The 115,343-nt window shown below is 52.4% G+C and carries 83 protein-coding genes, 1 tRNA gene and 1 pseudogene (1 of these 85 only partly in view); 47 read left to right on the plus strand and 38 right to left on the minus strand.

The window, feature by feature from the left end:
* The 6 genes and pseudogenes from KOR42_RS27335 to KOR42_RS06815 all read left to right on the plus strand — a co-directional run.
* A pseudogene (locus tag KOR42_RS27335) lies at positions 1-250 on the plus strand (hypothetical protein); the annotation flags it as partial.
* 111 nt (positions 251-361) lie between these two features.
* Complete coding sequence (locus tag KOR42_RS06795; protein WP_146508200.1) at positions 362-1,258, plus strand: SDR family oxidoreductase; 897 nt, start codon at positions 362-364, stop codon at positions 1,256-1,258.
* 670 nt (positions 1,259-1,928) lie between these two features.
* Complete coding sequence (locus tag KOR42_RS06800) at positions 1,929-2,861, plus strand: DUF1559 domain-containing protein (protein ID WP_231740725.1); 933 nt, start codon at positions 1,929-1,931, stop codon at positions 2,859-2,861.
* Entirely contained in the window at positions 2,851-3,318 is a 468-nt protein-coding gene (locus tag KOR42_RS06805; RefSeq protein WP_231740728.1) for a hypothetical protein, read from the plus strand. The genes KOR42_RS06800 and KOR42_RS06805 overlap by 11 nt, the downstream gene beginning before the upstream one ends.
* Positions 3,319-3,407: 89 nt before the next feature.
* On the plus strand, positions 3,408-5,039 hold the full coding sequence (locus KOR42_RS06810) for a Kelch repeat-containing protein (RefSeq protein ID WP_197440930.1): 1,632 nt from the start codon (positions 3,408-3,410) through the stop codon (positions 5,037-5,039).
* Between the two features lie 99 nt (positions 5,040-5,138).
* On the plus strand, positions 5,139-5,876 hold the full coding sequence (locus KOR42_RS06815; protein WP_197440931.1) for a tetratricopeptide repeat protein: 738 nt from the start codon (positions 5,139-5,141) through the stop codon (positions 5,874-5,876).
* 63 nt (positions 5,877-5,939) lie between these two features.
* On the opposite strand, the gene KOR42_RS06820 is transcribed toward KOR42_RS06815, so the two are convergent.
* The 14 genes from KOR42_RS06820 to KOR42_RS06885 all read right to left on the minus strand — a co-directional run bounded on the left by KOR42_RS06820 (position 5,940) and on the right by KOR42_RS06885 (position 30,777).
* A complete protein-coding gene (locus KOR42_RS06820) occupies positions 5,940-7,100 on the minus strand; it encodes a hypothetical protein (RefSeq protein WP_146508208.1) in 1,161 nt (386 codons plus the stop codon).
* Positions 7,090-7,614 (minus strand): RNA polymerase sigma factor, encoded by a 525-nt coding sequence (locus KOR42_RS06825; protein ID WP_146508210.1) that lies wholly within the window; start codon positions 7,612-7,614, stop codon positions 7,090-7,092. Before KOR42_RS06825 ends, KOR42_RS06820 begins: the two co-directional genes overlap by 11 nt.
* A 365-nt stretch (positions 7,615-7,979) precedes the next feature.
* Positions 7,980-8,771: a 3-keto-disaccharide hydrolase gene (locus tag KOR42_RS06830; protein ID WP_197440932.1), complete on the minus strand. Its 792-nt coding sequence runs from the start codon at positions 8,769-8,771 to the stop codon at positions 7,980-7,982.
* A 127-nt stretch (positions 8,772-8,898) separates the two neighbouring features.
* Positions 8,899-10,059 (minus strand): alpha/beta hydrolase, encoded by a 1,161-nt coding sequence (locus KOR42_RS06835; protein ID WP_146508212.1) that lies wholly within the window; start codon positions 10,057-10,059, stop codon positions 8,899-8,901.
* Positions 10,056-11,297 (minus strand): putative glycoside hydrolase, encoded by a 1,242-nt coding sequence (locus KOR42_RS06840; RefSeq protein ID WP_197440933.1) that lies wholly within the window; start codon positions 11,295-11,297, stop codon positions 10,056-10,058. The genes KOR42_RS06835 and KOR42_RS06840 overlap by 4 nt, the downstream gene beginning before the upstream one ends.
* Positions 11,298-11,430: 133 nt before the next feature.
* On the minus strand, positions 11,431-13,680 hold the full coding sequence (locus tag KOR42_RS06845) for a right-handed parallel beta-helix repeat-containing protein (protein WP_146508216.1): 2,250 nt from the start codon (positions 13,678-13,680) through the stop codon (positions 11,431-11,433).
* 379 nt (positions 13,681-14,059) lie between these two features.
* Positions 14,060-17,506: a PVC-type heme-binding CxxCH protein gene (locus KOR42_RS06850; RefSeq protein WP_390620867.1), complete on the minus strand. Its 3,447-nt coding sequence runs from the start codon at positions 17,504-17,506 to the stop codon at positions 14,060-14,062.
* Positions 17,507-17,910: 404 nt separating this feature from the next.
* Positions 17,911-19,644, minus strand: coding sequence for a LamG-like jellyroll fold domain-containing protein (locus KOR42_RS06855; RefSeq protein ID WP_197440934.1), 1,734 nt, complete (start codon positions 19,642-19,644; stop codon positions 17,911-17,913).
* Between the two features lie 2 nt (positions 19,645-19,646).
* A complete protein-coding gene (locus KOR42_RS06860; RefSeq protein WP_146508218.1) occupies positions 19,647-20,180 on the minus strand; it encodes a sigma-70 family RNA polymerase sigma factor in 534 nt (177 codons plus the stop codon).
* A 578-nt stretch (positions 20,181-20,758) separates the two neighbouring features.
* Positions 20,759-20,832, minus strand: a tRNA-Arg gene (locus KOR42_RS06865).
* 247 nt (positions 20,833-21,079) lie between these two features.
* Positions 21,080-24,775, minus strand: a complete 3,696-nt coding sequence (locus KOR42_RS06870) for a bifunctional serine/threonine-protein kinase/formylglycine-generating enzyme family protein (RefSeq protein ID WP_146508221.1) — start codon at positions 24,773-24,775, stop codon at positions 21,080-21,082.
* A gap of 358 nt (positions 24,776-25,133) precedes the next feature.
* Positions 25,134-26,759 (minus strand): arylsulfatase, encoded by a 1,626-nt coding sequence (locus KOR42_RS06875; RefSeq protein WP_197440935.1) that lies wholly within the window; start codon positions 26,757-26,759, stop codon positions 25,134-25,136.
* A 129-nt stretch (positions 26,760-26,888) separates the two neighbouring features.
* Positions 26,889-29,147 carry a family 43 glycosylhydrolase gene (locus tag KOR42_RS26480; RefSeq protein ID WP_197440936.1) on the minus strand — a complete coding sequence of 753 codons (2,259 nt, stop codon included), beginning with the start codon at positions 29,145-29,147 and terminating at the stop codon, positions 26,889-26,891.
* Positions 29,148-29,625: 478 nt separating this feature from the next.
* The gene (locus KOR42_RS06885) at positions 29,626-30,777 is read right to left on the minus strand and encodes an LptF/LptG family permease (RefSeq protein ID WP_146508226.1); all 1,152 of its coding nucleotides are present in this window, start codon (positions 30,775-30,777) and stop codon (positions 29,626-29,628) included.
* Between the two features lie 218 nt (positions 30,778-30,995).
* Here KOR42_RS06885 and KOR42_RS06890 point away from each other — a divergent pair, with 218 nt between their 5' ends.
* From KOR42_RS06890 to KOR42_RS06935, 10 genes are all read left to right on the plus strand, one after another.
* Positions 30,996-32,045, plus strand: a complete 1,050-nt coding sequence (locus KOR42_RS06890) for a vWA domain-containing protein (protein ID WP_197440937.1) — start codon at positions 30,996-30,998, stop codon at positions 32,043-32,045.
* A 118-nt stretch (positions 32,046-32,163) separates the two neighbouring features.
* The gene (lspA, locus tag KOR42_RS06895; RefSeq protein ID WP_231740730.1) at positions 32,164-32,712 is read left to right on the plus strand and encodes a signal peptidase II; all 549 of its coding nucleotides are present in this window, start codon (positions 32,164-32,166) and stop codon (positions 32,710-32,712) included.
* Between the two features lie 23 nt (positions 32,713-32,735).
* Complete coding sequence (locus KOR42_RS06900; protein WP_146508233.1) at positions 32,736-33,746, plus strand: tetratricopeptide repeat protein; 1,011 nt, start codon at positions 32,736-32,738, stop codon at positions 33,744-33,746.
* 38 nt (positions 33,747-33,784) lie between these two features.
* Positions 33,785-34,561, plus strand: a complete 777-nt coding sequence (locus tag KOR42_RS06905) for a MotA/TolQ/ExbB proton channel family protein (protein ID WP_146508235.1) — start codon at positions 33,785-33,787, stop codon at positions 34,559-34,561.
* 2 nt (positions 34,562-34,563) lie between these two features.
* Complete coding sequence (locus tag KOR42_RS06910; protein ID WP_146508237.1) at positions 34,564-34,974, plus strand: ExbD/TolR family protein; 411 nt, start codon at positions 34,564-34,566, stop codon at positions 34,972-34,974.
* 97 nt (positions 34,975-35,071) lie between these two features.
* The gene (locus tag KOR42_RS06915) at positions 35,072-35,527 is read left to right on the plus strand and encodes an ExbD/TolR family protein (protein WP_146508239.1); all 456 of its coding nucleotides are present in this window, start codon (positions 35,072-35,074) and stop codon (positions 35,525-35,527) included.
* Between the two features lie 143 nt (positions 35,528-35,670).
* Positions 35,671-36,153 carry a hypothetical protein gene (locus KOR42_RS06920; RefSeq protein WP_146508241.1) on the plus strand — a complete coding sequence of 161 codons (483 nt, stop codon included), beginning with the start codon at positions 35,671-35,673 and terminating at the stop codon, positions 36,151-36,153.
* A gap of 120 nt (positions 36,154-36,273) precedes the next feature.
* Positions 36,274-38,445: a peptidoglycan D,D-transpeptidase FtsI family protein gene (locus KOR42_RS06925; protein ID WP_146508242.1), complete on the plus strand. Its 2,172-nt coding sequence runs from the start codon at positions 36,274-36,276 to the stop codon at positions 38,443-38,445.
* 164 nt (positions 38,446-38,609) lie between these two features.
* Positions 38,610-39,029 (plus strand): ExbD/TolR family protein, encoded by a 420-nt coding sequence (locus KOR42_RS06930; RefSeq protein WP_146508244.1) that lies wholly within the window; start codon positions 38,610-38,612, stop codon positions 39,027-39,029.
* A complete protein-coding gene (locus KOR42_RS06935; protein WP_146508247.1) occupies positions 39,026-41,278 on the plus strand; it encodes a prenyltransferase/squalene oxidase repeat-containing protein in 2,253 nt (750 codons plus the stop codon). The genes KOR42_RS06930 and KOR42_RS06935 overlap by 4 nt, the downstream gene beginning before the upstream one ends.
* Positions 41,279-41,322: 44 nt before the next feature.
* Here KOR42_RS06935 and nirD read toward each other — a convergent pair whose 3' ends face one another.
* A complete protein-coding gene (gene nirD, locus KOR42_RS27340; protein WP_231740732.1) occupies positions 41,323-42,540 on the minus strand; it encodes a nitrite reductase small subunit NirD in 1,218 nt (405 codons plus the stop codon).
* Positions 42,492-44,345, minus strand: coding sequence for a nitrite reductase large subunit NirB (nirB, locus tag KOR42_RS27345; RefSeq protein WP_231740734.1), 1,854 nt, complete (start codon positions 44,343-44,345; stop codon positions 42,492-42,494). The genes nirD and nirB overlap by 49 nt, the downstream gene beginning before the upstream one ends.
* A gap of 513 nt (positions 44,346-44,858) precedes the next feature.
* Here nirB and KOR42_RS06950 point away from each other — a divergent pair.
* Positions 44,859-45,386 (plus strand): hypothetical protein, encoded by a 528-nt coding sequence (locus KOR42_RS06950; protein WP_231740735.1) that lies wholly within the window; start codon positions 44,859-44,861, stop codon positions 45,384-45,386.
* 891 nt (positions 45,387-46,277) lie between these two features.
* Here KOR42_RS06950 and KOR42_RS26485 read toward each other — a convergent pair.
* Entirely contained in the window at positions 46,278-46,433 is a 156-nt protein-coding gene (locus tag KOR42_RS26485; protein ID WP_197440938.1) for a hypothetical protein, read from the minus strand.
* A 138-nt stretch (positions 46,434-46,571) separates the two neighbouring features.
* On the opposite strand from KOR42_RS26485, the gene KOR42_RS06955 reads away from it, so the two are divergent.
* Positions 46,572-47,624 carry a hypothetical protein gene (locus tag KOR42_RS06955; RefSeq protein WP_146508251.1) on the plus strand — a complete coding sequence of 351 codons (1,053 nt, stop codon included), beginning with the start codon at positions 46,572-46,574 and terminating at the stop codon, positions 47,622-47,624.
* A 109-nt stretch (positions 47,625-47,733) separates the two neighbouring features.
* Here KOR42_RS06955 and KOR42_RS06960 read toward each other — a convergent pair whose 3' ends face one another.
* From KOR42_RS06960 to KOR42_RS06980, 5 genes are all read right to left on the minus strand, one after another.
* Positions 47,734-48,327 carry a hypothetical protein gene (locus KOR42_RS06960; RefSeq protein ID WP_146508253.1) on the minus strand — a complete coding sequence of 198 codons (594 nt, stop codon included), beginning with the start codon at positions 48,325-48,327 and terminating at the stop codon, positions 47,734-47,736.
* Positions 48,328-48,530: 203 nt separating this feature from the next.
* Complete coding sequence (locus KOR42_RS06965) at positions 48,531-49,541, minus strand: hypothetical protein (protein WP_146508255.1); 1,011 nt, start codon at positions 49,539-49,541, stop codon at positions 48,531-48,533.
* 315 nt (positions 49,542-49,856) lie between these two features.
* Complete coding sequence (locus tag KOR42_RS06970) at positions 49,857-51,026, minus strand: hypothetical protein (RefSeq protein ID WP_146508257.1); 1,170 nt, start codon at positions 51,024-51,026, stop codon at positions 49,857-49,859.
* Between the two features lie 369 nt (positions 51,027-51,395).
* The gene (gene mog / locus KOR42_RS06975; protein WP_146508259.1) at positions 51,396-51,932 is read right to left on the minus strand and encodes a molybdopterin adenylyltransferase; all 537 of its coding nucleotides are present in this window, start codon (positions 51,930-51,932) and stop codon (positions 51,396-51,398) included.
* Positions 51,933-52,067: 135 nt separating this feature from the next.
* Entirely contained in the window at positions 52,068-52,916 is an 849-nt protein-coding gene (locus tag KOR42_RS06980; protein ID WP_146508261.1) for a tetratricopeptide repeat protein, read from the minus strand.
* A gap of 312 nt (positions 52,917-53,228) precedes the next feature.
* Here KOR42_RS06980 and KOR42_RS06985 point away from each other — a divergent pair, with 312 nt between their 5' ends.
* From KOR42_RS06985 to KOR42_RS07005, 5 genes are all read left to right on the plus strand, one after another.
* Positions 53,229-54,458, plus strand: a complete 1,230-nt coding sequence (locus KOR42_RS06985) for a Glu/Leu/Phe/Val family dehydrogenase (protein WP_146508263.1) — start codon at positions 53,229-53,231, stop codon at positions 54,456-54,458.
* Between the two features lie 50 nt (positions 54,459-54,508).
* The gene (locus KOR42_RS06990; protein WP_146508264.1) at positions 54,509-55,045 is read left to right on the plus strand and encodes a Crp/Fnr family transcriptional regulator; all 537 of its coding nucleotides are present in this window, start codon (positions 54,509-54,511) and stop codon (positions 55,043-55,045) included.
* Between the two features lie 311 nt (positions 55,046-55,356).
* Positions 55,357-56,028, plus strand: coding sequence for a hypothetical protein (locus tag KOR42_RS06995; protein ID WP_146508266.1), 672 nt, complete (start codon positions 55,357-55,359; stop codon positions 56,026-56,028).
* Positions 56,025-56,753 (plus strand): ABC transporter substrate-binding protein, encoded by a 729-nt coding sequence (locus KOR42_RS07000; RefSeq protein ID WP_146508268.1) that lies wholly within the window; start codon positions 56,025-56,027, stop codon positions 56,751-56,753. Before KOR42_RS06995 ends, KOR42_RS07000 begins: the two co-directional genes overlap by 4 nt.
* Before the next feature lie 111 nt (positions 56,754-56,864).
* A complete protein-coding gene (locus KOR42_RS07005) occupies positions 56,865-57,815 on the plus strand; it encodes a DUF1559 domain-containing protein (RefSeq protein ID WP_197440939.1) in 951 nt (316 codons plus the stop codon).
* 140 nt (positions 57,816-57,955) lie between these two features.
* Here KOR42_RS07005 and KOR42_RS07010 read toward each other — a convergent pair whose 3' ends face one another.
* The gene (locus KOR42_RS07010) at positions 57,956-58,237 is read right to left on the minus strand and encodes a hypothetical protein (protein WP_146508272.1); all 282 of its coding nucleotides are present in this window, start codon (positions 58,235-58,237) and stop codon (positions 57,956-57,958) included.
* Between the two features lie 35 nt (positions 58,238-58,272).
* Between KOR42_RS07010 and KOR42_RS07015 the strand changes: the two genes are divergently transcribed.
* Positions 58,273-58,998: an RraA family protein gene (locus KOR42_RS07015; RefSeq protein WP_146508273.1), complete on the plus strand. Its 726-nt coding sequence runs from the start codon at positions 58,273-58,275 to the stop codon at positions 58,996-58,998.
* 378 nt (positions 58,999-59,376) lie between these two features.
* On the plus strand, positions 59,377-60,486 hold the full coding sequence (gene ald, locus KOR42_RS07020) for an alanine dehydrogenase (protein WP_146508275.1): 1,110 nt from the start codon (positions 59,377-59,379) through the stop codon (positions 60,484-60,486).
* 109 nt (positions 60,487-60,595) lie between these two features.
* On the opposite strand, the gene KOR42_RS07025 is transcribed toward ald, so the two are convergent.
* The gene (locus KOR42_RS07025; protein WP_231740738.1) at positions 60,596-61,813 is read right to left on the minus strand and encodes a protein phosphatase 2C domain-containing protein; all 1,218 of its coding nucleotides are present in this window, start codon (positions 61,811-61,813) and stop codon (positions 60,596-60,598) included.
* A 371-nt stretch (positions 61,814-62,184) separates the two neighbouring features.
* On the opposite strand from KOR42_RS07025, the gene KOR42_RS07030 reads away from it, so the two are divergent.
* The gene (locus KOR42_RS07030) at positions 62,185-63,138 is read left to right on the plus strand and encodes a hypothetical protein (RefSeq protein ID WP_146508280.1); all 954 of its coding nucleotides are present in this window, start codon (positions 62,185-62,187) and stop codon (positions 63,136-63,138) included.
* 126 nt (positions 63,139-63,264) lie between these two features.
* Positions 63,265-64,956 carry a GntP family permease gene (locus tag KOR42_RS07035; RefSeq protein WP_146508282.1) on the plus strand — a complete coding sequence of 564 codons (1,692 nt, stop codon included), beginning with the start codon at positions 63,265-63,267 and terminating at the stop codon, positions 64,954-64,956.
* Between the two features lie 97 nt (positions 64,957-65,053).
* Here KOR42_RS07035 and KOR42_RS07040 read toward each other — a convergent pair whose 3' ends face one another.
* Positions 65,054-67,075, minus strand: a complete 2,022-nt coding sequence (locus KOR42_RS07040) for an ABC transporter ATP-binding protein (RefSeq protein ID WP_231740739.1) — start codon at positions 67,073-67,075, stop codon at positions 65,054-65,056.
* A gap of 165 nt (positions 67,076-67,240) precedes the next feature.
* Here KOR42_RS07040 and KOR42_RS07045 point away from each other — a divergent pair, with 165 nt between their 5' ends.
* The 9 genes from KOR42_RS07045 (at position 67,241) to KOR42_RS07085 (ending at position 80,556) form a co-directional block, all read left to right on the plus strand.
* The gene (locus KOR42_RS07045; RefSeq protein ID WP_146508284.1) at positions 67,241-69,928 is read left to right on the plus strand and encodes a DUF255 domain-containing protein; all 2,688 of its coding nucleotides are present in this window, start codon (positions 67,241-67,243) and stop codon (positions 69,926-69,928) included.
* A gap of 621 nt (positions 69,929-70,549) precedes the next feature.
* Positions 70,550-70,900 carry a hypothetical protein gene (locus KOR42_RS07050; protein ID WP_146508285.1) on the plus strand — a complete coding sequence of 117 codons (351 nt, stop codon included), beginning with the start codon at positions 70,550-70,552 and terminating at the stop codon, positions 70,898-70,900.
* 60 nt (positions 70,901-70,960) lie between these two features.
* Positions 70,961-71,359 (plus strand): hypothetical protein, encoded by a 399-nt coding sequence (locus tag KOR42_RS07055; RefSeq protein WP_146508287.1) that lies wholly within the window; start codon positions 70,961-70,963, stop codon positions 71,357-71,359.
* Positions 71,360-71,459: 100 nt separating this feature from the next.
* On the plus strand, positions 71,460-72,008 hold the full coding sequence (locus KOR42_RS07060; RefSeq protein WP_146508289.1) for a chemotaxis protein CheW: 549 nt from the start codon (positions 71,460-71,462) through the stop codon (positions 72,006-72,008).
* 199 nt (positions 72,009-72,207) lie between these two features.
* On the plus strand, positions 72,208-73,605 hold the full coding sequence (locus KOR42_RS07065) for a methyl-accepting chemotaxis protein (RefSeq protein ID WP_146508291.1): 1,398 nt from the start codon (positions 72,208-72,210) through the stop codon (positions 73,603-73,605).
* Entirely contained in the window at positions 73,602-76,457 is a 2,856-nt protein-coding gene (locus tag KOR42_RS07070) for a hybrid sensor histidine kinase/response regulator (protein ID WP_146508294.1), read from the plus strand. Before KOR42_RS07065 ends, KOR42_RS07070 begins: the two co-directional genes overlap by 4 nt.
* 105 nt (positions 76,458-76,562) lie before the next feature.
* Entirely contained in the window at positions 76,563-78,155 is a 1,593-nt protein-coding gene (locus tag KOR42_RS07075; RefSeq protein ID WP_146508295.1) for a response regulator, read from the plus strand.
* 9 nt (positions 78,156-78,164) lie between these two features.
* Complete coding sequence (locus KOR42_RS07080; protein WP_146508297.1) at positions 78,165-79,604, plus strand: FHA domain-containing protein; 1,440 nt, start codon at positions 78,165-78,167, stop codon at positions 79,602-79,604.
* Positions 79,605-79,620: 16 nt separating this feature from the next.
* Complete coding sequence (locus tag KOR42_RS07085; RefSeq protein ID WP_146508299.1) at positions 79,621-80,556, plus strand: hypothetical protein; 936 nt, start codon at positions 79,621-79,623, stop codon at positions 80,554-80,556.
* Positions 80,557-80,598: 42 nt separating this feature from the next.
* On the opposite strand, the gene KOR42_RS07090 is transcribed toward KOR42_RS07085, so the two are convergent.
* Complete coding sequence (locus KOR42_RS07090; RefSeq protein WP_231740740.1) at positions 80,599-81,735, minus strand: S9 family peptidase; 1,137 nt, start codon at positions 81,733-81,735, stop codon at positions 80,599-80,601.
* A 346-nt stretch (positions 81,736-82,081) separates the two neighbouring features.
* On the opposite strand from KOR42_RS07090, the gene KOR42_RS07095 reads away from it, so the two are divergent.
* From KOR42_RS07095 to KOR42_RS07105, 3 genes are all read left to right on the plus strand, one after another.
* Positions 82,082-83,752, plus strand: coding sequence for an L-lactate permease (locus KOR42_RS07095; protein WP_146508303.1), 1,671 nt, complete (start codon positions 82,082-82,084; stop codon positions 83,750-83,752).
* 130 nt (positions 83,753-83,882) lie between these two features.
* Positions 83,883-85,079, plus strand: coding sequence for a hypothetical protein (locus tag KOR42_RS07100; RefSeq protein ID WP_146508305.1), 1,197 nt, complete (start codon positions 83,883-83,885; stop codon positions 85,077-85,079).
* A gap of 208 nt (positions 85,080-85,287) precedes the next feature.
* Complete coding sequence (locus tag KOR42_RS07105) at positions 85,288-86,724, plus strand: sulfatase (RefSeq protein WP_146508306.1); 1,437 nt, start codon at positions 85,288-85,290, stop codon at positions 86,722-86,724.
* A 123-nt stretch (positions 86,725-86,847) separates the two neighbouring features.
* Here the strand turns inward: KOR42_RS07105 and KOR42_RS07110 are convergent, their stop codons facing one another.
* From KOR42_RS07110 to KOR42_RS07120, 3 genes are all read right to left on the minus strand, one after another.
* The gene (locus tag KOR42_RS07110) at positions 86,848-87,858 is read right to left on the minus strand and encodes a threonine ammonia-lyase (RefSeq protein WP_146508308.1); all 1,011 of its coding nucleotides are present in this window, start codon (positions 87,856-87,858) and stop codon (positions 86,848-86,850) included.
* Positions 87,859-87,938: 80 nt separating this feature from the next.
* Positions 87,939-88,787 carry a hypothetical protein gene (locus KOR42_RS07115; protein ID WP_146508310.1) on the minus strand — a complete coding sequence of 283 codons (849 nt, stop codon included), beginning with the start codon at positions 88,785-88,787 and terminating at the stop codon, positions 87,939-87,941.
* 206 nt (positions 88,788-88,993) lie between these two features.
* Entirely contained in the window at positions 88,994-89,692 is a 699-nt protein-coding gene (locus KOR42_RS07120; RefSeq protein ID WP_146508312.1) for a YceI family protein, read from the minus strand.
* A gap of 272 nt (positions 89,693-89,964) precedes the next feature.
* Here KOR42_RS07120 and KOR42_RS07125 point away from each other — a divergent pair, with 272 nt between their 5' ends.
* The 4 genes from KOR42_RS07125 (at position 89,965) to KOR42_RS07140 (ending at position 97,744) form a co-directional block, all read left to right on the plus strand.
* Entirely contained in the window at positions 89,965-91,893 is a 1,929-nt protein-coding gene (locus KOR42_RS07125; RefSeq protein ID WP_146508314.1) for a DUF1592 domain-containing protein, read from the plus strand.
* Positions 91,894-91,898: 5 nt separating this feature from the next.
* Complete coding sequence (locus KOR42_RS07130; protein ID WP_146508316.1) at positions 91,899-93,254, plus strand: DUF1552 domain-containing protein; 1,356 nt, start codon at positions 91,899-91,901, stop codon at positions 93,252-93,254.
* 224 nt (positions 93,255-93,478) lie between these two features.
* Positions 93,479-95,839, plus strand: a complete 2,361-nt coding sequence (locus tag KOR42_RS07135) for a HEAT repeat domain-containing protein (RefSeq protein ID WP_146508318.1) — start codon at positions 93,479-93,481, stop codon at positions 95,837-95,839.
* Between the two features lie 108 nt (positions 95,840-95,947).
* Positions 95,948-97,744 carry an FG-GAP repeat domain-containing protein gene (locus KOR42_RS07140; RefSeq protein ID WP_197440942.1) on the plus strand — a complete coding sequence of 599 codons (1,797 nt, stop codon included), beginning with the start codon at positions 95,948-95,950 and terminating at the stop codon, positions 97,742-97,744.
* Positions 97,745-97,862: 118 nt separating this feature from the next.
* On the opposite strand, the gene KOR42_RS07145 is transcribed toward KOR42_RS07140, so the two are convergent.
* The gene (locus tag KOR42_RS07145) at positions 97,863-100,916 is read right to left on the minus strand and encodes a PVC-type heme-binding CxxCH protein (RefSeq protein ID WP_146508320.1); all 3,054 of its coding nucleotides are present in this window, start codon (positions 100,914-100,916) and stop codon (positions 97,863-97,865) included.
* Between the two features lie 193 nt (positions 100,917-101,109).
* Here KOR42_RS07145 and KOR42_RS07150 point away from each other — a divergent pair, with 193 nt between their 5' ends.
* Positions 101,110-101,658, plus strand: coding sequence for a thioredoxin family protein (locus tag KOR42_RS07150; RefSeq protein WP_197440943.1), 549 nt, complete (start codon positions 101,110-101,112; stop codon positions 101,656-101,658).
* An 87-nt stretch (positions 101,659-101,745) separates the two neighbouring features.
* Here KOR42_RS07150 and KOR42_RS07155 read toward each other — a convergent pair whose 3' ends face one another.
* From KOR42_RS07155 to KOR42_RS07185, 7 genes are all read right to left on the minus strand, one after another.
* Positions 101,746-103,434: a hypothetical protein gene (locus KOR42_RS07155; protein WP_146508322.1), complete on the minus strand. Its 1,689-nt coding sequence runs from the start codon at positions 103,432-103,434 to the stop codon at positions 101,746-101,748.
* A 14-nt stretch (positions 103,435-103,448) separates the two neighbouring features.
* Positions 103,449-104,204: an ABC transporter ATP-binding protein gene (locus tag KOR42_RS07160; protein ID WP_146508324.1), complete on the minus strand. Its 756-nt coding sequence runs from the start codon at positions 104,202-104,204 to the stop codon at positions 103,449-103,451.
* Between the two features lie 307 nt (positions 104,205-104,511).
* A complete protein-coding gene (locus KOR42_RS07165; RefSeq protein ID WP_231740744.1) occupies positions 104,512-105,849 on the minus strand; it encodes an ABC transporter permease in 1,338 nt (445 codons plus the stop codon).
* 95 nt (positions 105,850-105,944) lie between these two features.
* Positions 105,945-106,643: an ABC transporter ATP-binding protein gene (locus tag KOR42_RS07170; RefSeq protein ID WP_146508329.1), complete on the minus strand. Its 699-nt coding sequence runs from the start codon at positions 106,641-106,643 to the stop codon at positions 105,945-105,947.
* Positions 106,644-106,811: 168 nt separating this feature from the next.
* On the minus strand, positions 106,812-108,590 hold the full coding sequence (locus KOR42_RS07175) for an EF-hand domain-containing protein (protein WP_197440944.1): 1,779 nt from the start codon (positions 108,588-108,590) through the stop codon (positions 106,812-106,814).
* Positions 108,523-111,219, minus strand: a complete 2,697-nt coding sequence (locus KOR42_RS07180) for a TolC family protein (protein WP_146508330.1) — start codon at positions 111,217-111,219, stop codon at positions 108,523-108,525. Before KOR42_RS07180 ends, KOR42_RS07175 begins: the two co-directional genes overlap by 68 nt.
* 3 nt (positions 111,220-111,222) lie before the next feature.
* Positions 111,223-111,951 (minus strand): MarR family winged helix-turn-helix transcriptional regulator, encoded by a 729-nt coding sequence (locus tag KOR42_RS07185; RefSeq protein ID WP_146508332.1) that lies wholly within the window; start codon positions 111,949-111,951, stop codon positions 111,223-111,225.
* A gap of 158 nt (positions 111,952-112,109) precedes the next feature.
* Here KOR42_RS07185 and KOR42_RS07190 point away from each other — a divergent pair, with 158 nt between their 5' ends.
* The 3 genes from KOR42_RS07190 (at position 112,110) to KOR42_RS07200 (ending at position 114,966) form a co-directional block, all read left to right on the plus strand.
* Complete coding sequence (locus KOR42_RS07190; protein WP_146508334.1) at positions 112,110-112,439, plus strand: hypothetical protein; 330 nt, start codon at positions 112,110-112,112, stop codon at positions 112,437-112,439.
* 284 nt (positions 112,440-112,723) lie between these two features.
* Positions 112,724-114,166 carry a hydroxysqualene dehydroxylase HpnE gene (gene hpnE, locus KOR42_RS07195; RefSeq protein ID WP_146508336.1) on the plus strand — a complete coding sequence of 481 codons (1,443 nt, stop codon included), beginning with the start codon at positions 112,724-112,726 and terminating at the stop codon, positions 114,164-114,166.
* Positions 114,163-114,966 (plus strand): class I SAM-dependent methyltransferase, encoded by an 804-nt coding sequence (locus tag KOR42_RS07200; protein WP_146508337.1) that lies wholly within the window; start codon positions 114,163-114,165, stop codon positions 114,964-114,966. Before hpnE ends, KOR42_RS07200 begins: the two co-directional genes overlap by 4 nt.
* A gap of 103 nt (positions 114,967-115,069) precedes the next feature.
* Here the strand turns inward: KOR42_RS07200 and KOR42_RS07205 are convergent, their stop codons facing one another.
* Positions 115,070-115,343, minus strand: partial view of a response regulator transcription factor gene (locus KOR42_RS07205; protein WP_146508340.1) — the end only. 404 nt of this gene lie beyond the right edge of the window; 274 of the gene's 678 nt are visible here — the last part of the coding sequence; its start codon lies beyond the right edge, outside the window; the stop codon is at positions 115,070-115,072.

Raw genomic sequence — 115,343 nt, forward strand, 5'->3', positions numbered from 1 at the left:
GAATCATTTCGATCATCTCCCACTGAAGGTCAGTCAGGTCACTTGGGTACGCTTTTCGAATCGCCTCGGACACCGTGCACTCCTTTGCGTTGATGAACCGCAAAGTGTGAACAAAACCAGACTTTCACAAAACCTCAGTTTCCGGATAGCCTCTGAGCTCGATTCCAAGCTGAAAGAGCAGTACGCCGGGGACTACGATCGGGATCGCCCATTCATCCGCCATGCGTATGGATATAAATATCCAGTTTGATCGAGGCAACGATTTTGAATGAACGATCTTTAAACGGATGCAGCGAATTTTAGTCATCGAATTAAGAGTCCATTACATCCGGATTTCGCTTTATTGAAAGGACCGTATCCAATGGCGAATAAGTCGAAAAATAGAGGGACTGCCCAAGAGCAGTTGGCGCGTCCAGAGCAGGCTCAAGATCACCAGCCTGGCCGAGAATTTCAAATGACTCCTCATCCGGAATGGGATGTCCCGGAACAATCAAAAGGAGCTCGACGCCTTGAGGGGAAGGTTGCTCTCATTTCCGGAGGCGATAGCGGGATCGGTCGAGCTGTCTCCGTTGCCTTCGCGCGAGAAGGGGCAAGTGTCGCTATTGTCTATCTGGAAGAGGATCAGGATGCGAAAGCAACTCGCGAGCTAATAGCGAAAGAAGGGGGCGAGTGCCAACTTTTCGCAGGCAACGTGGGTGAAGCTTCTTTCTGTGATCGCGTTGTCGAGGAGACAATCGAAAAGTATGGGCAGCTCGATGTCTTGATGAACAACGCTGCCGAACAGCATCCCAAGGATTCGATTGAAGACATTTCTCCCGAACAGCTTGAGAAAACGTTCGCGACCAATGTCTTTAGTATGTTTTATCTAACTAAAGCTGCGATTCCGCATCTGAGGAAGCAAGAGAACGCTTCAATTGTTAATACAACCTCAGTGACTGCTTATCGGGGAAGCCCCGGGCTACTCGATTATTCTGCGAGCAAAGGGGCGATTGTCAGTTTCACTCGTTCGTTGTCGCAATCGATTGTGTCTGAGGGAATTCGAGTCAATGCGGTCGCACCGGGGCCGATTTGGACACCGCTCATCCCCGCTACCTACCCCGCCGAGAAAGTTGGAACGTTCGGAACGGATACTCCAATGGGGCGGGCAGGGCAGCCGTGGGAGTGTGCGACGGCGTTTGTATTCCTGGCATCGCAAGACAGTTCCTATATGACGGGACAAGTTATTCACGTAAATGGCGGCGAGATCATCAACGGGTGACTTCGCCGATTGTTTAAGGTGCCTGTACCGTACAAGGTGCTCCCTTTGATCACCGTCTGTGATTCTCTTTCAAGTCTCGGTTTCTGTGTCAGGGTGATGTTATGTCGGACAATTCCTATTGGTTTCCAACCGAAGCTCAACGACGACGTTTTCCGAAGTTGAATCAGGTGCACAGTACGGAAGTTCTGGTCATCGGGGATTCTAATTCTGCTTCTTTGGGACAAAGTTGGTCGGCTTCACAGAGAAAAGATCGAGCGAATCAATCCGCTCGGTGCGTGTTCTTTTTGTTGACGAGCAAGAGGGAAACTGTTGTCCAATCGCGGATACATTTCGTGATTGCTGACCTTCGCTGTTGCGTCTTTTCTCTGGTTGACGCGCCTGCTGGCTGAGTGCAAATGGGGCACGTTGTGCAAATTGCAGGTGGTGGATTGCTGGATTTCTGAAAACTGACCCCATTTTTGGTTGACACGGCGCAGTTGCTGGCTGAGAATGAGTCTCAGTATCAGTTGGTCGTCGGTGTGCTTGTCGGTAACAGCTGATATTGATTTTGCTTCCGAGGTTTAGCCAGCCACCCAGCGTCGCAAGGCAGCCAGCCATGCTCGGAAATCGAAGGCACTCCTGAGTGGGGTGTCCGTTTTCCACAGACGGTCCGAGTTTTGGAGGTTCTGGTATGCATCGCCAAGTCAAGCTGATGCGCTCTCGCGGATTCACGTTGATCGAGTTGCTCGTGGTCATTGCCATCATTGCAATTCTTATCGCTTTGCTTCTCCCGGCAGTCCAACAAGCGCGCGAAGCGGCGCGGAGAACTCAGTGTAAAAACAATATGAAGCAAATCGGGCTCGCGATTCACAACTATCACGACGTGTACCTGCAGTTTCCGAATGCGAATTCAGGCGGCCTCAGTTACTCAAGCCTGAGTGGCTCAAGTCTGTTTGCCAGCATTTTGCCGATGATCGAGCAGGCGTCTGCTTACAATCTCTACGATTTCAACAAGGGGAACGCGGATCCCGAGAATCAAGAGGTTGTCGGGCAAGTTCTGCCATTTTATCTCTGCCCATCTTCGCCACTACGTCGACAGGTTCCAAGCTGTGATACAGATAGCGGAAGAGCCCCCGGGAATTATGCTGCCTGCATCGGATCGAAAGACTTTAACCAGTACTGGTCGTTTTATCGTCTTCCAAGACCAGAATTAGATGGAGCGATCGTCTACACCGACAGCACGCCGGGCAAAACCAAGTTTCGCGACTTTCGGGATGGAACCAGCAATACGATGATGATTGGTGAGACCGCCTACAATCTTCCCGATTACAAATTTAGTTCCGGAGACTGTGCGGGGCAATCACGGTACTCATTCACTTATTGGGCCAGCCCATACCCCGGATCAACAACTGCCACGACTGAATACGATTTCAATCCTCGTGATATCGCGGAAGACGGCATCTTCGATACCAATTGGCCGCGCTCTTTCCGAAGCGATCACGTTGGGGGAGTTCAGTTCACGTTTTCTGATGGCTCTGTGCACTTCATTTCTGAGAACATCGATGCCGAACTCCTGGACGGGCTCGCGACACGATCAGGAGGGGAGATTGTCGGTGAATTCTAGGAGTTGCTATTTGCAGAGTTTCGTGTGCTGCGGCCTGCTAGCGACGTTGATGTTCTCAAGTGGATGCACTTCAAGACGCGAAGGTCCTTCACGAGTTGCTGTCGAAGGCACTGTCACGTTGGATAATGTTCCGCTGAAGCAAGGTGTCGTGCGATTTATCGCAACAGGAGAAACGGAAGGCCCCAAGACAAGTGTTCCGGTCAACGATGGGCAATTCAAGATCAACAGCGAATCCGGTCCAGTCGTTGGGGAACATCGCATCGAGATCGTGTCAACCGACGATGGCGGGTACGCGATGGATGATGAGCAAGCGATCAAACAGCTCAGAGAACAGGGAATCCGAAAGATCGAAGTCGTCCGTGTTCCATTAAAATACAACAAACGAAGTCAACTTGTCGAACATGTTGCTGCTGAAGGTCCGAATACCTATAGCTTTGAACTTTCCAGTCAGAAATAGTTCCTCTCCTTTTTAGGACATATATGATGAAAAAGAGTTTTGTACTGAGGTCGGCTTTGTGTCTAATAGCATGTGGTGTCACGGTTAGTGTGGCGCAACGTGCCGATGCCCATTTCATCTTTCTCGCTCCGCAAGCAACTAAGGGAGAGACGACACGCATCGAAGTCTATTTCGGCGAAGATGCCTCAGCGGATGACCCCGCATTTTTGAAGTACACGGAGGGGATGAATGCGTGGGCTGTTCAGCAAGGAAAAGAGATGGAGGTCCTTGAGATCGATCGCAAAGACGACTCCGTGTCAACGACAATTCCAGCTGACGAGACAGACAAGACGATTATCGTTGCGACACATGATCTCGGTGTGATGGATCGCGGTGATACCGTCTTTCGTCTCAAGTATTATGCGAAAACTGGACCGTCAGTGAATTCCAGCGCCTGGACCTCTGTCGACACTTCGAAAGCGTTGAAGCTTGACGTCATCCCGGAAGAGACCACTGACGGTGTCAATCTGCAAGTGCTCTTCAACGGCGAAGCAGTCGAAGGCAGTGAAGTTGTGGCCAGCGGTCCGGAGTTGTTCGAGTTCGAAGGCACAACCGGGGAGTCCGGAACGATCGTTCTTCCAATTGATCAGCCCGGTCTCTATTCGATCCGAGCCAAGCACGTCGAACCGGAAGCAGGCGAGTTTGACGGCAAGGAATACCCGGAAACACGACACTACACCACCTTGACATTAAGAGTGCAGTCCGACCTGTCACAGGCTGCGAGACGAGACCTCCAACCGCTTGAGCAGCCTGTGACAAGTTTCGGAGGTGCAATCCTCGGTGACAAAGTCTACATCTACGGTGGTCATTCCGGCTCAGCACACTCTTATTCCAATGAAGAGCAGGGGCACACTCTCCTTCAATTAAACCTTGGAACTGGTCAATGGAATGAACTGGTTGACGGACCACCGCTGCAGGGACTGGCGATGGTCGCTCATGGCGACCGCCTCTATCGAATTGGCGGATTTACTGCGAAGAACAGTGAAGGAGAAGAGCATGACTTGTGGTCGCGAGACACTGTCGAAGCTTATGACCTGACAAAAAACAAATGGGGCAAGATGCCTTCGCTGCCTGAACCTCGATCATCTTTCGACGCAGCAGTTCTCAACGATACGATCTACGTCATTGGTGGTTGGCAACTTCAGGGCGAGAGCGACGAAGTTTGGCACCAGACGGCATGGTCGATGGACTTGAATGCAGAAGATCCCCAGTGGACAGCACTTCCAGAACCACCGTTTCAGCGACGGGCATTGGCAGTGGCAGCCTTCAACGACAAGCTCTACGTCATTGGTGGAATGCAATCGGAAGGGGGACCAACGACCGCGATGAACATTTACGATCCGCAAACTGAAACCTGGTCAGAAGGACCAGAACTGGTCGTGGAAGCTTCTAAAGAATCTGACGATGACAGTTCCGGAAGTCGATTCTCGGCCGGGATGACAGGATTCGGAGCATCAGCATTTGCGGCAGGCGGACATCTCTACGCCAGCACTTTCAAAGGCAACCTGCAGCGTCTGTCAGACGATGGTTCTCAGTGGGAGATTGTCGCCAAAACTCCGACCGCTCGATTCTTTCATCGCATGCTGCCAGTCAGCGACCACGAACTCCTTGTTGTGGGTGGAGCGAGCATGGCTGTCGGAAAGTTTGAAGAAGTCGAGATTCTCGACGTGAGCAAAGAGTAAGTTGGACGCAATGCGTCTTTTGTGGTTGCGGGAAACTCCCGCAACCACTTTTTTTTCGCTTTGATTTAATGATTGATTGAGAAGATGGAGGGGACGTTCGTGATTCTTGAACAAGCGGTGATCAAGTACGAAGCGGGCGATTTGGATTCTGCATTAAATCTGACGAAACAATTCCTGGACCAAAATGAACATGATGGTCGTGGTTGGGAATTGTTGGGCTTGATTCAGTTTCGCAGCCACGAGTTTTCCCGTTCCGTGTCGGCACTGGAACAGGCGAGTCTTTATATTCCTCTACGGATTAAGAGCCGCGCTTACCTTGCATTGGGCTATGGGGAAATCGGCAAGCGCGAACTCTCAAGAGATCTGTTGGTCGATATCATCAATGATCCTGCGATATCAGTTGCTCTCTTGATTGAAATCGCCGCTGGCCTCGATTCGATCGGACGACCGGATCTTTCAGTTGATGCTTGTCGAAAAGCGACTGAGCGAGATCCCGACAACGCACAAGCTTACTACTCGCTGAGCTACTATGTCGCACGTGCTGGATTGACCACAGCGATTACGGAATCGCTGGCACGCCGCGCGATCTCTCTCGATCCGTTGAACGCCCGCTATCGAGTTGGTCTGGCTGGATTGTTAATGAGCCAGAATCGACACCAGGAAGCTTACGAATTGGTCAAGGGGCTCGAAGATGATCAACTCTCTGAGATTCATTGCAAGCAGTGCCTCGGCCGAATCCGTGACCTCTATCAACAAGCGGGCGACTATGATCGGATGATTTTCTGTCGAGAAAAGATCCTCGAGCTTGAAACGCATGAGATGCGCGGCGGCTGCTGACCGTCGACAGCTTTTCGATGCTGCTGTTCAAAACGCGACCTTCATCACAGAGAGAGCTCGTTTTCAGACGCGGTTTGTGCAATGAAAAGAACGTTTAATCACCTGGGCATTGTGCGCGTTGAGATCTTCTTTCATATGAAGAAAAAACGCCCCAATCGCAACGAATGCCATGACTCCAAGGAAGATCACGAGGACTAGAATCACCAGAGCTGGAGCCTTCGGCAAGCGGATTCCGTTATCAGATGAAGTGGTCTTAATTCTATCTTCCGGCTTCGATGCCGCTTCTTCGTCACGGGCAACCTGAATCTTCTTCTGCTTCTTCGATGAACTCCAGCAGATCGAGAAGAAGACGATTTCAAACGGGATCACTGCACCAACTATGACTTGAAACAGCGTTGGTCCCATTTCAGGAATCTGAAGCTGTGTACCGGAGTACCACCCGCACAACGCTCCCGCAAGAGTAGGCAGAATGATTGCTGTCGCTGTCTGCCAGGACGGGACGAGCCGATTCCAGTTCTCTGCCCAGTTCAGCCAGCCGGAACACGCCCCACAACCACTCTCAGATTCGGAAATCGCAGCCACGAGTTCCATGATGTCTCCCGCGTTTTCGTCATCGGTTTCTCTTTCGAGGCTGTCGATCAGCCTTTGAAGATCATCGCGGCGCGGTTCAAGTTGCTCAGTCACGGCGGTCTGATTGAGTCGATAAACTGCCGAATAAATCACGTAAAGGAAAATTGCTCCGATCCCGGAAAGCAGAGAAAAACCCAAGAGGCCATCTGAGCTGTTCCAGGCAACATTTACAAAGAATGCCATAATTGAGATACAAAAAGGGAGTAGATACCACCAGAAGATATTCCGCAGGAGCCAGATTTGATGTTCCGTCTGTTCGAGCGACTCCTTCGCGTAGAAGAGAAGTGGTTCTCCCGGGTGGCTCGGCCGCTGCGGATGACGCGAACGGTCAACGAAGATGAAGGCGGCGATCCAGATCAAAGCGGGAATGGTCAAGTACCAGGTCCACGGTAGGGACATCATGCTGCCCAACAGTAACCACAAGGGAATCATGACCAGCGAGACTCCAACTTCGCGGAAGTCACGCCAATAGATCATTGATTGAAAGCTCTGGTGAGAACGAAGGACTTCTTTCGACAGAAGGTCGGAGTCAAAGGTAATATTCATTTGTGCCTCATCTTCTTTCCACGCTTGTCGGTATTCGTCAAGATTCATCGCAACCTCCGTTTAAGATTGTCGCGAGTTTCTTTTTAGCGCGATTTAACTTCACGCCGATACTATTTTCTGTAACTCCAAGCACTTCGGCCATTTCTTGATAGCTCAGTTCGTCGAGATACAAGAGTACGAGTGCCGCATCGGTCTTCGGGAGTTGATGAATCGCTTGATAGAGGTTCTCGATCATCTCTTGATGTAGCAGCCTCTCTGAACTGTCGGGGCCGTGTGGTTCCGGAACGTTGATGTCAATCAGAGGCTGTTGAGATTCGCGTCGAGGTTTGTCTTTACGCTTCCAGTTCATGGCCGTGTTCAAAGCGACCCGATAGAACCAGGTTGCCGCAGTTGACTTGCCAGAAAACTTTGGGACGGACCGCCATGCCTGCAGCAGAATCTCTTGTGCGAGATCTTGACAGTCCTCGCTGTTGAGTGTGTAAGCGCGGGCGACCTTCATGACCGAGGCACTGTGATCCTCGAGCCAGTTGATAAACACCAACTGTTGGTCTTGATCGTCCACGAATGACCTTTGTTCAGCGCGACATGCTCTCTTTCAAGAGTGAATCTTCACCCTGTCGCTCGATCGACGAACTTCATGGACACATGGGGCAATTCACAGGGTTTCAGATCACTTCTGAAGGTATTGGTCACCCGGGATTGAGAGTCCTTACAGCCAAATCTCGATTTCGACCGAAAATTGCAAAGAACACGATGCGTTCATTGATTCCGGACTTCAACGGCACCGGGAAATCGAGAGTCGCAACGCGAATCCGACAGAAGAAGGCAATATTCAGGACGCACTGAATCGCCGATCGCCGACGCGTCTCGACTTGTCAGACCTTCGGAAGCGGTGCTTCGTAGAAAGTCCGGTGCGTCAATTCCCAGCTAGTCATTGTTCTCAACGAGCCAGATGTTTCGGAATTTGACCGGAGAGCCATGTTCCTGAAGAACGATCGGTGAGGTGGGCTCTTCTGGAAAGGCAGCGTACTTATTTCTACGAAGCGAAAGCTTGACGTCATCGTGGATAAGCTTGCCGTTGAGACGGATGGAAACACGGGCGGCGTCGCGTTCGATTCGATGACCGGCCTTGTCAAATCGTGCGGATTGATAATCCAGATCGACGGTTTGCCACTCCCCGAGCGGAAGTGCAGCGTTCACGGTCGGCGGAGCGATTTGATAGATCGCTCCGCAGTCTGACAGTCCAGCGACTCTCTTTGCGGCACTGTCCAGGATCTGTAGTTCGTAAAGCGGTCCAAAGAAAACGCCGCTATTCCCTTGCCCGCCATCTTTTGGCAGCTGAAACTCCAGGTGCAACGAGTAATCACGGAATTTCTCTTTCGTACATAGAAACTGCTTGCGACGCTTCCCGTTATGATCGAGTGCGATCTGAAGCGACTGACCGTCGACAATTTTCCATTGGATCTCCTTTTGATCCTGCTTTGGATTAATCTTTAGGAAAGAGAACGGCTCCCAGGCATCGAGATTGGAGCCGTCGAACAGCACAATCGCCCCCTCAGGCGGAGCGAGTCCAAGCGTTGAAGCTGGTGAGTCCATAGATGTCTGCGCGTCCCCGCTGTCTGTGGTGTCAATCTCGTCAGCCATGAGGATCTTGGCTTCCGAGAGGAAAGTGATCGTCACGAGACTCATTAGAAGCACAAGATGATGATGGACTCTCATTGCTGAATTGCTCCGATTGAATTTAATCGCGCGGACACATCGATCAACTTCTCGTTTGCGGTGAGAGAATTAATCTACTCGACGTGTGGCGCGATGATGTGAGATGTTGACGCTACAATTTGTAAGGTTACTTGTTCTCTTCTTTCATGCGATGGTCGACAAAGAACTGCACTGTTCGATCGATGATTTCCTCTCGTGTCGGAGAGATTTCTGCGTCGACTTTTCTCCAGTTGTGCCCAGAGTTCTGGATGATCATGATCTCGACGGGTGCGTCTAGCTCATCGGCCTTTTTCTTCATGTGGTAGGCATGTTTGACTGGAATGGTTGTGTCCTTGTCGCCCTGGATCATCAGTAGCGGCGGACTCACTGGCTTCAGGTAAGCGACGGGACTCATCTCTCGATAGAGTCGATTTTTGTCCGACGGATCGGAGTTGTTTCCGAGAATACGAGCACCAAATCGATCGTGGAAGTCAGGTCGATCGTCATGGTTAAACAGATCGATTCGTTCGAAGTCAGATGGTCCATACCAGGAGACTCCGGCGACCATTCTGTAAGAAGTCTCCTTCAAGTCCGGGCTTCCGGGTAAAGATTCGGGAGATGAGAGAAGGAGCAACTGAGCAATTTGCCCACCGGCAGAATCACCCATGACAAAAACGTTAGAAGGATCAAGTTGGAGGGCGGCACTGTTCTTCGCCAGGTAGCGGACAGCATCTTTGGAATCGATGATGCAATCTCGCATGGTGACTCCACTATTGGCTCGACAGAGTCGGTAGCCGACGGAAGCAACTGCAAATCCATGATCGAGCAGTCTTTCAAAAACAACCCGAAACGAACCGTTTGCAATTCCTTCCTTGCTCCCCGCAGCCCATCCTCCACCATGTGTGTAAACTATTAAAGGAAAGACATTCTCTTCCTTGTTGTTATGGGTTTCAGGATAATAAAGGTCCAGTAATAGTTTGCGATTCCCGATCGTCTTGTAGACGACGTTCAGTTTCTTTTCACCTTTCGTGTCGAGTGACCGGACTGGCGCAGCTGCCAGTTCTTCAACGGAGAGGACTTCGTCGCGATTGACGTCCAGTTTTGCGTAGCGTCTCCAGGTTCGTTCGTTTTCCGACTTTTCAAATGTTCCGTTCCCGTCGCTGTCGATCCTCTCCATCAATCGGTTGGCTCGATCAAGCGATTCGGCGCTAATGTTGCTCATTGACGCCACTTCATTTTGTGCAAACGCGAGCGCACCGCTGAGATGGATGACGATGGCGATTGTGTAGAAGGATAAAGTTCGGGTCATTTGTCGCCTCGATTCTTGTGCCATTGAATTTCTGCGTTTCGATTCTCAAGATCGACCGAAACCGTTGCATGTTGAAAAGACCGTGAGTATCGAAACCCGTCTCTCTGTGCCGGACCTTTCGGAGGGCCAAGCGGTCGATCGTACTCTGGAAACCATCTCATCCATCTGGTGTTTTCGTCGGCGGAATATCCTTCGTGGATGCGAAAATAGCTATGCTTCTCGGCGCAGATCAGAAAGATGGCCAGTGGGTAGACGAGGCTCGATTTTGTTTGATCATCGGAGCCTGCAATTCTGTGAGGCTCATCAATCCCGAGAACGCTGGTATTTCGCGTCTCCGCTCCGGGAGGGATCATCCCGGATGTAAAAGCGATGATTTTCCCCTGACGAGCGGCCTGCTGCATCGCATCAATTCCTTTCGCTACGTACTCTTCGTAGCTGACTCCTTCTACATTGTGAAAGAAGCCCTCGAGATAAGACCCGTCGAAGGTGTCGAGGTATTCCAACCCAGCATTGTCAAAGCGAGCACGGAGGATGTTGGCGACCATCAGTTTGTCGGGACCGATCGCTTCTCGTGTTTGTTTAGTTAACGAGTGATAACCATCGATTGTCTCGTCTTTTCTGGAAGCACCGATCTGATTGCGAAGAAAGTTCGGTTCAAGTGCCTTCACGTTTCCGTCGAGGAAAACACCGTCGATATGTGGGGAAGATGTCACATCCTGGCATGCACGTACCCACCATCGACGCACACTTTCGTTGGACAGGTCGTAGGCCTCGAGTCGATTCCGAATCAGGTTCGTTCGTCCGTTTGAATCGTGTAAAAAGGCATCGGGAATCTGTTCAAGCTCTTTGTCGGCTTCATAACCTTGATAATGAACGATGACATTTCGGTAGTAGAGAATCGTGGTATCCGGATTGATTGCTTTCACGGCTCGGGCGGCGGCGAGCGTTCCTGCTTCAATCGATCCATAGTCGCGATGGCCATTGGCCTTTTCGAAAGTGATCAGCGGGAACTTTGCCAGAAAGTTTAGTTCTTCATCGGAGTATGCAGTCGCCTTGCGAATATGCATGTACAGGGGAATCGTGTCCCAGGAAAACTTAGGATGGTTTGGCTTCTGATCCTCGCAATTGTTGGGCGAGGAGGGTTTAGCCGCTTCATTTGCGAATGCTTTTGATGGGCATGTAAACTGGAAGCCAATGATGAAGGTGAAGAGGTAGGTGAAGAGATGGGTTCGTTTCATAATGGCTGCCGGATGATGTTGTACGAACTCTTGCGGAATCGGTCTTCTGACGGGAGGAGAAATTGAGTGTGCTTGAGCAAAATCGCCGAGTGGTCGCGAGTGTGATTCTGACTCACTTCTGACGTGTCGCGGGTTATTGGTTTGCATACTGGTGAGAAGTTTTCTCCAACCCCACCTTCGACCAGTCGGTCTGTTCGAAACCGAGACGGAGCGCTGGCGAATCAGGAGCTAATCGAAAGTCTCCGTTCTCGGGATCAACGAAGAGCGGATCTTCGGCGAGGCTGTGGATATCGACGCCGTCGCGTTTCTGATTGGCAAGCATGGCTGTGCCAAGTTCGTTGTTTTCAACGCAGTAATAAATGTTAAAGTCGGTCGCAGCCTGATGTGATTTAGCCAGAAGACGGCCGCGACGATCTTCCGTATTGTTTCTGCGCCCAGGCGGCAATTCATCGATGAATGTGCAGGGCTCGGATTTCGAATAGAAGATGTTTCGTTGGATTGTCGCTCCCGTCATCGGCCCCTCGCGGAGAGAAAGGTAATAACCTCGAGGAGGGGCAAGGATCTCTGCGACAATATTGTTTTCGCACTTATTATTCAGCTTGAGAATGATCCCTTGCGTAGCGCATCGATAGATGAGATTGCCGAAGATATGCGTGTCTGTCTGTCCCCCGTCTGTTCGAATCGCAGCCTGCATCTGCATTGGTGCAACAAGGTGATGAATATAATTGTGGCGAATGATATTTCCCGAGCCAGCGCCTCTTATGTAGATTCCATTTCCATCACCGAGCAACTCCATTGCGTGATGGATTTCGTTGTACTCGATGACGTTGTCATTCGTGTGGAGGTATCCGAGTACGTCGTTTCGCGTTGGGTTTCTTGGCAACAGATCAAGTTCGTTGTGACGGATCGTCCTGCTGAGTTCGCGTCCATTTCGACGAAAGAAATCAGCCATGCATCCGGAGATAATGATTCCCGTGTACGGAGTGTGATGAATGAGGTTGTTCGCAACGCGATTGCTTCCACTTTGCCAGACCATGATGCCGGGGGAGTGGGAATAGATGCGGCCGCAATGGTGGATGTGATTGTTCTGGATGAGATTGTTTCGGTTGACATCCTTTTTCCCCGGTCCATAACCGCAGAGGAGAACTCCGGTTCCTCCCATGTTCTCGATTAGATTGTCGGACACCGTGTTGTTTTGACCATGAAGGTCTATCCGAATTGCGCCGCTTCCACTGTGAGCGAATCGGCACTGCTCAACCCGACAATTCTCTGTCCCCCGCAGCCGAATCAGAGCGTTGTCTTTGTCATGAAGCTCCCAATCGTGTTGCAGGCCAGCATCTGCGTTGGATAACTGATAGCGGTCCCCATGTATGAATGTAAGACCTTTAAAGCATAAGTTTTGAACAGGGATGTCCTGGGGGGCAGCAACATCAATCTCGCCTTCGATTCGGATTAATTCCGTCAACTGAGGAGCGAAGACTGCTGACGTGTTCCGGGGCCAGAGGTAGAGCTTGCCTTCCGCTTTGTTCAAAACCCATTCCCCGGGAGAATCGAGTTCGAACAGTGTGTTCTCAATCCAGCATGACTCAGTATCTTTGAGAAAATGGAGGCGGTTCATTGCGTAGGTCGCGCTGACAGATGTGCGGCCAACCCGTCGCTGTTCATCAATCGACTCAAGCGGAAGGATGTTCACGATCCAAGCGTGATGGGGACGAACGACAACTTCGATGTCCTCGACATTCGGCCAAGGATGAAATTGCTCGGGAGGGAAGTGAATCTCGTTGCGCGTTCCGCCACTGAGAGGAATAAATCTTTCTGAACGGGCGCGGGGAAGTAGTCCGTCCGAATCGAAGAGGGCGCAGAAAGAGTCGTCGACATCCGCGACGAGAACATGTTCAGGAGCCTCGTTTGTGAGCCCCGGAGGCGGGGACGTCGGCTTCCTCCAGCCGGTGATTTTCTTTCCAGAACTGAAAATCGGAGTTTCACCTGGATAGGCAGCATAAGTGACGGTCGAGCCCGCGGTCCCGGAGTCTTCGAGGCTGAAGACGACCGTTTGATTCAACTGGTACCTTCCGTCTCGAATGAGAACAAGGACGTCTTTCTCGCGATTCTTTCGCGACTCTCGGACGGCATCGCGAGCACGTGCAAGCGACGCAAACGGACCATCGGTCAGGTTCGAATTGGGGGCAGGAAGGCTCCCCGACCATGTATCGGAACCTTGTGGCGAGACATAGAAGTCTGCTTCAAGAGCGGCACATTCGCTCGAGCAACACGCAGCAGCGAATGCCAGTGCGAGAAAGACGACGTTGCCAAATTTGGGCGCCAGAGAAATCGAAATCGGACAGAAAGTCGCACTCGGATCGCGTCCGCTCTTCCGTCTCATTGAAGACACCCCCATATCACCACTTCTTTCCAGCGAAAGTCGCTTCTTCAGTGCACTTCCTGTTGGAGTAGCACTGCTTGATGGAGTGGGTGCCGCGCCCGCTATCCATGGTTGAGCGAGCACGTGCTCACCAAATATTGACTTCGAACTGACGAATTCTCAGCAACGATCGATTCGCTACCGCTATCGTCGATCTGAATCAGGTCACGACAGCGGTAGCAGATCGGTTGAGATGTTTGATCACGTTGGTCGTCACGAATCGCGACAAACCACGGATGGCAATGCTCTCGGATCGGTTCCAAAACTGCGATTCGAGTGGTTCTTTGGAAAGCCCACTGCTTTGAACACAGTTCGGAACCGAGTCCTGAAGTGACGTCCGCTACTTTTTCAGGCTGATCAGGTACTTCAACAAGTCGTTGAATTCCTGACGGTTCTTCAGTGAGCGAACCAATCCTGCGGGCATCATCGAAACCTTTGATTCGATTAATTCGTCGACGGATTGACGAGGAATCGTAATTGGCTTTGGAGCAGCCAGGTTTCTCAAGATGATTTCGTTGTCGTCTTCGGAAATTCGAATTCCGGTGACGACTTTCCCTTCGACAGTCATGACATTGATTTGTGCAAACTCCTTGTCAATTTTCTGTGACGGATGCAGAACTGAGTTGACCCAGTCGACAGGCTTCATCTCCTTCTTAAGTTGAGTCAGGTCCGGACCCATGCGCGGTGCGTTTCCGGGAGGATCATGACATGCGAAACATGAGGCTGCCGACGTATAGAACAATCGCTTCCCGCGTCTCTCGTTTCCTTCTTCCCAAGCGATTTGCGCCAGTTCGTCGGGAGATTGATTGAGCAGTTCCTTTTCCAGTGCCAAGTTGTTGATCTCTTCCGGCTGCTTCAGGTCTTCATCGGACATCAGTTCCTTCTCAAGCGGATGAAGCTTGGCGAGATCTTCCGGTTTCCAGAATGTCGTTCGATCCGACGACTCTGTGCGGACTCGCGCGACGGTCTCTGAATCGATTGGAGAAGCTTTGTTGCCCCACGTGTTGCGGACGAATGTTAATACGTCTGCCATTTCATCATCGTTTAATAAATCGCGAAAGGCAGTCATGGGAGGGACACCCCGGGAAGGGTCATAAATTTTTCCTCGAACCTGCATTTTTCCCCACATTCCATGGAGTGCAAGTTTAATTAAACGCTCCTCGCTTCCGGTGACCCAAGGGCTTCCGACCAATGGGGGATAGACAACTCCGTTGCCTTCGCCACTTGTTTGGTGGCAAGTCGCACAATGCGATTCACGCTGGAAGATCTCGCTGCCGCGCCGATACGAGCCGTGATACTTTCGGTCGAGATGGCGTGGTGGACGATAGGTGACCACGTGAAGTTCCGGCGGTGCAGCAAAATCGGAGGCGAGTTTCGTGTCGAACTTCGTCCAGAAATGTTGAACCGTTTTGGCTGCGACAGCTGCATGTGGAACATCGGAGTTGAGCAGTTTATTGAGCAACTCTTCGTTGGTGACATTGTGTTGCTGGTGAAGCCACAATGCTTCTAACAGATGGTGAGCTTCCTCTTCGTCATTCGGATCAAAGTCTTCGGCCCATGCTTGAGCGGCGTTAATCACAGCTTCGGAATTACGGCCACTTAATTCGATTCGGGTGCGATGGCGAACCCCGTCGACCGGATGCTTGAGGTTTTCAAGAAGCTTCTCAATCGGTTGGTCGGCGATGGCGACCGGTTCCTGCAGTGGCCGATCTTTGACTGTCAATCGCAAGATTCGGCCGTGTTTGTGATCGCGACTCGGATCACGAATGTTGTGTTGCATATGGCCGATGATCATGTTGTGCCAGTCGGCAACATAAAGTGCACCGTCTTCACCAATGATTGCATCACTCGGGCGGAAATTGCGGTCTTCGCCATTCAATAAATCCTGAACCGGAGTCCCCCACACATTTCCGTACTCGCGTCGACCGCCGTCTCCTCTGTCGAGGTCATACTGTCTCACTCCCAGAAATCCGATCACGTTGAGGACCAGAAAGTCTTGTTGCATATCTTGAGGGAAGTGAGCCGACGAGAGGATTTCGTTTGCCGGCACCGGACGGAATTCTTTCTCCAACAGGGAGTGCATTTGGAAGCCGTTCCCTTTACGCCGAACCTGGTACGACTTTCCTCCCGTTCCGTCGTTGGCATACAAGTAACCCCAACGGTCGAAACTTGTTCCATGCGGGTTCGGGCTGTTCGCTGCAACTGGTGTGATTGCGAACGTTCGAGGATCGAAGCGATACATCCCGGAACCACCGGTACTGAGGTTCTGCTTCCAGGGGGTTTCGTGATTGTGGACAAGGAAAATTCCGCTTTGCCAATAGATTCCCCCGTCAGGGCCATAGATCAGATTGTTCGCAGCATGGTGAGTGTCCGAAGTTCCCAGTCCCTGAAGGATCGGAAATCGGACATCGGCTTTGTCATCTCCGTCAGTGTCTCTTAGAAACAGAAGGTCCGGGCCCGACGTGACGAGAACTCCGCCACCCCAGAATTCGAATCCCAAGGGGTTGTGGACATGAGCGAAGATTTTCCGCTCGTCGGCGACCCCGTCTCGATCGTTGTCGACGAAGATCATCAAGCTGTCTTTGAGTTCATCACCCGGTTCCCATTTCGGATACGAGTTCCAGCTGGCTGCCCAGAGTCGTCCTTTTGAATCGACTTGAAGTTGGACCGGGTTAGCGAGATCCGGGAACATCTCTTCTGAGGCGAAGATGTTTAACTCGAATCCATCGGGAATGTTAATTTGTTCCAGGCTTTCTTCGGGAGAAAGATAATCGGAACTCCCTTCTTTCGCTTCGCTGGAGCTACGGCTTCCGCCACCGACATTGGTTTTTACAGCCACTGGTGAGGGGACATTGGAGTCATCCGGTTTAATCGAATTTCCAGCCGCGGCAGCCCAAATCACCGGGTCGCGATTGGACGTCATCAGGTCCAGCATTTTCAATTCGTGGACCAGTACGTCTGCATTGGTTTGTCCATCAACGAAGCTGAGAGTTGAGCGTGAGCCCCAAATGTCGTTGCCATCGGTAGCGCGATAGCGATTGTGCCAGTGCCAGTTCTTGTCTTCAACTGTTTCGTAAACCAGTGGAAGGTTTTCGTCATTAGTTGATGGCTCTCCGGTCAGCTGCTCCGCGATAACATCGGCAAGTTTGCGATACCCCAATGCGTTCAGGTGAATCCCGTTGAGCGTTAACTGTTCCGGAGTCGTCTCATATAACTTGAGGGTCGGAGTGTATAGATCGACAAAGGTCGCGCCGGAAGCTTCGGCTGCTCGTTGAGTTGCGAGCGTGTAAGCTTTTAGATTGGCGTTTAGTTCTTTGCCATCTGGCAAGTTGGGCTTTCCGGTGTTCTCGTAAGCAATCGGACTAAATAAGACGAATCTCGCGTCGACTCCTGCCTCTTTGCGAAGTGTTCGATACTTTTCCACCAGCTTGACGAGTTCTTGTTCGTAGGCGGAAGCTTTCTCCGGTCCGCCATGCGACTCGTTGTAACCGAACATGATCCAGACGACACTCGGGGAGACATGTTGCAGATACTCGGTGTCGTTGGTAAATCCCTTGTTTCGAGGACGCTCGTTGACGATATCCCCTGAGAAGCTCATGTTGCGGAAGCGGATGTTCTTTCCTTGCAGATTCGACTGCAAAACCGTTTCGACCCACGGTGCATGTTGCATGCGGTCAGCCAGCCCGTTCCCGAAAATGGCGACGACATCGTCTTCCTGGAACTCGAAAGAAGCTTCTTCAGACCGGACTTCCGAGCAGACCAGAATGGAGAAAACGGTGAACAACATCCCGGCAGCCATTGTCACGCGGCTGCGAACTGACGATCTCGCCCGGTGTGTGGGATCGTCAGGGAACGCTGGATTTCTATGTAATTGGAGAATTGCTGCGAGCATAAGTTGTCCAGGTTATAGATCGAAAGGGGGAGGGTACTCGGTTTTAAGTGATGTAAGTGTGATTGAGGCCAATTTGTGAACGACACCTCCGATTGCGAAGTTCGTCCGTCATGAAGTCGTCGCTCGTTGGCGGTTAGTGTGAGGATCTCATCGATAGGTGAGTTTTGATGTTATTCGACAGCATTGAGACCCTCCAGCCTCTCGTGAACTTTTCTACAATTGAACATCAAAGTTTCGAAACGGTGGTTTCACGCTGAATCCCTTTTGACGCACAATTGGTTCTCATGGGGCTTCCGGTGTCAGGGGCGACCAAGTTCGTAAATTCGACGCACTTCGTCCCTATCAATGGCTTGTCCGAAGATGATCAGTTCGTCCATACATCCATTCAGGTTTCGAACACTCGTTCGGCGGTGACGACTTGTTGGAGCGCTCCAGTTCCCAATGGTGGCGTTTCCAATACTTAACAATCCTGTGGGGGGAGATTTGAGGGGCTCGCGAGTCGCCACTTCTCCGTTAACATAGTGCAGAACATGCGAGTTTTCGGCGTCGTAGACGGTCGCCAAATGTACCCATTGCCCAAGTCGAAAGAGATTGAAAATCGACTCCGTCCTGTAGCTGTGCGACTCGCCCTTCCCGTACCGTACTCCAAGAACGAGGGACCCGCTCTGCCGGATCTGCCAGTGGGGCTGGTTGACGCTGAAGCCATCGGCCAAGACCAGAGAGTTGGAGAGTCGGTCGAGCCCATCAATCCGAATCCAGGTGGAATACGTGAGGGATTCGAACTCACCGGGGATGGTGATTCTGACTCGGTCTCCGGGGCGCTTGAATTGCAATGATGTTTTTCCGGGCCATCGTCCCTCAGCCCATTCGCAACCAACAATTGCACCTTCCACTTTCGTGTCCTCTGGTCCATGCCCGATCAGAAGCCGGTCTGCCTGAACATTTCGATCGAAGGGAAAGTACGCAATGACTCGCGGGTCATCCTGAAGCGAATTGCGGAAAGCTTGCCAGTTCTGGAGCCTCTCTCGCTGCCGTGCATCTGTGAGTGTGCTCAACCGATCGGGGCTGACAAAATCGGCATCTCGCACGGCTATTGAAGCGGAGGTTCCGTTGCTATCAACGGCAAGTGCGTCGCCGGCGTTGAGTTCTCGTAAAGTTGTCTGATTCCGGTTCGATTCAGCATCGTAGAGTTCGACTTTCCCGTCGAAGACGTGAACTTCAGCGAGGCCATCCCCCGAGACGTCCAACCCGAATTCGGTTCCGAGATCGACAAGTTCGAACGATGGAGCAAGGACTGAAAATCCGCGAGCCGGTTTGGGAACATGAGCGCGGAGACGACCCTTTCTGCAAATGACTCGAGACTCATCGACAATTTCAATATCTGCCGGACCTTCCACGACGACTGTTGCTCCGCAGTAAAACTCCAACTGGAGGAGGCCTGCTTCCCATGCCATGGACCTTGGGGGAATTGTCTCCCCAATCTGCCAGTCCTCGGTTTCAACGCCAGAAAGCCCGGCAACTCGTGTCAGAACAGCAACTCCTCCGTCATCCATGTCTGTGGGATCGGATGTGCTTTCCCGATCAATCAGAAGTGGAGACTCGTTTCGGTTTTGAAGACCTTCTTGTCTTGCGAGAACGGCAAAGAGCAGCAGCGACACAGTCGTCGCAATAATCCAGCCGGTCATCGTGCGGAATCGGTACCAGTCACGAAGGCTTTTCAGTGTCGTGCCAGCTTGGCGCTCCCGATGTTCGATTTGCTCTTCATGAACAGCCGAGGCAACGACTTGATTGACAAATCCCTCGCTATCCTCAGCAGCGTGTGCCCGAACTTGAAGCGACGACAGAAATCGCTCCTGGTCGCGTAACTCGTCTTCGTACTGCGAGAGCCGATCGCTGATCTGAAGGTGATCGCGAAGCTGTTGTAACCGGTCTGGATCAGCAGAGATACATTCGACGAGCTCAGCAATCTCGGCGTCGGAGATATCGTCATCAAGCAACCGGCTGAGGAGCTCTTCGAATCGGTTCTTCGGCACGGCTATCCCTCAATGACACGGAATTCAATGCACTGTTTCAGCTGTTCGCGAATTCGCATGAGTGCCTGTCGGACAGCAGTTGCCGTCATCCCCAAGTGGTCTGCCAGATCCGGAGCTTTCCATCCATCTCCATAACGACCAGAGACGATCTTTCGACTCTTCGGAGCGAGTTGCTCGACGCAGTCTCTCAATGCTGACACTTGATATTGCTTCCAGTCCTCAGCTTCGATGCTGTGCTCTGGTGTTTGGACGAGGACTTCGGACAATTCCTGATGAAGGATTCTCTGTCGGCGTTTGTCCTTTCGAAGTTCGTTTCTGACGAGATTCCGAGCGATTCCACGAAGCCACTTTCCAAGATCTCGTTGGGCGTCAAAGGAATCACGCTCTCGCCAGGCGACAAGAAAAGCTTCTTGGGCCAGATCGTCCACCCAGTCCGGAGCGACACCCAACGTCCGCACAAACGAACGCAATTGCTCGTGCTGTTCCACCACAAGTTGCGTGAATTCCGGTGAGATCGTCTGTCTGGATATCGCCATATGATTACCTTGTCGCGTGACATCAAAGTGTGACGCGAGAATCTCGATTTTCCGACTTCTCTGCGGCGAACAAGCTGAACGGCGAAATTTCCAGGACCCGAGGAGATTCGTTGAGAGCTTCTGAATCAGCGTTCGCAAGTCAGGTGTCAGGCAATTTCATAGAAGCTCTCGCCAACCTCCATTCTGTCGAAAGCTGGCGCGTTCCTGAAGCGTGAAATGATCCGGATCAACTCTTTGACACTGGAGTGACTTCTCGCCTCAAAGCGATTCGGGGTCTGCTTCCGACCCATACAACGAAGAGGGTTGAGCAACTCAGGTTGATTCTCGAGAAGAATTCCCGAAGCAAGATCGACAATCCAGGGACAGCATCTTCCCCTCAGAATCGCAGCAACTTACACAATCAAAGCATTTCTCGGCAGCAAGTGAATAAGTGTGAATACTGAAAAACGAGAGCGTGGTCCGGCGACGGAAACAAACTCTTCCTACAAACGCAATAACCCTCTCAATCTTCCCGAGAAGGGCATTTGAGAGGGCTGTTTCGCAGGATCTTTGACTCTGAGTGAGTCGTTTCAAAAAAGTACACCCGGAGGGATTCGAACCCCCAACCCCCGGTTCCGAAGACCGGTGCTCTATCCAATTGAGCTACGGATGCGTGGTGTCCATTGAATGAATTCGGCTGTGCTAAGAAGGCAGCGAGTCACTCATTGGGACGAGAAAGAGTACACAATTTTCGAATAGAATCAACTCGACAAGAGTCGCTCACTTCGTTGTTACTCAAAGTTTTGCGTTTCCGCTGGGGAGAAGCAATGTGCAGAAGAGTCTAGCGGGTCCCTTTTGAAACGCAAATCTCGGAGTGGTTGAAATGCGGATGTTCTGTATTCCGGACGGCAGATTGAGGATTATCGGCTGGCGTGTCCTTCGGGAAGTGCAGCTGTTTCAGTGGTGAGCGGGCCACGGACGACGCGAAATCCAACGACATCGGTTCGTTTGGACTGAAGCGCTTCGCGGTAGGCGAATATCGATTGGCATGCTTTGTACGAATTCTGAGAGCTTCCTCCACGAAAAATTCGGTGAGTTGGGTCACTTCCACCCCAGCACCACTCGTGAACGTTTCCGGTCAGATCGAAGAAGCCCCACGCATTGCAAAGTTTTGTTCCGCAGGGTTGGGTTGTGGGGCGAGAGTAAACTGCAAACTGAGGGAGTAAATCGACATCCGATCCAAAGAAAAAATCAGTTGTTGTCTGAGTTCTGCAACAGTACTCCCACTCAGGTTCCGTTGGGAGGCGGAAACCATCGGCCCCGCTGCGAAGAGTGATTTCGTAATAGTGCGGCGATCCGGCGCCCGGGTGCGGATCGAGCAATTGAATTTCGTAGACTTCTTCGAGGTCGAACTCCCGACTCAGCCAGTTGCAGTATTGGGCTGCGTCTTCCAGGCTGACCTGTTGGCAGGGGTGTGTCTCGTCGATCGTTCTTCCAAAGTTCCCGACATCCTTCCAGTTCGGAAGACCCGTGTTGGGATCATCGTTGTGTGCAAAATCCTTGAACTGCCGAACTGTGATTTCCTGATCAGACATCCATAAGTTGCCTTCGCTTTGGAAGGTGCCGGTTGATAACTCTGCGGAACCGACCGGAATGCGGAGCATGGTCAAGTCCATTGGTGTCGTCCACCAGTCTTGTCCTTCAATCGGAGTAGGCGAAGTGGGCAGGGGAGGAATCGGAAGTTCGAGTCGCTCGAGTGCCCATTTGGATGCACTGTGAGGGCCTGACTCAGGGGATGTGAGGACCCAACCTGAAAGAAGCTGTCCCCAGCGATCGCGCGTGGACTTTGGCAAATTCGGGATTCCCCCGACAATCGATGCGAATCCGGATCGCAAGTCTGGCGAGTTGACATCGTTCAGCTGATCGAGCAGGCGGTCCATTCCTCCATTCCAAATTCGGCATACCTGGATAAATGCCGTTCTGGGTTCCGGGTTCCAGATGTCGGTTTCGGGATCGGGGGCTGTGCTCAGAAGCTTTGACGCCAGTGAGTTGTCGCCCATCTGCATCAAGACAATCGCGACGCGAGCAGCTTCTCTCCAGCGGTTCTGTGAAATCAGATCATCGGCTGTCTCTTTGAGGATCTGAGATGCTTCGATTGGGGAGCGTTCAAACGCTTTGGCAATCATGCCAGCTTCTGAAGATGGAGTTGCTTCGTCGAAGATTCCATCGATCAGGTTGGAGAATTCAATCCGGTCATACGGTGGCGAGAAGCCCCACTCACGCAAAGCCCACCCTGCTGCAATTTGCGTCTTCGAGTCGTTGCGTTCGCGGTACCAGTCGTTCATGAGAGACTGCCACGACGATTGATCGCGCGGATCAAGTTCATCGATCGAAGCGACGCCATAACAGAAAGCTGAACGCACCTCGGGAGTGGATCCGTCTTTGAGAACCGTGGCCAGATTGTCGAGGTCTCCGTGCCATTGGATGAGTTCGTCGATGAAGACGCTTCGAGGGTCGGGTGCCGATCCACGGCCAAGTGAATTCGGAGTCGACACGGATTCTGTGGAGAGAATCTTCGACACCAATGTGAGATTGCGGAGATGAATCCCAACGATGGCAAGTCGCGAGTAGGCGCGCCAATTCTTCTTTTCGAATTCTTGAGATGCACGAATCTGCAGGGCAGTGTTCGCGTCCGATCTCGACACTTCGAGTGCGGGGATCACATTGAATGCTTCGTCCGGGGGAGTGTCAAGATTTGCGACTGCGTCGATCAATACTTCAACAGGTGGCTCACCGACCTCGGCGAGTGCGTAAGCGAGTGAAAGCTGTTGTTGGCCCGATGTGTGATCGAATTGAAATTCTAGTTCTTCCGTGATAATGTCCTTCGGAAGTGAATCGAGGCTGGCGAGTCTCTCCGGAATGTCGAATCCACTGGACAACGCCACATTCTTGACGGCGTTCTGTGTTTCCGCGCGAATCAACTTCAGCGAATTGTGTTCAGCTCGATTCCATTGCCAAACGATTCCCGCAATCCCCAGAACTGCAACAAGCATTAACGATGTCGCGACGATCAGGCCCGACCGGTGCTTTCGAGCGAACTTCCCGAGACGGTATCCCACGCTCGGAGGTCGTGCTCGGACAGGTTCGTTATTGAGGTAACGAAAGAGGTCGTCCCGGAGTTCTGCGGGGCTGGAATAGCGTCGCGTGCGGTCCTTTTCCAAAGCTTTGATCGCAATCCAGTCGAGGTCACCGCGCAAGGAGGAGTCAAGGCTTCGGATGTCGGTGCCTCTCTTTGAAGAGACCGCAGCTGCGACTTCTTCACTCTCCGCCAGGCGCCGACTTGGTCGTTCCGGTTCTTCTTCCCGGATGGTTGTCATCACCTGTTCGATCGACTGTGTTTTTACGGACTCTCGCTTCACCGGAGTTGAACCGGTGAGAAGCTCATAGAGGACAACTCCGAGGGAGTAGACATCTGTCCGAGTGTCGATCTCGAGTTTGCCCATGCTCGCTTGTTCAGGGCTCATATACTGGAGAGTGCCGACGACCTGACCACATAGCGTATCGACAGTTTCTTCACTGAGGCGATTGCTATCGTTGAGCGCTTTCGCGAGCCCGAAGTCGATGACTTTCACTCGTCGTTCGTTCTCGTACTCTGTAACGAGGACGTTGCTGGGCTTAATGTCACGGTGGATGATGCCTTTGGAGTGGGCATGTTGAACCGCATCACACGCCTGTTGGATCAAGTTGATCCGTTCCTCAAGCGTGAGGGAGAAGCTGTCGCAATAATCCGTGATCGGAATTCCGTGAACGAACTCCATGGCGACGTAAGGCAAGCCGGATTCCGTCGAGCCAGCATCGTAAACAGTGGCGATGTTGACGTGATGCATCAGCGCCATGGCTTGTCGTTCCGCCTGAAATCTCGCCATTACTCCTCGCGATTCAAGGCCCTGGCGAATGACTTTCAGTGCGACTTTTCGTCGGACCGGCTCAGATTGTTCCGCCAGATAGACGGTTCCCATTCCGCCTTGCCCGATTTCCTTGATCAGTCGGTACGGGCCAATTGATCGCGAAGTTTTGGAAAGGTCCTCCCCATCGGGGATCGGTTCCGTGGGAGCAGAAAAACCGCCCGCAGGTGTGCCCTTCAGAAATTCTTCAGAGTGTTCCGGAAAGAGTGAATGAATGGTTTCAACGTCGTCCGGAAACTCGTTGATCATGTCGTCGAGGCTGATCGATTCCCCGTCAAGCTGCAGGGCAGCACGTTTTCGATCGACCAGTTCGGAAATGGCTTCTTCGCGATCAGAGTCGCTGAGGTCTTCTGGCAGATACTCGGACAAACGACGATTTCGCCCAGCTTGGATGTCGAGTTCAAATTCCGTAACGATTGAGGCCAACTTGTCTTCTGGCCTGGGCTTGTCGGAGGTTGTCGAGTCATCCGTCGGGAACGCGACGGTCTGTTCCGCCGCAATGGACTGGATTTCGAGGAGTTTCTCACGAAATTCGTCTCGATCCTGTTCCGAAACGGATTCGACATAGGCATCAATGTCGGGAGTTTTGCCTGCGCGGAGTTCTTCCTCGAAACGCGAGCATAACTCACTGATGTCGTCTGACCGGTGCATCCGCTATTGACCCTTTACAACCCGCATCCTCAACGAAAACCCCCGAACGAATTCCGAACAAGGTCTTTCACAGAATAAATTTACGAGATCTCCAGCGCATTGTCACGCTTTTAGTGCGAACCGAAGTCGATTCCCTTTATCCCGATTGGCAGTCAGAACTTGTGATCCCAGCGATAATCAGATGGGGCAGCCCGAACGATCTCCCGAGAGGTATCTTTCAAATTAAAGGAACACAATTCAAGCAAATTGGTTCGCTGTCGAGACAAAACAGTCACAAATTCCGAAAAGTGGACGGGTGACGCGAACGTTTGCGGGAAGACCACTTACGGATAAGGATTCCAATGCGCACAATGCGAATTCACTTCTTCTGATTCTTCTTTTTCTTCGGTCGATCCTTCGGCCAGGGGAGAACGTTGGCCTGCTCAGCCCACTCAGTCCAGCGAGCGATCATGGAATCAACTCGTTCCAAGTGCTCTGATCGCAGGTCGTTTGTCTCAGTGCGTTCTTCGGAAAGGTCGTAGAGTTCCCAGTTTTCCGGGGAATGAGCATTCAGCGTCACCAATTTCCAATCGCCCTCGCGAATGGCGGCGTGTGCTTCGTGTTCCCAGAAAAGAGTCCGATGTTCACGTCGTTCGGGGTCCAGAAATGTCGGGACCAGACTTTTTCCGGGAGCCTGTTTGATCACCTGCCCGTTGAATTCCTCAGGATAATCAGCATCAGCGACATCAAGGCATGTCGCAAGGATGTCAATGACATGTCCGGGTTGATGTGTCAATCCGCCGGCAGACTTGATGAGTTGCGGCCAGTGAGCGATCAGAGGAGTCGCAATTCCTCCTTCGTGAACCCAACGTTTGTGCATCCGGAACGGTGTGTTCGACGCATTTGACCAGGCTTCACCCATGCTGCTTGATCGTGCCGATTCGTTTCTCCAGTCAGCGAAGTTTTCCTCGGTGTTCTCCTGCCATTTGTATCCGAACATCCCGCCTTCTGCACAGCACCCGTTGTCAGAGAGGAAGAAGATCAGCGTCCGGTCGAGTTCGCCCGAGTCACGGAGAGTCTGGATGATGCGGCCAATGTTCTCGTCCATTCTCTCAATCTGTGCAGCATAGATCTCTCTTCGAAACGCCAACTCCTGTTGATCTTCGAGAGTCAATTCGGACCATTCCGGACATCCGGACGGAGAGAGTTGCGTGTCGTTCCGAACGATCCCCAATTCCTTTATCTTCTGAAGTTTCTCGGCACGCAGGACATCCCAGCCTTCATCGTAGCGGCCCTGACATCGATCGATGTTCTCTTGGGGAGCTTCGAGCGGCCAGTGCGGAGAGTTAAAAGCTGTGTAAAGGAAGAATGGCTTGTCGTTAGATTGCGATTCTTTTAAGAACTTAACCGACCAGTCAGTGAAGACATCGGTGGTGTACCATTCTTGTTCCGGGTGAAGCGTATTAGGAGGATCAACAGTTGGGGGGATGACAAGTTGGTCGTTGTGATAAACAGGGCATCCAGGCAAGACTTTAAAATAGCTGTCGACATGAATGTGAATTCCATAAAAGTGCTCAAAGCCGCGATCAGTCGGCCATTGTCCTTGCTGATGTCCGATATGCCATTTCCCGGCCATCATGGTTCGGTAGCCCGCACTCTTGAGAACCTCAGCGATGGTCACACAGTTCTTGTTGAGGTAGGGGTGGTAGCCGTCACCCCGGTCTGAGTAAACCATGTGCCCAACACCTGATTCATGCGGGTACAGGCCGGTCATCAGAGAAGCCCGCGTCGGGCAACATCTTCCTGTGTTATAGAACTGTGTGAAGCGTAATCCGCCCTCGGCGAGTGAATCAATATTCGGAGTTTGAATCTCTCCGCCATAGCAACCAATGTCTGAGAAGCCCATGTCATCGGCCATGATCAGAACGATATTCGGACGACGGTCTTCCGCGAAGGCCGGTCCGGAAAAGAGGATGGTCAATGCAACAATGTTAATGGGCTTCATTGTGGAAATCCTCAACGTCTGTACTCGCAGCATGGAATGAAATGATCGATGAGACAAGAGTTTGATTCGCTCAGGAGAGGTTGTTGAGAGCACGTTTATGTCAATTCACGAGCTTTAACTGTTTAAGCTCTAATTGTCGAGTTGGAACTGCTGTGCTTCGTCCGGTCCCGGAGTGGAATATCCGGGGGCTTTTGCGCGTATGAAGACTTCTCCATCGTCTCTGATCTGAACGTCTAACGGCACAAGCGTCACGCCTTGTTCGTTAATCGTTTGGGCTGTTCGTCCGAGGTCGGTGGTTTCGATTCCCTCAGAAGACAACGGCGGTCGATTCGCATTGAAGAAGGCTGTGCACCACCAGCGTCCTTGATGATCTTGGAAAGGAGTTCCATGACCGAGGAAACGACCGACGAACTGGCGCTCGCTATAGGGGCCTTCAATGTCGTCGGAAGTGGCATAATAAAGGTTGTAGCTGCCGTGTCGCATCACGCCGGTTGACCAACCAGTCCCGAATAAAACGTACTTGTCGCCGATCTTGTGGAGCAGGCAACCTTCGTGTCCCATCTTGCTTGTTTCCCCACTTGGGCCAATCCTGGTCGGTTTCTTTTGAAAGCCGCTCCAGTCAGGTTTGATCGGGGCAATTGACGTCGCTCCCCAGATCATCCACCACGTCTCGTCGTCATCTTGAGAGAGTGATGGGTCATGCCGTTTGCGAATGGAGACGCCCATCGGATTGCTCCACGGACCACTCACTTCTGCCCCTTCAGAGAGTGAGAGATTGGCTCCTGCAACGGGCGAAGGGCTTGTATGAATGAGCGCCCAGCGGTCTCCAATCCAATGAAGTTCAGGGGCCCTAAGCCTCCATTCTGACTCTGGGGTGTTCTGGAACTTTTTAGGCTGTCGTTGAAACCAGACACCAGACTTCAATGTGAACGGAGTTCCGAGAGTCTCCCAGTCGATAAGATCGCGACTTCGCCAGACTTGCGCTTTCCAGCCGACCAGTGACAAGTTTCCGAGTCCGGTGTTATATGGGTCAAGGTGTTGTCGCGGGTCATCAGGAAGCGGAGTTGTTCCGGTGAGGTAATAATAACCATCCGGGCCGAGAGTAATGAACGGATCGCGAATCCATCCCTGTTTAACGAAAACAGCTTCGTTATGATCTTTCAGTTTCGATTCGAGGACGTCTCTTTCTGGAACGTCTTGAATCTTAGGCGGCTGACTCTGTTGGGTTGGAGGCTGCCGAGTCAATGATTGAATCACTTTCACTTCAGCAGCAGAGTAAGGAGTTCCATCCTTGCGAAAGACGTCATGATGCCAGAGGTTCGGTTCTTGAGTATACGGCTTATTCCAAGAGTCCCAGGGATAAATGGTTTGCGATTTTCCATCGACAAGCCCCCAGTTGTATGCGCCAACACGATTCTTGTGAATGATCGGGAGGATTGCTTCGAAGGTCGACTTGTTTCCGCGAGCCATATATTCCGTGCAAAAGACCGGGCGGCCGAGTTGTAATAAACCCTGTGTTAACCTTTGCGTTTCTTTCGGGCCAGCATATGTGTGAAACGAAGTGACATCAGATGCTTCAATCGAGAATCGTTGAATCGAACTGGGTGCCTCAAGATAGTTCCCAGCCCAAACGCCACAGGTCAGTGGCTGTGATGGATTCACCTCTCGAGCCCATTCGAATGTTTTCCTCAGAAGTTCTTCGGCGCGTCGTGCCTTTTCTTCGGGCGGCAACTCCTGCTTTGTTCCATCAACGCCGTAAGAGTTTGCAACATTGTTGTCCGGTTCGTTGAACAGATCCCAAAGAAGGATGCGGGAGTCATCCTTATACCTCCGCATCACAGCTTGAACGTATGGCTTTAAGCTGTCTTGAAGGGACGAGTCTTCGAGAAGCTTTCGGCCAGGCGATTGAACCCATCCCGAATTGTGAAGTCCGGGCGTGGGATCAGGCTGTTTTCCCAGTTCAGGGTATGGATGCCAAACGCCATCGAAAATGACCATCATCGTGCTGATGCCGTGCGAGTCCGCAATCTCAAGGTATTTATCGAACCGCTGAAAGAATCCTTCGGGATCGGCTTTCCATGCGAGGTCATGCAGAAAGACTCGCATCGAATTCATTCCGATCGCAGCTGCCCAGCCGAGTTCGCGATCAATCGTTTCAGGATCGAACGTCTCAGCTTGCCACATTTCGAGCTGATTGATCGCAGTCGACGGCACAAAGTTCGCGCCGACCGGCCATGCGACAGAGTCGTACCATTCGTTGGCTCGCTCGGCACTCCATCGTCCGGGTTGGTCGGAGAATTCAGTAATGGAAGGAGCAGCAGGCTGCTGAGCAAACGCGAAGTTCGCCCAAGTCAGAAGGAAAGCCAGCGAGAGCGCGAAATTCTTCATGAGAAAAGTCTCATTGTCCGGAGGTAGTAGGAAAAAGTTTCGACGCGGGAAACGGTGTCCCGACTGGTCTCAGCGATCTGGCGAATCTCATCGCTCAGACAAATTGTTGCAGCCTCACTGAATGAGTCGGCATGGGGCAACGCGACGGTCGTTGATTTCGAAGCTTCTTTCGAGTGTCGAAATTGAACGCATCGAGAGAAGGGCACGATCACAAAACACATCAACCAGTAGATCGCCGTCTGTTGATTTGTGACTGATTGGAGAGCAAATGTCGAACAGCTCAGTCAAGATTTCGACAGAAGTCCAAGCAAGGACGCCGATTCGAGCAGATCTTCGGCAAAGCTTTTCAGAAGCCCTGAAATTCTTCGTCACAACTTGAGAAAGATTTGAGTATGACGAACAGCTCAAACTCGCGCGGAGAATCCTTCGAGCCTCTGATGGGACCCGTGTTTTCTTCTCTCACTATCCCGTCAGCGAATTACGTTCTGACCGAACCGGTGAGCCAACCCGCGAGGCTGCCACCCAGAACAATAGGGACCCAGGCGGCCTGTTCTGCCGGGACGATCCCTGACTGCCCGAGAAAACTGCTTCCGATCGAGACGCCATAAATGATCGCCAGCACGATCACGCAAGTGGCGATGTTGGTCACCTGTTGCATCGTGCTCATACGGTCTTTTCGCACAATCAAAGGAATGACGATATAGAGGCCGACAAGAGTCAACAGAGGTTGCGTGATGCGAGAATGGAGATGCATCAGAATTCCGCGTCGCGAAATATCACTTCCGTACGGTTCATGCAGAAATCTGAGCAGTTGGGGAGTGCCCATCAACCGATAGTTTGAAGTCTTGCGGCTCATCTGACTGAAACTGAGATGAGTATTGATGAACACGTCTGTCCCGTTCGGCTGGGGAACAATGTTCTGTCGCCCCAATTCCGTTAACGGAAATTCTTGAAAGGGAACTGATGTCTGTTTGAGGAGCCAGCCTCCCGGACGTTGCGTCCCATCCTCATCCGACTGCGGAGGAAGATAAATGCCGTCCTCCGCTTCCAGCGTGAAGTAGTCGGTGGTCAAAAGCGGTGGCTGAATGCGGAATTGAGGTTTGTGAAGTCGCTTCTCTTCCGGATAAACGCCTTCGCCTGTCAAGAACATTTGCCAGCGCAAGTCGAACTGAGGGTCCACGTTTTGCGCATCTTCTGCAGACTGCCCATGTTTTCTTTGCAGTTTGGGAGCAATGGCGGGCAAGACGAGTTCCTGATTCGCGAGAAGGGCTCCACTGATCGCCAAGACGCCGAACGCGAGTGGAAGTGTCAGTCGATAAGTTGGGATCCCAGCTGCGAGGACAGGATGAATTTCGCCGGACTTCAACAAAAGCGCAAGTGTCGAGACCGCGGAGATCACAACTATCGAGGGGCCAGCAAGATCAATGACCATCAGTGAATGGTAGAAGTAATGATGCGCCATCAAATTGAGGAGCATCATCGAATTTCCGTTCGCTTCTTCGACACTTTCCTGAAAAGAGTCGAGATTCGTGAATCCATCGATCACGGCAAAGAGACCGATCGATGCAATCAGAAACACGGCAATGATATGGAAGTAGCGAAAGAGTAGATATCGGTCGTAAGTTGTCACGGTTGCGGACCAGTCGGGCAGAACGGTTCGCCGGATTAGAGATCAAAACAGCGAACAAGGTCAAGATGATCTCGGCGAACATAATTCGCGCTCAGTAAGTCTTCCCAACAAGACTCGAAGGAAAACCGGTGCCGGTATCAGAAAGTCCACATTGACCCAATTTCTGCAAACGCCGTAAACTTTGAATTACTCACCCGTTTCAATAATGAACGATGACAATGAGCCCAACAGCGAGGGACAATTCGCCATCACAACTTACGGACTGGCTGCGCGTTCAATTGCGCTGGGTCACTGTCCCGAGTTGGTTGATTTCCGGATTGTTTCATGTGGCTTTGGCGGCGCTGATTGTCTTTCTCACGCAGTTGCCAAGTTGTCGCGGGGACATTTCCGGAGATGACGGAGAGTCCTTTCGTGATGTCGGCATTCATGTGCGACCTGCAAAAAACGAAGCTGATTCGGACTCCGAAACCGAACTCGATGAGACTTCCGAGTCCTCCGATCTGGTGTACGAGAATCCACTCAAGATCGAAGAGCCCTTGCTGGACACGACGCCTCCCGTGGAGCTGCAACTTCCATCGATCGATATTCCAACACCTGTGATCGGAGCTGGCAGTGTGCCGGTCCCCTCAAGTGTTCCCACTCAGGAACTTGTTAAACCGAATTTGAGGAACGACTCGCCGAGTTCGTCGAATCCGTCGGGAGGCAATGTTGCGGGCGGAACGTCATTCATGGGAATTCGTGATGTTGGCAAGAGCTTCGTGTTCGTCATCGATCGTTCGTACAGCATGGACAACGATGGAGCCTTAGCGGCGGCGAAGTCGGAGTTGCTGGCGAGTCTGTCTCAGCTCGACGAGAATCAGCAGTTTCAAATCATTTTTTACAGCAACGAAGCAGAAGTGCTCCGACCTCGTGACGACCGATTTGATATGTTCTGGGGAACGGATGCCCAACGGATGCAAGTAAGCGGACGATTGAAATCGATCTTTGCCAGTGGGGGTACAGATCACCTTCCGGCATTGAGTCGAGCACTCAACTTTCGACCGGATGTGATTTATTTATTAACAGACGGTGCGGCTGAGTCGGCACTCGATTCCTCAGATATGAATGAAATCAAGCGCCTCAATCGAAGCGGCACTCGAATCAACTGCATTGAGTTTGGCCGATCGTCGGAACCAGCGATTAAAGGCGAGGCGAATTTCCTTTGGCAAATTGCCCACCGGAATCAAGGCAAGTATGTTTATGTGAACGTGAATCGTTCCAGGCTGTAATTGTAATTTGGAATCGCGCGATCAGTCACGGATAAGATCGCCGAGTTGTTATTTAAGAGTTGTTCGTGAAGGCGAACAAGATAGTGGGAATCTCATGCAGGAGACGAACTCCGAAGTAATGTCGCATAAATCGCGGTGGTTGTGGTTCTCAGTTCTGACGATCGTCATTGTCTCTATCGATCAATGGAGCAAGATTTATGCGATTGAGAACTGGAAAGGACTTCCCCCGCGGACATTCTTCAATGACCTGTTCCGCATTCAATATGCAGAGAATCCCGGAGCGTTTCTCAGTCTGTTCGCAGGGTTTTCACCGGAGTTAAGATTCTGGCTGTTGATCGTCATGACCGGAACGATGATGCTTGGGATGACGATTTACCTTCTCTTCAGCCGGACCGTGAGCACGCTGGTCTTCTTCGCCTTTACGCTCGTGGTCGGCGGAGGAGTCAGCAATATGATCGACCGAATCCGGTTTGAATGTGTTATCGACTATTTTAATTTAGGAATCGGATCGGTTCGAACAGGGATCTTTAATATCGCTGATATGGCGATTTCTGCAGGGTTCCTGTTGATGCTGCCACTCATTTTGTTCGGGGAGAAATCGTCTTCTTCGAAAGAAGCGACGAAATCATCGACCGATGCGACCGCGACAGGATCGACAGCCTCGTGACATCATTCACCGTCAGATCTGTCATGCACACGAAACCGCGATACCTGTTCGCAGTGGTTTCGATGTGGATCAGTTCGTCGATTGTGTTTGCACAGGATCGGGTCACGTATCTCCCTGAAGGGGCTGCCGCTCCGATCACTCTTGTCGGAGAAGTTCTGGATTCGACCGGTGAAGAACTGCGATTGCGCCCATCTGGAGGAATTCCTCAATCGATTCCAGCGGATCGCGTGGTTGAGATTGAGACGCACTACGATCCCTCGCATCTGAAAGGGATTGAGTTCTTTCAGAATGATCAACTTCAGGAAGCTGAAGAAGCATTTCGCGCGGCATTGAAACGAGAGCCGCGAGAATGGGTTGATCGAGAACTTTTGGCATGGCTCACTCGTTCCTACTTAAGAGAAGGGCAATTGACTGCAGCGTTGCAGTCGTTTCGAGAGTTGGTCAGTTCTGATCCGCTCACCCGTCACTGGGGGCTGGCTCCATTGGAATGGTCCTCCCGACAGGTTTCCGGAGGACTGCGACAGGCGGCGAAACCGCTCGTTGTGGAGAGTCGCGCCACCGATCGACTACTCGGCGCAAGTTTGCTGATGTTTGATCCCATTGCTGGCCCTGCCGCTCGAGCAGAACTCAATGATCTCGCGCGAAACACGAACCCCCGGATTTCCAAGCTGGCACGTTCTCAGCTCTGGCGATTAACACTCTCAACGGGCGAAGTGACACAAAACCGATTGATCAATTGGCAGGACGATATCGACGCACTTCCGGTCGGTTTGCGGGCTGGTCCTCAATTTTTGCTCGCCAAAGGGTACGAGCAAATCGGATTGCCCCGACTGGCAGCTGCAGAGTATCTCAAACTGACGATTCTGTATTCAGAGCACGAAGTGTTGACTGCGGCCGCCACTCTCGAAGCAGCGCGGCTGATCGGCGAGACTGGATTGACTCAGGAGGCAGATCTGTTGTACCGGGAACTTCTGGCCCGCTTTCCGAGGTCGGACGCAGCGAAACTCGCGAAAAATCAAATGCTGACGAACTAACGAGAAGTTGCGAAGCATATTCCTCACGGATTGAGAAAATGGCACAGACTTGTATGAGACAGTTCACGATCTGGGTGGCGGGCTTCCTGTTCCTTCTGATTTGTCAACCTGTTTCAGGGGCTGAGGGAGGTATCTTTCAGGACGGTCAGGTGAATCCCAAAGGTCTTCTTCAAGCTGGGGGGATCATTGGTTATGTTATCATCGCACTCAGCGTCGCAACGGTCGCATTGATCATCGAGCACCTTCTCAGTATTCGAAAAGGTTCGCTCATGCCTCGTTCATTGGCTGAGAAACTTCAGCAGTTGATTTCAAGCGGTCAGTATCAGCAAGCGGATGCTCTTTGCCGTGAGAGTCCCACTTTTCTTTCGTATGTTGTTTCGTCCGGAATCCAGGAGGCCAACTTCGGATATACGGCGGTTGAGAAAGCGATGGAAGATGCCTGCGTCGAGCAATCGGCTCGATTGAATCGCAAGATCGAATACCTCTCAGTGATCGGTGCCCTTGCTCCGATGCTTGGATTGATGGGAACCGTTTGGGGCATGATTCAAGCGTTCGCGGAGTTTACTGAGAAAGCGAATCCCATGCCGGCGGATTTCGCACCGGCAATTTCAGAAGCACTCGTGACCACTCTGTTCGGGCTGTGTGTCGCTGTTCCGGCACTCGCTGCGTATGCGTGGTTTCGAAACCGAATCGATGAGTATGTTGCCGAAGCGACCCTGTTGAGCGAACATCTCATTGCGCCGCTTCGCAGAACTCTGATGGACAAACGAAAACCGAATCGGGCAGCGGCTGCCCCTCAGCCGACCCGGAGTTGACCATGAGGGTTCCGACGCGAAACCGTGAGCGAGGAGTGCAATTCAATATCACTCCGCTCATCGATGTTGTGTTCCTGTTGGTGATCTTCTTTCTGGTCGCCTCTCATTTCGCCCGGTCTGAACCGTCCGAAGTGGTCGACTTACCGTCGGCGCAGGAGGTTGGAGATGACGATGTCGCCAGGCGACTCGTGGTGACTGTCACTCAGGATGGTCGCTATCTCGTCAAAGCGAACGAAGTCGATGTGGATCAGATTGAAGAGATGATTCGGGACGGAGCAGGGACCGATCCGGAGACATACGCCGTTCGAATTCGCGGCGATGAACGGACGCCCTATTCGGCGATCGAGCCAGTCATGTTGATTTGTCCTCGATACGGCGTCACGAGATTTGGGTTTCATGTTCTTCTGGAATAGAGCATCACTCGAGAGAAACGAGTACTGGCAGATTGTCGAAGACTTTCGATTGACCGATTGATTTTGAACACTTCGAGAAGGAATTAACGGCTGCAAGATGCGAGTTCCACAGAGGCACAAAAAGGATCACGAGTTCGGAGCGATGACTCCGATGATTGATATCGTGTTTCTGTTGCTCATCTTTTTCGTGGTGACCGCTTCCAGTCAGGTTCAGGAAGAGATTCTGCCCACCAATCTTCAGGCTCAGGGATCAGTCGAATCCCTCGTTGAACAAGTCGAAGAACCAACGCTTGAAGTCGAAATCTGGTTGAAACTCTCCGTTGCCGACGCAGACTCAACAACTGTTGTTGATGTGAACGGAACTCTTTACCACGATCTGGATGTTCTTAAATACCAGTTGAGGACTCTCGCGGAACTTGGTCCGGAGAATCCCGTCATTCTCGACATTGCAGGCAATGTTCCACTGGGGGACGTCGTTGACATTTACGACACCAGTCAGGCAGCCGGTTTCGAGTCCGTCAACTTCGCGGTCGATGCGCCGAATTCCAATTGATTCAATTTGCCGATCGTCGGTACTCTTTCGATCGGATTTCTGGAAGTTCTGGCGGTTCGCTTTGTTATCGGTGAAGTGACTTCGCTTCCCCGAGTTTCGACGTGATGGATCGCGTCGGTTTCAACTCAAAGGATTGAGGAACCTTGATCCGAAATTTCTTTATCGCATTTCTTGTCTGGTCGGCGTGCTTGACCGAGTTGTCTTGGTCGAGTTGGAGTGATGCTCCGTTTCGTCCTGCCTGTTTTCCGATCGTTGTCTTGCTGTCAACGTATTTGTGTGCCCCTGGATGGATGGTTTTCTGGTCCGGCATCTGCGGGTTGATGGTATCGACCCTTGCAGAACGTTCGGTCGTGGAATGCGTCGGCATTTATGCGACGGTCGGGCTTCTCGCCGCGTTGACCAGTCCGGATGCAGATAAGCATGTCCTCCTGACGAATCGATTGATTCGGTCGCTCTGGATTCTGGGTGGACTTGTGTTTGTCGAACTCCATCAGCCCCTGGGCATGATGCGTCGCCTGATCTCCGGAACGGAACCGGTCTTGTTGGGAAAACTTGGAGTCACCGTTCTCTGCGCCGTTGCACTTAGCCTTTTGGCCACGTCATTGGACCGAAGGAGCGAAGCGTGAGCGGTTTCGTCAGAGCCAGCGACAGACTTCCGTCAATCATTCTGGCGAATGCTGTGAACATGTTCCGTCAGAGTGAATTGGAGAGAACGCCTCCCGCGACACGTGTTGTCAGGGAGCGCGATGCATAATCAACCGTTCTCAAGATTTCAGTCAGCTGACACCGGTCATTCTGAAAGAAGTCACAGCCCACAGTGGAGATTATGGGCTGTCCAGAGTTTCGTGTGTCTCGTTCTCTTTGTCATCGCTGCGAGAGTCGTCACTTTGCAGGTGACGCTGAGGCAGAGGTTTCTCGATGTCTGGTCGGAATCGACGGAAACAGAAGAGTTTTTAAGTGCGAGAAGTGGGCGGATTCTTTCGCGTGACGGAGCTGTGCTGGCTTACGACGAAAGACGCTACGATCTGGCTGTCGACTATCGATGGTTGGAGTCTCCTCCGGATCAGCAATGGCTGCAAAGAGAAATCTCGCGACGACTCGGGGCGCGTGACCGGAGAGATGAAGCCAAGCGATCAACTGTCGAGCGTCAGATCTTGCAGGAACGAGATCGTCTGTTCGAGCAGCTGGCGCAATTGACAAAAACGTCGCGCGAAGAACTTGAGTCGGATGCCCGCGCGACGCAGCTGAAAATTGAGCAAATGGTTGCCGACGTCGAAGAGCGGAGGCTGCAAAGAAATCTGGAGTCGTTCAAAGTTCAACAACTCAACTGGAAAGACGGGATCTGGGGGATTGTCGAAACCATCCGTCAGGAACTGACAACTCCACCCCGCCGCTATGCGGATGATCCGATCATTCTCAAAGAAGAACTCCAACCTCACATTCTGATTGAAGGAGTTCCTTTGGAAGTCGCGGCTGCGATCGAATCGCGACCCCATGAGTTTCACGGAGTTCATGTGAAAACTCGATCGGCACGAATCTATCCTCTCGACGATGTGGCAGCTCACGTCATTGGAGTGCGTCGACTCCCACGACTGAATGAGGAGACCACCGGTCAGGGAGGAGTGGAAGAGACCTATCATGACCAGTTAAGCGGACGTTCCGGACGTCGCTTGAATGTTCGCAATCGTCGCGGCGACATCATTGAGTCAACTGTCATCGCTGAACCTCAAGACGGGAAGGAAGTCGTCCTCACGATTGATTCACAGATACAGGAGACTTCAGAAAGACTCCTCGATCAGAGAGTGGTTCAATCTTCGACGAGCTTGGACCAAGAGACTCTCGCCTCAGGCGGAGTCATCATCGTCATGGATTTGTGGACCGGAGATGTTCTGTCGATGGCCGCTTCGCCAAGAATCTCGCCGCAGGTTCAGGTGAACCCGACGATTGAAGAATGGCGAGAGATGTTGGCTCGTGAGAACCAACCGTTCTTCCCCAGAGCCACACGAATGGCTTTGTCTCCCGGTTCTGTGTTCACGCTCGTCACTGCCATCGCAGCTTTGGAGGAAGGAGTGATTGGCCCGGACGATTTGCAGGAATGCCAGGGGTTTCTCCATCATCCGGATCATTATCGCTGCCAACAATATTTGCAGACAGGGCATGGCCACGGAGTGCTGCGACTGGAAGAGGCAGTGTGTCAGTCGTGCAATGTTTTCTTCTTTCATCTCGCTGAGCGGTTAGGAATCGAGCGTTTAACAAATTGGGCGGACGCCTTCGGTTTCGGGACTCCGACCGGGATCGATCTTCCATCGGAAGTGGCCGGTCAGGTGGTGTCTCCTTCTCTTCAGCAAGCGGAGAAAACCATTCAAAAAAGAGCCGCCCTTCAAATGGCGATTGGACAGGGAGAGTTGCTGGTCTCCCCGCTACAAATTGTGCGTCTGATGGCAACGATCGGAAACGGAGGGTATCTCGTGACGCCGCAAATCGTTCATAAGCAGGGGGGAGTGACGAGAACAAGTTCCGAAATGGAAAGAGTCCCCGGTCTAAGCCGCGAGACATTGAAAGTGATTCAGCGGGGAATGGAGATGGTCGTGCAACACCCACTCGGAACGGGAGTTGAAGCGATGACGCCCGCGATGACCATCGCAGGAAAGACGGGAACAGCACAGGCCAGCGGAAAAAAATCGCATGCCTGGATGGGAGGCTTTGTCCCTGCAAATGCTCCCCGATTTGCGTTCGTCGTCGTGCTCGAACACGGAGGCTCCGGAACTGCCGATGCCGCACCAATCGTCGCTGAGTTAATGACCGAACTCATCGGTTTGGGATATCTCCGTCCACAATGGGAGGACTCGTCATCCTTTCGGGAAAACAACTCCGACGCCGTTTCAATCGATTCCGATCATGCTCCATCACCGCGATAAAAAAACACGCTGCTTATGTTACGCATATTGCCCATTTTCTGTTCGGTTCGTGAATTGATGGTTGCGAGCTCGAAAATTCTTGCGAGAGACACCCTGGGAAGCGTTAGAATAAACCGAATCGCCTGGAGTGTTGACGACAGAGATCCGTCGAAGGAAATACGCAGATGCCGTTAAAGACCCTGGAAATGGAGGAGCCAGCGCTCAATCTGACGCCAATGATCGACATCGTGCTTCTGCTGGTGATTTTCTTCATGGTCGGGACGCAGTTCGCCGAAGATGAAGGCCAGTACGAAATCGTCCTGCCAACGGTCTCCGAAGCACAGCCTCTCACCTCTTTGCCGGATGATATCGTGATCAGTGTCACGCACGATGGAGGCTTGATCTTTGATGGCGAGGAAATGTCTCTCCAAGATGTCGAGGCCGAACTTCGAGCTGCGAAGAGTCGATATGCCGGGCAAGCGGTTGTGATTCGTGGAGACGGGGCCGGGCCGTATCAACATGTGATGACTATCTTAAACCTCTGCCAACGTACACAAATTAAGAACGTTCAACTTGCGAATCGGGAAGAGGATGGCGGGCCATGATCTTTCTCACCCCCAACTACCGGGACGAAATCTGGCATCTGGGGATGCTACTGATTTCCATTGTGCAGCCAGTTCTTGTTGTCTTGATGGCGATCGGGTTCATCTTCGTAACCGCCCACTTGATCACAATGATCGGGACGCGATGGGGAGATCGACGGACAAACTCGAAGGCTCTGTTCTTTTCGCTTGCAATTCACTTGCTGCTGGCATGTGGATTGATCGCGCTGATCCCCGAGTATCGCCCGCACATCTCAACAAATCCGTCGAACTATGAAAGCGAGCCGATTCGGGTTCGTCCTCCGCAAGAGAAATCGGACCTGCTGGCATCCAATGCTGGGCCGGGCAATACCCCTGTCTGGGACCAGTTGAAGAACCAACACACAGAGAACTGGGAACGGTTTTCCGCACCATCGATTGAACTGGAAGACTCCACTCAAGAGCTATTGCGAACGACCGAAGAGTCAGAGTTCACTCCATCATTTGCAGGCGATGCACAACCTTTGCCGCTCGAAAATCAACCTGTTCCGCAGCAGGAAATTGACGCCGAACAGGGAGTCCTGGAAGAGGCAGCAATTGATCTGCAAACCGAAAAGCTGGTCGTGAATTCGACCCCGAGCGAGGAAGCGTATTCTGAAGTTCGCGATCGATTAAATCGAGAGACTGCGAGCGTGACAGGTGAGACTGAAGATCTGGAGGCAGCCCGTCCTCGTGCTGGAAGCATCGATCGACTTCGCCCCGAACTCGCCCGAGACAGACAGAAGATGAACCTGCTGGCGACTTCCGAACCGGGAATTCCTGAAGTCGAAACCGGTCAGGCGGACTCGATCCGTCAAATTCAGGCACCCGTCGCGATTGCACTCGACCCCGAATCCGCAGGTGTGATGAGAGACCCGGAAGAAACATCCGCTTCCCCGCGTTCTGCTTCTGGTTCCGGGCTGACTCGAACACGTCCGAGGCAAGAATTGATCTCTGACGACGTCACCATCAGCCGTTACCGACCGTCGGCGACACCCAGTCGGCCGGATTCTTTTTCCCCGGACCCAAGTGCTTCGTTGAGCGGAATGAATCAGTTGGCCCGCGCGCCTGAGCAGCCGCCACAACTGAGACTCCCGAGCGGAAACCTTCCCGAACGATCAGAACAACGGACTGTCCCTTCCGCTTACGTGCTCCGTTCTGAGGATCTCCGAGAACGCGCGGTTCTGAAGTACGGGGGATCAGATGAGTCGGAGTCGGCTGTCGATCGCAGCCTCAAATGGCTCGCACAAATGCAGCACCCCGATGGCTATTGGGATGCAAGCCGGTCCGGAGCAGGGCAGGTCGGCGTCGATGATGAAGGAATCGACCGTCAATACGCGGGCCGATACGCAGATACCGGCGTGACGGCACTGGCAGTGCTTGCATTTCTCGGCAAGCTGAACACTGTCGATGAAGGAGAATATTCCGATGTTGTGAACCGTGCTCTGCGTTGGCTCATCGCGCAGCAACGCCCGAGAAGATGGTCCAACGGGGAAGAAACGATTGGCTATCTCGGAGGTGAAGCAACGCAATTCGCAGGCATGTACTGTCATGGAATGGCAACATTCGCCCTCGCGGAAGCGTATGCCATTTCCAAGAACGACAGCACGTCCAGATTCCTGCGTCAACCGCTCGAAGACGCTGTAAGTTATATTCTCGAAACTCAAATTAACGATGGGGGATGGAGATATATTAAGGGGCAGCCGGATGGCGATATGAGCATGTTCGGCTGGCAATTAATGGCTCTAAAAAGTGCGGAAGCGGCCGGAATCGAAATTCCACAACAAGCCAAGGAGCAGATGCGGAAGTTCTTACGCGACCGCAGGCTCGGCCGATACGGCGGGCTCGCCGGGTATCGCAGTTCAGACCCGCCCAGCCCGGCCATGACTGCCGAAGCGATGTTCTGCCGCCATGTTCTCAACGTCGACAACGATCGTTCAGCAGCCAATGAAGCATCTCGCTACCTGCTTGCGAATCGTCCCAGTCGATCAACAATTAATCTCTATTACTGGTACTACGGAACGCTTGCAATGTATCAGCACGGCGGAGACGATTGGGATCAATGGAACAACGCCCTCCGTGATTTACTCATCGCAGAACAACGCAAAACCGGACCACAGGCAGGCAGCTGGGACCCGCGCGGTGTCTGGGGGCGTTACGGCGGCCGAATTTATTCCACCGCAATCGCAACTCTGAGTCTCGAAGTCTACTACAGGTACTTGCGAGAAGAGTAACTCGCGTTAATTCCTCGGACCTGTCGGAGAGGTTATTCGAAGCCTCAGGTTGCGTGGCTGGCAACCGGGGTGGAAAGTTCCTGAAGTGGCGATTGCGTTACGCACGACGTTGCCAGTCGGCAACCGATTTCCGTGGCGAGAAGTTCGTCCAGCACTTCCGTCGGAGGAAGATTGAGATAAACGTTTCCATCTTCCACTTTCACCGGGAACGTTGTGATGTGATAGTCTTCTCCCTGCAAAGACTCTCCGGATTCCAGTGAGAATGTTTTCTTATGAAGCGGGCAGGCAACTTTGGGAGTCCCGGCTTCATCGCCGACAATTCCACGTGAAAGTACGAAAGCTTTTTTGTGTGGACACATATTCTGGCTGGCGTACCACTCACCTCGAGATTCAAAGCGAAACACAGCGATCTGGCTCTTCCCGTATTTGATGGTCGCTCCTCCATCGACAGGGAAGTCATCGACTGTTCCGACTTGTGTCCAGCGTGTTTCTGGCTTCGTGGCCGATTCTTCAAGATGATGCTGATGTTCTTCGAGTGTTTGGAACTGTTCGAGCGAGACCAGTTCTCCCGGCCAGTCGGCGGGTCGAGTTTGCCCCCGTTCAGAAACGATCTCGATACACGATTCTTCTTCATCCGTGTTGACGAACTGACGAAACCGCTTGCGTTTCTCCGGATCTTTGACAACCGTGGTCCACTCACACTGATACGTTGCAATCAGGTGTTCAATCAGTTCTTCAAACTCATCACACAGACCGAGTTTGTCGTCGATGATGACTTCGCGTAAGTGGTCAATTCCGCCCTCCAGTTTCTCGAGCCAGACAGAAGTTCGAGTAAGTCGATCGGCAGTTGAGATGTAATATGCGAGAAAACGATCGATGTACTTCGTGGCTGTCTGCTCATCGATGTCAGCAGCCAGTAGATCCGCATGTCGTGGTTTTGAGCCTCCGTTGCCGCAGACGTAAAGATTGTATCCGTTCTCTGTAGCGACTAATCCGAAGTCTTTACATTGCGCTTCCGCACATTCTCGAATACAACCAGAGACCGCAGCCTTAATCTTATGCGGAGAGCGAATTCCCTTATACCGATTCTCGATTCGAATCGCGAAACCGACCGAATCCTGAACTCCATATCTGCACCACGTCGTCCCGACACAACTCTTGACGGTTCTTAATGATTTTCCATAAGCGTGCCCACTCTCCATGCCGGCATCAATCAGCGTCTCCCAGATATCGGGCAAATCCTGAACTTGGGCACCGAACATGTCGATTCGCTGTCCGCCCGTGATTTTGTATAGAGCCCGTGTTTTTTTGCCGTTTCTGCGATGGCGATCAACTTGTCCGGAGTGATTTCGCCGCCAGGAACTCGCGGAACGACGGAGTAGGAGCCACCCCGCTGCACGTTGGCCAAGAAACGATCGTTCGTGTCCTGAAGCGTCTGATTTTCTGTTTTCAGAATATGATCGTTCCACAAACTTGCGAGAATCGATGCAATCGTGGGTTTACAGACCTCGCAGCCATTTCCCTGCCCGTACTCAGAAACGATCTCCGTAAAAGACTTGAGATTCTTCGTTTTAATGATGGCGAACAGCTCTGTTCGGGAATACGGAAAGTGTTCACAGAGATGGTTGACAACCGTGCGGCCGGATTTCTTAAGTTCGGAATTAAAGACGTCGGTGACAAGTGGGATGCACCTTCCACAACCGGTTCCAGCGCGTGTACAGGTTTTAACATCCGCGACCGATTCGAGATTCTTTTCCTCGATGGCAGAGCAGATATCTCCCTTCGTGACATTATTGCAGGAGCAAATCTGAGCAGAGTCCGGCATCGAATCCAGACCCACTGCCGATGAGTTCTTCGACCCAATCACAAGTTCATGAGGAGAACAGGGAAGGGGAGCCTCACTCTGGGCCAGCATGGACAACGATCCATACTCAGAAGCATCTCCCACAAGAATTCCGCCACGCAACCGGGTTCCGTCTTTGGAGAAGACGAGCTTCTTGTAAACTCCATCAAACGGATCTTCGAATGTGAGCGAAGTCGATTCGTCTTCAGGAACTTCATAATCGCCGAAGCTCGCGACATCCACTCCCATCAATTTCAGCTTGGTCGAAAGATCCGTTCCCGAGAAGCCCCTAGTGCCGCCAGTTAAGTTGGTCGCCACGCACTCCGCCATATCATAGCCAGGGGCCACAAGTCCGTAGACCATTCCTCCGTGCAACGCACATTCACCCACAGCGAAGATATTAGGATCAGAAGTCTGTAGTTGATCGTTGACCTCGATTCCTCCGCGCGGACCGACGTCGAGCCCACTTTCCCGGGCGAGATCGTCACGCGGACGAATTCCGGCGGAGACGATAATCATGTCAACGTCGAGTTGTTCGCCGTCGTTAAACTCCATGGCTTCAACGACTCCGTTGCCGTGGACTTCTTTGGTGGCTTTGTTGAGATGAACTTTCACGCCCAACTCTTCAATCTTTCCGACGAGAATTCGAGAGCCAGCATCGTCGATCTGTCGCGGCATCAGTCGCGGCGCGAATTCGACAACGTGAGTTTCGAGTCCGAGATCGTAAGCAGCTTTGGCAGCTTCCAGCCCCAGAAGACCTCCTCCGATGACAGCACAACTCTTGGACTGTTTTGCGTATTCAATAATTCGTTCAAGATCTTCAATCGTGCGGTAGACGAAGACCCCTCGCTTATCAATTCCCGGAACTGGAGGGACGAACGGGTATGAACCTGTCGCCAGCACAACTTTGGAATACGAGATCTCCGCTCCTCGATCGGAGCGGACGATTTGTTTCTTTCTGTCAATTTCGCAAGCGCGATCCCCGACGTGCAGTTCCACTCCATTGTCGCGATACCAGTCCATGCGAGCGAGCATCAGCTTCTCGGCATCACGATGTGCAAAGAATGACGTCAAGCCGACTCGGTCATAAGCGGCTCGAGGTTCTTCGCAGAAAGTCTCGATGTGATAGTTGCGATCGACATCGAACTCGATCAGCTTTTCACAGAATCGGAGTCCGACCATTCCGTTGCCCACAACGACGATCGTTTGTTTCTCTTTCACCATGGGAATTGCTCACAATTGGCCTTCGACGCGAACGCTGCCGAAAGGTTGGGTTGATGTTGCCAGCAAGGAGTTTCGGAGTACCTGGGGAGGTAGAACTCGAAATGCATTGTTGAAAACATCTCTGGAATCTGAGATGAGAATGCGCTAAAATCTGGTGATGAGTGATTCCCCACGAACGAATGTGTTGTTGGAAGTGGCAAAGCTGTCGCTTCGGATTGGACGCAAGTATGTCGAGCCGTATTCGCATGCGAAGACACCAAATCGAGCGAAGCCATGATCTATGTGGCTTCCATTGGTCGCATGCTCCGCCGCTTAGCTCCTTCACCCAACCAAGCTCCGTTCAAATACCGACTTACAGCATGAAGAGGATTCCGGATAGGCTCTCAGTTTACGGGATGTAGATCGCAAGATTGCCTACCAATCAGCTTCATCGCAACTTCAATGAATTGACCAGCGGAAGGATGTCGTTTCCGCTTCATTAGATTCTCAGAAGAACCCCATTGAAGGAGATAAATGATGCCAATGGGTTCTCCCTATCCAGAAGGCTATCCCGAGAAGTTCCAGCCTGTGTCGTTGCTGCTAAAGGTCCAATACCAGGTGATTCCGTGGCTGCGTCAGAATGCCGTTGAGTCCTGCATGCGAAAGAAGAAGAAACAGGCACGCTTAATGTGGCTTGACGATGCCGATGACTGGTTGAACACAGTAATCATGCACATTGAGACACAGCCACTTTTTGCTGTCAGGATTCTCGATCAGAATTTTGTTCAAACCGGTTCGCTAGCAGGTTCAGAACAAAGCATCTCGTATCGACATCGTGGTCAACCATGGCTGGATGTCATCAGGTACATTTTGAAAGAGTTGTTAGCTGATCTTTCCACCATCCAACCTGCTCCGAAGCAACACAGGAAATGGAAGAGTCTGGTCGAAACTCTTTTGGCTGGCTTCCCAGCACGCCCCGTCAAATGGGTTCAAGGAGATGATCTCATATGGATCAAGGAAGAAGGAAGGTATGAAGTCAGGAAGAAAAAAGAAGACACCTGAGGGAGGTTCTCCCACGCTTCAGGAATGTGAGTGTTCAGGAAAGAATCTCGAACCTCACTTTGAGTTTACGACGATCTTTTAGACGCTCTCCGTTTCCTGCCGAGACTCATCACGAAGCGGGTAGCTGCATCAATGTAATGGAATTAAGCATCAAGCCGTTTGTCGAAGAGGCTGTCCTGTTAAATAGAAGAGGAACCATTTTGCGGACTGCTCAGGAGAACGGACACGTTCGACGAGTGGACAAAACGAAGAAGTGTTTCGTGAAAAGAGAAACTGAGCGGTCGTCGAAGAGTGTGCAGCTGAGGTCTCTTCTCAATCTCTCTGCAATTCATCGAGAGTCTTGGCAATGAGGAATCGTTTCTGAATTTCATCGGTCTGTCTGACTTCTTCTCCAATCGGCGTTTAGGGGTGTATCAAGGGCTGCGTCACGGACACCATGAGTGTTACGGATTTGGACCAATTCTTCCCACTCGCGAAATCTATCATTGCGGTCCAGGATGGTGTGTTCTTTCGCTACTCCGTTCTGGAGTGTACAATTAGATAGAAATAGGTCCACCAACAGGAGTTGCCATGAAAAAACCGGAACCTCAGAACAAGAGCAATGAAGTTCGTGCAACGGGTGTTGTCCGAATCGTGCAGCAAGTCGGGAGTTTGCAGCGTGATCATTCAGCTGCATGCATCGAAAGAACCTGCACCAGTTGCGGCGCAGATTTAACTCTTACTCTCGACCAAGCAGGCAAGATTCCTCCCGAGCAAACGGACTGTCCAGAGTGCTTTCGTAAACTGATCAAAGAGGGCTTTGACGAGTTACAGCGTCAAGGAATCATATTGTCAACGATCTCTCAGACATCCGTCGAATGATATGATTTTGTGACTACAGCACACCGACTGCTACTCTCGCGTGAGGAGATGAACACCATCGCTGCGGTGAGCGTAGTCCGAAGCGACCGCTTTGCCACGTTCGACAGCATCATCGTCTGAGATGAATCGCGAGTTACCAAACTTATCGTGCGTCCCCATCCCAGATTTCAACGTAGTTTCTGACACGGCGAAACTCCTCTTATTGCGATTTGCAGAAAAAAAATATTTGCTGATTGCCGTTGAGCGAAAGATGGTCTAGAGTTGACACTTGGGTTGCTGTAGGCATTCAGTTCTGACAACGTAATTCGCAACAGGATCTCGAGAATGGCTGCGGTACCTCCCACAGTGACCACATTGAAGAGTTTCCTGTCGGCGACGACTCCGTCGAACATTTTCAAACGAGGTCGAGGGAAAAAGCTCACGCAGATCGATGTCTGCTTAAAAACCTGGGAGCAGGGTGGAAAGACGATACCTCAACTTGTGCAGTTAATTCGCGCCTGCCGTGGCTGGTTGGCAGCGAAGTCTGATTCGATGTCTGCCAGAAGAGTCTCGCGTCGGCAGCACGTGAAGAAGCTCGCCAACGAAGCTTTCGCGCGACTGCAATACGAAACTTTTGAGGAACGGAAGGGAGGGGGCTCGTACGACGGCAGTCTTCAGGGGATGGTCGGCCACTATCAGCATGAACGCACCACTTACCTCGCGTCGGGTAAGCAACAGGCAGTCTCGGGGTCCACAGCTGCGATGATCATGAAGTCCGGGAGGCAGATGCAGTCGCCGACTATCAATGGCCATCTTGATTCACTGGGCGGCCGAACGATCGATCAGCTGACAACGCGGCAGTTCGAGAATCTCGTTCGAACGTGCGCACCGAACTGCGGCGAGCCTCTTGAAGTTTACTTCATGAAGAAGCAGGAGCGTCTCACGAAGTTGATTATAATCGAAGACGGGATTCTCTATTGCAGCCCGACGAAAAAGTACGACACCGGAGGTCATCAATTTGCATATGCAATCGATAATTACGGGAATCTCTTTTCCGTCGATCACACTCGATTTGATGCGACTCTCGATCCAACTGCGCAGCGATTTAATCATTCCAGCTTTAACGCAGGGAAAGATGTAATCTGTGCTGGGGTGATGATCGTCGACAATGGGAGACTCAAGTATATCGACAACAACAGCGGCCACTATAAACCGGATAAGATCCAGGTGATCAACGCCTTGCGTTTTCTCCGAGAATGTGGAGTCGATCTGTTTGCCAGCGTAAAAGTGGGGGTGAAAGAAATGGAAAGTGGGCACTTGGTGATGAAAGAATACAGCAATGCCGCTGCTTTTGTTCAGAATCCTCGAATTCCTGCTGACAAAACAACGCGGATCTAGTGACGTGTCTCGCTCAGAGGCTGTTACTTGTCGGATGCGGGACTTGCTTTGTCGATGATGTTCGTTCCAGCGTTGAATGAACAGGGCAGCCGAGTGTTCAGTGGAGCGGCTAGAGTTTGTTGAAAAAGCGTTGAACTCGTTTACGGTCTTTGTCTGTTGCTCCGGCAACGTCTGTTGTTGCGTAGTGCTGCAAAATCTTGATTCGATTTGATTTCAGCCAGTGCCGGATAATCGGAATCCATTCAGGATGTCCGCTCGCTTTGTACATTTCACAGCTCGCATCATAAACGACATCGATGTCTGCCATGAATGCGCCTCGTGGAAGATGTTTCGGTAACTCACCGGAGTAGTAGCTGTGGTCGACTTGTTCTAAAGCGACACACAGTCCCTCGTTTTCGTGTATTCCCAGATGCTTCATTAAACGCTCTTCGAGGAGATGATGTGATTCCACTGTTGTGGGGCCCGTTTTGTTCCGTCTCCCAGTGACTTTGCAGTCCTTAAGATATTTTTTGAGGTATGGGTGAATCCCGATCACGTCCCCATTGGGAAAGATTCGAACAGGTGGATACTTCACAACGTCGGGAGCGATGGTGTTTTCTGGAGGGAGTCGCTTGAATCTTTTATCGCCTCGCTTACCTAACTCGTGAAGTTCAAGATAGACAAGGCGAAATGCTTCACGTGCTTGAATCGTTCTTCCTGCCACGTGCCCACTCCTGTTGTGTTTTCAACTGCTCGAAACCAGTATCTCTCGTTTCTATTCTAGCCGAACGGACGAACGAAAAGGAAAACAATTCTGTCGCGAAGGGTCTCGCATTCTTGACGACCATCAGTCCTGTCGGTTGAGTCTCTTCTTCGGTGAGCGCCTTTGTTCACCCATCGTTCGCGTTTCTAAATGTCGGACTTCCGTTATGGACCATGTAACATGTTTTTGAAGTCGTTCATGATCTTGACGGCGGCGGAGCTGGGTTTGGTGTCTTGTCTGCTTGTGAAGTGCTCGCGGACGCGTGGGTCGACGTCCAGTCGCCCTTTTACAACGCAATCGCTGCGTCCGTTGATGAATTGTGAGCCCGGAGCCCGACTGATGATCGGGATCATTGTGATTTCATTGTTCGTGAAGACTTTGACTGGTCGTTCTTCGAACGTCTTCGGTTCAATCACGACGATGCTGATGTCGGTGACTTCCGGAGTTGCTTTCGCTCGCAGCTGATTCTTCATCCTTTCGAGCATCGCTGGCAACTCAGTTGTTGTGAAGACTGAAGTATCCCGCATCCCGCAGCGAACTACAGAAGTGACATGTCCTCTGGCCGCTTTGCCGAGTGCGGCGGATGTGCGTGTGATGTAGTTGGCGAAGTTCGGTTCCCATTCGTATCGACCGTTGAGGTAACGCACGAGCGTGGTCGCTTCGAGTTGTCCGTAGATTTCTGCTCCCATCCGGGTGTTCCACTGATCGACAAGCTTGGCAAGCTTACATTCGTCGATCCCGTTCCAGAAGATGCTTCCGTTGTTGGGAGTGCTCGGATCAAATTCCGCGACGACTAAATCGAGTGCCTCATCCGCGAAGCGAAAGTCTCCATGGTTATTAAGGAACTCTCGTTCGTACCGCGTGGCAACCGTCTGCTTCACATTCTGGCTTCCGGGCGTGCGCACGTTCACGAGATGATGGCCCGGCGCACGATCCTTTCGCTGCGCTCCGGCCAGCATCAACCATCTCATATGGACAGCTTTTCTGAGTTCAACGTTGAAGCGATGTTTGGCGAGTTCCTGTGCATATCGACGATGAAACATACGGTTTTGCGAAATGCGCCGAAGCCACTGCCGATCCGTTTCCGCGGTGTTGAGTTTGGGAAACGCGTTCAGCAGCGTGAGGTACATCGGAAACGGGATGCGGCTGCCGTGGAGATAGTGCGGATTAGACATGCTTGTCGCTTTTTCGTCGTTCACTTTGAAAATTTCGTTCACGCAAAAAAAACGCGTGAATCAAACCAGGACTCTCACCTGCGCGAAACGAACGAACTTGTGACAAGAACTTTTGAGAAAAGAAAACTCCGCAATCAGAAGCAAAGAATTGCACGCCCCGGACACATCACGGCGTGAACCACCGGTGAGTCACCGGTGGCTAATTGGGGGGCGGTGTGGTGAGTGGTTGGGGCCCGGTTTTCTCGCTGTTTTTCTTTCGGCGCGGACTTGAGGGGTTTGAAGAGTCGTCCGCGCTGAGTTGGTCTTGGGATCGCTTTAGAAGGAGCGGACTTTGGGGAAGCGGTAGCTGTTGGAGTCCTCGTGACTGGAGATCCCGTCTCCGGTCGGAACGAAAGCATTCCGCGACAGGGCAGCCTGTGGACGGGGTGCTTCGATCGACCGAGGACGGGATTCCCCAGCGTCCCCACGAGCATTAGTTTCTTGTGATCGATTTGTTGGTGTGTTCTGGCGGGCTGAAGGGGCCTCGCGTCGTTCGGAAGTTCGGCTGACGGTGACAGCTTCAAGCTGAGGGTTTGAAGAGCCTGTTCGCAGTTCGCGGTTGAACATGGGAAGCGGTTGCGGTGCATCGGGAGTCTGCGAGCGAATCACGAGTTCGGCCGGTTCTCCCAGATCTGCTGTGACATTCGACGATGAATTGGCGGCGAGTTGTTGGCCATCGGGAATCTGGAACTCCGGGCTGCCAGCGAGAACCCAGCCCGTCCACTCTTCTTCAAGCTGTCCGAGGGAACGGTGGCCATAGTGCTTGGCGATGGCTGTTTCCCAGTTGGAGTTGTGAGCGTCTTCGAGGAACTGCAGGAAAATTGCCCGGCCGTTGGTTCCCTTTTGAGAGACGAGGAAGTCGGCGAGTGAATAGCCTTCGGCGTAGAGCGTCAAGACTTCGTGCATGTCTTCGGGGTATTCTCGAATCGTCAGCAGCTTCGGAAGCGGAATGCGTCGATGAGTACGGATCACCTGGTCGAGAAGTCGCGACTGGCGGGCCCGTTCCGAATCGTGTTCGACAAGAGTGGCTGCTCCTTCATCGGCCCAACGAGGGAGTGGGCGACGGAAGTAGCTCGCGAAGATCGTGTGGTTGACTTCGTGCGGGATGACGGAATCGAGAATTCTCTCGAGCGTTCCCTGAACTTTCATGTTCCAACCGAAAACTTCGCCGTTGTCGAAGGTGAAAGTTGTAGAACCCCCGGCTCCGATCTGACCGACTTTCACGCTGATTGGGCAGGGGCGATACCAGTTTGGCAGTTCCTGGCCGAGCCACATTACCGCGAGATCTTTCCGCCACAATTCAGCGCACTTGGCGACCTTTGAGGCGATCTCGTCGGTTGGGGCCGTGACGACAAAGTTTCTCGACTTTGCAGTGGCCCCTGAGGCAATCTGTGGAAAGAGAGTCAGCACGAGGCAAAAAATGCCCGTCCGGAGCTTCGCATCCATGCGTCAAACCGTTGAAAAAAGGATTGGAATCGGGGGAGAAGGAAAGGGGTGTCGCGAGTTCCATGCGACTGATGAGTGAGAGAAAAGCAAGTGTCGGGCCAATCGATTCTCAAAACTGGCGAAACCTGCCGGAATCGGTTTGAACGACTGATTTGACTGGAGATTTCCCCGCCGCAATTTCGTGGACGCGAATGAAAGTGAGTATGAGTTCACGCTCGCTGTTGAAATTGTTGCAATCGTGTGAAGATTTGAATGAACGATTTTCAGAGAGCGAGCGTTTCGCAAAATGGTCTTGCTTTTTCACGCGAAACGTGTTCGATCGAGCGCGATGAAGACACTCCTCGACCGGTTCTCGATCGTGCGTTTTGCCTACTTCTTTTTGGGACGAAAAGCCACGATATGTTCCTCGTTTGTTTCGAGGAACGGACCTTCAATCAGGTCGATACAATAGGGAATGGCGGGCATGACTGCGTCGAGACATTCCTTGATCGCTTTGGGTTGTCCCGGGAGATTGACGATCAGGCTTTTTCCGCGAACTCCGGCTGTTTGACGGGACAGGATGGCTGTGGGCACTGCTTTCAAGGATTCCTGTCGCATTAGCTCTCCGAAGCCGGGAAGGATTTTCTGACAAACCGCTTCGGTTGCTTCCGGAGTGATGTCTCGAAGAGCGGGGCCGGTGCCTCCTGTCGTCACGATGAGGCAGCAGCCCTCGTCGTCGGCCAGTCTCTTCAGTTCGGATTCGATCAGTTCCTGTTCGTCGGGAATGATAACTGAGAATGCTTCCCATGAAGAGGAAAGAACTGTTTCGAAGTATTGCTTGAGTGCGGGGCCGCCGCGATCTTCGTATTCGCCGCGGCTGGCTCGGTCTGAGACGGTGACGATTCCGATTTTTGCTGGAGTGCTCATGATTCGAAGCTAATTGTTGATGGCTGATAATGTGAGAAGAATCGGGGGCCGACCGAAAAACTTGAAAGTGCAAGCAGCGATGAAGTGATCGCTGCTGGTGTCAGGAAGGCGTCGCTTGCGAAGCTTTTTCGCGAACTACAGCGTCCGCAGAGCTTTTTTTGCCCGACTTTTCCAGAAGAGATTCTTGCGAGCGATCGCTTTCGGGCTGGAGTCGATATCGACAATCATGCCGCGAAGATGATTTTGAGCTTCTTCCTTATCGCCTGCTTGTTGACAGAGTTTGGCGAGCAGGAACATTGCTTCGGGATGTCTCCACTTCTGGATGTGTTTCTCAAGCTGAGTTTGGGCTGCTTCGTTTTCATTCAGAGCAGCGAGGGTTTTGCCATAAAGTAACGAGACGTCGCCAAACTTGTAGGTTGGGTCGGCTTCCAGAACTTTTTGCAGCTTTTCCTTGGCATCGGCGAATTTGCCGAGCTGATATTCCATGGAAGCGGCTCCCCACAGAGCTGCGAGGTTGCTGTCATCTTTATTGAGAGCGCCCTGAAATGCTTCGTGGGCTTTCTCGGTCATTCCAGCTTTTCGGAGGGCTTCGCCGTACTGAATGAACTGATGGGCGTTTCCGATTTGAAGTGCGGCTGTTTCGAGCTGTCTCAACTCGCGGCTTTTCGTCCATCGATGCGTAAATGTGGGAAATTGAACATTGCTACTGGGAAGCCATCTCACGAAGAAGTAGAGAATGGCTCCGATCGGCTGGAGCAACAGCATGACGAACAACCAGATGTATCGGTCCGGGTCATATTTCAGGCAGTAGATCAACATCCACAAGAGAAATGGCAAGTACAGCCAGCTTCCCCAACTCACGATATAGAACCAGAACATGTCGATGAAGCCGGGTTCGTAAATCGGCGGGACGGGATATTCAGGAACGGGAGCCCCGTCTTTCGGCTCGAAACCGTTAATAAACGCGATCAGTGTCGAGCTCATTCGCAGGGAATCTTTCGTGTTGGGACGTCGAACGGTCAAGATTATTGTTTCATAGCGCAGCGAGAAATGCATCTTTCCCACTGGACCTTTTCACATCCATGCTGATGATTGCAAGTGTGATTGGTTCCAAACAAGTGATTTGGCCAACGAAGCGGAACTCGAGCAGAAAGTCTGCTAGGCCAATTTTTGCTGGTGAACTATGCTGCATTCATTCAAAGCCTCTGCCCGGATTCTCACTCAGCAATTGAGGCTGTGTGAGACCCGAGGTGTTTTGAGATTCCCCAAGCACGCACTCAGGATTTTGGAATTCGAATGAGTTCATACGAGAACGCTGAACGGTACTTCAATCAGGCTGCCCAGGTGATGGGATTGTCTGACAATATGAGCAAATTGCTCAAGACTCCAGAGCGTGAAATTAAAGTGCAGATTGCTCTGGAGATGGATGATGGCCAGATCGGGACGTTCATCGGCTTTCGAATGCAGCACGACCGGGCTCGTGGGCCAATGAAAGGGGGATTGCGCTACCACCCCGAGGTCGATGCCGGAGAAGTCCTGGCTTTGGCCTCATTGATGACGTGGAAAACCGCCGTCGTCAATATTCCTTATGGAGGAGCGAAGGGGGGAATCGCTGTTGACCCTTCGAAGCTTTCACATCGGGAACTTGAGACGATCACGCGGAAGTTTGTCGACGAGATTCACGACATTTTCGGTCCCGATACGGACATCCCCGCTCCGGACATGGGAACCAACGCGCAGATCATGGCGTGGATCATGAATCAGTATCAGAAGTTTCATGGATTCAATCCCGCTTGTGTGACGGGGAAACCTGTCGAATTGCATGGAGCAGACGGACGAGAAGAAGCGACCGGTCGCGGAGTCGCTATCGTAACTCGCGAAGCACTACTGAAAATGGATCGCGACGTGAAAGGGGCCCGCATCGCGATTCAAGGATTCGGGAACGTCGGAAGTTTTGCAGCGAGCATCCTGCATGAAATGGGTGCGGTCATCGTTGCTGTCTCGGACGCGTTCGGAGCGATTCAAAATGTCGAGGGGCTGAACGTTCGCGAACTTCTGACATATGTCGCCGAGAATAAAAAGGTCACCGGATTTCCCGGAGCTGAGGCGATGACCAATGCCGAATTACTGACGGCCGACGTCGATGTTCTCATCCCTGCTGCGATTGGAGGAACATTAACGAGAGAGAACGCGGAGGACGTCCGGGCGAAACTGATCGTCGAAGCGGCGAATAGTCCCACAACTCCTGATGCCGATCAGATTTTCGAAAAGAAAGAAATTCTGGTCATTCCCGATATTCTTGCGAATGCCGGTGGTGTGACGGTCAGCTATTTCGAATGGGTTCAGAATCGGCAACACTTCAAATGGGAAATTGAAGAAGTTCGGGATCGTCTGGAGAAAATCATGGTTGGCAGTTTCAATCGAGTCTGGAATGTCGCCACAGAGAAAAAGGTCTCTTTGCGTGTCGGAGCGTATGTCCTCGGAATTGGACGAGTCGGACGCGCGACTGTTTTGGGCGGGATTTGATTTGTTCATCGCCCCTGCCCATCTAGAATTCAATTAATGAGGAGTTAGTCATGTCGGTTCAGTCGATTCGCGATTTCCGTTCCGCTCTCGAAAAGTCACAGATTCTGGAAGGTTTGACCTCCGATGAATTGAAGGCTCTCGGTGAGGTCGTCAGGTATGAAGAATTCGGTGAAGGGGCGGAGATTCTGACCGAAGGGAAGGTCTACCAAGGCTTGTGGGTCCTGCTGAAGGGCAAATGTGAAGTCGTTAAATGCAACGATTCTTGCAGCGTGCTGGCGACGTTTGAGCCGGGAAGTGTCTTCGGAGAAATGTCATTCTTCGAAACCGCTCCCCACTCAGCGACAGTCAAATGTTGCGAACCTTCGATCGCGTTGTGTTTGACGAAAGAGCAATACGACTTCGCGCGAAAAGGGCTTCCGCAAGTGACCGAGAAGATCGCCATCAACCTTGTTCGAATTCTGTCGAGTCGTCTTCGTAAGATGGACGAGTGGACTTGCGAACTTGTTAACACCGACGCCAATCAGAATCGTCACCAGGAATGGCATGAGTTTCGATCGCGACTTTACTCCGACATCTATGATGCTTAATTGTTTCTCCAGTCTCAGCAGAGGTTGATATCCCATCGACATCTCAAGAGAGTTTGGAAGCCCGGTCCGCTGCGAGTCGGCAAGCTTCCAGATATGTGAGATGATTGATGTGAATTTTCCGTTGAGATTGAGGTTTGCCTGACATTGTCGGAGGTTTCTGATCGCCGTAGACTCTAGGTGTATAGAGTTTCTAGAGTCGGTCCTAAAACTCTTCGCGAATCGATGACGATCTTCGGAAACAACACGATTCTTAGATTTTGGGGTCAGCTCTAGGTCGTTCCCCACAGCACATGCTACGGCCTCGTTGCGCCATGTCGTCGTCAGTACTCAGTTTGAATCCGCAACTGGTCAACAACTCAAGACTCCGGTTGCGGCTTTTCGGATCGTCCGAATCACAGGTCGGCGATTCTACGGGCTCCGATTCTGTCAGTCTGCAAGAAGCGGCGGTTCTTGTCTTCGCTGGGTTGATGGCGGCAACAGCTTCGATGTTCATCGAATTGAACTTGAAGGTTCCGGGCCACGCGATTCTGCGTTCCGTTTTTCCGATGCTTTGCGGACTGTCGATCGTTCCCCGACGCGGAGCCGGGACGTTGATGTCAATCGTGGCACTCGTCTTCGTCGGCGGATTTTATGCGGGGGGCTTGCTTCGAGGTATGAGCATCGGTGCCCTGACAAGTTTAACGACGATCGGTCCGGCACTCGATTTTGCACTCAGGCGCACAAAGTCTCCGGGGCAGATCTTCCTTGGCTGTGCACTGGCTGGCATGGTGGCGAATCTACTGGCATTATTGACCCGTGGTGGAGCCAAATTTTTGGGGCTGGAAGCACTCGGGAAGAAGCCGTTTGAAGTCTGGTTTGGAAGTGCAGCGATGACTTATCCCATCTGCGGATTGGCTGCTGGACTTCTTAGCGCACTGGTTTGGTTTTCATTTCAACGGAAGAGCGATTTTGGCACTGACAGTGCCGAGCGGGGCGAATCATGATCTTGATCGGAATCGACGACACGGATAATGCGGAATCACCTGGAACGAATCAACTTGCCAAAGCCATCGCGAAGGAGGTGGCTCGCGACTGGAAGTGCGAGCGCATTGTTCGTCATCAACTCCTGCAGGATGTTCAAATTCCCTGTACGACTCGGAACGGGGCCGCATCCATTTTGTTGAGTCCTCGTTTCGGATTAGATGAAATTGAAAGTCAGATGCTTTCACTGGTTCATCAATGCCGGGAATTGATGAAACGATCATTCGCTCCGGGAAGCGATCCGGGGATCTGTGTGACCTCCACTGAGAATGTGACCGAGTGTGTCAGACAGTTTGGCTTTCGATGCCAGTTCGAAATTGTCTCCATGAACGAAGCGATTCAAGTCGCGGACAAATGCTCCATCCATCTCGAAGGGTTGGGCGGAACAAACGGAGGAATGATCGGAGCACTCGCAGCTGTTGGACTGGCTGCGACAGGAAACGACGGGCGCGTTGTTCAGATTGGTGAGTGGATCGACGATTTGACCGGGACCCAGCCCATCGAAAACATTCTGTCGCGCGGCGTTCTCGTTCGAAACATTGATGACGACGAACCGATTTCAGACGGGACTGTGACTCTCGACAAGAAGCTCCGCCCGAGTTTGCGCGACAACCGGATCGTCTTGTTCGTTCAAAAGCATCGGGTCGGAGAAGCGAGTTCCGGATATCAGGCCATTCGTTTTCAGTAGGCTCCGTTCCAATGGCTCCGAATTGGGAGAGCCAGCGGGTGATAAATTCGGGGGATGAATTCGACAACGGACCGTTTTGATTCTGGCTTTGACGCTGAACGACTTTCATCGATGTTATTCAATACAAACTGCGATCATTCACCGCGAAAACGAATCTCTGTTGCTGGCTTCACGTTGATTGAATTGCTCGTTGTGATCGCCATCATCGCAATTCTGATTGCGTTGCTCCTCCCGGCTGTTCAACAAGCTCGAGAAGCTGCGCGACGGACCGCTTGTCGCAACAATCTCAAGCAGATCTCACTGGCGCTACATAATTACAGCAGTAGCCACCGGGTTTTTCCGTTCGGAGTTCTGGGACGCTCCGGAAGCGAGTCGGTCAACGAGTTGCTCACGACCTGGCCTGTCAGCATTCTCAATGAGGTTGAACAATCCGCGTTGTGGCAGTCCTATAATTTCAATGAACGCTTCAGTCATTCCAGCAACGCGGACATCGTCCGCCGATCCTTGCCTGTTTACCTGTGTCCGTCGCAGCCTCAAAGCCAGGTGATCGATGACCGATACGGAAACTGCCACTACGCCGGGAATGCAGGAACGGAGCCCGGGAAAGATGATGGAGTTCTCTATCCACTCTCAAGCATCCGGTTTCGTGATCTGACCGATGGGGCATCACAGACACTGATCGTCGGTGAAATCGGCGACGAGTTCGGCGGCTGGGCCCGAGGTGCAATGAACTCCGGATCAGGTTCCGGTGGTGGTTCTGGTGGTGGTTCTGGTGGTGGTTCTGGTGGTGGTTCTGGTGGTGGAGGCGGACAGGGATTCGCTCGCGGTGTCTTGCGATGGTGGAAAGCTTCGCCTGGTTGTTCGGAACCGGGAATGAATCCGCCAGAGACAAATTGCTCTGACAGCGTAGAACGACGATTTCAGTTTTCGAGCCAACACCCGGGGGGAGTTCAATTCGCGATTTGCGACGGAAGCGGACGATTCGTGAGCGAAAACATCGACCGGGAAGTGTTTCGTGGGTTGCTGACTCGCAGCGGTCAGGAATTGATCGGCGAGTTCTGAAAGTCTCCCGTCCGTCGAGGTTCGCTCTCTGGAACTCAAGACTCTCTTCACCCGCCGCGTGATCTTTCGCGCGTAGAGAATCGATGTCGATCGTCGATCGCATGTTCGAGGATCATCTCAACGAGCTCACCTGCAGGGTTCTAGAGGGTGACTGGTTTCATTCCCCTTCGCGAGGAAGAATATCTTTCGAGATGCTCCGCTGGTTCACTCTTGAGAAAGGCGGGGCCGTTTCTGTTGATCGATCCGGTGGATGGGTGGCGGAATGGCGACACAATCGAGATCATGGGACCGCTGTCCATCGATTGATAGACTTGGATGTCAGTCATTGACGCTGTCCGAATGACAACAGCGACCGGAGGCAATGATCTAAGGTCGTTGTCGAAGCTGTGCGTTCGTTCGAGTTGATGAACATGAATTTTCATGGCTGGTTCACTCTGAAGAATAGAATTGAAAACAAATGTCTGAATTGTCACCGGAAATCCTCGCCGAACTCGCGAAGTACGACACTCCAACAGTTTGTAACGTGATTGAGTTGTTCGATGTGCGTCCGCGAAATCTCGGGTACATGAACGACTCGATTCGCGCCTGTTTTCCGAAGCTTCCTCCGATGGTCGGCTTTGCTCTCACGTCAACATTTCGGAGTCAGGATCCTCCGAGGGCCAGCGATGCGTACGGCAGCCTCACGGATCAGGTGGAGCTGTTCGCATCAATGCCGGGGCCACCCGTCATGGTCTTTCAGGATTTGGATGAGCCAACTGCTTCGGCCACGTTCGGGGAAGTGATGTGTACGATGTATAAGTCCTTCGGGTCGGCAGGACTGATTACTTCCGGGGCTGGGCGGGATCTTGATCAGGTCGAAGTGCTCGACTATCCCGTGTTCACGAACGGAACGATTTGTTCTCACGGGTATTGTCATATTCCGCAGATCAACGTCCCTGTGACAGTGGGAGGCGTTGCCATTCATCCGGGAGATTTATTGCACGGAGATTTGAATGGAGTGACCACCATTCCTGTCGAGATTGCCAGCGAGATCCCCGGTGCCTGTGCCGAGTTGATGCGGGCTGAACAGATTGTGCTCGATTACTGTCGAAGTGAGAACCCGACGCCGAAAGGCTTGGCCGAAGCACGCGCTGAATACGTCGCAGTCATCAATAAGCTGGGAACTCGACTCCGCCGAAACTAAGTGCTGAGATCAGAAACGGCGCGACGGTTTTCGGACGTCGTGCCCGTTATCTCTCTGCGGCGTCGAGATGAAGTATTTCCGCGATGACGCTCATTGTCTCTGAGCTTTTCCCGGCAGTTGATTCATTTGTTGAACGCTGTGTCTGGTCGTGCGGATCGTTGCGTGTCAGAGACGAAGATGCTTGAGTGGCACTCCCAACACTTGACGAGCTTTCGATGTTCGGTGAATGATTGCGCTAGGGAGAGTTCCGCTTGCGTTGCGAACTGCCTGCTGGAACTTGTGTCATCACATGGTGATGCAAATTAAGTGTGGGTGGATGATCGATCGCGGTGGTTGTTGAACGGCAGTTGAAACGATACTCAAGGGGAAAAGAAAGACATGATTGTCGGAGTTCCGCGTGAGGTGAAAGAGGATGAGTATCGTGTCGGGATGCTTCCGGTGGGAGTCGAAGAACTGACGAAAGCTGGTCATCGTGTTTTGGTCGAACGCGGTGCCGGGATGGGAAGCGGGATTCCGGACGAGCAGTATGCCCTTGAGGGGGCTGAGATTGTCTCAGGGCCGGAAGCCATCTTTGGCGAGGCGGAACTGGTTGTCAAAGTCAAAGAGCCGATGCCAGACGAGTGGCCGCTCCTCAGACGCGATCAGATGTTGATGACCTATTTTCATTTCGCTGCGGATGAAGAGCTGACTCGCGAAGTGTTGGACACTGGAGTCACGGCAATTGCTTATGAAACGTTGCGGGGAAAGCGTGGAGACCTTCCATGTTTGACTCCCATGAGTGAAGTCGCCGGGCGGATGAGCATTCAGGAGGGGGCGAAATATCTCGAGCGTCCGCAGGAAGGGAGAGGCATTCTTCTCGGAGGCGTTCCCGGTGTCTCCCCGGCTCACATTCTGGTGTTGGGAGGAGGCATCGTCGGGAAGAACGCTGCTCAGATTGCATCCGGTTTTCAGGCTGATGTCGTTCTGATGGACGTCGATGTCGATCGGCTTCGCTATCTCGATGACATCATGCCCCCCAACGTCACGACACTCTTTTCGGACCGACATAATATTCGAGAGCAACTTCAACTCGCCGATCTTGTGATCGGGGCTGTTCTAATTCCGGGAGCGAAAGCCCCGAGTCTCGTTTCTGCATCCGACTTGAAACTGATGAAGGCCGGAGCAGTGATTATCGACGTCTGCATCGATCAGGGAGGGTGCGTCGAAACGAGTCGTCCGACCACTCATTCGAATCCGACGTATGTGGAAGAGGATGTTGTTCACTATTGCGTGACGAACATGCCCGGTGCCGTTGGTCGGACGAGCACCTACGCGCTCTGTAATGTCACCTTTCCGTATGTGATGGAAATCGCCCAATACGGACTTCAGCAAGCGTGTTCACGAGTCGCGGGAATTCGAGAAGCTGTGAGCATGTATTCAGGGAAGCTGACGAGTCAGCCCGTGGCGGAGACGTTTGGAATTCCGTTCGAAGAGTTTCAGATCGAATAGTCCATGGTCATAAGTTCTCGGCGCTCGTTTGAACTGTTGACGGTGGTGTTCGCGCGAATTCGAGTCGATCTGAACGAAGGACGAATTCGAATCACCGCAGTTGGGCCATTCAAGGCTTGGGTGACGAAGCCGTATGGGGATGCTCTTGCATCAGCGAGTCGATGGCTCGACTGACATGTCGGACAGCCTTCGCGTAACGCAATGATTCGGCTGCTGATTCTGCTGCCTGAATGGCCTGATCGTGCAGTTTCCAGTTGACGTTCCATCCATCTTCGCGGGCAGCCCGTTGGAGATCGTGTGAGATTTCCGCCAGCCTTTCAAACAGCGGTTTGGAGTCGAGTGCAACAGCTGTTCGATGGGGTCGGCCAGCATGTGACCGGAACTCACTCTGAAGTTTCTGACGCGTCTGGCGGAACGAAGCGACGAGAAGTGCCAGCAGCGCAATTGAGGAACATGCAGTCACGGCGACACCGGCGATTGTCCGTTGAATCGCCAATAGCGAAAGTCCTCCCGCAAGGAACATCGCCACGACCCAGAATCCGATCAGCCATGCCCATCCGAGAGATTGCTGGTCGTCAGGTTCTTCGGGAAGAAATTCGGGTTCAACATTCGCGGGGAGTTCCCCCACACGCGCGATGATCACGGTCGAGTTGTCGGGACCGCCTCGAATATTGGCAAGGTGAATCAGAAGTTTCGCCGCATTCTCCGGGGGAAGCTCGCGGGCGATCGCTCCCATTTCTTCGTCTGCAACGAGATTCGATAACCCGTCTGAACAGAGCAGGAAAGTGTCGTTCGGCAGAACGGGGTAGGGGCCTTCAACGTCCACCTGAACGGTTGGTTCCGGTCCAAGCGATCGAGTGATGATATTCTTGTGTTGAGCGAGATCGATCGCGGACGAGAACTTGTGATGATTCCTTTCGAGTTCCCATTCGAGGCTGTGATCGAACGTCAATTGATCGATGCGATCTCGACGGATGCGATAGGCCCGGCTGTCTCCGACGTGAGCAACGATGGCTCCCTGACGACTTAGCGTGAGCGCCGTGCACGTCGTCCCCATGTGGAGAAAATCTTCGTTTTGAGTTCCGCGAGCATGAATTGCGGAATTGGCACAGAGCACTGCTTCGCGGAGGGTCGTGCGGACATCCCGCTCGTTGGACTTCAGAAATGTGTGCGGAATGGTATCGACTGCGATCCGACTCGCGAGTTCTCCAACAGCATGCCCGCCCATCCCGTCAGCCACGATGAACAGATGGCCATGACGCCGCCATTCCGCTTCGGTCAGACACAGGTGGGTTGAATGGGAATCTTCATTGTTCTTGCGTCGCAAGCCAATGTCAGTTTCCGTTCCGATAAATACGTTCTGCTCCCAGAACACGCACGCGGACCCTTCGTAAATTGTTGGCGTACTTCTGGCCCGTCAATAATTTTCCAAAAATGGAGTGGTTCAGGGAACGATCTTAGTCGGTTCGACTCTAATTTCCCAATCAACGTGTGGTTTCACCGTCGGAAGTCCGCCAAATCTCGTAAAATCAATGAAATCACATCCAAGACTGGGACCGCTGGGACGAAGTTTCCGAAAAAAACAAATTGTTTTCATCTGTCGCGAGTAACAATGCGTAGTTACAATAGTCTGGTGTCTGTAAGACTACGTTTTGTTTTTTCCATAAGATTATTCGATGAATTCACGTGAGGAATTCGATGGGCACTTCGATTCATCTTCGGTTTCGTGCGATGTGGGCGCTTGTTGCGGCAATGTGCCTGTTCTTCGCTTCCGGCACAGTATGGGGGCAGTCAGGGAATCCACCAGATGACGGTGACACCGAATTGGTGTTTGAGTTTCCCGTTTCAGCCTTGATTCAAGCTCAAACTGGTCGTGTTGTCAGGGCTGATCTCCATCGATTGGGACCGGGAGGAATTCGGTATGCCCCTAAAAACGTTCTCTCGTCGGGAATTCAACTGGTTTTTATGGGGTGGGATGAAGTCAAGGTTTTGAACCTGCCTGAAATCAGTATGAAGTACAGTTCCGACGTGTCTGTTCAGGGTTTTCTTGAATCGATCGCAGACCGAACCGATTTGAGTATCCGCAACCGGCATCTCTATCAGGATGGAAATCTCCCGACGGGATCGATGAACTCAAGCGACAAACTTCCGCCGCTGGAGATCCCGCAATCGGATGAAGCGTCTTCTCCTCCAAAGATGCAATCCGAAGAAAGTGCAAGCGATTCTCCCGAAGAGGATGTTGAGATTCTTTCCGGCTTCAATCTCAACACTGAGTCCATTGTCGTGATTTGCGTGAGTTGTGGTGAAGAGGTCACCGGAAACAGCGAGAGTGGTCAAACCTGTCCACATTGCGGAATTCTCTGGGACAACAACCCGTTTATTCCTGAGGATCGACCGGTCGTCGCAGTCAACATGGGAGGCTATGGAGATCCGGGAAATGCAGGCGGCGGAGGATTCCAGAATCCGGCCCAAGGGAATGCAAATGTTCCGGGCGGAGGAGGAGGACTCGCTCCCGTTGTTGCTCCAGAATCCTCGAATCTTCAGGGAGGGCCGACAGAGATTACGTTTGCCAATCTTCCTGTCTGGATCAAAGTCGCCGTCTTCGTCGTGACCAGTGGGGTTTTGTATTACTCCTTTTTCTACCTCCGATAAAATCGCCGCACCAGTGGTGAGCAGTTCATTCTGAAACACCGCCAGAGAAACGTTGTTTCACTTGTCGACCACAGACGCTAGGATTCTCGTTTCATCATTGAGTTTTGATGCGAATGAGAGAGCTATATGTTGGATTCGACGTGGGGGACAGTTTTCATTCTTTTGGTGGGAGTGTGCATTGTCGTCGGATCGATTCTCATCTTTCGGCTTCATGCGTTTCTGGCACTTGTGGCAGCGGCACTTGTCGTCGCGTTTTTGACTCCGGATTCGACTCGTCAGCGGTATCTGATTGAGAACGATTCCTTTGTCGTTCATGTGGATGATGACCAACCGGACGAGCTGCGCATTCACGGTGCGACATCAGCGGAATTGCCTCCCGGTTCCACACTTTCAGTGGTTCAGCTCGACCCGAAAACCCATCGCTATCAAGTTGTTGGCACGGCGAAAGTTCTCTCTGAGTCAGAGCCTGGGCTCACCGTCGTACAAGCAGAATTTCTGAAGACTTCGGACGTAACGGTCGACGATCAGCTCCTGTTGAGAGGGATCTTTTCCAACGATTTGCGGTCAGTCAACAAAGAGCTTCGATCGACGATCGGGGCACAGGTGGCGTCGGGATTCGGAAGCACGTGTAGCAAGATCGGAATTTTGATCGCGATGGCAGCGATCATCGGAAAGTGTCTGCTCGACAGTGGAGCTGCGGACCGGATCGTGCGCACCACTCTGCGGTTGTGCGGAGAACCGGCAGCTCCGGTTGCGTTCACATTCAGCGGATTCTTTCTCGGGATTCCGGTCTTTTTCGACACCGTCTTCTATCTCATGATTCCTCTCGGCAAGGCGATGCGGCTCCGTACCAGGAAGAATTACCTGTTGTACGTTCTGACGATTGTCTGCGGAGCGACGATGGCTCATTCGCTCGTTCCTCCCACTCCGGGGCCGTTGCTGGTTGCGGAAGAATTGGGAGTCGACCTCGGTGTGATGATTTTGGTCGGCACGATTGTGGGATTGTTCTGTGCGGTGTACGGATACATTTACGCCTTGATTATCAACGCGCGATGCGAACTTCCCCTGCGAGATTCGCCCGACTTCTCACTGGCAGAGCTGGAGGAGTCATTGACAGTCGATGAATCTCAACTCCCCGGATTCTGGATGGCAAGTCTTCCGATCCTCATGCCGGTGATCTTAATCGCGGGGCACACACTCGTCAGTCATCCGAGCTTTCCAATCGACTTGTCGATGTCGGCGAGAAGAGTCATTGAGACACTCGGAGACAAGAATATCGCGCTGCTTCTCTCAGCGGTCATCGCAATGGGCGTGCTCATTCGGCAGAAACGGACGTCCTTCGAGGATCTTTCCAAGTCGATCCAGTCAGCACTGGCGAGTGGGGGAGTGATTATTCTGATCACTGCTGCGGGCGGAGCGTTCGGTCAGGTGCTGCGACAAACGGGAATCGCCGACCTGATCCAAAACCTTCCGGATGCGTCCCCACAAGTGATCTGTACGTTGGCGTTTCTCATTACGACAGCGATCAGAACTGCTCAGGGATCAGCTTCCGTAGCCATGATTACGTCAGCAGGGATCTTGTCGGGAATCGCTCTCGACGGAGGACTTCCGTTCGAACCGGTTTATCTCGCGTGTGCGATCGGAGCGGGGTCCAAACCGATTGCGTGGATGAATGACAGCGGCTTCTGGGTGATTACCAAAATGAGCGGAATGTCCGAAGCGGAAGGGTTGAAGTACATCACCCCAATGACCGCCAGCATGGGGGTTGTGGGATTACTCGTCGTTCTGGTGGGAGTGACCTTCTATCCCAACTTCTAAGCGATCATCGTGATCGATCGGCATTCGTCTCTTCACATGAACGCACTTGCTGGAGCGAGTTTCATTTTTTTGTGAGTTGAAGGGACGTCACGAACAGTTATCCATTGAGGAGTTCTTTCAAGCGGGGGCGTTCTTCAGGAGAGAGTTGCATCTGCACCATATCGTGATAACGGCCTTGTTGACGCATCAGTTCAAGGTGGGTGCCTGATTCAATGATTCGTCCGTGATCGAGAACGAGGATTTTGTCCGCATTCTGAATCGTGCTCAGCCGGTGAGCGATCACGAAAGCTGTGCGATGTTCAAGTAACTCGTGCAGGCTGTTCTGAATGAGTCGTTCACTCTCGGTGTCCAGATTGCTTGTGGCTTCGTCGAGAATCAGGATTTTCGGATCAGCGAGAATGGCACGCGCAATGGCAAGACGCTGACGCTGGCCTCCGCTCAACTTCACACCTCGCTCACCGATGATTGTCTCGTATCCGTACGGAAACGAGGTGATGAATTCTTCCGCATTGGCAGCCCGGGCTGCAGCAGAGATTTCGTCGTCGCTCGCATTCTGTTTCGCGTAGGCAATATTTTCTGCCACGGTTCCATCGAATAGAAAAACGTCTTGTTCAACGATTCCCAGAATCCCACGGTAGGACTCGACGTCGATCGAACGAAGGTCTTGACCATCGAGCAGAATTCGTCCGGATGTTGGATCGTAAAAGCGTGCGACGAGATTACACAGAGTCGTTTTTCCCGCTCCGCTTGGACCGACCAGAGCGATGACTTCTCCCGGTTGCACCGTCAGATTGATGTCTTGAAGGGCCCATGCAGTATCGGACTGATACCGGAATGCCACATTTTCCAGCGTCACTTCACCGCGGACTTCTGAATCAGTCAATACGGTGGACTGTTCATCAGAAGGCATCTCTTTGTCGGTGGCCAGCACATCCAGAACGCGATCCAACGCGGAGAGGTTATCCTGAAGGGAGGCAGCGCTTTCCGCGAGAATTGCCAATGGTTCAAGCAGCATGAGCAGATAGACCATGAACATCATCAGATCACCGATGGTCAGCGTTCCGTGAATAACTTGCCATCCTCCATACAGAATCAAAGCGGACGAAGCGAGCGGAATGAGAATGGCCCAGATGACTTCAATCGTCCTCATCCACCACCAGACGTAAAGTTCCTGGCGTCCCATGAGGTGATGATCGGTCATGATGCGGACCGTTTCAGTGCGCTGACGACTGAACCCGCGAACAATTCGGATTCCGGCGAAGGTCTCGGTCGTTTTGCTGTCGATTCCCTGTCGTCGTTCACGCACATCCCGAAAGCGAGGACGGATCTCGGTGATCCACGTGCGATGGCTTAGATAGACCGCCGGAAGGACTGCCAATGCACCAAGAAGAAGTCTCCAGTCGACGACCAGCAGAATGATCAGGCTTCCGATCAATTGGACGATCGCACGCCAGGGGTTGTAGAGCAGGCCGAAAATCAGATCACCGATGCTGCCAGCATCCTGCCGGAGCAAGCTTGCCACTCCCCCGGACTTCATTGTGTGAACGGTATTCAGAGGCAGACGAATGGTGTGTTCGAACAGTTGTTTTCGAATCGACATCTGAAGCCGCTTGGTCGCCCGCGTCGCTTGCCATCTTCCCCAGATGTGCAGCAGGACCTTCAGCAACGAAATGCAGACGATTCCCCCAGTAATGGCAATCAAGAAGGTCCAGCGATTCTGGACGAACGGAAAAGTCTCGACGACAACCGGCGGAATGGGCGTGTCACCGAGAACGGAATCGACGATGAATTTCGTCGCCGCTGGCGGGACCAGTCCGAGAGCTGTGGAGACGGTCAGTGTTGCGAGTGAGAAAATGACTGGCTTTTTGTGCGGTCCCAAAAGCTTCCAGAACGATGCAATCAGCTGTCTGAAGCTGCGGAGTCGTTGCTTCGATTCTTTCTGGCGGTGTTTCGGGACGACGATTTCGGCCGGGTCCTTGGACGGATCCGGTGTGTCGTCGTTCGTTTGACTCTTTGCGCCCGCAATTGACTGACGATATTCATGGAACCGTTGACGGCTCGACTTTTGATGGCTGTTCATGAGAAAATGATAGGCATCCGACTCCGTTCTGTCGTCCATTCTTTTTTTTCGCTTCGGGCTGCAACTTTCCGGGATTCCCTGTGTGCTGCGAGTCGGAAGAAATGGGAGAGAGGTTCATTTGCCTGCAATTTTACTATCGAATTTCTCATCGGGAATCGCATAAACTGCGTGTGAACGACTCTCTGATCGCAAACGAGATTCAAAATGCTCACTCACCTCTTGCGGCGATATTCGCCGTCGTTGAGACGAAGTTCACCACGTTCGTACGGTTGGGGATCGGTTCTGGCTGTCCTCCTCGTCTTCACAACTTCATGCGGAACTCGGATCGGTGCAGAATCGGCAGACAGCCCGGCTGACGAGCAAGAGAATGCCAAAGCAGGGAAACGTCATCAGAACCGATTGATCCACGAATCGAGTCCCTATCTGCTTTTGCATGCGCACAACCCTGTCGACTGGTATCCCTGGGGGCCGGAAGCGTTCAACAAAGCCCGTGCACAGAACAAGCCGATTTTTCTTTCGATCGGTTACAGCAGTTGCTTCTGGTGTCATGTGATGGAGCGGAAGGTCTTCGAAAACGAAGAGATCGCCGCTTACATGAACGAGCACTTCATCAACATTAAAGTCGATCGCGAAGAACGGCCGGATGTTGACGAGATCTATATGCTTGCGCTTCAGGTTTACCTGCAGATGGCTGGATCGTCCCAAGGGGGCGGTTGGCCGTTGTCGATGTTCCTGACTCCCAACGGAGATCCAATCGCAGGTGGAACGTATTTCCCGCCGGAAGACATGCCCGGTCGTCCGGGGTTTCCGAGTGTCATGGAACAGCTGACCCAAATTTGGGAGACACGACAGCCAGATGTTCTTCGGACTGCCAGTGTCATTTCGCAAGAAGTTCGGCGCCTTTCCAATCCGCAGCAAGAGACTCGCGGAATGGTCTTGAATCAGCAGTCGGTCAACGAGGCAATTCGGTCGGTCGTGGCAGCCTACGATCCCGAATACGGCGGATTCGATTTCAATCCCGGTGCTCCCGATCGACCCAAGTTTCCGGTTCCATCGAAGTTGTTATTGGTGCAGTCGTATGTTGCCAAGAACGCTTCGTCTGCGGATACGCTCGGAAAGCAATTGCGTCACACGCTGGATTCGATGGCGCAAGGCGGAATTTATGATCACCTGGGCGGAGGGTTTTACCGATACAGCACCGAACGAAAATGGCTCGTTCCTCACTTCGAGAAAATGCTTTACGACAACGCTCAACTGGTCGAAGCATACACGAATGAATACGAACGAACGCATCGCGAACAGGATCGCGTGATCGCTGAGGAAACACTCGACTTCGTCTTGCGGGAAATGACCGATCCCAAGGGCGGGTTTTACTCGGCTCTGGATGCTGAAACGGATGGGATCGAAGGCAAGCACTACGTCTGGTCGCTCGACGAAATCAAAAGCGTTTTATCCCCAAGCGACTATCCGATTTTCGCAACTGCGTACGGACTGCAAGAGGAGCAGGTCTTCGAACATGGAGTCATTCTTCATCGACCGGCGTCGACGGCAGAAGTCGCTCGCGAATTCAGCATTCCGAAAGTCGAAATGGCAAAGAGGTTGCAGTTGATGAGAGAACAACTGCTCGCTGTGAGAAGTCAACGAGAGCCGCTTCTTCGTGATGATAAAATTCTGACAAGCTGGAACGGATTGATGATCCGCGCGTTCGCGAGAGCGGGGATGGTGTTTCAGCGAGAAGATTACGTCAAAGCCGCAGAGCGGGCGGCGACCGACGTCCTGACCCGCTCACGTGACCGAGAGGGGCGGTTATTGCGGACCCCGTTTCGAAATGGGAGTCCCTTACCGGCATACCTTGACGACTATGCTTTTCTGAGCAGCGGCCTGTTGGCGCTTTATCAAGCCACTGATTCGTCAAGATGGTTAAACACAGCGCGCAGACTCACAGACACGCAGCAATCTCTTTTCTGGGATGTTCGTGACGGCGGCTACTTCTTTACAGCACATGATCACGAATCTCTGATCGCGCGAACCAAGTCCGCTTATGACAGTGCACTGCCGTCCGGAAACAGTGTCAGCGTTCGGAATCTGCTCCAACTTTATCACATCACTCAGGACAGAAAATATCTGGACTTGGCACAGCGAACACTCGCTGCGTTCGCGTCTCAATTCTCGCAGTCACCGGGAAGTCTGGCGTTTCTTGCAATTGGCTTGGATGAATACCTGCAAGTCGACGGGCCGATTTCAATTGAGTCTGATTCGGTTGATCGAACGCGACAAACAGAACCAGAAATGCCTCCGAAATCGACGCCCGAGAAACCGTCGTCAGAAAAGCCTTCTCCAGAAAAACCGATGGAGCCAGCTGCGACGGAGTCAGCCAGCTCGATGTTGATCGCTGGATTGACCGCTGATGTGAGTCAGGCCCAGAATCATCCTCGAATCGAAGCTGTCGGTTTGTTTGGAAGAACACAAGCAGCTCGCGGATCGAATTGTCCGGTTGCAGTGGTCATTCAGATCGCTCCGGGATGGCACGTGAACGCAAATCCGGCTCGACCAAAGTTCATCATTCCAACGACGCTGAGTGTCGCATCTCCGGAAGGTTTTGAGCTGACGGATATCGTTTATCCCCAAGGCAAGGACTTTCAGCTCGAAGGAATTGACGAGGCATTGTCTGTGTACGAAGGGAGCGCGATCATTCTCGGCGAACTCATGATTCCGCAAGATGCTGCCGAGAACGTGAGCATTTCCCTCAATCTCAGGTATCAGGCCTGTGACAGTCAGACGTGTGAAATGCCGCTGACGATGACGTTGTCAGGAAAACTCATCGTTGGAGACACTCCCGGGGAAGCGATTAACTCCAGGATCTTCTCCATGGGCGAAAACGGTGGTCGCTGAGAGGGAGTCACTTGAAGCGGCTCTGCGGTCACTGCCTCCCCTTTTAAGAGTTTCAAGAGTGAGCGTTCGAGACGGCGATGCGAATAATCTGGCAAGCCGTCTCTTAACGGACTTCTGAAAGCATTCGTCGCGTTCGCCTCGCAGGTGCTCTCGATGAACCTTCGGGGTTATGGGTTCCTTTTGATTGTTCCACCCACACTTTTTTCGCTCGAACCGAGTGAACGAGACTCAGCTTGAATGTGAGTCTGAGACGAGGCTTACGCTCTTCCGGATCGACATCTCTTCTCCGGACGGATCGCTTACATCGTTCATCGGAGGCGGTGTGTCTGTCCGTGCGACACCTCTTTGGCTGGGCGGAAAGTGCTCTCTTTGTGCCAGTGATATCGTTTTGAATGGAATTTTCGCGTGGATCAGAACGGGAGATTGCAGCAGTCGAACGGTCGTTTTGCTGTTTTGAAAACTTGATTTGACAATCCTGTTTCCGGAGCGGTCCCCCGTTTGAGGGCGGGTCCATTGATTCTGTGAAGAAATCAGATTGCGCGCTGGTATTGATGAAATAGGGTGAACATCAAGAGGGCCATTTCACTTCAAGATTCCCGCTCTCGTCAGTCAGGGGGACACATGTCGAACGTCTTCAATTTCGGATCTTCATCTGCATTCAATTTCAGTTTGCCATCTACCTCGAGTGACTGTCGTCGTTCGGGAGAGCGCAAACCGCTTCCTATCGAAGTCGAAATTGAACTGGCTGGTCGGACTCTCCAAGCGATTGTTCGAGACGTCACAATTGATGACAAAAAGGGTCGAGTGATCGGAATTTCCCTGATGCACTTTGAACCGCTCTCTGTCGACCGCAAATACGTTTGCAAGCCGACTGTCAAACTGAAGCAACTTCCATCGCCATTCACTTTTTGTGTGCGGTGGTGTCGTTACTTCGAGGACGAAGCATTTATTAGCGGCGGAGTTGTCGAGTAGGACTCCGCTACGCGGGCCGCCTGAATTCGTCCTTCTGTTGGTTCCATTCGAGACACGATTATGAACACAACGACAACAATTCCCAACGAGACTCCGTTCCGGAATGGAGCCCCAACGGTCGAAAGCGTTCGACAATGGCGGGAAACCATTGATTCGTATTTCAGCGAGGATTGGGAGCATCTTCGCAACATGATCATGCAGCTCGAAGAGTCATTGTGGACGGATGACGAACTCGAACACCAACGCGAAGAAGCTGCTCTTTCCAAAGCCATTCCCACAGAACTGATGCAAAAGATCGCCGGTTCAGAAGCTGCGAAAGTGCAAGAAGAACCAACACCGGAAATCGAATCGGCGCGAGACGAAGGACAGTCTCAGGACCGTTTGAGTGACCTGGCACGCCGAATTGAAGCTCGCTTGCAGAATCAGCAAGCGAAAGAGTCTGGTCCGAAACAACCGTGACAGACGGGTTCGATCGCGTTGCCGAGTCGTTCACCAATCCAATTCAACGGATTACCTGAAGACGCAAAAGCTGTAAGGACTGAATTCAAGGACACACTGGATGAATCACACGTCAATGTTTTGCATTTTTCGCAAGGGGCGGACATGGTTGGCCATGCCGGCGAGCGTCGTGCGCGAGGTGATGCCAAGACCGGCATTCGTATCCATTCCGCGAACTCATCGAGTGCTTTCGGGGATGTGTCACATCCGGAGCGAGTTTATTCCGGTCCTGAATCTTTCCTCGCTGCTTCCTTCAGAAACTGTGGGCCACGAACCGTTTCTCCTCATTGTTGAGGATACGGATGGAGACTGGTCGATTCTCGTGGATGAAGTCGACTCGCTGGCGATGCTCGAAACCTCTGACGCGCCCGAGAACTCTCAATCCGGTTGGAACGAAACTGTGATCGGGTGGGCGACACTGCAAGATCGTGTTGTGCGTCTGCTGGATCATGTGCGTTTCCGACAGCTGGCCGAAACGGAAATGAAGGATTCCTGGAAACGGGGCCTCGATCAGGGACATGTGCTCACTGACGATTTCTCTGACGCGGACGATGACGAGAGTGCGGAACTGAGTGGTCAGCATGCCGTCGTCATGTCACGAAAGTCATAACGCCAAAGAGCATCATTCAAATGGTCGTCGCGAATTCGCACGAGCGAACACAACCTGAAATCAAATGAAGCATTTCAACTCAGTACACATCTCAGAGCAGGATGCTTCAGAAAACAACATTCATCACTCATTGCAAACCGTCGCACCAAACATCAATTGACACCCAAGATCGACGTCGGGGTTATCCTCGGAGATTTCTATGACATTCAGAACTCGGCTCTATTTGACACACCTGATATCGGTTTCGATGGCGGGAATACTCGTTTGGTTGCTTTGTTCTTCGCCGTCGTTAATAGAACAATTGATCTATTCGTCTCTCTTACCCGTGGCCGCCGCCGTCCCAGCTGGAATGATGGCCTGGGCACTGAATCGGGCCATCCAGAAGATCGAGGCCTGTGCCGAAGACAATAAGCCAATCGGCGATGTGAAGTCGGGAGTTGCGGAACTTGACGACCTCGCACGTCACATCAGCAGCAGCGTGACGTGGCATCGCGAGGGATGGAAAGAGATTGAGCGACTTCTTGAACAGATCGCCCCCAACAGCAGCAAAAACGGTTCGGCCCGAGCGGTCACCATGGACGGAAGGTTGTTGGCACAGGTTCTTGCCCGCATGGCCCGAGCGATCGGAGCTGAAGTCGGTCGTATCTTGAACCATACGAACCAGATTTCCCAGAAGGCCCATGAGTCGGCCGCTGATTCGCGAAAGCAAGCGGAAACGGTCGATGAAGTCATTCAGTGCTTTGAAGAACTCTCGTCGAACATCGATTCCATTCTCGCCAATGCCGAGGGAGCCAATCAGTCAGCGACGAATGCTTCGGAATCGGCAGACGTTGGGCAGCAACTGATTCAACAACTCATTCAGGGAATGAATCGAATCAGTGCCTGTGTCGAGGCTGGCGAACGAAAAATTCAATCCTTGGGAGAACGCTCGGAAGAGATCAGTTCGATCGTCGAGACAATGGGAACACTCTCGACCCGGACGGATATGCTGGCACTCAACGCGTCGATCGAAGCTGTTCGGGCTGGCGAACAGGGACGCGGATTCGCTGTCGTGGCAGAAGAAGTTCGAAAACTGGCCGAACACACAAGCAACGCGTCGAGAGAAATTGCGGATCTGATTGAGTCGATCCAGATGGAGACTCAAGACACTATCACGACAATGGCTGAAGAGCGAACGCTCGTTCAGGAAGAAGTCGTGCGGGTGAATGATGCTGGGGCTTCGCTTCAGGAAATCAAACAGACCGCGAATGAATCCGCCGAAAAGGTCGGTGAGATTTCCCGCGTGACGATGGATCAGCTCCGTGGAATTCAGGAGATGGTCATCTCGATGCGCCGCGTTTCGACGTACTCCGAAGAGATGCACGGTCGAGCGGTCAACATCCGCCAGACAACGACTGATTTGATCGGTGTGACCAAGGACCTGGAGCAATGGATTTCCCCAATGTTCCACTGCGATGATTCCTCTCATGCAGCATCCAATCGCGGTGGCTCAGCTCAAGGCAAGTCATCGGTCACCTCTTCTGCGGAATTGCTGCCCGCTGCGGATTTCCCAGAGCGAAATCTGGTTGAAGCTGGGACGAATGGAGGTGCGGAATGATCGACTCCGGATCACAAGAGAGTGATTTCGACAAATCGTCTGATCGTCAGAAGCTGGAAACGCTTCGGGACCGCTGCGTTGGACTTGCAACGACTGCTGCTGACGCTGGGGCGGACGAAATCGCAGTTGTGGCATCCACGTTGACCGATCTCGTTTCGATTGCTCAAACGTCGGCCGACTTTGACGACGAATCTTCCCCGGCAAAGTCGATCAGTGAATACTGCCAGAACACGCTTCCGCATTTGGAATCCGCTCTCGCAGCATTTCCCTCAACCGATGACGTTGTTTCTGCGATCCTCGACGACATCGAGGCGACCTGGGGAGAGTATCTTGATCTCCTCTCCGAGCACGAACGCTTTCGCACATCAGCAGACGCTGAATGGGGTGGGGCGAGTGCTTCGTCATGGGATGCTTCTTCGTCGATCGATGAAGACATCGAAGATGATTCCGATGACCCAAAATTCGAGCAGATCGATGTTTCGGCGATTCTGACTTCACTCGATCAGCTTCCCAAGGAGATCCCGGATGAAGCACCGAAGCCGGCTCCACCGCAGCATCTGTTCAGCGATCAAAAGCCATCGGAAGCAAACTCCGCTCCGCCGCAAATCGAAAACGAAACAATCGACGATCCCGAGCTTCTCACAGCTTATGTGGATGATGCTCAGAATTGTCTCGCGAGCATGGAGAACTGTCTCCTCGAGTTGGACAACGCCGAAGATTCAATCGCTCCGCTCCAACAATTCTGTCGAGAACTACATACACTCAAAGGCGCTTCGGCAACTGTCGGTTTGAGTGGCTTGGCTTCCTACCTGCATGGGTTAGAGAACGACGTTGAAGCCATGACTCGCGAGGGAGCGAGTGTTAACACCGACCTTTTGCTTGAAGGCGTCGACTCAGTCCGGAGACAGCTTGAGCAACTCTTGACTGGTCAGGAATCGACACCGGATCCAGAAGACAAACGTCCTGTTCAAAATGCTCCGCAACTCGATTCCGGATTCTCAGCGAGTCCTGAAGGCGTTGTTCGACTCGAAACGTCTCGACTCGATCGGCTGATGGATCTGCTTGCGGAATTGGTCATGTTGCGGAATCGCCGCGATACGTATGTCAATTCTCTGCAGGAGTTGCACCATGAGGTCAACAGTTGCGCGACACGAATTCGCGTGATCGACACACTGAGCCTCATGCAACAGCAGAAACGAGAAACGGGACTGACAACGAGTTCAACAGGGCATGGACGAAGTCTTCAATCACAGCTTCAGGATTTGAACTCGCTCCTCTCTGAGATCTCGAAAGATGTTGGAGAGATTGGTCGGACGATGAGTCAGATCTGTGATCCACTCGCTCAGGACAACTTTCTCATTTCGCACCTCATCGGCCGGTTTCGAAGCGAAATGCTCGAGCTTCGACGACAGCCAGTGGCGAGTTTGTTCCGTCGCCTGCAGCGTGTCGCAAGAGAAGCAAGCAAGTTCGAACAGAAACCTGTCGAACTGATTCTCCATGGAGAAGGAACGCGAGCAGAGCGTTCTCTTCAGGATCGATTGTACGAGCCGTTGATGCATATGGTTCGAAATGCAATTTGCCACGGAATCGAATCCGATTCGGACAGACAGAAACTCGGAAAGCCAGCGACAGGGAAGATTCACCTGAAAGCCTGGTCTGACGCAACATCTCTTTACATCGAGGTTCGTGATGATGGACGCGGATTGAGCGAAGAGAAACTCGAAAAGAAAGGCCGGGAAATGGGCCTGATTCGCGTCGGTGAACAGGCGTCTCGGCAAGAACTTTGGAAGCTGATTCTTCAACCGGGATTTTCGACCAAGCAAGAGGTCAATCAAATCTCCGGTCGCGGAGTTGGGATGGATGTCGTCGCTTCACAAATTCGTGAAATGCGTGGACGATTGGATATCGATTCTGTTTCCGGACAGTTCACTTCGATTCGAATGCAAATTCCACTTCGGTCGACGATTGAACATGCGATGGTGGTGAAAGTTGGTGAGCGTCTCTTCGCGCTTCCGATGCACTCAATCGCAGGAACTGAAGCCGAGGAATCAGAAGTCTCAGATTCCAATCTCGTCTCACTGCAGTTTTTACTGGGGCTGGATGGGGTTCCGGGTGTGAATCCTCGTGTCGTCACACTTCGACAACAAGCGAAGGAACAGGGATTGTCAGGAGGAGGGACTTCTGCAGATTCGAATCTCTCCATTCTCGTGGACGCTGTCGTAGGCGTCGAAGAAGTCGTCGTGCGATCGCTTCCGCCGATGCTGGCCAATCATGACTGCTTCTCCGGAGTGACACTCTCCGGGCAAGCCGAAATGGTCATGGTTCTCGATGTTCCTCGACTGGTGGAGTATGGGCTGACGTCTCGGGAAGCCTACGCGGAGTTCGCAGAAAACAATACTCCGGAAGCTCACAAGAGACGACGACTGGCGGAAGTTCGAAAGCATGGTTTGAACAGCCAGAACCTGAAGATTCTCGTCGTCGACGATTCACTGAGTGTGCGACGATCTCTCGTCAAGAAACTGCATTCACACGGGTTCGAAACAATCGAAGCGTCCGATGGAATTCAGGCCATGAATTTACTTCGGACAAGCGACTGCGTTGGAATCGTTTCAGATGTCGATATGCCACGGATGAACGGAATCGATTTTCTTGCTGAAGTTCGGCGGTTAAATCGTTATGTCGATTTGCCCTTCGTGGTTGTCACGAGTCGTCAGGATGAAGAGTCGGTGAGTTCACTCGAAGCGCTTGGTGCGAATCGAATCTTTACGAAACCTGTATCAGATTCAATGGTCAAGATGATTGTGCGAACAATACGCGAGCACAATCGGAATCATTCGCTGGTAACGAGTTGATCGGCATTGGATTCAAACACTTTAAGTCAAACTGCAAAGTAAATTTTGGAGATCTCGCGTCCGAATCATTCGATTCGGGAAGGCGTGAACATCCTGGAGAAGAAGATGTCAGCACAGACAGTTCTCGTGATCGACGATAGTGCGACTATCCGAAAGATGGTCGACAGCCACCTCACTCAAGAAGGATACCGGGTCGTCCTGGCACCGACTGCCGAGAAAGGTCTGGAGCTTGCACCACAGCTTGTTCCGGATCTGATCCTCCTCGACCATCAACTTCCTGGAACAACAGGGATTGAGGTCTGCAAGAAAATCATTCAGATGCCGGAGTGTCTGAATGTGCCGTTTGTGGTCTCGTCGACACTGAGAAAGCAGGCATACATCGAGTACATGGACGTTCCCAACGTCGTTGACTCGCTGCCAAAGCCGTTTAAACCAGAGTTGTTAAAAACGACTGTCGCCAACGCGCTCGAAGTGGGTGCGATGATCGTTTCGTCACAGACAAGCGGAACAGCTGTTCCGGAAGTTGTTGACGGACTGGATGACACCTCTCTTTCCGGCGTGTTCGGTTGGGTCGGCCTTCGCGAAGTTTTCGACTTCCTCAATAACGGAAATAAGTCCGGCATGTTGGAAGTTGAACTCGAACGTCATCGCGTTCTGTTCTTCATTCAAAACGGTCGCTTCCAATCCGTAGTTTCCGCATCAGTGACAGCGGAAGACGTCGCGGAGACGCTTCCGGAATCTCTTCAGAATCTGGCACCACTTCTTCGCTTTACGATGAGCAGTGGAGCCTCTTCGCAACTCGACGGTCTCGTTGAATTGCTCGACCGCAAAGTGATCGATCCACGGATGCTGAAAACGCTATTACGTTTTCAAGCTTCCTATCTCACGCGGCTCTGTTTTAATGGGGAAGCGAAAGCATTCAGCTTTTATCCGGAAAGGGAGATGCCAGCCATTTCCCGTCGAGCTCCATTGGAAATCAGCCTGTCGGCGCTCCTTGTCGAAGCGATGCTTCATTGTGACGCGAGCGAACTTCCGACTTACGAATACAACATCGGCTGGCTCCGACGTGCTCTCCGCGGTCAAAATCTCGATCGCTCCGGCCTCTCGGCAAAGCATGTCCAAGTGCTCGCTCAACTCGATACAGAACCAGTCACAACTGCGGAAATCGCCACGCGTGCCGACCTTCCATTGGAAGAAGCAGAGCGCGTTCTTGAGGGGTTACGCATGGCGGAATGGATCGACGCCCAGCCTCTTGCAGAAGGATCCGAGATGATTGTTCTCGAATCCAATCCGGAAGGTTCTTTGATTTTCCGCGAACTCATTGCAGATACGGAGAATCGCTGGAGTGGAAAAGTTGTTCGTGATGAATTTGGCTTGCAACTTCTGCTCAAGAGAAGCACCCCTGACGTCATCGTGATCGAATTGACCGGGGAGGAAGAACTGAAGTGGCCGACATGTCTCGGAAGTGAATCAGACGTTTCTCAGCTGGATAACCTTTGTCTCATCCTTCCAGACGAGCGATCGGTATCGGACATCCCCGAAGCGATTCGTCACTCGCAAGTGATCTCGCGACCATTCTCAAAACAAAACGTACTGACCGCATTGGAAGAACTGCAATTGCGCCACGGAGCGAAATCAAGCCAAAGCGATCAGCGTCATTCCTCCAACTCAGAGCTGAGTACAGCTGGGAAGATTTAGGGGCGAACTATGGACACCACAGAAGATCGCAAGGTCGGAGCAACCATTTCCGTTCAGATTCCGGGTGGAGCTTATATCACTCGAAATTTGAAAGAAGGCGATGTCGTTTCCGTCGGCTCCGATGACTTGTCTGAACTCCGACTGAATGGAAATGGAATCGCTGGAACTCATTGTATTCTGACGATCGAAAAAGGATTCGTCAGTCTGCGAGATTGCTATTCCCCGACGGGAACGTTCGTCAACAGTCAGAAAGTTCAGCAGATCGAGATTGACTACGACTGTGACGTTCAGGTCGGCGAATGTGTGATCGCGCTGAAAGTGATGAATCCTCGAGAGAGTCTGGGACCGCCACCAAGTGCTGCGCCGCAAAGTCCTCCCGTGCTGGAAACTCTTCAGTCGCTGAGTGATCAACTCTCGGAGTCCGATGACATTCTTGACGATGCACCGTCGATGGACGATTTCGAATTGGAGGAAGACGAGACTGTCAGCACCAACGCGGTTGGAGCAGAGACTTCCGCTCTGGAAATGACCGATCTCGCGATTGAACTTCAGACACTTTCGGCCGAGAACGAGATTCTTAGAGAACGCCTCAGTCAAGCAACTTCCAGGAAGGTCGAATTCGAAGCTGATCCATTTCAGGAAGAAATGATTGAACTGCTTCGAGAAGAAGTCCTGGCACTTCAATCTCAAGTCAGCCAGCTGCAATCTCAAGATGCTGAAACGGCGCGTGCAGAGCAAGAAATTCTCGACGAGACAGCGCCATCTCGTGAGGAAGTTGAACGGCTTGTGAAAAGATTGGAAACTCTGCTCGATGAACTCTCCACCAAAGACGAGCAACTGGAGTTGTTGCAATCGCTCCTGCATACTGCCGAGGATGCGAATCAGGCAGAGACCGAAGAGCGAGAACAACTCACGCAGTGGTTGTCGGAGTTTGAAGAACGGTTTCAGGAACGTTCCGTCGAATGGGATGCTGAACGCAAGTTTCTGAAAGAGAAAGTTCGTCTTCTTGAAGAAGAACGCACCGAATCGCTCGTCGCGCATGAGGCGACCGATTCTTCGGTCCAAGTGGAATCACTTCAACGTGTGATCGAGTCGCTTCGGCAGCAGGTGTCGCAAGTTCAGGATGAACTTGATGAGCTTAATTCTCAGCACACCGGCCTCAAAGAGGAACTTGCTGAAGCCCGCGGGTCGACGACTCGTGAAGAAGAGATTCGACTTTCCAGAGAACGTGCCGAAATCGCCAGAATGCGGCATGAACTCGAAAAACGAAGACAGGATCTGGAACCGACTCCAAAAGCGACTGACGAAGAGGAGTCCGCTGCCATTAAGGAAGCCGATTTAAAACTTCGTGAGATCCGTGAGGAATTCCGTGAGACTGGGCGAAACGGAACAAACGGGGCCACTCTTTCAAGCAGGATCTCCAAGCTCTGGAGCCGCTTGAACTCTTGAACAAGGGAAGTTTTCCATGAATGTTCGAACACCTGAAACGATCACCCAAGAATTCGATTCCGACGGCCTGGATGAGCAGCGCCGCGAGTTGCTCGACTATGCGCGCAGCCTCGATTACCTCGGACGTCGTTTCGAACGATTTGTTTCCATGCAGCTTCAGCAGTTGGAAGTTGCCATCGATGATTTTCAGCGGGAACGTGAAGCGTGGCAGCGTCAACGTGATCGGGAACTCGAACGAATTCGTGAGCAAAAGCCGCAAGAACTTCCAAAGGCCGAAGAGCTGAGCGTCGCAGCTGTCGCTGGATCGTCTGCGGTATTCGATTCGATTATCTTTCCCGACGAGAACGGAAACCTCACGCCATCGAAAGAGATTTCCGGGAGTGCCAGCGCACCCCTCAAGCTATATATGCAACCTGGAACAGCATCGGCTCTTCAGATTGGGCTCATTCTGTTTGAGATCTCGAAAGTGAATCGGGAACTCGGTGGAGGCGGAGTTCGTTTTGAAGTTGGTGTTCCTCGCGTCCCCAAGAAACCTGCGTTTGGTGGGGGAATTGCGATTGATGAACCGGGGGCGATTTTATGTCTCGAGGCGTTCTCGTGTCTTCCGCTGTTAACTTATGATGGTCGGCCAACTCGTCAATTACAGCGATGGGATTACTTTAAGTCGCAAGTGCTCATGTCGTCGATGATTGATCAGAAGCTTGGCAAGCAGTACGAGAAAGGTCACGACGTTCCGCGAGAGCACGAGGTTCGAGAACTCGCATTGGAAGCGACGCGAAGAGCCGACCTCGCCAATTGTAAAGTCGATACGGTCGACGAGCGGTTTGTCCGCAGATTTCGTCCCGCTCAGAAAGAGAAAAGTCCGACGCACCAACAGCTGGAGCGCGTTGAACAAGTTGTCCACTACTTAAAGAAAGATTGCGGACTTTTGCTTCACTTATCTCTCGTTTAATACGGACTACCTAAAGAATCATGCCCGGCGTTGTGTAAGTGATCATGGATTCTTCTTGAGGAAGTGTTCAAAGAATGCGTAGATCACCGCGTTTGAGTCCGCGTTCGGATCGTGGTTCGGGCGGTTGTGCATGAAGACTCGCGGCTCTGTTGTATATAACTGATTGACCTCGACCGAATGGTTTAAGGCTTTCCATCGTTCGACCGGATCTTCTGATCCTCCTGAAACAAGGAACGGTCGCGGCGCCATCAGAGCATGTAACTCATGAAGGTCTCGCCCTTCTTTCCGAAGTTTCGGATAGAGACCACCGGACGGGGTCTCGGGCGTCACAAGGCCACGCTTTCTCCAGGGAGGCGGTTCGTACCCGAGGTACCACGGTTCCCAATAGTTCACGCTGGAACGGTCGTCCTGGAAAACGATTCCGGGATCAGACCAGGCTGCACAGGCGAACTTATCGAATAAACATGACGCGAACATCGCCCACTTTCCACCGAACGAGTGGCCGACGATACCGATGCGTTCTGCGTCAACTTCAGGACGCGTGGCAAGAACGTAGTAGGCATTCGCAGCAGCGTATCCGAGCATGGAAAGCGGTTGAACTTCTGCGTTGTCGATCGACGGATAATAAAGCGAGTAAGTTTTGCTGGCAGTCGCTTCAGTCGTACCGATCGACAGCGTGACAAAACCTCTTTGAGTGAGTTGATACGCGAAATCCCGGTAAGGCTTTCCGCGTCCGATCGCGGTTTCCGGTTCATAATAAACTGTAACAACCCCGGGAAATGGGCCTTTCCCCGAAGGCACGAGAATATATCCCGTTGTGAATTCATTCGGGGTCCAGAGAAATCGGACTTTCAATTCTTTAAACCCATCGCGAGTGATCGAGTCGAGAACTTCGACTTGAGGATGTTCGATGAGCGGAGGCCATTCTCCCAGCAACTCAGTCCACTCGTTTAAGAGTTCGCCTCGCCGCTCTTGCCAGTCCTCCAGTGAAGTGATTTCTTTCCCGTTGCGGTCCCGGAGTGGGGAGCGATATTTCCCGAAATCGTTTTGTAACTCAGAAGGGGGAGTGCTGTTTTCGGCGAGAATTCTTGGAAGGGCATCTTTCTTCGGTTCGGCAGAATCCCCGGCGGCCGAAACGACAATCGCCATGACTGCGGACAAGGTTATGACCACAAACATGTTTCCTGGACTTTCGAGGGACGCGGAGTTGGGCATCGGACGGTGATTCCATAAAGAGATCGGTTGGACGCGTGCATTCTCCCTTGTTTCGTACGAAGGAATCAATGCATCGAAGCGACAACATTGTGGTCAACAGTCTGCTCAACACTGTGTACAACTGCCCCAGGAAATATCAGAGTTTACACATGGGACTCTGTTGCTCCGTTGTGCTGATCGCTAGATTGACGATCCAGACTGTTTTCGAATGCGAGCGCGTGCAGCAATCAATCGACTGAATGAATGCGGGCGAGCGCGGAGACCATAAACGTGGTCGACACAACCTCGAAAGATGGAAGTTGAGGGCATCGTGAGTGAACTGTTTTTGGCAATTCTTGCTTTGATGCCGATCGTGGTCGTCGGAATTTTTCTCGTTGCACTGCGGTGGCCAGCAAGTCGCGCGATGCCTCTCTCATTCTTGACGGCCGTGCTGTTGGCGTTGATCGTCTGGCGCGTTCCGGTCGTTCAAGTCGCAGCTGCTTCGTTGAGCGGACTCGCGATTGCCCTTCGCTTGCTCTACATCATTTTCGGGGCGATTTTGCTTCTCAATGTGCTTCGTGAAAGCGGGGCCCTGAGCAGAATTCGTCAGTCATTCGTTGATATTACCCCGGATCGACGCATTCAGGCTGTGATCATTGGCTGGCTCTTTGGTTCGTTTATCGAAGGGGCGGCCGGGTTCGGAACCCCTGCTGCGGTTGGTGTTCCGTTGATGGTGGGGCTGGGGTTTCCTCCACTCGCTGCAGTGATGGTTGGAATGACGATTCAAAGTACGCCTGTTTCCTTCGGAGCTGTCGGGACACCGATCGAAGTTGGAGTGGCAAACAGCTTGGTGGGAAGTCTTGACGTGATGAGGTACTTTGTAAGTATCGGAGTCGATTCGACGGATGCGGGATTGCACCTCATCGGGTTTCGAGTTGCCTTGCTGCACGCGGCCGTGGGGTTCGCAATTCCAATGTTCGTTGTCTGCATGCTGACGAAATACTTTGGCGAACGAAAAGACTGGCGGGAAGGTCTGGAAGTTTGGCCTTTCGCATTGTTTGCAGCGTTCGCGATGATCATTCCCTATGTTGCGGTGGCGTGGCTGCTTGGACCGGAATTTCCGTCACTTCTCGGGGGGCTGATCGGATTGTCAGTCGTTGTCTTTGCCAGTCGGCGCCGCTTCCTGATGCCACGTTCCGGGATGGAGTGGGACTTTCAGGAAGAGAAACTGTGGCCTGCGTCATGGAGTGGAAGCATGACTCTCGGCATCGAAAACGATTCCCCTCGGTCACTCGCTCGCTCCTGGCTTCCCTACTTGCTGGTGGCGGCGATTCTGGTGATGACCCGATTGCCCCAGCTTCCGTATCAAGCGTGGCTGAACTCAGTCGTGATTCGAGTTCCGGAATTGTTTGGAACGAACATTTCCATCGAAGAGAAGCCGTTATACGTACCGGGTTCGGTCTTTGTGTTGGTCTCGATAATGTCGATCTTCATTTTTCGGATGAAGACGCCAGCCGTTCTGCAAGCGTTTGGCGACTCGACGAAGACCATTCGCAAAGCATCGATTGCATTGCTCTTTGCTGTTCCGATGGTTCAGGTTTTTCTAAAAAGCGACGGAGGAAGTGCTGGCTACGATGCCATGCCATATGCTCTGGCGACAGCAATCTCAGACTCTGTCGGACGGATGTGGCCTGTCTTTGCGCCCTGGATTGGCGGAATGGGAGCGGCTGTCGCGGGGAGTAATACGAATAGCAATATGATGTTTTCCCTGTTTCAGTTTAATGTCGGTCAAAAAATCGGCGTCGATCCTCTCTGGATGGTGGCTTTGCAGGCAGTCGGTGGAGCTGCCGGAAACATGATTTGCGTTCACAACGTTGTGGCTGCTTCGGCAGTTGTGGGATTGATCGGGCGTGAAGGGGAAACGATCCGCCGGACGCTGATTCCGTTCTGTTATTACGTCATCATGGCAGGTGTCCTCGGATTGGTCATTGTGAATATGTGATCGAATCGGCCCTCTACTGTTGTCAGGGCGCCGAAAAATGTCTCAACTATTCTCAGCGGGAGAACGCTGCCCACTTTCCGATTTCGTGTGAGATGGAGCAGGACTTTCTCTTCAAGGATGGTTGAGGTTGATGACACTCAAGCAAGCGTTTTCCAACATCGTTCGACTCGTTCCCCACTGGTACGAGTCTGATCATGCCCCGTGTCGATATGAGACTCAGGTCGGTGATGATGTCTTCGGGTTTTCGACACATCGTCCGTTGACTTCAAGAACAGAACGTCTGTGGGAATACATTCAAGACAAGCTTCCGGAGTTTTTCTCGCTCGTCAGTCTCCACTCGGCAAGTATCGGAGACTGCATTCAGGAAGCCCTCGTTGAGAAGTGGCTGACCGACCACTCTGCTGAAGTTGATTGGAAGAGAGTGCTGAAGTATGTGCACTATCTGAGATATCGGACGTGCGAAAACGCTCCGGTGACCATGAACCTTGTTTTCTCTGAAGGTGTGGGGATTGGTGATCTGGATGAAGATGCTTTCAACAAAAAGATCGATCGCATCGCAACCTCTTCTTACACTTTTGTGCGCTCAGACTTTCAGGTGCGGAGCATTTCCTACGAAGAGATTTCGTGGTCGCAGATCGTTAACACAAGTGCCGATTCGACGTACCCCCAGTTTCTGCATCCGTTCTTTTGTCTTCTGAATGATGATCCCAACGCCCGGTTCTCGTTGCACATCACGGAGAACCGGGACGTCTTGATTATGGATCGAACGGGCGTGATTGCGGCCAGTCGAAAGGGGATGTGGCGGATTTACGACTGTGTTCCGTTTCAGGAAGCGATCGGAGACGCTGTCGGTCACGAGTCTGTTGCGTGCACATTTCTCAGCATGCTTTTCGATTTGAGTTTTCGCAGGCATGGAGGGTTGCTTGTCTACGATCCGGAATCAGTGGTGCTGAATCATGTCATCAATCGTGAAAGCCTTCTGTCAGAGATGCGGAACACGAAGCTTCAGATGATTGAAAGTGTCGTTAGTGGAGTGAACTTCGGAGAGAATGGAAATCCGTTCGGGCAGAAACGTCGGATTCTGATTGAGCTTTCCAGCATTGATGGAGCCATCATTTTCAATAACGATGGCATTCTCGCGATCGGGGCTCTCGTTGAACAACATCCCGAAGTCGGGAGCCATGTCGGGGCGCGAACAACAGCAGCAGTTTCTTCTCTCAAGTGGGGAGGCATTCCCGCCAAGATCAGCTCAGATGGGGATGTCTCGATCTACTTTCGAAGTATCGGCCAAGGTGGTCAAGCAGACGCTGTCATCCGGTTCTCATGATGGGCACACGTTCGGCGGGAAACTTTTTCACGACGAAGTCGTGCGAGGCGAAGTCCTTGAGGCACGAGATCGCTCTCAGGTGACTCAACTCGATTGCACACTTGTCACGTCGATGTTTAGAGTCTCGCAAGCGGAATAGAACACAACGACCCCGTCGAGACTCCATCCGGACTCTCAGATTTCCCTTGCGCCTCATGGAAATTGCGTTATGAACCGTCTGCACATCATTCTCTTCGGCTTCTTTCTCATCACATTTCAGGCTGTGAGAGTTCAAGGTGCAGATCAACCGCCGAACATTCTGCTCATCTTGATCGACGATATGGGATGGGCCGATCTTCAATGCTACGGAAGTCAATTCCACGAAACGCCGAGCATCGATCAACTCGCGAGTGAGGGTGTTCGCTTCACCGATTTCTACGCAGCGGGAGCTGTCTGTTCTCCGACGCGGGCAGCCATTCAGAGTGGACAGTATCAGGCTCGGTTGGGAATTACCGATTTCATCCCCGGGCATCGACGACCGTTTGCTCCGCTTCTCGTTCCGGAAGTGGCGAATCATCTTCCACTGGAAATTGTGACCCCGGCAGAAGCTCTCCAACAGGCGGGATACGCGACCGGCTACTTCGGAAAGTGGCATCTTGGAAATCAGCAGCAGGAACCGGACCGTCAGGGATATGACGTTTCACTGGTGACCGGCGGACGTCACTTCGCTCCGAGATTCCGAACAAATCCGCCCGTCGATGTGCCAGACGAAACCTACCTCGCCGATTTTCTGACGGACCAGACGATTGACTTTATTCGAGATCACAAGGACGGACCTTTCTTTGCTATGCTTTCGCACTACGCAGTTCATATTCCGCTTGAGGCGAAGAAGGAGAAGATCGCCAAGTACGAGAAGAAGCCCAAACCAGAAGGTGGCGTGAACAATCCGATTTACGCTGCCATGGTCGAACATGTCGACGACAGTGTTGCTCAGCTCATGCAGGCGCTCGATGAGTTGGAACTCACGGAGAACACTGTTGTCATCTTCACCTCAGACAACGGCGGTCTCTATCAGTCCGCCAGTCTCGGAGGACCGATCGTCTGCTCGAATGCTCCTTTGCGAGACGAAAAAGGGACGTTGTACGAAGGGGGAATTCGTGTTCCGTTGATTGTTCGTTGGCCCGGAGTCGCTCCGGCGGGAACCGTTTGTTCCGAACCGACGATCAGCACGGACTTCTGGCCGACGCTCGCCGAAATTGCTGACGTGAAAGAGTTCGAACATCAACCGCTTGACGGTGTCAGCCTCGTGCCTGTGCTCGAGAATCCAAACGCGACTCTGAATCGCGACGCAATCTACTTTCACTTTCCGCACTATCACCACAGCCGACCGGCAGGTTCCATTCGAATGGGGGACTGGAAGCTGATTGAGTTCTTCGAGAGAGGTGATCTCGAACTCTATAATTTGAGCGATGATCTTTCCGAAACAAATAATCTTCTGGCTGATCCTAATCTGTCTGCGGAACGATCAATGAGCCTCAACGAGCGTGCCCGGCACATGCAGGAGAAACTTCGTCAGTGGCGCGAGTCAATCGATGCTCAAATGCCGCAGCCAAACCCGCAGCACGATCCGAGTCGCGAGATGGAAATTCGCAAGCGAAAGCGGTGAGTGAAACTCTTGCCGTGAGGGAGCGTCTTCGTTTCTGTTTATCAGCAATTGGCTCGAGCGATTGGAGAGTTCACTTCATGAACCGAGCAACGGCGCTGGCCGAGAAACCAAGCGAATAGCGTTTCAGGAAGCTTGGCTGATCCAGTCGCGAAACAAGTCTTCGTCGACGTTTCGGCCACTGATGATCACGACGATATCCCCTTCCTCGTCGGGGAAGGACTCCTGTTGATTCAGAAGTGCAGCGACAGCAATCGCTCCCGAAGGTTCCGTTCGCAATCCATGGTTGTCGTACAGCCACTTCATGGCAGCGATCGTTTGTGAATCGGGAATCGTTGCGACATTCTCGACATTGCGCTGGAGCAATTGCCAGTTCTGATCCCCAACTTCATAGCTCAGCAACCCGTCACAAATGCTCTGAGGGTGTTCAATCGAGACAACTTTCCCGGAAGCCAGAGACTGCGAAAAGTCATTCGCCAGTTCCGGTTCAACGCCTGTGATCTTACATTCCGGAGAGTGATGTCGAATCGCCAACGCGAGGCCCGCCAGGAGACCGCCGCCGCTGATCGGGCAGTAAAGCCGGGTCGGTTTTCGTTCCTGCCGCTTGAGATCGTTCACGATCTCGAGACCAGCTACTCCGTTTCCTGCGATGACATAGCGGTCGTTGTAAGGGGACGCAAAGATCCCTTTCTCGTCCCTCGCAAGATCTCGTGACAGACGTTCGCGATCGCCGGTGATATGATCTTGAGACTTGTCGTATGTGACAATCTCCGCACCTTGATTTGCTGTTCTTTCGAACTTCACGCGCGGTGCATCATCGGGCATGATGACGAACAGCTTCTTTTGGAAGAGGCGGGCGGCGAAGGCAATTCCCGACGCAAAGTTTCCTGACGAACTGGCAATGATCGGTCGATTAGCGAGGGACTCAGCATTCCGAGCGACCCAGTTCAGTGCTCCCATCACTTTAAAAGATCCGACAGGCGACCATCCGAAGTCTTTAATCCAGACTCGTTGGGAGGGGGGAAGGCCAAGCGTTTGTTCGAGAGCTGTGGAACGGATCAGGGGAGTGGGTGTCAGAAATTCCTTGAGAACTCCCTCAGCGTGAGTGACATCTCCAATCGAAGCGAGGGTCGACATGGTGAACTTTCCTTAATCCACAGAATCTAAAACGACGCCACGAACGAATGCTACGGCGGTGTGTCTTCTCCGTCGAACTTTTAGCTGACGAATTCTGCGTACAGCACAACTCCGAGAGCAATCAGGCTGTAATGGATGGCGACGAGATAGCGAGTGATTGATCCGCCGATGCCTCCCATCGATTTGAAGAATCCCGACTGGCTCTCCCACATTCCGATCGGTGTGAGTGGAAGGATGTAGTAAGCCCACTGAGGAATGTTACTGAAGGAATTGGTTTGACCGATCATCATCATTGCAAACGCAAAGAAGATCATCGGAAACGCAAGCCCCTCCTGGTCCTTGGCTTTTGGATCAAAGAGTGCGGCGAGGAAGAGTCCGAAACAGGCACCGGTCGCAGCACCTGTGATCTGTCCAAAGCTAATGCTTCCCGAAAGAACCATGATGACAGCCGCAATGGCCAGCATGCTGAAGTACGACCCGGTCAGCAACGGGCCGGACAATCGTGTCACGAGCGGGCGACTCGCCAAGCTGACAATGGTGACGAGCGCGCTTCCGATTAAAGCTGTGTACTGCCACGGGAGCGGCAGGCCGGGATAGTTCGGCAGAAGGAACCAGCAACCAACGAGTGAGATCACGAAATACGTCAGGATGCGATCAACGATTGTGGACCCCGTCGCCTCGGTCACAGATGAGGTGATCCCAACAAGAATCATCGCGATTGGAAGCCAGTGAAAGTGGTAAGCGGGTGGAAACTGGCCCAGATTCAAGAGCCAGTATCCCAGTTGAAATCCAAGGACGAATCCGAACATTGGAACGTAACGTCGTCCAGCATCTTCGGGCAGCATTCGCCTCAGCAGAACCAGTGACAGAAGTGCCGCCAGTGCAGGCAAAAGAAATCCGTAGCCAACGTCAGCAAGTGAAACCGGCACTGTCGCAGTCTTTCTGTTCGATCAAGTATGAGGAAGAAAAGCTTCTTAGTTGAAACGACAGCTGTCTTGAGCCGATCGGTTTCAACCGCTGTCAATTCAGAGTGAGTTCGTGCCCGTGATGCCGTGAGTCCTTGAACAAGTTTCGGGCCATGCCATCTTGAACAGGACTCCCGGCAAGTCGGGAACGCGATCGCGGCTGAGCGGATCTATTTGGCATTCACTGTGATCGTGATCGGAACTTCCTTCTCGACTTTCGAGGGATCAAAATTGATTCCATATTCCGTTCGATCGATGGTGAACTCAGCATTGAAGGTCAGGCCATCTTCGGTTTTCACTGTCGCAGGAAATGTGACCGACTTCGTGGTTTCGAGAAGAGTCAGGTCGCCAGTGACCTGATGTTTGCCGTCGTCAGCAGTTTCGATCGTCGTTGAGACGAACTGGGCTTTGGGAAACTGATTGACATGGAAGAAATCCGCATTCTTCAAGTGGTTGTCGAGCTTGTCGTTTCCGGTGGTGAGCGAAGCAGTTTCGATGTCGACTTGAACCGATTCCAGTTGGCCATCTTTGACAACAGCATGACCGGTGAAGTCCTGAAACTTTCCATGCCGAGCTTCAGGATCAGGTTTTTCCTCCACAACATGGCTTCCGACAAACTCAATCGTTGTGTTCTCAGGAGTCAATTCAATGGCTCCAGCTGGAGTTCCCGTATCGAGACTTGTTGAGTCGCCGAGGCTCACGTCTGTTCCAGGATCGGTCGAATCTTCGCCCGCTTCAGGGACTGGATTCACGGCAGGGTCATTGGTGGTTTGTTCGCCACAACCGGAGGCACCGATCAGAGCCAGTGACAGTGCCAGGCAAGCAGCGCTTCGGGTCAGTGAAGTAGCAATCGAAGAAAAGCGAATCATTGGGCAATCATCCTGAAAGATAGGGGGAGAGACGAGTCCGAATTGACAGCTGCGGGGTTGTACAAATGTGGGAGGACATTGTGCAGCTGTTCAACATCCGCATGTTGAGCATGCTAACAACGCAATCAGGAGTCAACCACTCGACAGAACTTCTGACAGACAACATCTGACGCAAACCTCCCTGTTGATATTGCGAGGCCTGTTGAGAAAAATTCATTCTGTCTTTGGGCAATGCACTTTTGATTTTTGTTAGAAACTTGATACAATACTGAATGATGCCCTCCATACTCTCCCTCCTACTGTTACTCCTCCCGACCGGGTTCTTCCTCTTTTGCTCGGTGCCGGAAGTCTTTGCGCAAAATGCTGCTCCCGATCCAACCGAAGAGATCGCTCCGGTTTCGGATGATCCGGACAAGTCGCATTTTGAGGAGCACGTTGCACCATTCCTGAGACAGTATTGCTGGGACTGTCATACCGAGGATTTCGCGGAATCAGGTGTCAAATTTGACCGATTCACGAACTCTTCAAACATTCAGGAAGAAGTCGAATTCTGGGAAAAGGTCACCCGTTTGATCCAACAGGGGCAAATGCCTCCCGCAGACGCCGACCAGCCATCGGGTGAAGAGTCGATCGAAATTCTGGCAGCTCTCGAAAGGGAGTTAGCTTCGTACGACTGTGAAAGCGAAAAACATCCCGGCAAGGTCACCCTGAGACGTCTCAATCGCCCCGAGTACGATAATACAATCCGCGATTTGACCGGCCTCTCCTTAAATCTTGCGGACTCGTTTCCCGCAGATGATGTCGGAGCCGGGTTTGACAACATCGGCGACGTCTTAACGATTCCGCCGGTTCTCATGGAGAAGTACCTCGCCGCAGCGGAAGCTGTCGCGGAAGCCGTGATGGCTGACGAAAATGCTCGTCAACGAGTCTTTCCGCATGTCGCAGAAAACGATGACGAACGCGTCGAAGTGGCCCGTCGGAACGCCGACGAATTTGCATCCCGAGCATTTCGCCGCCCCGTGACGGCAGAAGAATCTCAGCGTCTGTTTGACCTTATGCGTTCAGCCTGGGAAAACGACTACTCCGTTGAAGAGATTCAACAAGCAGTAATCACTGCTATTCTGGCAAATCCGAAGTTTCTCTTCCGTGCCGAAGGGGCAGGAGAGCAAGCCGATGGCGAGAATGTTCGGCATCTCGACAACTATGAACTCGCTTCGCGGTTGTCCTATTTCCTCTGGAGTTCAATGCCGGACGAAGAATTGTTCGAGCTGGCTCGACGGGGAGAGCTGACGAATCCGGTGACGATGCGAACGCAAGCACTCAGAATGCTGAAGGATCCGAAGTCCGTCGCTCTCGTGGATAACTTCGCTGGGCAATGGCTCCAGTTGCGAGACCTCGAACGTCTCAGCCCGGACCCGGAATTGTTCGCGACATTCGATGCGTCGCTGAGAAACGCGATGAAACGGGAAACCGAGATCTTCTTCGAGAAGATGATCAAAGACGACAGAAACGTGGTCGAATTTCTGACCGCAGATTACACCTTTGTGAACCGGCAATTGGCCGAACACTACGGGATTCCCGGCGTCGATGGTTCGGAATTTCAACAGGTTGCGTTGCCGCAAGGCCGACGGGGAGTTTTAACTCACGCCAGTATTCTGTTGTTGACCTCCAATCCCACCCGGACATCACCGGTCAAACGTGGAAAATGGGTTCTCGACAATATTCTTGCAGAACCTCCTCCTCCTCCGCCGCCAGATGTTCCGGAACTGGAAGAAGGTGGAGACGTTCTCGGAACACTCCGCGAACAGATGGAACAGCATCGGGCCAACCCCGCATGTGCGGTTTGCCATGTCAAAATGGATGCCATCGGTTTCGGAATGGAGAATTTTGACGCGATTGGCGCCTGGAGAGATCGTGACGGTCGTTTTGACATCGATGCGTCAGGTGTGCTCCCAGGGGGACATGAATTCAAGGGCGCTGATGAACTGATGCAGATTCTTGCCGAAGAACAAAGTGATGCGTTCTGTCGGTGTTTAGCACGGAAGCTGTTGACGTATGCAATCGGTCGGGAACTGGAATCGTTCGATCGATGTGCTGTCAACGAAATTGTCTCAGAGCTTGAGCAGAACAACTATCGATTTTCCGCGCTCGTGACAGCGATCGTGACGAGTGATCCGTTTCTACTGAGCGAAGTGAGGTGATCAAGATGACCATTGCGAATATGCCTCTCTCACGACGTGCCGCCCTCCGAGGCTTGGGCGTGTCATTGACACTTCCGTTTCTCGAATCAGTCGCCCCTCGTTTGGCGATGGCGAGCGGCCAGATTTCGAAACCACCGGTTCGAATGGCGTACATCTTCGTTCCGAACGGAGTTCATCTCGATAACTGGACTCCCAAGGAATTCGGATACGGTTACGAACTGCCGTATATCTTGCAGCCCCTCTCGCGCGTACGCGATGACATGCTGGTAGTGAGTGGTCTGACGCACGACAAAGGTCGCGCGAACGGAGACGGACCCGGCGACCATGCTCGCAGCGCGTCAGTGTTTCTGACCGGAGCACAACCACGGAAAACGGATGGATCCAATATCCGCTCAGGTGTTTCCGTGGATCAGGTCGCAGCCAATCTTACTCGCGGAGCAACCCGGTTTGCATCGCTCGAACTCGGTTGTGAACCCGGACGGACAGCTGGCAATTGTGATTCCGGTTACAGCTGCGCGTACTCGTCCAGCATCTCATGGTCGTCGTCATCGACCCCGTTGGGAAAAGAAACGAATCCTCGTTCCGCCTTCGAAAGGTTGTTCAGCCAGGGAAGCAGTGCTGAGATCGACAAAAGCCAGAAGAAGCGGGAGATGCTGCGAAAGAGTGTTCTCGACTTTGTCAGCGACGATGCCAAGCGGCTCCAAAACCGATTGGGACGCGATGATCAGAAGAAGCTCGACGAGTATTTGACCGGTGTTCGGGAGATCGAGCGACGGATCGAAAGAGCAAACGAAGATCGAAGTTCGATCGTCGACATTGACTATCCGATTCCGGAAGGTGTTCCAGGCGATTACACGGAACACTTACGGTTAATGTGTGACATGATGGTTCTCGCCTTCCAGACAGATTCCACACGCATTGCGACGTGCATGTTCGCAGATGCTGGAAGTAATCGAAGCTATCGGCATATCAACGTGAACGATGGTCACCACGATCTATCTCACCATCAAAGCAAGCCGGAGAAGCTGGCCAAGATCAGTGAGATCAATCGCTTCCATGTGGCTCAGTTGGCTTATCTTCTGGAGAAAATGAAAGCGACTCCAGACGGTGAATCGAACCTGCTCGATAACACCATGGTTTGCTATGGATCGGGATTGAGTGACGGAAATCGTCACAACAATGAAAACCTGCCTGTCATCGTCGCAGGACGAGCAGGCGGAACAATCGACACCGGCCGACACCTTGCCGTTCCAACGGAAACTCCGATGTGCAACTTGTTCATGTCGATGCTCGATCGATTCGGAACACCTGTCGATTTCATCGGCGACAGCACCGGCAGAGTTCCCGGTTTGCAAATCTGAGTGGACGTCCGTTTCTTAGCTCGTGGTCAGAGACGTCGTCTTCATCCTTCATCAAGTCGTTTTGAATCGGCCTGTGAGAAGAAGACAAACTCTCGGATTCATGGCACTAGGGCGATGACGTTGATGTACGGAAGATGGGACTCTGTTGAAGTTGGTACTGAAGAAATTGACTCATTAAATGGTTCGAGATCCTGCATTGCTGGTCGAATCAGGGGACTTGTTCAATGCGCGTCGCATCAACGAAAACAATCTGGTCGGTCGTCCTTCTAGTCGTTGGACTTTTTTCATTCGGTGAGGCTCAGCTCATCGCTCAGTCCGATGGGCCGACTGTCACAGAACTTGCCCAGAATCTTCAAACCGGTGAGCTCGATGAGCGACGCGACGCAGCCTATGCGCTTGCAGCTTTGGGATCTGATGCAGAACCTGCACTGGAAGCTCTGATCTCCGGGTTAGGCGACAAAGACCAGCAGGTGTGGACTCAATCTGCAATGGCAATTGCACGAATTGGCCCACGTGCTGAGGCTGCAATTCCGACTTTGGTCGAAAATCTGGACCGCTATGAAGATCAGGTTCGCTACCGGGCTGCGTGGGTTCTCGGACAGATTGGAACCGCAGCTGTCGAGCCACTCATCGAAGTGACTCGCGGTTATCAGGATCGTGCGCGGGGAGCAGCTGCGGATGCTCTGGGCTGGATTCCGGATTCGGCCGAAACATCGATTCCTGTCCTCGAAAGTTTACTCAACGATAACTCTGCATCGGTTCGCGAAAGGACCACTGTCGCACTTTCTCGACTGGGGGCAGTCGCTGAGAAGTCTCTGGCGATTGCCTTGGAGAACGATCGCGAAGACGTGCGAATGCTCGCTGCTCAAGGTCTAGCGAACTTCCCCGTGACCGACCCGAAAGCGATTGAAGGTCTTCAGGAAATTCTGAACGACGAGAACGAAAGTACACGAGCGGCAGCGATTCTCGCATTGTCCGAGAGCACTTTGGATCGGTCGATGCTTAAGCCTCTTGTCTTCCGATTTCTTGCCGATCCAAGTTCTCAAGTTCGTGGAAATGCTGTCCTCGCTCTGACGAAGCTTGAAGATGAAATGGACTCGGTTCTCGGTGAACTGACCACAATGCTGAGCAGCGAAGACCTTCAGAGACGATCCGCTGCTGCGTTCGCCATTGGAATGTTGGGATCGACAGCCTCAGACACCGTTCCTGCGCTGATCGCTTCTTTGAAGGCCGACGGCTCGAACGAAGAAGTTGTTCGGGCCCTCAGCCGAATCGGAGTCCAGGCGGTCGAACCAATTCTTTCGGCGTTCCGGGACCCTGAACAATCTCAGCAATCTCTCGCATTGGCACTCGCAGGAATCGGACCAACAGCTTATCCCGCGCTTGTGGAATCACTCGACAGCTCCGAAGCCTACTTGCGAGCGGCCGCTGCACGAGCGATTGGAAATCTTGAAGTGACTCCGCCTTCTGCCGTGCCTGGACTGAAGCGTGGCCTCGAAGATGAAAACGCTTCGGTCCGTGCGGCATCTGTCAGGGCCATTGGAAATCTCTCTCGGCGAGACCAAGAGACGAGACAGTCTCTCTTGTCATTAAGACGCGACCCCGATCCGGATGTACGAGCGACCGTGCTTTCTGTTCTGGGGGAATTGGAACTTCCTGAGAACAAATTCCAGGAGTTCCTGCGAGAAGGTCTCGCTGATGAATCGGGAATGGTTCGGCAGAGCGCGTTGAGAACAATCGCAGGGCGTCCGGAAATTTGTGTTCCGCTGCTCGAGCCGGTAACTGCTTCACTGAACGATGGTGACGAACAGGTTGTGATCGCAGCGTGCCGAGCACTGGAAGCATTCAAGGAAAAAGCAGCGTCGTCAATTCCAGCTTTGAGGAGCCGCCTGCAATCGGACAGTCGCGAGATGACATTGGCTGTGATTTCTGCGATTGAATCCATTGCTGTCGCTGACAGCGAAACTGTGAAGGAACTCTCACTGCTGCTCGAGAAGGAAAGCAACGACTTTGAATTGCTGTCCAAAGTTCTGGATGCGTTGTCCACGATGAAAAATCTCGCTGCGGAAAGCTCACCGTCTGTCTTCCGTCTGCTTGATCGAAACGACGAAGACTTGAGAGCAAGTGCCGTCAGGTGCCTGGCCTCGATCGAACCCGATCGTTCGCAGACGATTCCCGTATTCATTGAGGCGCTCCGCGACGAGAGTTGGGTTGTCCGTCGTGAGTCGGCAGAAGCTTTGGGACAAATGGGCCCCGAAGCGAAAGCTGCTGTTCCGGTTTTGTTTGCCATGCTCGACAGCGACGAAGACGAAAACATGGCCCGTGATGCACTTCGTGAGATTGATGCTGCCGGTCCTGAATCAGTCGGACTGTTGATCGAAGGTTTAGATTCTGAGAATCATCGCAAGCGCTATTACGCTCTCTTCCTGCTCGGAAAGGCAGGACCAGCTGCTCACGAAGCTCTGCCGAAGTTGCGTAAGCTGTTGGAAGAAACAGAAAGCAGGCGTTATCGTGATTCTATCGAGCGTGCCATCGACGCGATCGACGTTTCAACCGTTGATGAAGAGGAAAGTCCGACCGGGTAAATTTGTTTCCTCGAGTTTGTCGTCCTCTGCAGTCGTTGATCACATCTTCAAGTTCGTTTCCGTCGATTGATGGTTGCGAAAGACTCACCATGCAGGGGAGAGACGAGAATGCAGAAATGGGCAATGGGGGCTTTCCTCCTTTCGGCCGTGATCGCGATGATTGGGCAATGCGAGGGCGAGGAAACGCCCGGCAGTGGTTACGCTCTTCATCGCTTTGACGAGATCAATCTCACTTCAGAATACTTCTCCGAAGGTGTTGGTGTCGGCGATATCAATGGCGACAAAATCGATGATGTCGTCTACGGGCCACTCTGGTTTGCTGGCCCCGATTTTCAGGTTTCGAAAGAGATCGCCGAGCCCGTTCCTCAAGACCGAAAGCGATATGCGGATCGGTTTTTCAGCTGGGTCTATGACTTCAACGACGACGGTTGGAGCGATGTTCTTATGGTCGGATTTCCGGGAACTCCTGCTTATGTTTACCAGAACCCGGGAGCTTCCGGATTGGATGCGCACTGGGAACGGCACGAAGTCTTCGATTGGGTTTCCAACGAGTCCCCGCAGTTTGTGGATCTGATCGGCGATGCGCGGCCAGAACTCGTCTGCACGCGAGCCGGGCACTTTGGATTCGTCACAATCAATTGGGAGTCTCCGTTCGATCCGTGGACGTTTCATGCAATTTCAGAAAAGGTGACCGCCGAACGATTCGGGCATGGACTCGGGATCGGGGATGTTAATGGAGATGGACGCAAGGATATTCTCCATGCGTCCGGTTGGCTGGAACAGCCAGCGACCGAAGCGACTCACTCTCGCTGGCGACCGCACAGCGTTTCTTTCAGCAATGCTTATGGCGGAGCAGAGATGTACGCCGTCGATGTTGATGGCGACGGAGACAACGATATCGTCACCAGTCATGCTGCTCACGACTTTGGGCTCGGGTGGTACGAACAAATTTCGGACAACGGTGAGGTTCGTTTCAAACATCATCTCATCATGGGAGCCCATCCCGCTGAAAATGCCTTCGGTCTCGTTTTCAGCGAACCGCATTCAGTGGCGATGCACGATCTCAATGGTGACGGTCTTGAAGACATCATCACGGGAAAGACGTTTTACTCGCATCACGAACAGAGCCCGATGTGGGATGCCGGAGCTGTTGTGTATTGGTTCGAATGTTCCAGGACCGATCACGGCGTTGAGTGGATTCCGCATCTGGCAGCCAAAGATACCGGAATCGGTCGTCAGATTGTTGTGCGAGATGTGAATGATGATGGTCTTGAGGACATCGTCGTCGGCGGAATGAAAGGGGCCAATATCCTGCTGCACAATGTTCAGTCTGTTTCCGAAAGCGTGTGGAAGGAGTCGCAGCCTCAACGCTATGACGGACCAAAACTTCCTGAATTGGACTTCAATGTCATCTCCCGACGCGGACCGAAAGCGAAGTTGAACGGAGCCAACAAGCGAGCAGAGTCAGGCCTTGAGGCCGAATCGCTTTCCTGGAACGCTTCACGCGGAGGCGTTCGGAATCAATCAATGGAGAACTTTGCGCCGGATCAATGGAGCGGAGGGACTCAGGCATTCTGGACAGGAGGAGGCCCCGGAGACACGCTCACCATTCCGGTTGAACAACCTCCCGGACGTTATCGATTGGAAATGGTGTTCACTTGCGCTCCCGACTACGGAGTTGTGGATGTTCTGTTCAACGAAGAATCGTTGGGGACGCCGATCGATCTTTACGATTCGAAGGTCAAAACGTCCGGGATTCTGGAGGTCTTCGAATGCGAAGTCACAGGCGACGATCAACTTTCAATCCGCGTGGTCGGAGCGAATCCTCGAGCAAAGCCAGCATACTACGTTGGCATCGACTTCCTTCGCTGGACGAAACTTACAGACGACTCGGATGCAGATTGATGTATGTGTGATTCATCGATCGACGCGGTCCCGCGCTCACTCCTGTCTGAGCATTTTGCACAGACTCAAGCGGGCGGGGACTGCGAGATATGTACGATGACAATCGGCCGCAACTTTGTTACGGGAGAGCGACCTGACTCGTTGACATCAGATAGCCGAACAGGTTGATGATTTCTTCTTCGGTCATTTTGTCGAGTTGTCGTTCGGGCATCATCGAAAGTGTCGAGTTTCGCCGCGCATCGATGTCGTCGAGAAGGAGCGTCATTTGTTCGTTGGGAGTTTGAACTTTAATCGTCTCGTCTGACTCTTCGATGACGACTCCACTGACGACTCGACCATCCGCCAATGCGATGATTGACATCCGAAACTTCTCGGCGACTTCCGCACTGGGATCGACGATGTTCCCAATCAGGTAGTTGAGGTTGGACCGCTGTGATCCGGTCAGTTCAGGTCCCAGCGTTCCTCCATCTCCGTAGAGCTTATGGCAACTTGAACAGGTCTTTGCAAAAATCGATCGCCCCGCTTGCAGGTCAGCGGTTTTGAGCCGATCCGGAGTGAGAAGCGATCGAAGTTGATTCGCTCTCTCCTCTTTTTCCTGCGAAGTGTGTCGCCACTCCGGATACAGTTTTCTCAGCAGAGTTTGAATCTGTTCATCTTCGAACGCGCGCATCTGTCGGAGGTAAAAAGGAGTCACTGCTGTTGGCGGAATCGCTCCCTCGTTGACTGCCTCGAGCATGGCGACTGCATAGTCTCCGCGTGAGGAAAGAGTTTCGATAGCTGCAGGTTGGACGTGTCCACGCAGTGAACGAAACCGACTGATAATGAGGTGAGGTGTTTCTTCGTCGCCGATGACTGCCAGTCCGCGAATTGCATCGACGCCGAGGTCTCGATCTGTCACGAGTTGCTTGAGAAGCGGAATGGATTGTTCATCTCGTGCTGCGATGAGAGATTGAATGGCATTTCGCCGGATCGATACGTCCGCCCGAGAGTCGGCGGCGATTTTTCTGACGTCTTCGAGTGCTTGTCCATCTCCGAAAATAACTGACAGTTGTCGAGTTGATTCGAGAATGGATGCGGACTGACGATGACTCAGTTTCCTGGCAACCTCGGACCAGTTCGAGGGCGGATCCATCCGACGTCGACCCTCAAGGGCTGCGTTCACACCGTTGAGAATTTGTTCGGTGACATCGTCGTCTGTTTGTGCAGCGAGGGCGATTAACTCTTCCATGGCTGCGGGATGCTTTCTCGATTCATTCGTGATGCGACGTGCGATGAATGTGATCAGTTCCGGGAATTCAGAAACCGGAATGAGCTTGAGTGAGCCTTCTGCATCGGCGGCCACGGCGGGTTCGATTCCGTACCAGATCATCAACGGAAGTCGCGGGTCGTCGGGAAACTCTTTGCGTTGCACAAGCTCTTCCCCGATGGCGAGTCGTTTCTCCTCGGGGACTCTTTGCAACAGCGAAGCAATGTAGGTTAAGACCAGACCGGATGAGTCCTTTCGTGCCAGTTGCAAGACAGTGTTTTGCGTCTCTTCAGTCCAGTGAGACGGATCGTTCATGAGTTGATCTCGCAGCAGTCGAATCGACCAGCATCGGATGTTCTCTTGCGGATCGTTGGCTAACGACAGAATCAAATCAGAATCGACAGCATCGATCGCGAGCAGTCCCCAGAGCGATTTCAGGCGAGTGGAAGCTTTTTGGTCGCTTGCGAGAAGCTGCTTTAATTCGCTGACGAATTGTTCATCAAGCGGATTTGTCAGAGAACGCTCCTGAAGCATTCGACGAGCCATTCGATGGTGCCAGCTGTCGTCAGAGAGCAGGGCATTCTGGAGTTGGTCCAAGTCGCTGTTGTTTGAAACGAGCGGTTGCGAAAGCTCCGGGCTTCCGTAAGAAACCTTGTAGATACGACCGGATGTCCGGTGAATTCCATCGTTGTCGTGACATTCTCCAATGTCTGACCAGTCCAGAATGTAAACGGCTCCGTCCGGGCCCTGTCCCAACTCGACGCCGCGAAACCACTGGTCCTTCGTTTTCGCCAGATCGGGAGCGTGACGTCCCACAAATCCGGCTCCTTCACGTTCAAGCTGATCACGATTGATTCGCAGCCCGTGCAAATTCAAAGTGAACACGTCACCGCGATAATCTTCCGGCCAGTTCGTGCCTTGATAAATCATCATTCCACAATGTGCGTGTCCGCCACCAGCTTCGTCTGTTGTGTTGGTGACGCCGGTCTTTCGAATGTCCGACCATGCTTCTGCTGTGTCCCAGTGAAAGTGATCGGCCGTTTGCGGCATGAGTTGGTAAAGATGAGGGTTGAAGTCCTGGCCGAACATCCGCTCGAAGTGAGCACCTGGAACTCCATGCCACAGATGCCCGATGACTGTGTTGATGAAGAACAATTCGCCGTGTTCATCCCAATCGTGTCCCCACGAGTTTGTCGTCCCGTGGCAAACCACTTCGAATTGTCTCGTGATCGGGTGGAATCTCCAGATCGAACAATTGAGTGGCTGGCGAAGTTCTTCCGGTGTTTCGGGGGTTCCCACGAATGAAGTGGTGGTGATTCCGTGTCGCCCGTAAAGCCATCCGTCAGGACCCCAGTGAAGACCATTGGCGATGTTGTGACGGATTGACGCGTTATCGAATCCCGTCAGCATCACTTCGGGTTCACCATCGGGAATGTCATTCTGATCTCGATCGGGAATGAACAGCAGGTCCGGTGCACAAAGGACCCAGACACCTCCGAATCCCAACTCCACACTGGTCAAGTGCTGGCCTTTGTCCCAGAAGACATGCTTCTTGTCGGCAGTTCCATCTTGATCCGTGTCCTCAAGGATGATGACTCGGTCGTGTTGCTGTAAATCGTAACCTTGAGATTGATCGGAATAGGTGTCGTTTTCCGCAAGCCACAGCCGTCCTCGGGAATCGAACGTCATCGAAATTGGCTGTCGAATTTGTGGTTCAGCGGCGAACAGCGTTGCCTGAAAACCTTCAGGCCAATTCCACGCATCGAGTGCCTGCTGAGGTGTCAGCAACGGAATTGTCTCTTCCTGTGTATTCTTCACTTCTGGAGGATCTGCCAGACATGATTGAATTCCAATCGATGCAAGAAGGAGGATTGCATAGATGGCGGGAGAGACGGAAGGAGTGCGGGAGGTGGGATCACAAGGCATGACTAATCCTGATGGGGCGGAACTTCTCAGGATCTGTTTATATGACTCACGACTCAACCATGCCACCGAACAGACAATTTCTCAATCTGGCAATGTTGCCCGTCTGGTCTGACGAGTACAATTCAGTTGGTTGGTCCCGATTTTCGGCAAGCTGGCCATCACTTAAGTCATCATCTCAACGAGACGGGATTTCATGGAACGTTTTTTTCTTTTTCTGGCGACGTTGTTCGTCGTAAGCTTTCTGATTTATGGAGTGTTCATTTCGCCAGAAGCTGGTCAGCTTGAACCCGATCTGGAACTCATGCAGCGACTTCCCAAATCGGAACCGGACAACGAGTGGTTCAAAGAGACCGTCTTGTCGAGTTCGGTCCCTGTTCTCGTGGATTTCAAAGCGGACTGGTGTGGACCATGCCGTGCACTTCACAAAGTGATTGATGAAGTCGCCAAGACGTACGCTGGGGAAATCCGCATCGTTCAGGTCGACGTCGATGAGCACAACGACCTTGCGTACTTCTATCACGCGGACGCAATCCCGATGGTATTGATGTTTCGCAATGGGAAACCTGTCGATGGATTTCGTGGACTTGTGTCAGCGACAGAACTGGACGGGTTTGTCCGCCGAAATCTAAGCGCCCCAGAAGAGGATGACTCAACGAACTCTACCGAAGAAGTTCGTTCAGAAGCAGAAGCAGAAGAAATTCCCGAGTCTGTCGAGGTCACTGCCGAACAGAGTTCAACGTGAATTGTCTTCGTTCAACGTGAGACATCACCGAATCCCATGTTCACCGCAGTTCTTCGGTTCGAAGAAGCGACTGAAAGGAGCCAGAGATTAGCTCATCGAGGCGTCTAATTTTTCGAACTGGCGAGCTGCAAGTCTGGTCAGAATAAATCCGCTGAGTGCGATTGAAATCCAGACGCCGACGCCAAAGATGATCCGTTGATTTCCGAGCATTCCGTGAACATCGGCCAGCTGTGAGGCAATTCGTCCGGAAACCATCGCCCATGCAAACATCAGGGCAAAGACGCAGGCAAACGCCAATCCCTTGGCGGTGAAGATCACTGTCGTAAGAAGGAAGACTTCGATCCCTTCTTGTTTCAGTCGCTGAGGGAAGATGAGAAAGATGAGATTCTCCCAGCTGTAGATCGCCAGATTCATCACAGGAAATGAAAGGATCGAAGCGAGCAGCAAACCCGGAGACATTCCTCGAACGAGCGCCGCGATTGCAATCATGCCCAGCTGAAAACCCGTAGTGACGAGGACAGGTGTGGCGATTTGGCTCAGCACGACTCTCCACGCCGGTTGCGGCAACATCTTCAAGAGCAGGAGATAATCGTAGTCTCTTCGGAAGTCAAATTTCATCGCGGATGGAAGCAGCAAGAACGTGTAGAACGTCAAACCTCCCAGGAAATTGACGATCGCGATCTGATCGCTGATCTGAGGCATGAACAATGGAATGGCCGAGAGAATCGCTGGCGGAATGAGTGCTAGAAGGATGCCGGTGGAGTGTCGCTGTAAACCAACGAATTGACGCCATGTGACGGCACCTCCCAGCTTCTGAAAAATGGTGGCAGGCAGCTTCCAGTCTTTCAGGTCATTGCATTCCGATTCCGCTCTCTGCAACTCGTTGAAGTTACGAATGTCCTTCTCTCGCCGTGTGATTTGTTGCACATTCCACTTGTCGAGGCGAATCACAAGGCCAGCCATCGCTGCAACCATCAACAGTACGGTGAAAACTTCAGCAGCAGTGGCAATTGTGAGGGTGGGAGTCAGGATCAGTTGTACGAACACAAGCATCGGGGCCGAAACAATCAGCCCGGGTGTCGTCGTGAACCAATCCTGAATCACGTGCATGCCGCTCTTGATCAGAATAATAAATGTTGGAAGCTCGGACGTACTCTGTGAAATTCGAGTCAGTTCCAACGCGTTCATCGTCAAGGCAGAAAGAAGAGCCGCACCACTCACTGTGATGAAGGCACGCATGGATCGATAAGCGTCCGGTTTGAGGCCGGTCGCGACGAGGTCGCAGACAATTCGGAACAGCTCAATAATCGCGAGACCGGTCCAGAGACCGAGAAATCCGAGCCATGGAATAGGCAAGTCGGGCAAAAGTAGAATCGCACCAATTGCGGCTTTGATCGTGGTTGCGCTCAGAACGGTGAAGAGTCGGAACTTCAGAAGCTCACTGCGACGAAATGGACTCGTCATCAACCACATCTTCTCAGCGGGAGTCCACTCGATCGCTGCATCCGGGCGTTGCCAGCTGACGCGAAGCAGATGCCACCCGGCGTAGATCGTGAGCATCGCCGTCATCCAGATCTGGAATGACTTTGGATTATAGCTCTCTCGGAAAAGGACACTCGCGATGGCATTTCCCAGCCAGACGAATGCCAGGACTGCTCCCAGAATCGAAATGACCAGACGCCGAGGGTGTGTGAACGACGAGAGCAGCGAACGAATTCGCCCGGTGGTCCGAAACTGAACCAGCTCCCAAAGCGATGGATTGAGAAAAGGCTGCATAGCTGGATGATTCGTTATTCAGTCAGGGAGGGAACTAAAGAGGGGCTGTCAGTTTCCGTTGCGTGGAAAAAGATCTGTTCCAGCGTCATTGAATTTTGATGGCTCACAAAGGAATCTTTGAGTTCATCCAGGGTTCCGCAAAATCGTTGTTGTCCGCTCTTCAGAATCAGCACGTGTGTGCAGAAATCTTCGACCATGGCGAGCAGGTGCGAACTGATCACAATTGCCGCTCCTTGTTCTGCTCGAATCCGAATCGATTCTTTCAGCTTGCGAATTCCGTGCGGATCGAGGCCGGTCATCGGTTCATCCAGCAGTATGACTTCCGGCTCATGAAGATACCCACAGATGATGGCCAGCTTCTGCCGCATCCCGCGTGAGAGATCTGAAGCACGAGTCGTTTTCTTCGAAGCGAGTTCGAACGTCTCAAGAAGTTGGGCAGCTTTCTCAGTGGCGTTCTCGACGTTGTAAACGCTGGCTGTGAAGGCGAGATGCTGTTCGACAGTCAGGTCGGAGAACAAAGGTGGATCGTCAGGGATGTAGCAAAGCCGCTTCTTCGCTTCGATCGGGGCTTTTTCGATGTCATACCCGCAGACCGATAAGTGTCCGGATGTCGGGACGACGAGACCACACAGGGATCTCAACGTGGTCGTCTTTCCTGCTCCGTTGGGGCCGATCAAGCCCAGCACTTCTCCCGGTTTAACGGAAAAGCTGAGTTGGTCAACGGCGAGTAATCCATCATAGACTTTTCGGAAATCTCGAATCTCGATCACAATACGTCTCGAATGGGAGGGGGCGACGCGGGGGAGTCCCTGATGATCGATCGTTCGAAGTTGGCTTCGGACTCATCATCGATGGCATTCAACAACTCGTGCGAGCCACGCAACTTTCATCGAAAGAAGCGGATTCAGGCGAGTTGGAAGCAACCGTGACGATGGTCTCTGAATCAACTTCAGTGATCATCAAGTTCTGGAAACCTAGCTGACGATTCCGTGGCCTGAATGCGAAACGTGAAATGCGCATCGGCGAGCGAGAACTCAATGTCCGGTTGTGACGTATTTGCCGAAGAGAGCGGTGGAATCACTCGTGTCGGAGAGCTTCGATCGGATCGAGTCGGGCAGCCGAACGGGCTGGGTAGACACCGAAGACGAGGCCGGTCAGCACTGAGAATCCAAACGCAACAGGCAGAGACCAGATGGCGATTTGCGGAGTCATGTTGAGGAACATCTGACTCATGTCCGACTGAGCGGTCGAGGACTCCATGATGTAATTTTCGACAATAAACTTGATGAAGCGAAACGCAATTGGCGTTGCGAGCCCGAGAGCCACTCCGATAATCCCGCCAGTTCCTGAGAGCACAATTGTCTCGACGAGAAACTGCTGAGTGATGTCGATTCGCCGGGCTCCGAGTGCACGACGAATTCCGATTTCACGAGTTCGTTCGGTCACTGTCGCGAGCATGATGTTCATGATCCCGATTCCGCCTACAAGCAGACTGATCCCGGCAATCGATCCGAGAACCACGTTGAATATGTTTCTCAACTGCTCTGCCTGTTTGAGCAATTCCAGTGGAACGATGACATCCACATCACCTTTTACGCCGTGGTTTTTGTCCATCGTTTCGCGAACCATTTCGGCGGTCGCGATGATGACATCCGGTTCATCGACAATGTTTGGGTGATTGATCTTGAGAGTGATCTGATTGTAAACCAGCGAAACCGCGCTGAAGCTCCCAGAGGTTCGCTTGATAATTGTGTCTTTGTTGTTGATTCGAGACTGGAACGTGTCCAGCGGCATGTAGAGGTCTTTGTTGTAGTCTTGACCAGAAAGACTTCCCCCGATGGCTGCGGACGCTGTGCGTTCTTTGGTCACGCCAATGACCCGATAAGCTCGGTTGGAAATTTGAACCGTTCTACCGAGTGGGTTTTCGAGCGGGAACAGTCTCGTCGCGGTATCTGAGGCAATCACGACGACATTGGCCAGCTTTCGCATGTCTTCGTCAGAGAGGAATCGGCCCATCACCATTTCCAGGTGGTTCATGTCCTGGTATTCCGGCGTGCAGCCGACAATTCGAGGATTCATCTCGAATTCTCGATTTCGAACGTTCAATGTGACTTCTCGGACTGGAACGATTCCTTCCAGTCGCGGAACGGTTTTTTGCAGAACCCGAAAGTCGTCACGGTTTAACCCATATCGTTTGATACTTCCCGAACTGCTGCCGCTACTGCTGTCTTCGGGAGGTTCAACACTGACGACGATAATGTTGCTCGCTCCGAGCTGAAGAACCTGCTCCTGAGCCTGTTTACTCGCCCCTTCTCCAATCGCCAGCATGGCGATCACGGAGAAGACCCCAAACACAATCCCCAGCATCGTTAAGCCTGACCGCAATTTTTGCAGCATCAGGCTTTTGAGTGCCATGTTAATTGTACGAAGGAGATTTGGCATGAGGCTTTGAGGGTGAGAAAGTCGGGTTGGCAGGAAGTCTCTCCTCAAGTTGAGGAGACCGAGGCAGCTTATCCTTTAAAGATTCCGGTACCCGCGATGAGCCCGTCTTTCATGAAAATCTGATTCTTGGCTTGTTCGGCGACTTCGTCTTCGTGCGTCACCATAATAATGGTACGCCCTTCCGCATTGAGCATCTTCAGCATCCCCAGGATTTCCTCACCCGTTTTCGAGTCGAGGTTTCCGGTCGGTTCGTCAGCCATGATGATGGCCGGGTCGTTGATCAACGATCGCGCAATGGCAACACGCTGCTGCTGCCCCCCGGAGAGTTGGTAGGGACGGTGGTCGGTTCGTTCACCAAGCCCAACCATTTTAGCGAGTTCGTTGCAACGGTCCTGGTCTTCAGGCGTGATCGCTGGGTAGCCGGGACGATAGAGAAGCGGGACTCCGATGTTCTCAAGAACGGTGTATTGAGCGATCAGGTTGAAGGACTGAAAGATGAAGCCGATCAAGCTGTTTCGAATCGCAGACAGTTCATCGTCCGTGAGTGTCGCGACGTTCTTCCCACTCAGAAAGTATTCTCCCTTTGTGGGCCGATCGAGCCCCCCCAGAAGATTGAGCATTGTGCTCTTTCCACTTCCGGAAGATCCCATGATGGCAAGGAAATCCCCTTTCGGGATGTCCAGTGAAACACCATTCAGCGCTTTCACAACGACGGAACCGAGGTCGTAGTGTTTATGCAAATCGACGAGTTTGGCTGTCAATTCCATCGTAGATTGGTATTTCTCGGGGAAGTCTGCATGGGACTTCTGGATTGAGGTCAAATCGCGACTCAAACGCCGCTGGGTGAAGGCAGGTTTCTGATTCGCAGGGACTCGCAGAACTGTGACTGGAGTGTCGATCTCTGCGAGCCCGTGAATCTTTATTCAGATGCGACTTCAACTACCGGGACGACCGGCTGCAAACTCTTCTTTCGAAATTTTGCCGTCTCCGTCCTTATCCAACGTGGAGAAGTTCGATTTCAGACGATCCGGGGCTTCTTCCTGGCTAATCTGCCCGTCCCCATCTTTATCGAGTCGCTTGATGATGGCGGAAGGATCACCACCTCCGGGAGGACCACCAGCACCTTCGTTATTCCGTGGAGGTTTTTCACCGCCTGCTTTATCCCGATTCGGCGGTCCCGCCTTGTCTTCACTGTTGCCGAGCGGAGAGCCTTCGTTGGCGGTGTCTTCATCTTTCTTCTTGGACAAGTCCGCTTCCAGTTCTCCAATCTCGTCAGCGAATTGGCTACGAGGATTCATGACGACGTTTTCGTCTTCTTCAAGGCCATCGATGATTTCCACATGGGACTGGTTCGAGAGACCAATCTTCACTGATCGCCGTTCGACTGATCCGTTCGGCTTAACAACGTAGGCAAATTGCTGGCTGGCGATGGACAAGATGCATTGAACGGGAACTTGAAGCACTTTGGGACGATTGTCGACCAGAATCTCCACTTGAGCCGTCAGGCCCGGGCGAAGTTTCATGATCTTTTCAACTTCGTCATTCAGGTGAATCTCCGTTGCGTATTCACGAAGATCAGTGTTGGGCCATTGACCGGCCATTGGAACTGACGAGACAGTTGCGACCACGCCGTTGAAGTATTCATCAGGATAGGCATCGATTCGAATACGAGTTCGGAGCCCTTTTCGAACCGCTCCAATGAGCGATTCATGAATCCGGCAGTCGACTCGCATTTGAGTGACATCTGGCAGATTGATGATCGCCTGACGTTCGCGAATTGTCGCCCCTTCTTCGATGTTGACCGGTTCGCTGGAACGGCGGCTGGACGACATGTTGGCGTAGACCACTTCGCCATTTTGCGGTGCGGTCAGAGTACAGGCTTCGATCTGTTCAAGGTTAAGTTCATATTGCTCTTTCTCAACCTGATATGTCAGTTTGGTCGCTTCGACGTCGGTTTCGTACTGAGTCAACGCCGACTTGGCCTTCAGTTTGACACGTTCGAGTTCACGCTCGAATTCTTTCGAATTGGCCTGAAGCTCAGCAACTGTCCGTTTTCGAGTGTACGCGGTCAAAACCTTGTAGGCTTCTTCTGCCCCTTGAAGCTTCAGTTCAGCCTGTTTGACAGCGAGCTTGGCAGCTTCAAGGTCATCCTGCGTTCGATAGCCCTTTTTGACCTGTTCAAGAGTGAAATCGTAAGACTCTTCGTTCCGCAGCAGTTCTTCTTCCGCGAGCAGAACAGCCCCTGCGAGTTCTTTTTCCTCTTTCGGATATTGCCCTTCGATGTAACTTTCGAGGTCCAGCTTGGCCAGTTCCCACTGGAGTTCCGCAGCTGCAATATCACTCTCGTTTTGCTTTTCCTGGATCTTCAACGCTTCAAGCGCCTGCTCCATGGAAGCTTTCGATTGGGTCACGGTGATCTCCTGCTGCTTTGCTTTTTCTCGCAAAACAGAAGAGTCGAGAACGCAAAGCACGTCCCCTTTTTTCGCCAGTGTTCCTTCCGGGACGATGCTGATGATCGTCGTTGAACCTTCGACCTGACTGGAGAGCGTGACGTTGCTCTGACTGTCGAGGTTACCCTGCACGCTCAGGCTGACAAGGAACGGCCCACTGACCGCCTTGGTCGTTAACAGGTTGCTCGGGATTCGACTACTCGACGACATCCAGGGGAGGAAGCTGAACAACTCCGGTTTGAGGGTCTTGGCTGCCAGTGCCACCCCCCCAACTCCCGCCAGGATCAGACCAAGTAGTATCCAGGGCGTTGTCTTGCCGGTTCTCGAAGCCATTTTGGTTCTCACGAAAGGTGTTGTCGATGTTTCGGTAGACTTCGTCGTTCCAGATTCCATCAGGACCGATCTCCATGATACCCATATCTCGGTAGATGTTAATTCGATTCTGCTCGTAATTCACCCAGTTTCGAATGAGTTGGTTTTGAGCAGACAGAATCGAATTCAAGGCACGGGTCAGGTTTTGTCCTTGCAAACCGCTGGATCGGCTTACCGTCGCTCGTGGATCACGAGGTTCGTTTAGTTCCGCAATCGCACTATCGTACTGCAGAGCGGCGATTCGAAGACCGATTCGAGACGTTTCCAGGTTCTGGCGAAGAACTCTTAGCTGACGCCAGGCACGTCTCACATCTTCCTTAACAAGGTCTTCTGCTAGCATATAGTCCCGACGGGCTCGTTGGTAGGCGACGAGCACACGTCGATAGGCATTTCGTTCATCAATTTGATCGAGTGGAGTGTCGAAGGCCAGCGAGGCACTCAAGACTCCCGTATCGTCTCGGAAGTCGAACGGATCTCTTCCACCCGGGTCCGTCGAGATACTTCCGTCAATTCCGACGTCCAGCACTCCGCGAAGGGCGTTGGCCACAACTTCCACGCGACGTCGTGCGTCCATCACTTCCGCACGGGCGTTCATGAGGTCCAGACGATTTTCAACAGCCAGCTGAGTCGCTTGCTGAAGAGACAAATCAAACGGAGCCACATTGATCAGTTCAACGCGTGCACTCACCTGTGGAACTGCCGCAGCTTGAATGACGGTCAAAAGTTCCTGTCGAATTTTATTCAACTCGGCGGGTACCGTCACCAGGAAATCTTCTCCCGGATTGCTGTTCAGAGCCGCAAGCAGCATGTCCATCGACTGGCGAATTGCCTGGAAGTTGCCTTCCGAACTCCGGAAATCTTCCTTGGATTTTGAGTAGTCCGCCTGAATCCGAGTGCGAAGCTCAGGAGTTTCCGCAGCAGCGAGTCGCTCTTCAATACGTTCATCAAGACTTTGCATATCCTGACGAACTGTCTCGAGGACGTTCTGCATTGACTCATCAACGAGGTCAGAAAGTGCTGTCGCTGCTTCCTTCAGGTCTTCCAGTGGAATGGATTGACCCTCGACAGCGTTCAGTTCCAACTCTTCGAAGAGGATGTCCACGAACTCTTCGACAGCGTTTTCCTGTTCGGTCAACCGGTCGTCGATCACCTCGAATGGGCTCAGCAGAGACTCATCCAGCGTGATTTCGACGTCTGGTGGTAAGCCAAGAAATATCTTGAACGAATCCAGGCCGTCCTGATAAGAACGTTCCAAAGACCGCAAATTATTGATTGAATTCGTCAAATCGAACTGCAGTTGCAAGACATCAAGGGGGCTTGACGGAGTGGGAAGTCGATTCACAAGGTCGTCGATTTTAAGTTGAAACCCCTCACCCGGCACAAGGTTTCGGAGAATTTGTTCTTCTTCTGCAGACATTGTCCCACGCCAGAAGAATCGTCCCAGCCGGTAATTGAGTTTCCCTTTCAACTCTTCCGGGATGACAAACTCGTCTGCTGGCCCGAGATCCCCGACTTCCACACGAATCTGGATGTCTTTCGAATCGCTGGTCGCCAACAGGGTTTCGACCTGTTTCGTCAGTCGAACGATGTTTCCCTGTTCGTTCCGAATCGACTGAATCGACTGGGCAAGCGAGAGATACTGGCTGACGATGTCTGAGAATAGAATCTTCCGGAATCGGGCGAGATCACGAGCCTGATAAAGCAGGTCACGCTCAGATTGCGTCAGGGCTTCCAGGTTAACCTTTCGACCCGCTCCGTTGAACAGTGGCTGCAGAATGGAGAACGACAGTGTCGATATCGACGAGGTCTGGCTTCCGTTTCCGAATGACCAAATCGTCGTATTTGCGAGCTCTGTCGCGAGTTGCGTTCCCCAAGGGAGCGATTGACTGATTCCGATGCTGTTGACGCCGAATCGTCCGAAGCCGCCACCATTGTCGAGCGACTGACTCACGCCGCCGGTCGGCTCGAGATACCGAATTCCCAGTTGGTAACGTTCGAACGTGACCGTAAGTGCTGTCAGGAACAGGTTTTCCAACTGAGTCTGGTACTCGCGGTTCTGGATTTGGGCCAGTTCCACGGATTGGGTGAGCGTCATGTCGTCGATCTTCGGAACTGGAGCGATGTACTCTCCCGTGTCAGGATCGATCATTTCGACGGTCTGACCGAACTGAGCCAGCCACTGTGGGTTTTCCACAGTCATCAGGTCACCGAACTTGTGCCAGCACTTGTAGCCTTCCCAACCGTCGACCCAGTGCATGTAAACATGTGCAGCAGGATCATCCGGAGGCAGTGGTTCGCAATCCGGATCGTACGGGTCATAGAAACGGCTTCGCGGATCGGGATCGATATCGATTCTCGGAAGCGCCCAGCGTTCATTCGTCAGGTGCTCAGTGATTGCCGTATAGGAATCAACGTCGGCCTGTTGACGCCAGAATGTCCGGGAACATCCGACTGTTGACGTTAACAATACAGTCCCGAGGACGTATCGAGACCAGTTCTTCCAACGCTTCATTTGAGACATGAGTTACGCTGCCCTCCTGGCTGCGTCAGCGGCCTGATCTTGGTGCTGAATTGTTTGAGTGATCCGCGCAAAAGTTGAATTCAGTTGAGTTAACTCGCTGTCAGAAAGAACTTGTTGCCATCTGACCAGAATTTCATCGTCGACTTCGTGTATCTGACGGACGAGGTCGCATCCTGACGGGGTCAGGTTCAGCTGAGTTTTCCGACGATCGATTTCGAGACGTGATCTCTTCACCAGCCCTTCGCGTCGTAAGCGTTCAATCAGTGTGCAAAGCGTTGATTCGGAGAGACACAGGTCCCCCGCCAATTCTGACTGGGTCCAGTTCACGGATTGTCGGTCGCCGATTTCTCTCAGGACTGCAGCTGCATTCACCGTGATGTTGAGGCGTGTCTGGTAGTTGTGGGAAAGGGAATGCTTGAAGTGCTCGACAAATCGGAGCACAGTCCCGATCTCGATTCTTTGTTGTTCGTCTTGTTGAGTAAAATTCATCCGCGTTCGCCTCGTTCCGCAATCGCGATTCTTCCACAGTGGATAGTTCGGATTGGAATGATTCGCAGGGTCAGTGAAACGCGCGAGAATTCCGATTTTGACGGTTTTTCGGGTGTCCGAATCTCGAACTTCCTCAATCGATGTTGGTCCTGTGAAGTTTCGTTCAAGTTTTTGTGACTGCGCGGCCATCAAAACCGGATTAATCGTTTCGAGCTGAACTGGTTCTGCAGTTTTTACAATCACTTTCCCGATCCCGATTTGCCTAAATTCGCTAATGCTGCATCTTTCACATGAAGGAATGTCTCCTGTGTTTCGTACCGTTGGTCACTGGGATGATCTGGATGGCGCCCGCTTCCCGACGGTACTCACCCCTCAAGCGGCAATGTGTTAGGAGTTTTTGAATGACGGACGACTTAATGGGACTGGCAGAAGCCAAAGTGGACCGACGACGCGCAGACCGACGAGTCAGTGCAGAGCGAGGTAACGCCGAGGAAGATTTCGACGGTGACGATCGACGCGCCGCCGATCGTCGAAACGGAGAACGACGCAGACAAATCGATCCCACGACTTGCGAGCGAGACTACAAGCCGGACGAAATCGAATTCATGAAGGCGATGGACGACTACAAACGTCGGAGCAATCGCCAGTTCCCGACGTGGAGTGAAGTTCTCGAAGTCATTCGCGACCTCGGCTATCGAAAAGTTGCCGCTCCATCGAGAACATACGAATAACATCAGCTGAAACAGCTTCATCCGTCTCCCGGATGATCGAATCACTGTCTTTCAAGCCCGCCTGATGCACAGGCGGGCTTTTCTGTTTGGCCAATGCCTTCATCCCGAGCGTTTGGCCTTCGGGAGACAACTCGCTATCACTACACGATTCATTCAAGATCTTCACGACATGGTGCGAATTCACTCAGCGAACTGCGTGAACGAACACTTTTGCAGAATAATTTCGAGTTGGAACTCAACTCCCAAGTGCGTGAACTGAATCTGTAGAGCAAGAGAGCCAGGTTGTGTCCGATTCGGGGAGTGTTGCCAAAAACACAAAAGTCGCTGTCATCGGAGGAGGGCTGGCTGGCATCGCTGCGGCAGCGATATTGGCTCGAGAAGGATTCCCGACGACGCTTTATGAGTCACGAAAGAGTCTCGGCGGGCGAGCCGGTTCCTACCTCGATCGACAGTCTGGAGAGGAGATCGACAACTGTCAGCATGTCAGCATGGGGTGTTGCACGAATCTGCAGGCCTTCTGTGAAATGCTTGGGTTGGAAGAGTTCTTTTCTGAAGAGCGAGAACTCGTCTTTGTTGGCCCCGAGAATTCTCAAACCACTTTCGGAGAAAGTTTCTTACCTGCTCCGTTCCATCTCACTCCATCATTTATGAAGTTGCCGTATCTCTCGTGGGCAGAGAAACGGGAATTCGCTTCGGGAATACGAGCGCTCTCGAAGACGGATCCAGCACAACTTTCAGGAGTCAGCTTCGAAGCCTGGTTAAAGCAAAATGGTCAATCAGAAAGCGTGATTCAGCGAGTCTGGCATGTTGTCCTCGTGAGTGCATTGAGTGAGTCGATTGCCCGCATTGATGCCAAGTACGCTCAGAAGGTCTTCTTCGATGGATTCCTTGCCAATCGACAGGGATGGCGGGTCCTTGTTCCGAATCGATCTTTGGCGGAAATCTATTCGAGTGCGGCACGAGAACGCATGCACGGGTTTGGGCTTAATGTCGAGTTGAATACACGACTCGAGGAACTTCAGGGGAATCAAGAACGGATTTGTGGAGCGAGATTTCGCAATTGTGAACAACTCGTTGAAGCGGACGATTTCGTCCTCGCAGTTCCGCCGCATCAGGTTGGGAAACTGGTCTCCTCCGAAGTGGCATCCCAGCTACCGATCGAGCAGTTCGAGCAAATTCAAACCGCGCCGATCACCTCAGTTCATCTATGGTTCGATCGAGAGATCACTCCGTTGAGACACTCCGTCCTGGTGGATCGTGTGGGGCAATGGCTGTTTAACCGACAAGATCTCACAGAGTTGGCCGGCGATGATGTGCATCGTTATCAAGTGGTCGTCAGCGACAGTCGGAATTTCGAATCCAAAACCAATGAAGAAGTGATCAACACAGTCGTCGACGAATTGAAAGAGATCTGGCCAGCAGCGGAATCAGCGACGATTGTTCATGCACGTGTCATTACGGAACGGCGGGCTGTGTTTTCCGCAGTCCCCGGAATTGATTCACTTCGCCCGAAGCAGTCAACAACGATCGACAATCTGTTTCTTGCCGGAGATTGGACGCAAACCGGATGGCCCGCCACGATGGAAGGAGCTGTTCGCAGCGGATTTCTGGCGGCTGAATCCTTGCTCAGAAAATACGGGCTCGATCGAAAAGTTGTCGTTGATGATCTCCCGGTGTCTCGATTGTCGCGATGGATTTTCGGAAACAGCCCAAGAAAAAGCTCATGAAAGAACGAGAAGCAAATCGTCGCGCCTGGGATCGTCTCGCCCGCGAAAACAGTCAGTTCGCACGGACAGCAACCGACGAAGAATGTGCCCAACCACTGCTGGCGCTGGACCGTCGAGGTTGGTTGCCGGGATCGGTGCGTGGCCTGGATGTGTTGTGTCTGGCGTCCGGAGGAGGGTGGCAGTCCATTCTCTATGCCGCGGCGGGAGCGAACGTGACGGTCGTCGATCTCAGCCCGGAAATGCTCAATCGAGACGTTATCCAAGCCAAGGCGAGAAATCTTTCGGTCACGACAATCTGTGCATCAATGGATGACTTGAGCGCGTTGCAGGACGACAGCTTTGACATCGTCCATCACCCCGTCAGCACTTGTTACATTCGGAATCTGCTCGGCGTTTACGAAGAGGTTGGAAGAGTCATTCGTCCGGGAGGGCTTTATATCAGTCAGCACAAACAGCCAACGAGCTTACAGATTGTGGAACGGGATCACCGCAATCGGTATGTGGTGGGAGTTTCCTATTACCATAGCGGCGAGCTTCCGGCGGTTCAGGATACGGCGTACCGAGAGCCGGGGGCTGTGGAGTATCTTCATCGATGGGAAGACCTCGTCGGCGGATTGTGTCGGGCTGGCTTTGTGATCGAGGATCTTTCCGAACCTCGACGGGGAAACCCACAAGCGAGTCCGGGAGACTTTCGACACCGGGGAATGTTTGTCGCTCCGTATGTGCGGATTAAGGCTCGTCGTCAAAATCCGGAACGTCAAGTCGCCGACGCTCCGACGCTTTGGACTCCGGAATCCTGATCGACCCTTCGTATGTCTGCGTTCACACTGCCCAATGGAACTGTGACCTCTCTTCAATTCCCGATGCCGATCGTGCAACGACATCGGGGCGAACGTCCCCGAATCAGGCAGGCATGAGGCCTTCCCGAATCGCAAAGCGGGCCAATTCCACTCGGTCGTGAATTCCGAGTTTTTGCATGATGCGATATTTGTGGCTCTCAATTGCACGTTCGGAAAGAGTCATCGTTTTGGCGACCTCTTTCACACTCTCGCCGCGAACCAGATGACGCAACACCTGAAGTTGTCTCAAGGTCAGTGTGCTCAGGTAAGACTGCGATTTGACTTGATATTCCCCGGTTTCGGGGCTGTATTCGAGACGTTCCAGGACTCGCTCAGAA

The sequence above is a fragment of the Thalassoglobus neptunius genome (assembly GCF_007859735.1).
In the GTDB taxonomy this organism is placed as follows: domain Bacteria; phylum Planctomycetota; class Planctomycetia; order Planctomycetales; family Planctomycetaceae; genus Thalassoglobus; species Thalassoglobus neptunius.

Excerpts from the sequence above, each read along its gene's own strand:
- KOR42_RS07055 (WP_146508287.1), top strand. The coding sequence starts at position 70,961 with ATGAACACAACGACAACAATTCCCAACGAGACTCCGTTCCGGAATGGA.
- KOR42_RS06930 (WP_146508244.1), top strand. The coding sequence starts at position 38,610 with ATGCCGTTAAAGACCCTGGAAATGGAGGAGCCAGCGCTCAATCTGACG.
- KOR42_RS07110 (WP_146508308.1), bottom strand. The coding sequence starts at position 87,858 with ATGTCGACCCTCGCTTCGATTGGAGATGTCACTCACGCTGAGGGAGTT.
- KOR42_RS07200 (WP_146508337.1), top strand. The coding sequence starts at position 114,163 with ATGAAAGAACGAGAAGCAAATCGTCGCGCCTGGGATCGTCTCGCCCGC.
- KOR42_RS06910 (WP_146508237.1), top strand. The coding sequence starts at position 34,564 with ATGAGGGTTCCGACGCGAAACCGTGAGCGAGGAGTGCAATTCAATATC.
- KOR42_RS07065 (WP_146508291.1), top strand. The coding sequence starts at position 72,208 with ATGACATTCAGAACTCGGCTCTATTTGACACACCTGATATCGGTTTCG.
- KOR42_RS06840 (WP_197440933.1), bottom strand. The coding sequence starts at position 11,297 with ATGAAACGAACCCATCTCTTCACCTACCTCTTCACCTTCATCATTGGC.
- KOR42_RS07140 (WP_197440942.1), top strand. The coding sequence starts at position 95,948 with ATGCAGAAATGGGCAATGGGGGCTTTCCTCCTTTCGGCCGTGATCGCG.
- KOR42_RS07100 (WP_146508305.1), top strand. The coding sequence starts at position 83,883 with ATGACACTCAAGCAAGCGTTTTCCAACATCGTTCGACTCGTTCCCCAC.
- KOR42_RS07075 (WP_146508295.1), top strand. The coding sequence starts at position 76,563 with ATGTCAGCACAGACAGTTCTCGTGATCGACGATAGTGCGACTATCCGA.
- KOR42_RS07145 (WP_146508320.1), bottom strand. The coding sequence starts at position 100,916 with ATGCCTTGTGATCCCACCTCCCGCACTCCTTCCGTCTCTCCCGCCATC.
- KOR42_RS07070 (WP_146508294.1), top strand. The coding sequence starts at position 73,602 with ATGATCGACTCCGGATCACAAGAGAGTGATTTCGACAAATCGTCTGAT.
- KOR42_RS07150 (WP_197440943.1), top strand. The coding sequence starts at position 101,110 with ATGGAACGTTTTTTTCTTTTTCTGGCGACGTTGTTCGTCGTAAGCTTT.
- KOR42_RS06830 (WP_197440932.1), bottom strand. The coding sequence starts at position 8,771 with ATGAGAGTCCATCATCATCTTGTGCTTCTAATGAGTCTCGTGACGATC.
- KOR42_RS06915 (WP_146508239.1), top strand. The coding sequence starts at position 35,072 with ATGCGAGTTCCACAGAGGCACAAAAAGGATCACGAGTTCGGAGCGATG.
- KOR42_RS07105 (WP_146508306.1), top strand. The coding sequence starts at position 85,288 with ATGAACCGTCTGCACATCATTCTCTTCGGCTTCTTTCTCATCACATTT.
- KOR42_RS06850 (WP_390620867.1), bottom strand. The coding sequence starts at position 17,506 with ATGTTGTTCACCGTTTTCTCCATTCTGGTCTGCTCGGAAGTCCGGTCT.
- nirD (WP_231740732.1), bottom strand. The coding sequence starts at position 42,540 with ATGTTCGGTGCCCAAGTTCAGGATTTGCCCGATATCTGGGAGACGCTG.
- KOR42_RS06795 (WP_146508200.1), top strand. The coding sequence starts at position 362 with ATGGCGAATAAGTCGAAAAATAGAGGGACTGCCCAAGAGCAGTTGGCG.
- KOR42_RS06980 (WP_146508261.1), bottom strand. The coding sequence starts at position 52,916 with ATGAGCTCGACACTGATCGCGTTTATTAACGGTTTCGAGCCGAAAGAC.
- KOR42_RS07130 (WP_146508316.1), top strand. The coding sequence starts at position 91,899 with ATGACCATTGCGAATATGCCTCTCTCACGACGTGCCGCCCTCCGAGGC.
- ald (WP_146508275.1), top strand. The coding sequence starts at position 59,377 with ATGATTGTCGGAGTTCCGCGTGAGGTGAAAGAGGATGAGTATCGTGTC.
- KOR42_RS07040 (WP_231740739.1), bottom strand. The coding sequence starts at position 67,075 with ATGGACGACAGAACGGAGTCGGATGCCTATCATTTTCTCATGAACAGC.
- KOR42_RS06900 (WP_146508233.1), top strand. The coding sequence starts at position 32,736 with ATGCACACGAAACCGCGATACCTGTTCGCAGTGGTTTCGATGTGGATC.
- KOR42_RS07005 (WP_197440939.1), top strand. The coding sequence starts at position 56,865 with ATGTTATTCAATACAAACTGCGATCATTCACCGCGAAAACGAATCTCT.
- KOR42_RS06995 (WP_146508266.1), top strand. The coding sequence starts at position 55,357 with ATGTCGTCGTCAGTACTCAGTTTGAATCCGCAACTGGTCAACAACTCA.
- KOR42_RS07125 (WP_146508314.1), top strand. The coding sequence starts at position 89,965 with ATGATGCCCTCCATACTCTCCCTCCTACTGTTACTCCTCCCGACCGGG.
- KOR42_RS07165 (WP_231740744.1), bottom strand. The coding sequence starts at position 105,849 with ATGGCACTCAAAAGCCTGATGCTGCAAAAATTGCGGTCAGGCTTAACG.
- KOR42_RS06800 (WP_231740725.1), top strand. The coding sequence starts at position 1,929 with ATGCATCGCCAAGTCAAGCTGATGCGCTCTCGCGGATTCACGTTGATC.
- KOR42_RS07085 (WP_146508299.1), top strand. The coding sequence starts at position 79,621 with ATGAATGTTCGAACACCTGAAACGATCACCCAAGAATTCGATTCCGAC.
- KOR42_RS07010 (WP_146508272.1), bottom strand. The coding sequence starts at position 58,237 with ATGAAAATTCATGTTCATCAACTCGAACGAACGCACAGCTTCGACAAC.
- KOR42_RS06875 (WP_197440935.1), bottom strand. The coding sequence starts at position 26,759 with ATGAAGCCCATTAACATTGTTGCATTGACCATCCTCTTTTCCGGACCG.
- KOR42_RS06820 (WP_146508208.1), bottom strand. The coding sequence starts at position 7,100 with ATGAATCTTGACGAATACCGACAAGCGTGGAAAGAAGATGAGGCACAA.
- KOR42_RS06970 (WP_146508257.1), bottom strand. The coding sequence starts at position 51,026 with ATGGATGCGAAGCTCCGGACGGGCATTTTTTGCCTCGTGCTGACTCTC.
- KOR42_RS07030 (WP_146508280.1), top strand. The coding sequence starts at position 62,185 with ATGGGCACTTCGATTCATCTTCGGTTTCGTGCGATGTGGGCGCTTGTT.
- mog (WP_146508259.1), bottom strand. The coding sequence starts at position 51,932 with ATGAGCACTCCAGCAAAAATCGGAATCGTCACCGTCTCAGACCGAGCC.
- KOR42_RS06870 (WP_146508221.1), bottom strand. The coding sequence starts at position 24,775 with ATGCACCGGTCAGACGACATCAGTGAGTTATGCTCGCGTTTCGAGGAA.
- nirB (WP_231740734.1), bottom strand. The coding sequence starts at position 44,345 with ATGGTGAAAGAGAAACAAACGATCGTCGTTGTGGGCAACGGAATGGTC.
- KOR42_RS07080 (WP_146508297.1), top strand. The coding sequence starts at position 78,165 with ATGGACACCACAGAAGATCGCAAGGTCGGAGCAACCATTTCCGTTCAG.
- lspA (WP_231740730.1), top strand. The coding sequence starts at position 32,164 with ATGTCGCATAAATCGCGGTGGTTGTGGTTCTCAGTTCTGACGATCGTC.
- KOR42_RS06990 (WP_146508264.1), top strand. The coding sequence starts at position 54,509 with ATGTCGGTTCAGTCGATTCGCGATTTCCGTTCCGCTCTCGAAAAGTCA.
- KOR42_RS06890 (WP_197440937.1), top strand. The coding sequence starts at position 30,996 with ATGAGCCCAACAGCGAGGGACAATTCGCCATCACAACTTACGGACTGG.
- KOR42_RS07155 (WP_146508322.1), bottom strand. The coding sequence starts at position 103,434 with ATGCAGCCTTTTCTCAATCCATCGCTTTGGGAGCTGGTTCAGTTTCGG.
- KOR42_RS06935 (WP_146508247.1), top strand. The coding sequence starts at position 39,026 with ATGATCTTTCTCACCCCCAACTACCGGGACGAAATCTGGCATCTGGGG.
- KOR42_RS07060 (WP_146508289.1), top strand. The coding sequence starts at position 71,460 with ATGAATCACACGTCAATGTTTTGCATTTTTCGCAAGGGGCGGACATGG.
- KOR42_RS07045 (WP_146508284.1), top strand. The coding sequence starts at position 67,241 with ATGCTCACTCACCTCTTGCGGCGATATTCGCCGTCGTTGAGACGAAGT.
- KOR42_RS06965 (WP_146508255.1), bottom strand. The coding sequence starts at position 49,541 with ATGTCTAATCCGCACTATCTCCACGGCAGCCGCATCCCGTTTCCGATG.
- KOR42_RS07090 (WP_231740740.1), bottom strand. The coding sequence starts at position 81,735 with ATGTTTGTGGTCATAACCTTGTCCGCAGTCATGGCGATTGTCGTTTCG.
- KOR42_RS06860 (WP_146508218.1), bottom strand. The coding sequence starts at position 20,180 with ATGGCGATATCCAGACAGACGATCTCACCGGAATTCACGCAACTTGTG.
- KOR42_RS07000 (WP_146508268.1), top strand. The coding sequence starts at position 56,025 with ATGATCTTGATCGGAATCGACGACACGGATAATGCGGAATCACCTGGA.
- KOR42_RS06905 (WP_146508235.1), top strand. The coding sequence starts at position 33,785 with ATGGCACAGACTTGTATGAGACAGTTCACGATCTGGGTGGCGGGCTTC.
- KOR42_RS07050 (WP_146508285.1), top strand. The coding sequence starts at position 70,550 with ATGTCGAACGTCTTCAATTTCGGATCTTCATCTGCATTCAATTTCAGT.
- KOR42_RS06845 (WP_146508216.1), bottom strand. The coding sequence starts at position 13,680 with ATGAGACGGAAGAGCGGACGCGATCCGAGTGCGACTTTCTGTCCGATT.
- KOR42_RS07135 (WP_146508318.1), top strand. The coding sequence starts at position 93,479 with ATGCGCGTCGCATCAACGAAAACAATCTGGTCGGTCGTCCTTCTAGTC.
- KOR42_RS06950 (WP_231740735.1), top strand. The coding sequence starts at position 44,859 with ATGATGCCAATGGGTTCTCCCTATCCAGAAGGCTATCCCGAGAAGTTC.
- KOR42_RS07120 (WP_146508312.1), bottom strand. The coding sequence starts at position 89,692 with ATGATTCGCTTTTCTTCGATTGCTACTTCACTGACCCGAAGCGCTGCT.
- KOR42_RS07035 (WP_146508282.1), top strand. The coding sequence starts at position 63,265 with ATGTTGGATTCGACGTGGGGGACAGTTTTCATTCTTTTGGTGGGAGTG.
- KOR42_RS06955 (WP_146508251.1), top strand. The coding sequence starts at position 46,572 with ATGGCTGCGGTACCTCCCACAGTGACCACATTGAAGAGTTTCCTGTCG.
- KOR42_RS07170 (WP_146508329.1), bottom strand. The coding sequence starts at position 106,643 with ATGGAATTGACAGCCAAACTCGTCGATTTGCATAAACACTACGACCTC.
- KOR42_RS07015 (WP_146508273.1), top strand. The coding sequence starts at position 58,273 with ATGTCTGAATTGTCACCGGAAATCCTCGCCGAACTCGCGAAGTACGAC.
- KOR42_RS07180 (WP_146508330.1), bottom strand. The coding sequence starts at position 111,219 with ATGTCTCAAATGAAGCGTTGGAAGAACTGGTCTCGATACGTCCTCGGG.
- KOR42_RS06835 (WP_146508212.1), bottom strand. The coding sequence starts at position 10,059 with ATGACCCGAACTTTATCCTTCTACACAATCGCCATCGTCATCCATCTC.
- KOR42_RS06925 (WP_146508242.1), top strand. The coding sequence starts at position 36,274 with ATGCATAATCAACCGTTCTCAAGATTTCAGTCAGCTGACACCGGTCAT.
- KOR42_RS07190 (WP_146508334.1), top strand. The coding sequence starts at position 112,110 with ATGACGGACGACTTAATGGGACTGGCAGAAGCCAAAGTGGACCGACGA.
- KOR42_RS06985 (WP_146508263.1), top strand. The coding sequence starts at position 53,229 with ATGAGTTCATACGAGAACGCTGAACGGTACTTCAATCAGGCTGCCCAG.
- KOR42_RS26480 (WP_197440936.1), bottom strand. The coding sequence starts at position 29,147 with ATGAAGAATTTCGCGCTCTCGCTGGCTTTCCTTCTGACTTGGGCGAAC.